The sequence below is a fragment of the Streptomyces sp. NPDC107500 genome (assembly GCF_055582785.1).
The window spans coordinates 114252-225904 of record NZ_JBVJPF010000003.1 but is presented as its reverse complement, the minus strand read 5'-3'; the positions used below and the strand labels follow the sequence as shown (position 1 = coordinate 225904).

The following is a 111653-nucleotide window of genomic DNA, read 5'->3' as shown; positions in this document are numbered from 1 at the left end:
GCGGGCGTGGCGGATCACGGAGGGGGAGTCGCGGGGGCGGATGCGCCCCGCCGGCCCTGCCCGACCCGGCGCGAGGACCCTTGACAGTGACCCCATACCCGTCAAATCTGGGCACGAAGCCGCTCGGCCCGAGGGAGGCGACGGTGCCCGCAGCCCGGGAGTCCCTGCTCGACGCCGCCTACCAGGCGTTGGCGCGCCGGCCGTGGTCCGCCGTGCGGATGGTGGACGTCGCGGCGGCGGCCGGGGTGTCCCGGCAGACGCTGTACAACGAGTTCGGCAGCAAGGAGGGCCTCGCGCGGGCGCTCGTGCGCCGGGAGGCCGACGGCTATCTCGCGGGCGTGGACCGCGCGCTCGCCGGGCCCAGCGACCCGCGGGAACGGCTCACCGCGACCGCCGAGTGGATGATGTCCGCCGCCCACGAGAACGCGCTGGTCCGGGCACTGCTCACCGGCTGCTGGAGCGAGCGGCTGCCCGCACCGGAGCTGACGGCCGTGCCGTCCTCCTCCGCCGCGCCGGCCCAGCGCCGGGCCGACGGTCCGCTGCCCTCGCCCGGCGACTTCGTGGCCCTGGTGCGCGACCGTGCCGTGGCCGTTCTGTACGGCGCCGACCCGCTCGCCCCGCCGGACGCCGTCGAACTGGCCCGCTCCTGCGAACTGGCGGTGCGGCTCGCCCTGTCCTGCGTCGCGGCACCGCCCGGCGAGGGCGGCGTGGCCGACCTGGTACGCACCGCCCTGCCGCGCCGGTCGATGGCGTAGGGCCGGCTCAGTGCGCCGAGCCCGACAACTGGAGCCCGATCACGCCGATGATGACGAAGCTGATCGAGACGATCTTCAGGGTCGAGACCAGGTCGCCGAGGAAGACCATGCCGTAGATGGCGGTGCCCGCGGCGCCGATGCCGGTCCACACCGCGTAGGCGGGGCCGACGTCGAGCCTCTTCAGGGCCAGGGTCAGCAGTCCGAAACTGCCCAGGGCGAAGGCGCAGAAGGCGACGGTGGGCCAGAGCCGGGTGAAGCCGTGCGACAGCTTCAGGCAGACGGCGAACCCGGTCTCGAGCAACCCGGCCACTATGACCAGCAGCCACGCCATGTCTTGTCCTCCCGTAGTCCCGTACCGTGACCGCTGCGTCGTCCGGTGCTGTGTCCGGCGGTCGTTACTGGGTCGCTTCGTCCGGATTTGCACGGGCTTGGTTCCGGCTTGGTGCGATTATGCACTTACCGGTGCCACGGCACGGCAAACAACGCGGAGGTCAGTCGCCTTCCTTCCGCTCGCGCGTCGACAGCAGCCGGCGCAGCGAGTACAGCCGCGCCGGGTCGGCGTGGCCGTCGGCGACCCACGCGTCCAGCGCGCAGTCCGGCTCGTCGTGGCTGCACGCGCGGGGGCACCCCTCGGTGCCGGGCACCAGGTCGGGGAAGGCGTTGATGACCCGCGACGGATCGATGTGCGCCAGCCCGAACGACCGTACGCCGGGGGTGTCGACGACCCAGCCGCCCGCCTCGGACGACAGCGGCAGGGCGAGCGCCGAGGTCGTGGTGTGCCGGCCGCGGCCCGTCACCGCGTTCACATGGCCCGTCACCCGACGGCGGTCCTCCGGCACCAGGGTGTTGACGAGTGTCGTCTTGCCGACGCCGGAGTGGCCGACGAATGCGGTGATCTTCCCGTCCAGGTGCTCGCGCACGAGGTCGGCCGCGGCGCCGTTCTCCAGCTCCTCGCGGCTGGTGACGACGTACGGGATGTCCAACGCGCCGTACAGCTCCAGGAGTTCGTCCGGCGACGCCAGGTCCGACTTGGTCATGACCAGCAGCGGGGTGAGACCGCCGTCGAACGCCGCGACCAGGCAGCGGTCGATCAGGCGGGGGCGCGGCTCCGGGTCGGCCAGGGCGGTGACGATGGCGAGCTGGTCGGCGTTGGCGACGACCACGCGCTCGTAGGGGTCGTCGTCGTCCGCGGTGCGGCGCAGCAGGGACGCGCGCTCCTCGATGCGGACGATGCGCGCGAGGGTGTCCTTCTTGCCGGAGAGATCGCCGACCAGTGCCACCCGGTCGCCGACCACCGCCGCCTTGCGGCCCAGTTCCCTGGCCTTCATCGCCATCACGACCCGGTCCTCGACCAGGCAGGTCAGCCGGCCGCGGTCCACGGTGAGGACCAGGCCCTCGGCGGCGTCCTCGTGCTTGGGCCGGATGTGGGTGCGCGGCCGGTTGCCCTTGCGGTTGGGGCGGGAGCGGATGTCGTCCTCGTCGGTGTGCTTGCCGTAGCGGCGCATGGCGAACAGTCCCTACGCCCCGAGCATCCCGGTCCACAGGTCGGGGAAGTCGGGCAGGGTCTTGGCGGTGGTGGCCACGTTCTCGATGCGCACTCCGTCGACCGCGAGGCCGAGGATCGCGCCGGCGGTGGCCATGCGGTGGTCCTCGTACGTGTGGAAGACGCCGCCGTGCAGGGGGCGCGGGCGGATGTGCAGGCCGTCGGCGGTCTCGGTGACGTCGCCGCCGAGTTCGTTGATCTCCTTGGTGAGCGCGGCCAGGCGGTCCGTCTCGTGCAGCCGCAGGTGCGCCACCCCGCGCAGGGTCGAGGGGGAGTCCGCGAGGGCGGCGACGGCCGCGATGCCCGGGGTCAGCTCGCCGACCTCGCCGAGGTCGACGTCGATGCCGTGGACGGCGCCCGATCCGGTGAAGACCAGCCCGTAGTCCGTCAGTTCGCAGGAACCGCCCATCTCGGTGAAGATCTCCCGCAGCCGGTCGCCGGGCTGGGTGGTCTGGGCCGGCCAGTCGGGGATCACGGCCTTGCCGCCGGTGATCAGGGCCGCGGCCAGGAACGGCTGGGCGTTGGAGAGGTCCGGCTCGACCGTCAGGTCCCGGCCGAGGAGCGCGCCCGGCGTGACCCGCCAGACGTTCGGCTCGCCGCCCGACTCCGGGGTGTCGACCTGGGCGCCCACCGAGCGAAGCATGTCGACGGTCATCCGGATGTGCGGCATGGACGGCAGCGCGGAGCCGGTGTGGCGGACCTCGACGCCCTGGTTGAAGCGCGGGCCGGACAGCAGCAGGGCGCTGACGAACTGAGAGGACGACGACGCGTCGATCTCGACCGGGCCGCCCTCCAGTGCGCCCCCGCCGTGCACGGTCAGCGGCAGCGCGCCGCGCCCGTCGTCGTCGACGCGGGCACCCAGGACGCGCAGCGCGTCGATCACGCCGTGCAGCGGACGCTCGTAGGACCGCGGGTCGCCGTCGAAGCGGACGGGGCCGTCCACGAGCGTGGCGACCGGCGGCAGGAAGCGCATGACCGTGCCCGCGTTGCCGACGTCGACCGCGGCCGGGCCGCGCAGTCCCGCCGGGATGACCCGCCAGAACTCACCGCTGCCCTCCGGACCGACGCCCTCCTCGATCTCGACGCCCATCGCGCGCAGCGCCTCGGCCATCAGCAGGGTGTCGCGGGAGCGCAGCGGACGGCGCAGCCAGCCGGGCTCGGAGGCGAGGGCGGCCAGCACCAGGGCGCGGTTGGTGACCGACTTGGACCCGGGCACCTGGACGGTCGCGTCGACGGCTCCGCTCGCGTGCGGTGCGGGCCAGAGGGCGGTGTGCGTGGGGTTCACGGTCATGGGCCCCACTTTAATGGCTGAAGCCGACCGGAAATCTTGATCAAAGGCGGCGGAACCTGACCGAAATCGCGACGGTGCACATGCCGTGCATATATGCGGGCGCGTCTCCCCGGGGCGCGCGGGGGCGACCGTGGGTCACAGCTCCAGCAGCCAGCGTCCCCCGCCGATCAGCGAGCACAGCGACACCGCGTGGAACAGGAAGAACCAGACCCCCGCCGGCGCGTGGGTCAGCCGGGCCAGCTGGTCCGCGTCCGAGTCGCCCGCGCCGCCCCGGGACCGCTTGGCCTGGAGCTCGAAGGCCGGACGCACCCCGCCGAGCAGCAGGAACCAGACCACCGCGTACGCGAACGCCGCCTGCACCTGCGGTCCGGCCAGCCAGGAGACCAGGACGAACGTGCCGCCGGTGAGCACCACCGTCAGCATCCCGTACGCGTTGCGGACCATCACCAGCAGGGCGACGAGCAGCGCCGTCGCCAGCCACAGCAGCAGGGTGATGCGCCCCGCGGCCAGCAGCGCGGCGCCGCCGAGGCCGAGCAGCGGGGGAGCGGTGTAGCCGGCCACCGCCGTCAGGATCATCCCGACGCCGGTCGGCTTGCCGCGGCTCACCGTCAGGCCGCTGGTGTCCGAGTGCAGGGTGATCCCGGTCAGGGTGCGGCCGGTGAGCAGCGCCACGAGCCCGTGGCCGCCCTCGTGCGCGATGGTGATCGCGTTGCGGGCTATCCGCCACGGGCGGTGCGGTACGACGACGACCAGCGCGGCCACCAGGGTCGCGATCACCACCCACAGGTCGGGGTCGGGCTGGGTGCCGGAGACCTCGTCCCACAGAGAAGGGAGCGAGGCCGTTGCGAGGTGGTCCATGTTCGGTGAGGGCTCCTCGTGTCTGCGCGGGGTCTGGCAGTGTGGCACGTATGTGCGGACGGTATGCGGCGAGTCGCCGACCCGAGGATCTCGCGGGAATCTTCGAGATCGAGAAGTGGGAGCCCAAGGAGAGCTTGGAGCCCGACTACAACGTGGCGCCCACCAAGGAGGTCTACGCGGTCCTGGACCGTCCTCTCAAGGACGCCGAGGACCCGAGGCCGGTTCGGCAGCTGCGGAAACTGAAGTGGGGCCTCGTCCCGTCCTGGTCCAAGACGCCCGAGGGCGGGGCGCGGATGATCAACGCCCGCGCGGAGACCGTCCACGAGAAGCCCTCCTACCGGCGCGCCTTCAGCAGCAGGCGCTGCATCCTGCCCGCCGACGGCTACTACGAGTGGGTCACCGGCAAGCAGGAGCGGGACCTGGAGGTCGAGGGACGCAAGAAGCGGCCCCGCAAGCAGCCGTACTTCGTGACACCGGCCGACGGGTCCGTGTTCGCCATGGCCGGGCTGTACGAGTTCTGGCGGGACAGCACGCTCCCGGACGACCACCCGCAGGCCTGGTGGGTGACGTGCTCGGTGATCACCACCGAGGCCGAGACCACCCCGCTCGCGGTCGCCCCGGCCGACGGCCCGCACGCGCTCTCCGACATCCACCCCCGGATGCCGCTGATGCTGACGCCGGACCGCTGGGACGACTGGCTCGACCCGGCGCGCACCGACCCCGACGCGCTGACCTCCCTGCTGGCGCCGCCGCCCGCCGGAATGATGCGGGCCTTCCCGGTCTCCACCGCGGTGAGCAACGTGCGCAACAACGGGCCGGAGCTGCTCGAGGAGCTGGAGGCGCCGGAAGAGGGCACACTCTTCTGACGTGACGCATGTGACGAAGGAGACGTCCGAGACGCCCGAGGCGGTTGAGACGGTCGAGACCGACGCCGGACCCGCCCGCATCACCTGGCACCGGGCGAGGAAGCCCCGCCTCGTCCTCGCCGCGAGCCACGGCGCCGGCGGCGGCATCGAGGCGCGCGACCTGAGGGCGCTGGCGGCCGCGCTGCCCGCCCACGGAGTGAGCGTGGCCCTGGTCGAGCAGCCCTGGCGGGTGGCCGGCAAGAAGCTGGCGCCCGCGCCGAAGACCCTCGACACCGGCTGGCGCGGCGTCTGGCCCGCGCTGAACGCACCGGGACCGCCCGTGATCGCGGGCGGCCGCAGCGCAGGTGCCCGCGTCGCCTGCCGTACCGCCCGCGAACTCGGCGCCCACGCCGTCCTCGCCCTGAGCTTCCCCCTGCACCCGCCGGGCAAGCCCGAGAAGTCCCGCGCCGACGAGCTGCTGGGGGCGGGCGTCCCCACCCTCGTCGTGCAGGGCGGCAACGACCCCTTCGGGAGGCCGGCGGAGTTCCCCGAGGCTCCCGGGGGGACGTACGACCTCGTCGAGGTGCCGTACGGCGATCACGGTTTCGCCGTGCCCAAGCGGGCGGAGATCACCCAGGAGGCGGCCCTGGAGCTGATCACCGAGGGGGTCGCGAAGTGGGTCGGCTCACTCGGGTGAACCCCTGGGAATGACCGGCGTGCGCCCACTGTTGTGGCGGACGTACGTTGCTGAGAATCAGCACCGACGCCGTAGGAGAGGAAGTCCGCCGCATGGGTTCGACCTTCTGCCCGAGCCGTAGCAGCCGATCCGACCTGGACTGGACTGTGCTGCACGCGGCGAAGACCGCCCCTATTCGGGCGGCGGGCGGACCGGATCGTCGTCTATCCTCCGATTCGAGTGGGGCCGGTCTCGGTTTCACGACGTCACTGGAGGAGGTGGGTCCGGTCACTGGGACCGACGCAGGGACCGAACACGGCCAGGCGGAGCAGCCCGAGGGCCGGGGCGAGAGCGCGGAGTCGACCGCCGAGCGCAGCGCGCGCTTCGAGCGGGACGCGCTGGAGTTCCTCGACCAGATGTACTCGGCCGCGCTGCGCATGACGCGTAATCCGGCCGACGCCGAGGACCTGGTGCAGGAGACCTACGCCAAGGCGTACGCGTCCTTCCACCAGTTCCGCGAGGGCACCAACCTCAAGGCGTGGCTGTACCGCATCCTCACCAACACCTTCATCAACTCGTACCGCAAGAAGCAGCGCGAGCCCCAGCGCAGCGCGGCCGAGGAGATCGAGGACTGGCAGCTCGCGCGCGCCGAGTCGCACATGTCGACCGGTCTGCGCTCCGCCGAGTCGCAGGCGCTGGACCACCTGCCCGACTCGGACGTGAAGCAGGCGCTCCAGGCCATCCCCGAGGAGTTCCGCATCGCCGTCTATCTGGCGGACGTCGAGGGGTTTGCCTACAAGGAGATCGCCGACATCATGGGGACACCCATCGGTACGGTGATGTCCCGGCTGCACCGTGGACGCCGTCAGCTGCGCGGCATGCTGGAGGACTACGCCCGCGACCGCGGTCTGGTCCCGGCCGGCGCCGGAGAGTCGAACGAAGCGAAAGGCTCGGGGTCATGAGCTGCGGAGAGCCGCACGAGACGGATTGCAGCGAAATCCTCGATCATCTCTACGAGTTCCTCGACAAGGAGATGCCGGACTCGGACTGCGTCAAGTTCGAGCACCACTTCGAGGAGTGCTCGCCCTGCCTGGAGAAGTACGGGCTGGAGCAGGCCGTGAAGAAGCTGGTCAAGCGGTGCTGCGGACAGGACGACGTGCCGGGTGACCTGCGCGCCAAGGTCATGGGCAGGCTCGACCTGATCCGGTCGGGACAGTCCGTGCCCGAGCACGACGTCACGGCGGCACCGTCGGCTCCCCAGGAGTCCTGAGCCCCCACGAGTCACTCGTACGTGCTAATCCGCGGGTTATCTGCCCGCGGCCTCCCCACCGCCGTCCTAGGCTCCGGAGCCTGACAGACGTGGTCGGGGGAGGGGATCATGGACGCGGTACCGGCTCGGGCGCGCGTGTACGCCGCCTGTGTCGTCCTGGCCGCACTGCTCTGCCTGCGGCCACTGCCCGCGACACCCACGCCCTGGCGGGCGTTGCTGCTGCTCGCCGGGTTGTACGCGGGCTCCGAGCTGGTCGCGCGCTCCCGCTCCGTCGGTACCTGCTACCCCGTCCTGCTGGCGGGTGCCTTCCTGCTCCCGCCGCCCGCCGCGGCGCTCGTCGCACTGCCGGGCGCCCTGCTGTCCCCGGTGCCGAGGCGGCCCTACGCGCTGCGGCGTGTCTGGCGGGCCGCACAGCTGACGCTCGCCGTCTGGGCCGCCGCGTACGTCCACGGGCGGCTCGGCGGGCGGGACGCGCTCGCCGAGCCCGACTTCCCGTACGCGCTCGTGCCGGCCGGGGCCGCGGTACTGGCGTTCTGCCTGGTGCTCACCCTGCTGGACGGAGGCATCCTGGCGCTCGCCGACCATGTCCCGGCGAGCCGGACGTGGCGCGGGCTGTTCACCGGGACGCTCGGACCGGTCGCCGTGCACGGGCTCGCCGGGCTGATGATGGCCGTCCTGTGGCGCAGCCCGTACGGTCCGGTGGCCGCGCTGCTCGTGCTGCTGCCGATGTGTGTCGCGTGGTGGGCGTTCGCCCAGTACCACCGGGAGCGGGCCGCGCACCAGGCGACCATCCGCGCGCTCGTGCAGGCCGTCGACATCAAGGACGGCTACACCCGCGGACACAGCGAGCGCGTCGGCCGGGCCACCATGATGATCGCCCGTGAGCTGGGCATGGACGACGAGCGGGTCGAGACGCTCCGCTTCGCCGGCATCCTGCACGACGTGGGCAAGCTCGGCGTCCCCACCCGGCTGCTGCGCAAGGAGGGGGCGCTGACGCCCGAGGAGCGGCGGGTGATCGAACTGCACCCTGAGTACGGGCACGAGATGGTGCGCGGCATCCGCTTCCTGGGGGAGGCCCGGGCCGCCGTCCTCCACCACCACGAACGGCTGGACGGCAGCGGCTACCCCTACGGCCTGGTCGGCGACCGCATCCCCGAGTCGGCCCGCGTGGTGGCCGTCGCCGACGCCTTCGACGCGATGACCTCCACCCGCTCCTACCGCAGGGCCCGCCCCGTCGCCGCGGCGGTGCAGGAGCTCCAGCGGTGTGCCGGGAAGCAGTTCGACCCCCGGATGGTGGGCGCGCTGGTCCGCGCCCTGGGCCGGCACGGCTGGCACCCGTCGGTCACGGCCGACGGCACCCCCGCACCCCCGACGGCCGCGGCGCCCCCCGGCCGGCCCCGCGGCGAGGGCGCGCGCGACAGCCGCGACAGCGTCGGGAGGCGTGCCGTATGAGCGGGCCCCGGCCGCGGGGGCGGCTTCCCCTGGTGCCCCGGCCGCGGGGTCGGCCTCCTCTGGTCCCCCCGTTGCGGGGCCGGCCTCCTCTGGTGCCCCACCTCATCCGCGCCGCCGCCGGACTCGTCGCCGCGCTCTGCCTCACCTCCGTGCTGTGGTCGGGGCTCGTCCACCGGCCCGTCGCGCTCGCCTTCGGTGTGCTGGTCACCCTCGGTGAGCTGACCCGCCGCGCCGACGCCGAGGCCCGCGAGGCGGCTCCGCTCGGCGCCGCCGGGGCACTGGCGTACGCGCTGCTAGGCGAGGTCGCCGGGCGGCCCGCCCCGCACGGCGTCGCCCAGACCGTCACCGTCGTCCTCGCCGCCTCGCTGGCCGGCAGCGTGCCCTACATAGCCCGCGGCAGTGGGCCCGTCCTCGACCACCTGGCGCGGCGCGTGCTCACCGTCGCCTTCGCCGCCGTGTGCTTCCAGCCGCTCTCCGGCCAGGGCACTTTCCGCGAGTGGAGCGGCCCCGCGTACGCGCTGCTGCTGATCGCGCTGCTCGCCCTGACCACGCTGTGCGACGCCGTGCTGGCCGCGGCACCCGCGCACGCCCGCACCGGCTGGCCCTTCGGCCCGCTGCTGCGCGAGGAGCTGCGCGGCATGGTCGGGATCACCTCCGCCGTCTGCGCGACCGGGGTGGTGATGGCGCTCGCGGTGGGCGTCGCGGGCCTCTGGGCGCTCCCCGTCTTCTGCGTGCCACTGCTGCTCGCCCAGCTGTCCTACCGCCGCTACGCGGCCGTCCGGGCCACCTACCGGCAGACCATCGCGTCCCTGGCCAGGGCGACCGAGATCGCCGGGTACACCCCGGCCGGGCACGCGCGCCGCGTCGCCGAGCTGAGCGGGGCCGTGGGCCGCGACCTGGGGCTGTCGGGGGCCGAACTGACCGTGCTGGAGTACGCGGCCCTGATGCACGACATCGGCCAGCTCAGCCTGGTCGACCCGGTACCCGCGGGCGCCACCGCCGGCCTGCCCGCCCAGGAACAGCGGCGGATCGCGCTGCTCGGCGGCGCCGTGGTCCGTCAGACCGGCGTCGACCCGGCCGTCGCGGTGGTCGTGGAGCGCCAGGCCGACCCCTGCCGGGAGCAGCCGCCGGCCGCGCGGATCGTCCGGGTCGTCAACGCCTACGAGGAGAAGGCGCGGGACGCCGGTCCCGGCGGCGGTCTCACGGCCCTGGAGGAGCTGCGCCTGGCCACCGCGGACGACTACGCTCCGGACGTGGTGGAAGCACTGGCCCGAGTGCTTTCGCGAGGCAGCCTTACCTTGCCCTCGGCTGGGTAACCCATGGGTAATGAGCGCCTCTACACCCGTACGTGGTTTGATGCGCAGGAAAGGGTGTCCGGGGGCGCGAAAGGCACAGCCAGCCCACAGAACGGAACTGGCAGGCGGGAATCGTGAGGATCTTCGGCAAGGCACGGCACCGGCCCTCCGCCTCCTGGCGGCAGGCCACCGACCGCGCGTTCACGCTGATCGGCGACGGTCGCTACGAGGACGCGGGGGCGCTGCTGACGCGGGCCGCCGACCTGGAACCCTGGCTCTCGGAGTCGTGGTTCAACCTCGCCCTGCTGCACAAGTTCCGGCACGACTGGGAGCAGGCCAGAGCGGCCGGGCTGCGGGCCGTCGCGCTCCTCGACCGGGACACCGGCGCCCCCGACTGGTGGAACGTCGGCATCGCGGCGACCGCCCTTCAGGACTGGCCGCTGGCCCGCCGGGCCTGGCAGGCGTACGGACTGCGCACCCCCGGGGACGCGACGGACGCCGGTGAGCCGCTCGGCATGGAACTCGGCAGCGCGGCCGTACGGCTGTCCCCCGAGGGGGAGGCCGAGGTCGTGTGGGGGCGGCGCCTGGACCCCGCCCGCGTGGAGGTGCTGTCCATCCCGCTGCCGTCCTCCGGGCGGCGCTGGGGCGAGGTCGTCCTGCACGACGGGGTGCCGCACGGGGAGCGGTCCACCGCGGCCGGGCACTCCTACCCGGTCTTCGACGAGATCGAGCTGTGGGCGCCGTCGCCCGTGCCCACCTGGGTCGTGCTCCTGGAGGCGGCCACCGAGTCCGACCGGGACGCGCTGGAGCAGCTGGCGGCCGACGCCGGGTTCGCCGCCGAGGACTGGTCGTCCTCGGTCCGGCTGCTGTGCCGGATGTGCTCGGAGTCCCGGATGCCGTCCGACGAGGGCGAGGGCGAGCACCTCGACCCGCATGACCACAGCGAACCGGGCCACCCGGGGCCGCTGGGCCACCGCACCGACGGGCAGCTGTGGGTGCCGGAGCGGGAGTGCGGGGTGGCTGCGCCGGCCGCGCTGGTGAGGGGGTTGTTGGACGGGTGGGTCGCGGACAGCCCGGATTCTCGTGACTGGCGGGACTTGGAAGAAGTCTGCTGAGGTTGTTGGCCGACTGCGCGTTCGTCGTGGCTGGTCGCGCCCTCGCGGCGGAGCCGCATATCGACACAGTCCCGCGCCCCCAAGGGGGCGCGTCACCGTACCCTGTATCAAGCATTCAGCCAGGTTCATCCAGGAAGGCATACGTCGGTCATGGCCCAGCAGGACACCGATCAGCAGCACGTGGGCGTGCTCCCCGTGGACGACGAGGGCTTCGTCGTCGACACCGAGGACTGCGAGGGGCGCGAGGCGGCCTGGCGTGAGCGGGGCGCCTCGCGTCCGATCACGGTGGTCGGCAATCCGGTGCTGCACACGGAGTGCGCGGACGTCACCGACTTCGGCGAGGAGTTCCAGCAGCTGGTGGCGGACATGTTCGCCAGCCAGCGCACCGCCGAGGGCGTGGGCCTGGCCGCCAACCAGATCGGCGTCTCCCAGAAGGTCTTCGTCTACGACTGCCCCGACGACGAGGGCGTCCGCCACGTCGGCGTGGTCTGCAACCCGGTCCTCGTCGAACTGCCCGCCGACCGGCGCCGCCTCGACGACAGCAACGAGGGCTGCCTCTCCGTGCCGACCGCCTACGCGCCGCTGGCCCGCCCCGACTACGCCGAGGTGACCGGGCAGGACGAGAAGGGCAACCCGGTCAAGGTGCGGGGCACCGGCTACTTCGCACGGTGTTTGCAGCACGAGACGGATCATCTGTACGGGTACCTGTACATCGACCGGCTCTCCAAGCGGGAGCGCAAGGACGCGCTGCGGCAGATGGCCGAGAACGAGCCCCGGTACCCCGTGGTCGCGAACGACTGACACCGCCCCACCCGTCACACATCTCCCTTGCGCACGGCGCCTGTTCGGGTCTCCCCCGAGCGGGCGCCGTTCGTCTGTCGAAACCTGCCACACAACAGGAGAATTCAGGCATCGGGGGTAGTGAATGGAGCAAATCCGTTCCCAGAACGGTCAGTTGTGGTGCTGAATGGGAAGTGCGGGGATTCGCAACGGCGCACGCCCCGCTCAGCGAGAGGGGTGCGCCACCGGCGGCTGAGAGGGGTTTGTTCGTGCATGCTTTCCCACACGGCACCACAGCGACACCGACAGCGATCGCAGTACCGCCATCGCTCCGCCTCCCGGTGATCGAGGCGGCATTTCCCCGGCAACTGCACCCGTATTGGCCGAGGCTCCAGGAGAAGACGCGTACCTGGCTGCTCGAAAAACGGCTCATGCCGGCGGACAAGGTCGAGGAATATGCCGACGGCCTGTGCTACACGGACCTCATGGCGGGGTACTACCTGGGCGCCCCCGAGCCGGTCCTGCAGGCGATAGCGGACTACAGCGCGTGGTTCTTCGTCTGGGACGACCGGCACGACCGGGACATCGTCCACGGCCGGGCCGGCGCCTGGCGGCGACTGCGCGACCTGCTGCACACGGCACTTGACGCACCCGGGGAACACCTGCACCACGAGGACACTCTGGTGGCCGGGTTCGCCGACAGCGTGCGGCGCCTGTACGCCTTCCTGCCGACGACCTGGAACGCCCGGTTCGCCCGGCACTTCCACGCGGTGATCGAGGCGTACGACCGGGAATTCCACAACCGCACCCGCGGAATCGTGCCCGGAGTCGAGGAGTATCTGGAACTGCGCCGGCTCACCTTCGCCCACTGGATCTGGACCGACCTCCTTGAGCCGAGCTCGGGCTGCGAACTGCCGGACGCGGTGCGGAAACACCCGGCATATCGCAGGGCGGCGCTGCTGAGTCAGGAATTCGCGGCCTGGTACAACGACCTCTGCTCCCTGCCCAAGGAAATCGCGGGCGACGAGGTCCACAATCTCGGCATCAGTCTCATCACACATCAGGGACTCACCCTGGAAGAAGCCATTGTCGAAGTCAGGCGACGCGTCGAGGAATCCATCACCGAATTCCTCGTGGTGGAGCAGGACGCGTTACGGTTCGCCGACGCACTGGCCGACGGAACCGTACGCGGAAAGGAACTGAGCGGCGCCGTGCGGACCAACGTCGGCAATATGCGGAACTGGTTCAGTTCCGTCTACTGGTTCCATCACGAGTCCGGCCGGTACATGGTCGACAGCTGGGACGACCGGTCCACACCCCCGTACGTCAACAACGAAGCGGCAGGTGAGAAATGACCGTCGAGTCCGTCAACCCCGAGACCCGCGCGGAAGCGGCGCCGGAGCTGCGCGAGCCGCCCTTCGCGGGCGGCGGCGTACCCGTGCTCGGCCACGGCTGGCGGCTGGCCCGCGACCCGCTGGCCTACATGTCCCAGCTGCGCGACCACGGCGACATCGTGCGCATCAGGCTGGGCCCGAAGACCGTCTACGCGGTCACCGCCCCCGAACTCACCGGCGCCCTCGCGCTGAGCCCCGACTACCACATAGCCGGTCCGCTGTGGGAGTCGCTGGAGGGACTGCTCGGCAAGGAGGGCGTGGCGACCGCCAACGGCCCACTCCACCGGCGCCAGCGGCGCACCATCCAGCCGGCCTTCAAGCTCGACGCGATCCCCGCGTACGGGCCGATCATGGAGGAGGAGGCGCACGCGCTCACCGAGCGCTGGCGGGCGGGCCAGACCGTCGACGCGACCTCCGAGTCCTTCCGGGTGGCGGTGCGCGTCGCGGCCCGCTGCCTGCTGCGCGGGCAGTACATGGACGAGCGCGCCGAGCGGCTGTGCGTCGCGCTCGCCACCGTCTTCCGGGGCATGTACCGGCGCATGGTCGTCCCGCTCGGACCGCTCTACCGGCTGCCCCTTCCGGCCAACCGCAAATTCAACAGCGCGTTGGCCGATCTGCATCTGCTGGTGGACGAGATCATCACCGAGCGCCGCGCATCCGGTCAAAAGCCGGACGATTTGCTCACGGCATTGCTGGAGGCGAAGGACGACAATGGCGAACCGATCGGGGAACAGGAGATCCACGACCAGGTCGTCGCGATACTCACCCCGGGCAGTGAAACCATCGCCTCCACGATCATGTGGTTGCTACAGGCACTTGCCGACCACCCGGAACATGCCGACCGCATACGCGACGAAGTCGAAGCGGTGACCGGCGGACGCCCCGTGGCATTCGGGGACGTTCGCAAGCTCACGCACACCGGCAATGTCATCCTGGAAGCCATGCGTTTGCGCCCGGCCGTATGGGTATTGACCCGCCGCTCGGTGGCCGAGACCGAACTCGGTGGCTATCGCATTCCGGCCGGTTCGGACATCATCTACAGTCCGTACGCAATCCAGCGCGATGCGAAGTCGTACGCCGACAACCTGGAGTTCGACCCGGACCGCTGGCTTCCGGAGCGGGCGCGGAATGTGCCGAAATACGCCATGAAGCCGTTCAGTGTGGGCAATCGCAAGTGCCCCAGCGACCACTTCTCCATGGCGCAGCTGACGCTGATCACGGCCGCGCTCGCCACGAAGTACCGCTTCGAGCAGGTGGCCGGCTCGAACGACGCCGTGCGGGTCGGCATCACCCTGCGCCCGCACGACCTGCTGGTCAGGCCGGTGGCCCGGTGACGCTCAGGCGGCGGCCTCCGGGCCCCGGAAGGTGCGCCGGTAGGCGTGCGGGGTGGTGTCCAGGGCCCTGACGAACTGGTGCCTGAGGGCCGCCGCCGTACCGAAGCCGGTGCGCCAGGCGATCGTGTCCATCGTCTCGTCCGTCGCCTCGAGGAGACGCTGGGCCAGCAGCACGCGCTGGCGCAGGATCCAGCGGTAGGGAGTCGTGCCCGTCTCCTGCTGGAAGCGGCGGGCGAAGGTGCGTGGGGACATGTGCGCCCGCGCCGCGAGCTGCTCGACGGTGACCTCCTCGTCGAGGTGCTGCTCCATCCAGGCCAGCACCTCGCCGACGGTGTCGCAGGAGGAGCGCGGCAGCGGGCGTTCGATGTACTGCGCCTGTCCGCCGTCCCGGTGCGGCGGCACCACCATGCGCCGGGCGATCCGGTTGGCGACCTCGGGACCCTGCTCCTTGCGCACGATGTGCAGGCAGGCGTCGATCCCGGCGGCGGTGCCGGCGGAGGTGATCACCGGGTCCTCGTCGACGTAGAGCACGTCGGGCGCGACGACGGCCCGCGGGTACTGGCGGCTCAGCTCGGCCGCGTGGTGCCAGTGCACCGCGCACCGCCGTCCGTCCAGCAGCCCGGCGGCGCCCAGCACGAAGACCCCGGAGCACACGCTCAGGACGCGCGCGCCCCGGTCCACCGCCTCCCGCAGGGCGTCGAGGAGGTCGGGCGGGTACTCCCGGCGCACGAAGTCGCTCCCGGCCGGCACGGCGATCAGGTCCGCCTCGGCCAGCCGGTCGAGACCGTACGGCGTGGAGACGGTCAGTCCGCCGACATGGGTGCCGAGCGAGGGGCCCTCCGCGGAGACCACCGCGAAGTCGTACCCCGGCAGCCCCTCGTCGCTCCGGTCGATGCCGAAGACCTCGCAGACCACGCCGAGTTCGAAGGGATGTACACCGTCGAGCAGGACGGCGGCCACGTTTTCGAGCATGGTCCCAGTGTGCATCGGGAGTGGCAGGAAATCGAGGCCCTACGGCAGTCCTGCCACTCCCGGTAAGGAGTATCCGGCGCGACAGTGGTGTCATGAACGGAAACCAGATCGAAGCCCTGATCGGAATGCTCGTGACCTTCGGACTCCTGGTCCTCATGGTCCTCCCCTCGGTGATCGGCATCGTGCGCGAGAGGCGCGTCGACCGTCAGATCAGGGAGGCCCAGGAGGGGAGGAGGGGAGAGGAGGTGCCTCAGAAGTCCTCGTCCAGGTCGACGGTGCCCTCCACCGCCACCTGGTACGCCGAGGGACGCCGCTCGAAGAAGTTGGTCAGCTCCTGAACGCCCTGAAGCTCCATGAAGGAGAAGGGGTTCTCCGAGCCGTACACGGGGGCGAAGCCGAGGCGCGTCAGGCGCTGGTCGGCGACGCACTCCAGGTACTCCCGCATCGAGTCGGTGTTCATGCCCGGGAGGCCGTCACCGCACAGGTCGCGCGCGAACTGCAGCTCGGCCTCGACGGCCTCCCGCAGCATGTCGGTGACCTGCTGCTCGAGCCGCTCGTCGAACAGCTCCGGCTCCTCCTTGCGCACGGTGTCGACCACGTCGAAGGCGAAGGACATGTGCATCGTCTCGTCCCGGAACACCCAGTTGGTTCCGGTGGCCAGGCCGTGCAGCAGACCCCGGCTGCGGAACCAGTAGACGTACGCGAAGGCGCCGTAGAAGAACAGGCCCTCGATGCAGGCGGCGAAGCAGATGAGGTTCAGCAGGAAACGGCGCCGGTCGGCCTGGTTCTCCAGGCGGTCGATCGACTCGACCGAGTCCATCCACCTGAAGCAGAACTCGGCCTTCTCGCGGATGGACGGGATGTTCTCCACGGCCGCGAAGGCGGCGTTGCGGTCCTCCGGGTCGGGCAGGTAGGTGTCCAGCAGCGTCAGATAGAACTGGACGTGGACGGCCTCCTCGAAGAGCTGCCGCGACAGGTACAGGCGCGCCTCGGGGGAGTTGATGTGCTTGTAGAGGGTCAGCACCAGGTTGTTCGCCACGATCGAGTCGCCGGTGGCGAAGAAGGCCACCAGGCGGCCGATCAGGTGCTGCTCCTCGGGGCTGAGCTTCGCGAGGTCGGCGACGTCCGAATGGAGGTCGACCTCCTCGACGTGCCAGGTGTTCTTGATGGCGTCCCGGTAGCGCTCGTAGAAGTCGGGGTAGCGCATGGGGCGCAGCGTCAGTTCGAAGCCCGGGTCGAGCAGGTTCTTCGTGTTCTCGGACATTACTGGCAGGCCTCGCAGGACTCGGGGTTTTCAAGGGAGCAGGCGACCGCTTCGGGATCCGGGGTCACCTGGGCGGGGACACTGGCCCGGCCGGCGGCGCGGGCGATCCGGGTCGCCGGGCGCGAACGCAGGTAGTACGTGGTCTTCAGGCCCTGCTTCCAGGCGTACGCGTACATCGAGGAGAGCTTCCCGATGGTCGGCGTCTCCAGGAACAGGTTCAGCGACTGGGCCTGGTCGAGGTACGGGGTGCGGGCGGCGGCCATGTCGATCAGGCCGCGCTGCGGGATCTCCCAGGCGGTGCGGTACAGCGCGCGGACGTCCGCGGGGATCCAGGTGAACTCCTGCACCGAGCCGTTGGCCTCGCGCAGCGCTTCGCGGGTGCGGGCGTCCCACACGCCGAGCCGCTTGAGGTCGTTCACCAGGTAGGAGTTGACCTGGAGGAACTCGCCGGACAGCGTCTCGCGCTTGAACAGGTTGGACACCTGCGGCTCGATGCACTCGTAGACGCCCGCGATGGAGGCGATGGTGGCGGTCGGCGCGATGGCGAGCAGCAGGGAGTTGCGCAGGCCGGTGGTGGCCATGCGCTCGCGCAGCGCCGCCCAGCGCTCCGGCCAGGTGGTCTCGACGCCGTAGTGGTCGGGGTGCAGCACGCCCCGCGCGGTACGGGTCTTCTCCCAGGCCGGCAGCGGGCCGTTGCGCTCGGCGAGGTCGGTGGACGTCTCGTACGCGGCGAGCATGATCCGCTCGGCGACGCGGGTGGAGAGGGCCTTCGCCTCGGGCGAGTCGAAGGGCAGGCGCAGCTGGAAGAAGACGTCCTGGAGGCCCATCGCGCCCAGGCCCACCGGGCGCCAGCGGGAGTTGGAGCGGCCCGCCTGCTCGGTCGGGTAGAAGTTGATGTCGACGACCCGGTCCAGGAAGGTGACGGCGGTGCGGACGGTGGCGTCCAGCCGCTCCCAGTCGATGTCGCCCTTCGCCACGTCGACGAAGGCGCCGAGGTTGACCGAGCCCAGGTTGCAGACCGCGGTCTCGCCGTCGTCCGTGACCTCCAGGATCTCCGTGCAGAGGTTGGAGGAGTGGATGACGTTGCCCGGCTCGGCCGTCTGGTTGGCGGTGCGGTTGGCGGTGTCCTTGAAGGTCATCCAGCCGTTGCCGGTCTGCGCGAGGGTGCGCATCATGCGGCCGTACAGCTCGCGGGCGGGCAGGGTCCTGCGGGCGAGCCCGGCTGCCTCGGCGGCGCGGTAGGCGGCGTCGAACTCCGCGCCGTACAGGTCGGTCAGCTCGGGCACGTCGGCGGGCGAGAACAGCGACCACTGGCCGTCGGCGTCCACGCGGCGCATGAACTCGTCCGGGATCCAGTGCGCCAGGTTCAGGTTGTGGGTGCGTCGGGCGTCCTCGCCGGTGTTGTCCCGCAGCTCCAGGAACTCCTCGATGTCCGCGTGCCAGGTCTCCAGGTAGACCGCCGCCGCGCCCTTGCGCCGGCCGCCCTGGTTCACGGCCGCCACCGAGGCGTCCAGCGTCTTCAGGAACGGGACGATGCCGTTGGAGTGCCCGTTGGTGCCGCGGATCAGGGAGCCGCGGGAGCGGACGCGGGAGTAGGCGATGCCGATGCCGCCGGCGTGCTTGGAGAGCCGGGCGACCTGGTGGAGGCGGTCGTAGAGGGAGTCCAGCTCGTCCTTGGGGGAGTCCAGGAGGTAGCAGGACGACATCTGGGCGTGCCGGGTGCCCGAGTTGAACAGGGTGGGGGAGGAGGGCAGGTAGTCGAGGCGGCTCATCAGGCCGTAGAGCGCGGTGACCTCGTCCACGGAGCGTGAGGTGTCGTCCTCGGCGAGGCCGGCGGCGACCCGCAGCATGAAGTGCTGGGGCGTCTCGACGACCTTGCGGGTGATCGGGTGCCGCAGCAGGTAGCGGCTGTGCAGGGTGCGCAGTCCGAAGTAGCCGAAGCGGTCGTCGGCGGCCCGGTCGATCGTCGCGTCCAGCCGGTCCGCGTGCTGCCGCACGAACTCGGCGGTGCGGTCGGCGATCAGGCCCTCGCGGTGGCCGGTGGCGACCGACTCGGTGAAGGACGTGACGCCCTGGGAGGCGGCCTCCGCGCGGATGGAGATGGTCAGCAGCCGGGCGGCGAGGCGGGAGTAGACCGGGTCCTCGGAGATGAGACCGGCCGCCGCCTCCGTGGCCAGCTCGCGCAGCTCGGCCTCGTCCGCGTGGGCGGACCGGCCGCGCAGCGCGGCGGCGGCGACCCGGCCGGGGTCGGCGTCGGGGAGGTCGGCGGTCAGCTCGGTCAGGGTCCGCAGCAGGGCGGCACCGGGTCCGTCGGACTCCTCGGTCACCGGCATCGCTGAAGTCGTCACCGGGGTCGCTGCGGCCGGATCGGCTGGCGCGATGGTCACGTGGGGGCACTCCCTCGCTCGGCACGGGGCCTGGCGGAGGGCAGGAGGCAGCACACGAGCGCACGCGGCGTCGCGTCCACCGGCCCACTCCACGAGGCCCGGACGTCATGGCACCCGGGCCGGGAGGCCGGGCGCACCGTCGGCAGGTCCTCGGACTGGACACGCGGGCACGGACGCCCGGGGGCGTACGGATGCACGCATGTACACCGTTGCGGGACAGTTCCGGATTCGCACCGGATTCCCCTGCGGCGACAGCGAGCACGAGCATACATCTTGTGCCGGGCTCCGCCAGCACCCCCAGATGTTGTGTCCGTGAGCGTGTCGGAGCGGTGTCAGAGCGTCAGTTCGTAGGCGAGCAGAGTGAGGTCGTCCAGCTCCGGCAGGGGGTTCCAGTCGCGGTCCGGGGAACGCGTGAAACCCAGGCGCGCGTAGATGCGGTGGGCGCTGTGCATGGTGCGCTGGGTGGACAGCACGACCCGCGCGCAGCCCGGCACGGACCGGGCGCGGTCGACGCAGGCCCGCACCAGTGCCTCGCCGGCGCCGCGTCCGCGCGCCTCGCGGGCGACGGCGAGCATGCGTATCTCGGCCTCGCCGGGCCGGGCGATGTCCGCCATCGGGCCGCCGCTGGGCACGAAGGTGACGCCGCCGAGTACCCCGCCGTCGGCCGCGGCGACCAGCACCTCGGCGGCGGCCGCCCGCTTGGCCACGGCGCGCAGCTCGTGGAGGTAGGCGTCGTCCCCGCCGAAGTCGAGGAGGCCGTCGCGCAGGTAGGCCTGTGCGGTGATCTCGCCGAGGGTGTCGTACTCCTCGGCCGTCGCCCGCCGGATCACGAAGTCCATGTCCCCGAGTGTGCCCGACGGGTACGACAGCGGGCCGCCGGATTTCTCCGGCGGCCCGCTGAGGAAGAAGACCTTCACCAGGACCTCTGGGAAGGCCTCTACGAAGGACCTAGTGCGAGGTGCCCGCCGTGGCCGGCGGCAGTTCGACCTCGACGCCCGGGTCGCCCGCGTCCGCCGTGTAGTCGCTCGGCTTGGTCTCGTCGACGCCGTCGGGCGCCTTGACCGCCCGCAGGACGAAGGTCAGGACCACGGTGACCAGGATGTTCAGCACGAAGGCGGTGAGACCGATGTAGCCGATCTCGCCGATGCCGGGGATCTCGTCGGAGGAGCCGCCGAAGTGCTTCTGCGTCGGCGAGGCCACACCGTACGCGGCGACCGTGCCGTAGACCATGCCGACCGCCCAGCCGCCGAGCAGCGCCCAGCGGTGGAACCAGCGGGTGAACAGGCCGCCCACCAGGGCAGGGAAGGTCTGGAGGATCCAGATGCCGCCGAGCAGCTGGAAGTTGATCGCGACCGTCTTGTCCATGCCGAGGACGAAGACCAGCGCGCCCACCTTCACCAGCAACGACACCAGCTTGGAGACCTTGGTCTCCTGGGCCGGGGTGGCGTCCGGCTTGATGAAGTCCTTGTAGATGTTGCGGGTGAAGAGGTTCGCCGCCGCGATCGACATGATCGCCGCCGGCACCAGCGCGCCGATGCCGATGGCCGCGAAGGCCACGCCCGCGAACCAGTCCGGGAACATGTTCTCGAACAGCTGCGGGATCGCCAGCTGCCCGTTCTCCACCTTGACGCCCGCCGCGATCGCCATGAAGCCCAGCAGCGCGAGCAGACCCAGCATCAGCGAGTACAGCGGCAGGATCGTGGTGTTGCGCCGGATCACCTCACGGCTGCGCGAGGACAGCGTCGCGGTGATCGAGTGCGGGTACATGAAGAGCGCCAGGGCCGAGCCGAGCGCCAGCGTGGCGTACGTCCACTGCCCGCCGTGGTTGGGCACCAGGCCGCCGTTGCCCGACGCGGTGAACTTGTCGTTCGCCGCGGCGAAGATGTCGTCGAAGCCGCCCAGCTTGATCGGGATGTAGATGATCGCCACCGCGATCACGATGTAGATCAGCGTGTCCTTGACGAACGCGATCAGCGCGGGCGCGCGCAGCCCCGACGAGTAGGTGTACGCCGCCAGCACGCCGAACGCGATCAGCAGCGGCAGGTCCTTGATGAACCAGTTGGTGTCCTCGCCGCCGCCGACGCCCATCACGTCGAGCACGGCCTGGATGCCGACCAGCTGGAGCGCGATGTACGGCATCGTCGCGAGGATGCCGGTGACGGCGACCGCCAGCGACAGCCCCTTCGAGCCGAACCGTCCGCGCACGAAGTCCGAGGTCGTCACGTAACCGTGCTTGTGCGAGACCGACCACAGGCGCGGCAGGAAGGTGAAGATCAGCGGGTAAACGAGGATCGTGTACGGCACCGCGAAGAAGCCGGCCGCGCCCGCCGCGTAGATCGCCGCCGGGACGGCCACGAAGGTGTACGCGGTGTACAGGTCGCCGCCCAGCAGGAACCAGGTGACCCAGGTGCCGAACGACCGGCCGCCGAGGCCCCACTCGTCGAGGCTGTGCTCGTTCGCGGCCCGGCGCCAGCGGGCGGCCAGGAAGCCCATGGCGGTGACGAGGACGAAGAAGAAGATGAAGACGCCGAGCGCGACGCCGTTCACGCCGTCGTTCATTTGGCCCCGCCTTCCCGGCGGGCGCGCTGGTCACGCTGCCACAGCTGGTACGCGATCACCGTGAGCACGGTGGAGATGAGTACCCACGCCATTTGGTACCAGTAGAAGAACGGTATGCCGATGAAGGTCGGGTCCGTCTTCGCGAACGAGCCCACCCACAGCATGGCGACGAACGGTGCGACTAGGCAGAGGCCGATGACGACGCGCACAGGCGTCACCACCGGGCCTCTGCTCACTTCCGGGGCTTGTGACATGCGGTGGCTCCGTCCCCTCGCTGATCACCTCGTGCAGTGCGCACGAAATGTAGGTGACGGCGTCAGGACAGCGGAAGCCCTCGTCCGCATATCGGTCCTGAACTGCAACTTCGCAGCCGGGAGCGGCATGTTTTCGTCGGGTATGCGTCAGTCCTGCGGGCGCTTCAGGCGGGCCACGAACTTGTAGCGGTCGCCCCGGTAGACCGAACGCACCCACTCCACCGGCTGGCCGGTGCGGTCCAGGGAGTGCCGGGAGAGCATCAGCATCGGCAGGCCCACGTCGGTGCCGAGCAGGCCGGCCTCGCGCGGGGTGGCCAGCGAGGTCTCGATGGTCTCCTCGGCCTCGGCGAGATGGACGTCGTACACCTCGGCGAGCGCGGTGTAGAGGGACGTGTACTTCACCAGGGACCGGCGCAGGGCGGGGAAGCGCTTCGCCGAGAGGTGGGTGGTCTCGATGGCCATCGGCTCGGCGTTGGCCATGCGCAGCCGCTCGATGCGCAGCACCCGTCCGCCGGCCGTGATGTCCAGCAGCCCGGCGAGCCGGTCGTCGGCGGTGATGTAGCCGATGTCCAGCAGCTGCGAGGTGGGTTCGAGGCCCTGGGCCCGCATGTCCTCGGTGTAGGAGGTCAGTTGCAGCGCCTGCGACACCTTGGGCTTGGCGACGAAGGTGCCCTTGCCCTGGATGCGCTCCAGGCGGCCCTCCACCACCAGCTCCTGGAGGGCCTGGCGCACGGTGGTGCGAGAGGTGTCGAACTCGGCGGCCAGGGTGCGCTCCGGCGGGACCGGCGTGCCCGGTGTCTGTGTCCGGGTCATGTCGAGCAGATGCTTCTTCAGACGGTAGTACTTGGGCACGCGCGCGGTACGGACGGTCGCCCCACCCTCGTTCTCCGCACTGCTGACGTCGGTGCTCATGCTCTGCCTTCCCGGCTCCGGGTGCCGAAGTGACCGGCATTCCTGTCGGTCACGGCTCACATCGTGGCACGGCTTCGTGCCGGGATGGCCCCGCACGCTCCGTGATCCCTTCTGTATACCCCCGGGACCCCCCTTGGTCTAGTCCACAGCGGGGTCGGACGTCGCTGGTACGCGCGTTCGGCGCCGTACCGGCACGTCGTTCGGCGGGTGGTGGTACACCCGGTCCCGGTCCGCCCGATCTGGGGCTTGCGCAATGAAAGGTCCCTGCATATCTCGGTCGCATCACGGACGCGGGGAGCGTGGTTGAACACCCTTGACAGCCCTATTGGTCTGGGCCAAGCTCCCCGTACTGGTCTACACCATTGGTCCAGGTCCCGGCCCCATGGGCGGTCCGCGTCGACGAGCAACCGCGGGGAGGCAGGGGGGTTTTGTGGCATCCCTGAGGAGGGTGGCGTGAAGCGCAAGCTGATAGCCGCGATCGGTATCGCGGGCATGATGGTCTCGATCGCGGCGTGCGGGGGCGACAGCGGCGACGACGGCAAGAAGGCCGGGGCGGACGGGTACGCCGGCGAGACGCTCACCGTGTGGGTGATGGACGGGTCCTCGCCGGACCAGTGGCAGAAGGACGTGGCGGCCGCCTTCGAGAAGAAGACGAAGGCGAAGGTCAAGTTCGAGATCCAGACGTGGAACGGTATTCAGCAGAAGCTGACGACCGCCCTGTCCGAGGAGAACCCGCCGGACGTCTTCGAGATCGGCAACACCCAGACGCCGGCCTACGCGAAGACCGGTGGTCTCGCCGACCTGGCCGACCTGAAGAGCTCGATCGGCACGGACTGGTCCGAGTCGCTGAACGAGTCCGCCGTCTTCGACGGCAAGCAGTACGCCGCCCCGTGGTTCGTGGTCAACCGCGTGGTGGTCTACAACAAGAAGGTCTGGGCGGACGCGGGCATCAAGGAACTGCCCAAGACCCGCGACGAGTTCTACGCCGACCTCAAGACCATCGGCGACAAGACCGACGCCGAGCCCATCTACCTGCCGGGCCAGAACTGGTACCACTTCGTCGGCCTCGCGATCGGCGAGGGCGCCGAACTGGTCAAGAAGGACGGCGACAAGTACGTCTCCAACCTGGCCGACCCGAAGGTCGCCGCGGCCATGGAGACCTACAAGAAGTTCCAGGCCCTCTCCAAGGCCCCCAAGGACAAGGACGAGGCCACCCCGCAGCAGGGTGAGGTCTTCGCCAAGGGCAAGACCGGCGCCTTCATCGGCATGGGCTGGGAAGCCGGCATCGCGATCGAGACCAACCCGGCGATCGAGAAGGACCTCGGCTACTTCACCATCCCGGGTGCGACCGCGGAGAAGCCCGAGGGCGTCTTCCTCGGCGGCTCCAACCTGGCCGTCGCCGCGGGCAGCAAGAAGCAGGAGCTGGCCAAGGAGTTCCTGAAGGTCACGCTCTCCGACGAGTTCGAGGGCGCCCTGGCCAAGGCCAACGGCGTCATCCCGAACAAGGACTCGCTCCAGTCCAACCTGAAGGGCAACGCCGCCGCCGAGGCCGCCGCGCCCGCCGCCGGTGGCGGTGGCACCACGCCGCTGATCCCGGAGTGGGCCGCGGTCGAGAACGCGCCCAACCCGATCAAGACCTACATGACCGCCGTGCTCAACGGCAAGAGCACCGCCGAGGCGGCCAAGCAGGTCGAGGAAGAGTTCAACAAGCGCCTGTCGCAGCAGCAGTAACACCGGGTGTGCCGGGGCGGAGTGGCCGGTGACGGCCCCCGCCCCGGCGACCGTACGCGGGTCGACGTACACAGGTCGAGAAGAGAGAACGCGAGCATGACCGTGCAGACCGAACGGCCGCCCTCGGGCCCGGCGGACGTCCGCAAGGCGGACGGCGGGGGATCCGGCGGACCGAGAACGAGAGCCGCGTCGCGCGCCGGCGCCCTCGCCCCGTACCTGTTGCTGCTGCCCGCCGTCGCGGCCTCCGTGCTGCTGCTGGGCTGGCCGCTGCTGAAGGACGTCCTGCTGTCCTTCCAGAACCTCAACATGGCGCAGCTGATCCAGCACGTCACCGAGTGGAACGGCGTAGAGAACTACAAGGAGACCCTCACCAGCGAGCAGTTCTGGCGGGTCACCCTCCGTTCGATCCTCTTCACGGCAGCCAACGTCGTTCTGATCATGGTCCTCGGCACCCTGATCGGCCTGCTGCTCGCCCGCCTCGGCAAGCGGATGCGGTTCACCCTGCTGATCGGCCTGGTGCTGGCCTGGGCGATGCCCGTGGTGGCCGCCACCACCGTCTACCAGTGGCTCTTCGCCACCCGCTACGGCGTCGTCAACTGGGTCCTGGACAAGCTCGGCTGGCACTCCATGGCCGACTACAGCTGGACCAGCAGCCAGATGTCGACGTTCTTCGTCGTCACCCTGCTGATCGTCTGGATGTCCATCCCGTTCGTCGCCATCAACCTGTACGCGGCGACCACCACCATCCCGGGCGAGCTCTACGAGGCCGCGTCGCTCGACGGCGCCGGCGTCTGGCGGAGCTTCACCACGGTCACCATGCCGTTCCTGCGGCCCTTCCTCTACGCCACGACCTTCCTGGAGGTCATCTGGGTCTTCAAGGCGTTCGTGCAGGTCTACACCTTCAACGAGGGCGGCCCGGACCGGCTCACCGAGATCCTGCCCGTGTACGCCTACGTCGAGGGCGTCGGCAACCAGCACTACGGCATGGGCGCGGCGATCGCCGTCCTGACCATCCTGATCCTGCTCGGCCTGACCGCCTACTACCTCAGGATCGTGCTCAAGCAAGAGGAGGACGAGCTGTGAAGCGCTCGCTCTTCGGCCGCGTCTGGCCCAACGCCACGGCGGTCGTCCTGTTCATCGGCTTCGTCTTCCCCGTGTACTGGATGTTCGCCACGTCCCTCAAGCCGCGGGGCGACATCCTCGCCGACGACCCGGTCTGGTTCCCCACCGACATCACCTTCGACCACTTCAGGACCGCGACCGGCGCCGACCACTTCTGGACCTACGTCACCAACTCGCTCACGGTGACGGTCCTCGCGGTCGTCTTCTCCCTGATCATCGCGCTGGCCGGGTCCTTCGCCCTGGCGCGGATGCGGTTCAAGGGGCGGCGCGGCTTCATCATCGGCTTCATGCTGGCCCAGATGGCGCCCTGGGAAGTCATGGTCATCGCGATCTACATGATCGTGCGCGACGCGTCGATGCTGAACAGCCTCGTGCCGCTCACGCTCTTCTACATGATGATGATCCTGCCCTTCACCATCCTGACGCTGCGCGGCTTCGTCGCCGCGGTGCCCAAGGAGCTGGAGGAGTCCGCGATGGTCGACGGCTGCACCCGTGCCCAGGCGTTCCGCCGGGTCATCCTGCCGCTGCTCGCGCCGGGCCTGATGTCCACCTCGCTGTTCGGATTCATCACCGCGTGGAACGAGTTCGCCCTCGTCCTGGTCATCAACAAGGACACCGAGGCCAAGACGCTGCCGCTGTGGCTGTCCAGCTTCCAGACCCAGTTCGGCGACGACTGGGGTGCGACCATGGCCGCGTCGTCCCTCTTCGCCATCCCGATCCTGATCCTCTTCGTCTTCCTCCAGCGCAAGGCCGTCAGCGGCCTGACCGCCGGCGCCGTGAAGGGATAACGCCACCCGATGACGACCATCGCCAGCGGCACCGACACACTCACGCAGAACGCGCTCACCGTTCTCCAGCCCGGCTTCTCCGGCACCACCGCCCCCGACTGGCTGCTGCGCCGCCTCGGGGAGGGGCTGGCCTCCGTCGCCCTGTTCGGACGGAACGTCAGGACGCCCGACCAGGTGGCGGCCCTGACCGCGCAGCTCCGCGCCGAACGCGAGGACGTGCTGGTCGCCATCGACGAGGAGGGCGGCGACGTCACCCGTCTCGAGGTGCGCACCGGCTCCTCCTTCCCCGGCAACCACGCCCTCGGCGCGGTGGACGACGTGGGCCTCACCCGCGAGGTCGCCGCCGAACTGGGCCGCCGGCTCGCGGACTGCGGCGTCAACTTCAACTGGGCCCCGTCCGCCGACGTGAACTCCAACCCGGACAACCCGGTCATCGGCGTCCGCTCCTTCGGCGCGAGCACCGACCTGGTCGCCCGGCACACCGCCGCCTACGTCACCGGCATGCAGTCGGCCGGCGTCGCCACCTGCACCAAGCACTTCCCGGGGCACGGGGACACGGGCATCGACTCGCACCACGCCGTGCCGCGCATCGACGTGGACGTGTCGGTGCTGGCCGAGCGCGACCTGGTCCCGTTCCGCGCGGCCATCGCCGCCGGCAGCCGCGCGGTGATGAGCGCCCACATCCTGGCCCCGGCCCTGGACCCGGACCGCCCGGCCACGCTCTCGCGACGCATTCTGACCGACCTGCTCCGCGGTGAGCTGGGTTACGACGGCCTCATCGTCACCGACGGCATCGAGATGCGGGCCATCTCCGGCACCTACGGCATCGAACGCGGCAGCGCCCTGGCCATCGCGGCGGGCGCCGACGCGATCTGCGTGGGCGGCGGCCTCTGCGACGAGGACACCGTGCGGCGGCTGTCCGACGCCCTGGTCGAGGCGGTCCGCTCCGGAGAGCTGCCCGAGGAGCGGCTGGCCGACGCGGCCGACCGGGTCCGCGCGCTGTCCCGCTGGACCGCGGCGAACCGCCCGGACGCCCGTACCGCTGGTGCCCCGGACGAGGAGGTGGGCCTCCGCGCGGCCCGCCGTGCCCTGCGCGTCACCGCGACCGAGGGCTTCGGCCCGCTCACGGCGCCTCCGTTCGTCGCCGCCTTCACCCCGGTCGCGAACATCGCGGTCGGCGACGAGACCCCCTGGGGCGTCGCCGCCGAACTCCGCCGTCTGCTCCCGGGCACGGAGACCGGCAGCTTCACCGGACCCGACGCCGGGCACGAGGCGCTGGCCGCCGCGGGCACGCGCCGGGTCGTCGCCGTCGTCCGCGACGAGCACCGCCACCCCTGGATGGCGGCGGCCCTCGACACCCTGCTGGCGTCCCGGCCCGACACGGTCGTCGTCGAGATGGGCGTCCCCCGGGCGGAACCCCGCGGCTCCCTCCACCTGGCCACCTACGGCGCGGCACGCGTCTGCGGCCGGGCGGCGGCGGAGGCGGTCGCCGGAATCTGACGACACCCTCCGGGCCTGCGAACCGATCGGGGTTCGGAGAGTCTTCCCCGGTCTACGCGGCGCGCTTCAGTTCGGCTCGGCCGAACAGCAGCGCGTAGCCGGTGGGGAGCCGGTGCAGGATGCGGGTGATGAGGTCGGGGCCGGCGTGGGCGGCGACTGCCGCGAAGACGGAGCCGGTGTCCCAGCGGGTGGTGGCCAGGGAGGCCCCGGAGCGGGCGGCGAGGTCCTTGACGAAGGCCCATCCGGTCAGCGGCCGGGTGTCGGGGATCTGCGCGGTCAGGACGCGCGCGGCCTCCTGGGGCAGGCAGGCGGCCAGGTCGACGCGTTCGTCGCCGGTCAGCCGGCGTCCCAGCCCCGAGAGGACCAGCCGGACGGCTTCGTCGGCTCTCTCGAGGGTGGGGTAGGCGCCTTCGTGACGGACCTTCTCCAGCATCTGCTCGTACGCCGTCCCGTACGGCTGCCGGTGCTCAGACGGTACGCGCACGTCGGTGATCACTGCGGTGCATGCCTTTCGTGGAGGGGTGCGGGTGTGTGTGGCACCGAGGTAGGGGTCGGACGGGGGTTGGGCAGGGGCGAGGCCCGCGCCCGGCTCGCGGCACGCCGGACCGCCCACGGGGTGCGGAGGGCGGGATGAGGGGGGAGACCGGGTGCCCGCCCTCCGCACAGACCGGCCGTGTCAGCCGGAGATCTCCCTGCGGCCGGTTCCGACGCCGATGGAGATCTTGCGGGGCTTGGCGCGCTCGGCGATCGGGATGCGCAGGGTGAGCACGCCCGCGTCGTAGTCGGCCTGGATGCGCTCGGTGTCGAGGGTGTCGGCGAGCACGATCTGGCGGGAGAAGACGCCCAGCGGCCGCTCGGACAGTTCCATCTGCGCGTCGTCGGCCTTCGCCACCGGTCGGCGCTCGGCCTTGACCGTCAGCATGTTCCGCTCGACGTTGATGTCGATCGCGTCCGGGGCGACGCCGGGCAGGTCGAAGGCCACCACGTACTCGTCGCCCTCGCGGTAGGCGTCCATCGGCATCGCCGACGGCCTCGACCAGGTGCCCGGACCCATCAGCTGCTGCGTCAGCCGGTCCAGCTCACGGAAGGGATCAGTGCGCATCAACATCGTGAATACACCTCCAGCAGGTTCAGGCAGTTGCTGCCAATGCGCTTCACTGACACTGTTGTAGCATGTCATCCAATGGATGACAAACGCGATGTCATCTTCACAATGACAAGCCCCGAGGGGGTGCCCGTGACCCCGGCCGACCAGCCGTCCCCGTCCCGCACCGACGCCCACAGCCCGGCGTCGTTCCTCGCCGCCGCGGCGGCCCTTGATGCCATAGACGACGTCCTGCGCGACGCCCAGCAGGCGGCCGCGGACGTTCCCGACACCCCCGGTCCCGGGCCGGAGCAGGCGCTGGCCTCCTTGATGCTGCTGGGCCAGGTACGCGAGCGGCTCGCCGGATGGGAGACCGGCCTGATCGAGACGGCCCGCGACGCGGGAGCCAGCTGGGCCGACCTCGCCCACCCCCTCGGCGTCGCCAGCCGGCAGGCCGCCGAGCGCCGCTACCTGCGCGGCCGCCCCGGCCCCGCCGGAACCACCGGCGAAGAGCGTGTGACCGCCACCCGCCAGGCCCGGGCCGCCGAACGGAGCGTCGCCACCTGGGCCCGCAGCAACGCGGCAGACCTGCGCCGCCTCGCCGGCCAGATCACCGCGCTCACCGACCTTCCCCCTGCCGCCCACCGCCCGCTCGGCGAGCTGCACGCGGCCCTCGCCCACGACGACCCCGCCGACCTCCTCGCCCCGTTGGCCGCCACCCGCCCCCACCTGGCCGCCGGCCACCCGGGCCTCGCCGCCCGGCTCGACACCCTGTCGCCCCCGTGACCCCACCCGGCGCACCCCGGTAGCAACCCCGGTCGGCCAACGGCCGGGAACGCGGCGTCGGCCGTACGACAAGGGCGCCGGCCCCCGTGCGGGGTGCCGGCGCCCTTCGCGCGTCCCTCGGACCACCCCGCGGCGTGGTGGCCGGGGTGCTGCCGGACCGGTCAGATGCCCTGCCACTCCGGCTTGTGGGCGTAGGTGTGCCGGAAGTAGTCGGCGAGCTTCAGCTTGGAAGCGGCGGCCTCGTCGACGACGACCGTGGCGTGCGGGTGCAACTGGAGCGCGGAGGCCGGGCACACGGCCGCGACCGGGCCCTCGACGCTCGCGGCGACCGCGTCCGCCTTGCCCTCGCCGGTGGCGAGCAGCACCACGTGCCGCGCCTCCAGGATGGTGCCGATGCCCTGCGTGATCACGTGGTGCGGCACCTGCTCGATGTCACCGTCGAAGAAGCGCGCGTTGTCGACGCGGGTCTGCTCGGTGAGCGTCTTGATCCTGGTCCGGGAGGCCAGCGAGGAGCACGGTTCGTTGAAGCCGATGTGCCCGTCGGTGCCGATGCCCAGCAGCTGGAGGTCGACCCCGCCGGCCCCGCTCAGCGCCCGGTCGTACTCCTCGCACGCCGCCTGGACGTCCGTGGCCGTGCCGTCGGGGCCCGTGAACGCGTCCATGCCGATCCCGAGCGGTTCGAGCACCTCGCGCCGCAGCACCGAGCGGTACGACTCCGGGTGCTCCGCCGGCAGTCCCACGTACTCGTCGAGCTGGGCGATCCGCGCCCGCGCGGTGTCCACGGCACCCGAGCGCACCTTGGCCGCCAGTGCCTCGTACACGGGCAGCGGCGTGGAACCGGTGGCCACCCCGAGCAGGGCGTCGGGCTTGCGCCGGAGCAGCTGCGCCATGGCCTCGGCTATGAGTTCGCCGCCCGCCTTGGCATCGGGAACGATGACAACTTCCACGCTGGCCTGCCGTTTCGAAGAGAGGACTCACCCGGGGCCCGGGACTGGCTCTGTGGTTTAGACCAATCTAACAGAGCAGGGCCCCGCGGGCGCGTCGAATCGGTCAGGCCGACGGAGGCGTCACGTCAGGGAACCTCCCGTCGCGTCGACCCAGCTTCCGGTGACCCACCGGCCCTCGCGCGAGGCGAGGAACGCCACCACGTCGGCCACCTCCGACGGCGTCCCCACACCGCCCAGCGCGGAGAGGGCCGCCGCCCGGTCCCAGCCCTCCGCGCTGCCGTGCAGCAACTCGGCCGTGTTGTCCGTGTCGATGATGCCGGGGGCCACCGAGTTCACCGTGATGCCCCGGGCGCCCAGCACCTTGGAGAGGTCGCGCGAGAGCACGTCCAGCGCGCCCTTCGTCATCGCATAGGCCACGTTGTCCGGCATCACCGCGGTACGGGCGAGTCCCGAGGAGACGTTGATGACCCTGCCTCCGTCGCGCAGTCGCCCCAGGCCGTGCTTGAGCAGGAAGAACGGCGCCTTCACATTGACCGCGAAGACCGCGTCGTACTCCTCCTCGGCTATCTCCGCGATCGGATGGGTGCTGCCGATCCCCGCGTTGTTCACCAGGATGTCCAGTCCGTCGGCGTGCCGGTCGAACTCCTCCCACAGCGCCTCGGCGGCCCCGGGGGAGCGCAGGTCGGCCCCGATCGTGAACGCCGAGCCGCCCGCCGCCTCGATCGCGGCCGCCACGTCCTTCGCCGCCCCCTCGTTCCTCCCGTAGTGCACCGCGACGCGGGCGCCGTCACGCCCCAGCCGCTCGGCGATCCCGCGTCCGATGCCCCTGCTCGCTCCCGTGACGAGAGCCGTCCTGCCCGCAAGCGCGCCCATGGCGGCGCCCCCCTTCGTATTTGAATAGCGGTCGCTACAAAAAAGACCGTACAGCAGCCCGGCGACATTTCTCTAGTGCTCGCTATAAAATCCACTCCATGGTGAGCGGGGAGCGCGGCGGCGAGACAGGTGACGGGCAGGGCGAGGGGCAGGGCGCCGGGCGGGGCGGGAAGGGCGTGCGGTCCGGGGCGCCGGTCCGGGCCGCCACCGGCAGGGGCCGCGGGCGCCCTCGCTCCTTCGACCGCGCGACGGCCCTGGAGGCGGCCCTCATGGCCTTCTGGGAGCGCGGCTACGAGGCCACCTCCGTCTCCGACCTCACCCGGGTCATGGACATCGGCGCCCCGAGCCTCTACAGGGCGTTCGGCGACAAGCGCGCGCTCTTCGAGGAGGTCGTCCGGGAGTACGGCGTGCGGTACGGCTCCTTCGGCGACCGCGCGCTCGCGGAGGAGCCGACCGCCCGTGCGGGGATAGAGAGGATGCTGCGCGAGGCCGCCGACGAGTACACGGCCCCCGGCCGGCCGCACGGCTGCCTCGTCGTCCACGCCGCCGCCAACTGCTCGACCCCCGAGGTCGAGGAGTCCCTGCGGGTGCGGCGCAACGCCAACATCGCCGCGATCGAGAGCCGGATCTCGGCCGACGTGGCCGCGGGCGTACTGCCGCCGGACACCGACGCCGCCGCCCTGGCCCGGCACGCCGGCGCGATGATCCAGGGCATGTCCCAGCAGGCGCGCGACGGCGCGAGCCGCACGGAACTGGAGGCGCTGGTGGAAATTGCCCTGGCGGTCTGGCCCCGCGGGTGAGCCAACAGGGTTAGGCTGCTGAAGGGTGCGCGGACGCCTGGAAAGCAGGCGGATCGCGCAAGAACAAACACGGTCCACCGCATGGACACGCTTAGTGGTCTAGTCCAGAATGGTGACGAGACGCTGACCGTGCCACTCACGCGAAGTGATCGTCAGGCTTCCGCCTTCCCCGCACAGGAGGGCGGACCGAGGAACCGGAGCTCTCTGCCCTGACTGCCCCGGCTCCTCATCCTTCGGCCGACCGGGACCGCACACCCCACGGCCGATGTTGCTCCGGGCTGCGGTGCCGGGAGGGTTGAGGGTCCCTCCCAGGCGCCGCGGCCCGCGGGTGTACCGCCAGGTACGCTCAGCCCCGTGCCCTCCATGAACGAACTCGTACGCCAGCACACCGCGCTCGACGACTCCGACCTCGAGTGGCTCCACCTGCTGGTCTCGGAGTGGCAGCTCCTCTCCGACCTCTCCTTCGCCGACCTGGTCCTGTGGGTCCCCACCCTGGACGGCACCCGGTACGTCTCCGTCGCCCAGATGCGGCCCAACACCGGCCCCACCTCCTACCAGGACGACATGGTCGGCCACCTCGTCCCGCGCGGCCGGCGCCCCATGCTGGACGCCGCCCTGGACGAGGGCCGGATCGTGCGCGAGGGCGACCCGGAGTGGCGCGAGGAGGTCCCGGTCCGGGTCGAGTCCATCCCGGTGCGCCGTCAGGGCCGCGTCCTGGGCGTCATCGCCCGCAACACCAACCTGCTCACCGTGCGCACCCCGAGCCGCCTGGAGCTGACGTACCTCCAGAGCGCCTCGGACCTCGCACAGATGATCGCCGCCGGCGCCTTCCCGTTCGAGAACCAGCAGGTCGACATGGACGCCTCGCCCCGCGTCGGCGACGGCCTGATCCGGCTCGACGCGGACGGCATCGTCCAGTACGCCTCCCCGAACGCGCTGTCGGCCTACCACCGCATGGGACTCGCCGCCGATCTCGTCGGCTGCCACCTGGGCCGGACCACCGCCGAACTCGCCCCGTCCCGCGGACCGGTGGACGAGGCGCTGGCCAAGGTGGCCAGCGGCTGGGCGCCGCGCGAGTTCGAGATCGAGGCGCACGACGGGGTGATCCAGTTCCGGGCCATCCCGCTCAAGCCCAAGGGAACACGCATCGGTTCACTCGTACTGCTGCGCGACGTCACGGAACTGCGCCGCCGCGAACGCGAGTTGATCACCAAGGACGCCACCATCCGGGAGATCCACCACCGGGTGAAGAACAACCTCCAGACGGTGGCCGCCCTGCTGCGCCTACAGGCCCGGCGCATCGAGTCCGACCGGGGCCGCGAGGCGCTGGAGGAGGCCGTGCGCCGCGTCGGATCGATCGCGATCGTGCACGAGACGCTCTCCCAGAACCTGGACGAGCGGGTGGAGTTCGACGAGATCGCCGACCGGGTGCTGGCGATGGTGGCGGAGATCTCGCCGGGCAAGGTGACCGGCCGGCGCACGGGCCGCTTCGGCATCCTCGACGCCGAGGTCGCGACCCCGCTCTCGATGGTGCTGACCGAGGTGTTGCAGAACGCCCTCGAACACGGCTTCCGGGAGGGTGACACCGGGACGGTCGAGGTCTCCGCGGTCCGCGGCGGCACGCCGAAGGAGGCGCGGCTCCGGGTCACCGTCCAGGACGACGGCGTGGGTCTGCCCGCCGACTTCGACCCGCACCGCTCGGGCAACCTCGGACTGCAGATCGTCCGCACCCTGGTGGAGGGCGAACTGGGCGGCACCTTCGACATGGTCCCGGCCCCGGAGCGCGGCACTCAGGTCATTCTGGACATCCCCGTGCCCGCTGCGAAGTAACGCGCGGGGCCGCCCACCGGGTTCTCGGACGGTCTCCGGGCTTGTCCCCGGACAGCAAAAAGCCCCGGACCGGTGAAGGTCCGAGGCCAGTGCTCGTGCGATCGCATCGGGGGTACTGCGCGCTGCGGCTCGGGAGCGGGGGATGCGTACTCGCTGTACGCGCCGCCAAGCTCAGGCAGGGTGGCTGTGTCAGGCGGAGGCCTGACGGGCCCGGTTGCGGGCGGCACGGCGCTTCATCGCGCGGCGCTCGTCCTCGCTGAGACCACCCCAGACGCCGGAGTCCTGACCGGACTCGAGCGCCCACTGCAGGCACTGCTCCATGACAGGGCAGCGACGGCAGACGGCCTTGGCTTCCTCGATCTGCAGCAGCGCGGGACCGGTGTTGCCGATGGGGAAGAAGAGCTCGGGGTCTTCCTCGCGGCAAACGGCGCGGTGACGCCAGTCCATGGCTGCTACCTCTCCTTGGTATTACATGCGGGTTGCTTGTGAATGTGAACGCTTTCACGAATCCCTCAACAAGGGAAGGGCCGACAGCCAGGTTCCCTGGCGTGGTCCTGTGGTTTGAAGAGGGGTTCCGGTGATCTGTGGAGGCCGGTCTTGCGGGCCGTCCCGATCGCCAAGAAGAGACTCGCAAACCTCGGCGGCGGATACAACCCCTTCCGGAAAGTTTTTTTTGATTCTTCGGTGTCGACTAGGTCACAGCCGTACTTCCATGGGGTGGACCCTGGTCTAAACGTTCGAGTGAAAGGACTTTCGCCCCTTCTGCTCACACAATCACACGCAGTGCACGGCGTACGCCTGTGAACGTCACGCTGGTTCGCAGCCCCAGGTGGTCACCGTCCATCTGGAGGGGGAGCGGCACCTTCGAATGCAAGGTGAAGTCGGTCAGGTCGTGCAGGGAGACCGCGTGCCGGCCCCGGGGTCCGCGCTCGGGGGACGAAGTGAGCAACTGGGTGCCATACCGGGCGACAGCGGCCGTCGACAGGCGGCTGAGGCCGAACACGTCGAGCGCGGTGTCGAACGAGGCTTTAGGCGACGCGTAGATCGGGCGATTGCCGAGAAACGTCCAGGGGCACGTGTTCGAGACTATGGACAGCACCAGATCGGTGACCGGGTCCTCGCCCGCCCGCTCCAGGGTGATCGTCCCGCTGCGGCGGTGCGGCTCGCCGACGAGCGCGCGCATCACCTGGCGGACGTAGAGAGCGTGTGTCGATTTCTTGCCGCGCTCACGGTGCTGCTCGACGCGGCCGACCACGCCGGCGTCGAAGCCCAGGCCGGCGTTGAAGGTGAACCACCGGGACGGGACCGCCTCGTCCTCCGACCCCGGCGTCCCCGAGGCCAGGCCGAGCCCGACGGTCCGCTCGCTGCCCTCGCGCAGGGCGTCCAAGAGCGCGCCGGTGGCCTCCACCGCGTGGTTGGGCAGGCCGAGGGCGCGGGCGAAGACGTTGGTGGAGCCACCGGGGACCACCGCGAGGCCGGGCAGATGCTCCGGATCGGGGCCCGCGTGCAGCAGACCGTTGACGACCTCGTTCACCGTGCCGTCGCCGCCGAGGGCCACCACCAGCTCGATGTCGTCACTCTGCGCAGCGTGCCGGCCGAGGTCGCGCGCGTGCCCGCGGTACTCGGTGGTGACCGCCTCCAGCTTCATCTCGCTGGCGAGGGCGTGGATCAGCACGTCGCGCGTACGCGCACTCGTGGTGGTTGCCGCCGGGTTGACCACGAGAAGTGCACGCATGGTCTGCAGGGTACCTACTGGGTGGTACTCGGCCCAGACCGAGGTGAAGATCGCCGCCGTGGAACCGCGCACGTGATAGGGCGGACACCTCGCGGACGCCGGTGCACGGAGGGCTACCCTTCAGGGGTGAGCAGTGAGCCGAACCCCGTTTCCGAAGCCGCCGAAGCGGCGGGCCCCCGCCCCCGCCGGCTGACCGCCGCGGCCGCGCTCGCCGCACTGGAGGGGCTGGCGCTCGTCGTGGGCGGCGCCTGGATGCTCGTCGGGGGGCTGACCGGCCATCCCGACGACCGGACCTCCGCGATCACCGGTGGCGTCACCCTGATCGTCCTCGCCCTGCTGCCGCTGCTCGCCGCGCGCGGGCTGCTCGGCCGGCGGGGCTGGAGCCGGGGACCTGCCGTGATCACGCAGATCATGGCGCTGCCCGTGGCCTACAACCTGCTGACGACGAACGGCCCGGCCATTCCGGCGGGCATCGTGCTCGCCGTGGTCTCCGTCACGGCACTGGTGCTGCTCGTCAACCCGGAGACCACCCAGGCCCTCGGCATCCGGGGCCCCGGCAACGCCGAGAAGTAGGCGGGGTCACCGCCCGCGGGCGCGGGCGGGGCGACTACTCCTCGACCAGCAGCTTCTCCCGCAGCTGCGCCAGGGTGCGGGCCAGCAGCCGCGAGACGTGCATCTGCGAAATGCCGACCTCCTGCGCGATCTGCGACTGGGTCATGTTGCCGAAGAAACGCAGCAGCAGGATCCGCTTCTCGCGCGGCGGGAGGTCTTCCAGCAGCGGCTTGAGCGACTCCCGGTACTCGACGCCTTCCAGGGCCTCGTCCTCGGCGCCGAGGGTGTCCGCGACCGCTGGGGACTCGTCGTCGGTGTCCGGCACGTCGAGGGAGAGCGTGGAGTAGGCGTTGGCCGACTCCAGGCCCTCCAGGACCTCCTCCTCGGAGATCGCGAGTTTCTGCGCCAGCTCGTGCACCGTGGGGGAGCGTCCGTGCAGCTGGGAGAGTTCCGCGGTGGCCGTGGTCAGGGCCAGCCGCAGCTCCTGGAGCCGGCGCGGGACGCGGACCGCCCAGCCCTTGTCCCGGAAGTGCCGCTTGATCTCGCCGACCACCGTCGGTGTCGCGTACGTGGAGAACTCCACGCCGCGGTCCGGGTCGAAACGGTCGACGGACTTGATCAGTCCGATGGTGGCGACCTGGGTCAGGTCGTCGAGGGGCTCGCCGCGGTTGCGGAAGCGGCGCGCGAGGTGCTCCACGAGCGGCAGGTGCATGCGGACCAGCCGGTTGCGCAGCTCCGCGTAGGCGGGGCTGTCCTTTTCCAGCGTGCGCAGCTCCGCGAACAGGAGGCGCGCCCCGCTGCGGTCCTGCGGGTCGTGCCGCGTGCCCTGCGTGCCCCGGGCACCCGGCGCGTCGTCCTCGGAGTGTCGCTCGTGCTCGCTCATCGTCCCGCCCGTTGCCCTTTCCCGAGCCTTCTCCTCCGCTCGGACGGGCCGGACGGGGGTGTCCCCGGTCCGCTGCCCGTCGCCCGGAACGACGGCCTCGGGAGAGGTCTCGTCCTCCGGATGCGGCCGGGCCTGCTCGGGGATGCCGTCGATGCCGTCCGCCGTGCGCCGGGCCTCGTTCGGAGAACGCTCGCCCTCGGCCGGCCGCTCCCGTGTGCCTCGCTCGTCGTCCCGCACCGGCCCGTCCCCGTCCCCGTTTGCGTCCCTCACGTCGGCCCGGGTCCCGCGCCGCGCTGTTTGTAGAGGCTGATCGAAACGGTTTTGTCCTCGTCCACGGCGGAGGAGACCTTGCCCGCCAGGGCGGACAGCACCGTCCAGGCGAAGGTGTCCCGCGAAGGGGCGTGGCCGTCCGTGGTCGGCGCCGAGACGGTGACTTCGAGCGAGTCGTCGACGAGGCGGAAGACACAGCTGAGCACCGAGCCGGGCACGGCCTGCTGGAGCAGGATCGCGCAGGCCTCGTCGACTGCGATGCGCAGGTCCTCGATCTCGTCGAGGGTGAAGTCCAAGCGGGCTGCGAGGCCGGCCGTCGCCGTACGCAGCACCGACAGGTAGGCACCCGCGGCCGGCAGCCGGACTTCGACGAAGTCCTGGGTCGCGGGCTCGCCTGCGATCTGGGACACCCTCACCTCCAAGGTGGTACAAGCGTTACAGGGCCAGGGGGTCGCCCTCGGGGTAACGCGATACGTGGTTCAGCGGTGACGTTATCGCGCTCCGAAGTTTCCTGTCCCCGAGACCCCAACCCCATGCTGTCACTCATAGTAAACACACGAACACGCACAGTGGCTAGGGGTTCGGCGGGCCCAAATCGGAAGAGCGCGCGCCGGGTTGACGTACCCAGGCGTCAGACGGTCGAACCGTACCGGGCCGAGGTCACACGAGGACGTGGTCGACGAAGCACCAGCGCCAGTTCTCCCCGGGCTCGAAGGTGCGCATGACCGGGTGGCCGGTCTCCTTGTGGTGCGTCGTGGCGTGCTGTCCCGGCGAGGAGTCGCAGCAGCCGACATGACCGCAGTCGAGGCACAGCCGCAGCTGCACCGGGTCCATGCCCTCGGCCAGACACTCCGGACAGGTCTCACCGCGCGGCTCCGGCTCCGGGTGCGGCAGCGCGTCGGCGTGCGTGCACTGTTTCATGATTGCCAGGTTACGACGGGTGTGCGGATCACCGCGCGGAAAAAGAGGGCGGGCGAGGACATGGACGTGATGCCGCTGCTGTTGCTGGTGGCGGGGAGTGCCGCGGTGGCCGCCGCGGGGCGGCGGGTGCCGGTCCCGGTGCCGCTGCTGCTGGTGGCGGTGGGCCTGGCGGTGAGCTACGTCCCGGGCGTGCCCGACTACACCCTCGACCCGCACATCGTCCTGCCCCTGCTGCTGCCCCCGCTGCTCTACACGGCGGCCACCGACAGTTCCTACCTGGACCTGCGGGCCCAGGTGCGGCCGGTGGCGCTGCTGTCCGTGGGCTACGTCCTCTTCGCGACCTTCGTCGTCGGCTGCGCCGCGTACCTGATCGTGCCGGGTCTGCCGCTGACGGCGGCCCTGGTGTTCGGTGCGGTGGTCGCGCCGCCGGACGCCGTCGCCGCCACGGCCGTCGCGCGCCGGGTGGGGCTGCCCTCCCGGATCACCACGATCCTCCAGGGCGAGTCCCTGGTGAACGACGCCACCGCGATCACCGCCTTCAGGGTGGCGCTCGCGGCGGCGGTCGGCGAGGGCGCCACGTGGGCAGGCGGGCTCCTGGAGTTCGCGATCGCGGCGGTCGGCGGCGTGGGCGTGGGGCTGGTGCTGATGGTGCCGCTGCACTGGCTGCGCACCCATCTGCGGGAGGCGCTGCTGCAGAACACGCTCTCCCTGCTGATCCCGTTCGTCGCCTATGCGGTCGCCGAGCAGGTGCACGCCTCCGGGGTGCTCGCGGTGGTCGTCGTCGCGCTCTATCTCGGCCACCGCGCGTGGGAGGTCGATTTCGCCACCCGGCTCCAGGAGGAGGCGGTGTGGAAGATGGTCGCGTTCGTGCTGGAGTCGGCCGTGTTCGCCCTGATCGGACTCCAGCTGCCCGTCGTCCTCAAGGGGCTCGGGGAGCACGAGGGCACCGAAGCCGCCTGGTACGCCGTCGTCCTCTTCCTGGTGGTCGCGGTGGCGAGGTTCGTGTGGGTGTATCCGGCGAGCTACCTCCCGCGCCTTTCGGCACGCGTACGCGCGCGTGAGGGCGACCTCTCCTGGGCGGGGCCGTTCGTCATCGGCTGGGCGGGGATGCGGGGCGTGGTCTCGCTGGCCATCGCCTTCTCCATCCCGCTCACCGTGCACGACGGCGATCCCTTCCCCGAGCGCAACCTCATCCTGTTCCTCACCTTCACCACCGTCATCGGCACGCTGGTCGTCCAGGGCGTCACCCTGCCGCCGCTGATCCGCCTGCTGAAGTTCCCCGCCCGCGACGTGCAGACCGAGACGCTCGCCGAGGCCAACGCCCAGGCACAGGCCTCGCGGGCGGCCGAGCGGCGCCTGGACGAGCTGCTCGCCGACGAGCGCAACGCCCTGCCGGGCCCCCTCGCCGAGCGCCTGCGCACGGTCCTGGAACGCCGCCGCAACGCCGTCTGGGAGCGGCTGGGGCAGGTCAACCCGGTCACCGGCGAGACCGTCGACGACACCTACCGGCGGCTGTCCCGGGAGATGATCAGCGCCGAGCGCGACGTCTTCGTCCGGCTGCGGGACGGCCGCTACATCGACGACGAGATGCTGCGGACGCTGCTGCGCCGCCTCGACCTGGAGGAGGCGGCGGCCTACCGGGAGGCCACGTGAGCGGCCCGGCGGCGGTCAGGGGAACGGCCGGCCGGTGACGACCGCGGCCAGGGTGGTCCCGCGCGGGAAGGCGCCCTCCTGGGTGAGGACGAGCAGGGCGTGCAGCAGCTTGGCCACATACACGCGCTCCACGGGCAGGCCGTGGCGGTGTTCGAAGTCGTCGGCGAAGGAGTCGAGCTCGGGCGTCGTGCGGGCGTAGCCACCGCAGTGGAAGCGGTCGTCGAGGCTCCAGTCGCCGCGCGGTCCGCCGAAGGCACGGTCCTGGAGCCGCCGTATGTCGTCGGCCAGGAAGCCGCCCCTGAGCACGGGTATCCCCAGCGTCCGCCGGCCCCGGGGCAGGCCCGCGGCCAGTCCGGCGAGCGTGCCACCCGTGCCGCAGGCGACGGCGGCCACGTCGGCGTGTCCGCCCAGCTCCTCGCCGAGAGCCCGGCAGCCGCGGACGGCCGCCGCGTTGCTGCCGCCCTCGGGGACGACGACCGCGTCCTCGGCGGCCGCCGCGCGCAGCAGCGCGGCCAGGGTCTCCGGCTCGCTCTTGCGGCGGTACGTCGAGCGGTCGACGAAGTGCAGCCGCATGCCGTCGGCCGCGCACCGGGCCAGGGAGGGGTTGAGCGGCCGCCCGGCCAGTTCCTGACCCCGCACCACGCCCACCGTCGACAGGCCGAGCAGCCGGCCGGCGGCGGCCGTGGCGCGCAGGTGGTTGGAGTAGGCGCCGCCGAACGTGACGACGGTACGGCCCCGCGCCGTGGCGAGATTCGGCGCCAGTTTGCGCCATTTGTTGCCGACCAGGTCGGGGTGGATCAGATCGTCCCGCTTCAGCAGCAGCCGGACGCCGTGCCGCTCGAACCGCCCGTCGACGATCTCCTGGCAGGGTGACGGCAGACGGGGGCCGAGGGTGGCGAGGTCGGAGGTGTCGGTGCCGGTCACCCGGCCATTCTCACGCCGCGGCGAGAGTGCGTCACCTCAGCCCAGCCGGTCCCCGATCCGTGCCCGCATGGACGCCATGGTGAACCCGCGCGGGTCCACCTTCCCGGGCTGCCACTCCAGGTGCCCGATCACGGACCGTTCGTTCCACCCGTGATGGCGGCAGACCGCGGCGGCGGCCCGCTCGATGGCCTCCAGCTGTGCCGCCGGCCAGGGGTCGTCGCCGTCGCCCAGGTTCTCGCACTCGAACCCGTAGAAGTGCCGGTTGCCGTCGGTGTTCGCCTCGTTGTCCTTCGGCAGCGCCCGCTCGGCGATCACCGCGCGCAGGACGTCGTCGTCGCCGAGGCCGGCGTGGTTGGCCCTGCCGTACCCGACCAGGTGGACCCGGCCGTCCTTCGTGATGACCCCGTGGCACAGGGGACCGGGCAGGCCCTCGTAGCCCTTGCGGCAGATGTCCACCGTCCGGGCGCTGCCCTTCGTGACCGTGTGGTGGATCATCACGCCGTTCACCGGCCCCCAGGGGCCCTTGTGGTTGCGGTTGTGGTCGCGCCAGTCGCCGACCTCGACGACGGTGAGCCCCTCCGCCTTCAGTGCCTTGAGGAAGCTGCTCGCGGACATGGGTGAGGCCACGGCCGACTCCTTCACGCTGTGTGACGGCCGCCTTGGCACGACCGTCTCGTACGGTGCTTGTACCGAAACGGAGCCCCCGCTATTACTTGTCCGGCGCGCGTGCGAGCGTTTTCGGCCAATCTCGTCCCGGCCAGGCGCGTGCAACAGGCCGGACAAGACGCCGGGATGGTGAAACAAGCCCCCATGTCTGCCCCGGCTTCCGGTGATCCATTCCCGCTCTTTCGTGTAATAGCACCGGCACGCTCCGTGAGGAAGGCTGGTGCACGCACATCGATGCCGGGCGCAGCCGTCCGGCACGACCGGGAGGGCAATTCCTTATGTCGGTAGGCGAAGAGGTCCGCAGCGAGCAGACCAAGCCGCAGCAGAGCCTCGGCACGGCGGCCGCGCGGAACCTGGCCACCACGACCAAGTCCGTTCCTCAGATGCAGGAGATCAGCTCACGCTGGCTGCTGCGCTCGCTTCCCTGGGTGGACATCCAGGGCGGCACGTACCGGGTGAACCGGCGTCTGACCTTCGCCGTCGGCGACGGCCGCGTGACGTTCGTGAAGACCGGCGACCGCGTCGAGGTCGTCCCCGCGGAGCTGTGCGAGCTGCCGGCGCTGCGGTCGTACGAGGACGACGAGGTCCTGTCGGAGCTCGCGCAGCGCTGCGAGCAGCGGGAGTTCGGCCCCGGCGAGGTCATCGCCTCGTTCGGCGGCCGGGCCGACGAGGTGTACCTGCTCGCGCACGGCAAGGTGGAGAAGATCGGCACCGGTCCCTACGGTGACGACGCGGTGCTCGGTGTCCTCGCCGACGGCGCCTACTTCGGCGACCAGGCGCTGCTCGACGGGGACGCCATCTGGGAGTACACGGCCCGCGCGGTCACCGCCTGCACCGTGCTCGTGCTGCCCCGCCAGGAGGTGGACCAGGTCGCGGAGCGCGCGGAGTCCCTGAGCGCGCACCTGGAGGAGCAGCGCTCGCTCCCGGAGCAGAACACCAACAAGCACGGCGAGAAGGCGATCGACCTCTCCGCCGGCCACAGCGGCGAGCCGGACATCCCGCACACCTTCGTCGACTACGAGGCCCAGCCCCGTGAGTACGAACTGAGCGTCGCCCAGACCGTGCTGCGCATCCACTCGCGCGTGGCCGACCTCTACAACCAGCCGATGAACCAGACCGAGCAGCAGATCCGGCTGACGGTCGAGGCGCTGAAGGAGCGCCAGGAGCACGAGCTGGTCAACAACCGCGAGTTCGGTCTGCTGCACAACTGCGAGTACGACCAGCGGATCCAGCCGCACGACGGCGTGCCGGGACCGGACGACCTGGACGAGCTGCTGAGCCGCCGCAGGGGCACCAAGCTGCTGCTCGCCCACCCCCGTGCGATCGCCGCCATCGGCCGGGAGCTCAACCGGCGCGGACTGGTCCCCGAGACGATCGACGTCGCCGGCAACCGCATCCCGACCTGGCGCGGGGTGCCGATCTACCCGTGCAACAAGATCCCGGTCACCGAGGCCCGTACGACCTCGATCATCGCGATGCGTACCGGCGAGCAGGAGCAGGGCGTCATCGGGCTGCGCGCCACCGGCATCCCCGACGAGATCGAGCCGAGTGTGTCGGTGCGCTTCATGGGCATCAACGAGCAGGCCATCATCAAGTACCTGGTCACGACCTACCACTCGGCCGCGGTCCTGGTGCCGGACGCGCTGGGCGTCCTGGAAAACGTCGAGATCGGCCGCTGGCAGTGACGCCAGTCCGCTTGAGGCCGTGTCCCCGCCCTCACGGGCGGGTACACCCCCGGGGTACGGGAGTGGGCCCATGGGGGAGGTGAGTCCATGACGGAGACCGGGTGCGGCGCCACCGCGACCCGCGGTCCCACCGGAGCGCCGGAGAGGCAGGGGGCCATCGGCACACAGCGCGCGGACGAGCCGGGCACCCCGGTCGGCGGAACCGGGCCACCGGTGTCCGAGGGGCAGGAGGCGGCGGCGCTCCTGAGCGAGTCCCGGGCGTCGGTCGATCCCGAACTCCGTTCCGCCATCGCCGCACTGCCCCCGATGATGCGCCGTGTCGCTCTCTACCACTTCGGCTGGCAGCACGCGGACGGCACGCCCGCGGAGGGGAACGCGGGCAAGGCGATCCGTCCCGCACTCGTCCTCACCGCGGCCGCCGCGCTCGGCGGGCCCACGGCCCGTGCGGCGGCGGTGCGGGCCGCCGCCTCGGTGGAGCTGATCCACAACTTCACACTGCTGCACGACGACGTGATGGACCGGGACACCACCCGGCGCCACCGGCCCACCGCCTGGACCGTGTTCGGCGACGCCGACGCGATCCTCGCGGGGGACGCCGTTCAGGCGCTCGGCCTGCGACTGCTCGCCGCGGACCCGCATCCGGCGTCCGCGGCGGCGGCCATCCGGCTGTCCGACTGCGTCATGGAACTGTGCGAGGGCCAGCACACGGACACGGCGATGGAGCGGCGCGCGCCCTACGAGGTCACTCTCGACGAGACGCTCGCCATGGCCGAGGCCAAGACGGGCGCCCTGCTGGGATGCGCCTGCGCGCTCGGCGGGCTGTACGCCGGCGCCGCCGACGAGGACGTCGAGGCGCTGGACGCCTTCGGCCGGCAGGCCGGGCTGGCCTTCCAGCTCATCGACGACGTCATCGGCATATGGGGCGATCCGCGCCACACCGGCAAGCCGGCCGGCGCGGACCTGGCCGTCCGCAAGAAGTCGCTGCCGGTGGTCGCCGCCCTCACCTCCGGCACCCCGGCCGCCGCCGAACTCGCCGCGCTGTACGCGGCACCGTACGACGAGGACAAGGAGGACCTGGAGCGCACCGCCCTCGCCGTGGAGCGGGCCGGCGGCCGGGACTGGGCGCAGGCCGAGGCGGCCGACCGGATGGCACGGGCGATGCAGGAACTGGCCCGTGCCGTGCCGGACCCGGAGTCGGCGGGCGGACTGCTCGCGCTGGCCGAGTTCGTGACCCGGCGCACCACCTGAGAACGGCCACCTGACGGCCAACTGACCGCCGCCCGCCGCACCACCCGGCCCGCCAGGGCCGGCCGCAAGACCCCGGAGCCCGTGCAGGGCCGTACGGCACCTGACCCGACGTACGGCCGCACCGCCGACGGCTCCGGTCCGGCGGGTCCCGCACTTCCCCACGGTGTGCGGGGCCCGCCCCCTTTCCCTGTCCGGCCGGCGCGTGAGGCCTCCCGGATAGGCTCAACCTCCGTACACACGAACGACGTTGAGCCGAAGGGGCGGGGCGGGTTATGGGCGTGGTGATCCGGACGGCGGGGGCGGACGACCGGGAGCGGGTCGTCCGCCTCCTGGACGAGGCCTTCCAGGACGACCCGGTCAGCAGCTGGGTCTTTCCCGGCACCGAGTACCGCCGGCTGACCCATCACCGGCTCATGGCGGCCTTCACCGACGCCGTGCTGGCCGACGGGCGCATCGACCTCACCGAGGACGGCGCGGCCTGCGCGCTGTGGCTGCCCGTACCGGCGCACGAACCGGCCGGGGACGAACAACCGGCCGGGGGGCCCGCCGAGGACATCCCCGCCCTGGTGCGCGAGGCCGTCGACCCGGACAACGAGCGCGTCGAACTGATAGCCCGGCTCACCGAGGGCATCCACCCCGCCGGCCGGGCCCACGAGTACCTGTGGATGATCGGCGTGGCCCCCGGACGGCAGGGCGAGGGTCTGGGCACCGCGCTGATGGAGTCGGTGCTCGACCGCTGTGACAGCGAGGGGACGCCCGCCTACCTGGAGGCGAGCAGCGCCCGCGGCCGGGCGCTGTACGAGCGCCTGGGCTTCGAGTTCACCGGACAGGCCCTCCAACTGCCCGACGGCCCCCTGATGTGGCCGATGTGGCGCGAGCCGCGGAACGAATAATCAGGAGACCAGACAACTACATCCGGAGTACTGTGAGCGTAGTGGTCAAGGGGTGGCCAGGACGAAGGAGACCGGTTTGCGCAAGCTCACGTATTTCATCGCCTGTTCGATCGACGGCTTCATCGGCGGCCCGGACGGCGACGCGTCGTTCATGTACCCGTTCGTGGACGAGGAGTTCTTCGCGTTCCTGAAGGCGGAGTACCCGGAGACGGTGTCGAGCTTCGGCCGGCAGCAGCGCGGCATGGACGGCATGCCGAACAAGCGGTTCGACACGGTGGTCCAGGGCCGGGGCAGCTACGACCTGGCGCTGAAGGAGGGCATCACCAGCCCCTACGGACACATGCGCGAGATCGTCGCCTCGCGCACCCTCACGGAGTCGCCCGACCCCAACGTCGAGATCGTCTCGACGGACCTGGTCGGCAGGGTCCGCGAACTGAAGGCGGAGGAGAGCGACTTCGACATCTACCTGTGCGGCGGGGCGGCCGTCGCGGGGGAGCTGGCCGGCGAGGTCGACGAGCTGGTCATCAAGACGTATCCGGTGGTGCTGGGCACCGGCATGCCCATGTTCGCCTCGGGCTTCGAGGTCTCCGAGTTCGTGACGGGCTCGGTGCGCACCTTCGGCAACGGCGTCGTGGTGCGGACCTACGACCGCAAGCGATGAGCCGTCCGTGCACCGGTTACGAGCAGGGTGCGGACGCACGGAGGGGCCCGGCCGGGTTGCGGCCGGGCCCCTCCGGTCTGTCCTGCGGCCCGCGATGGTGCACCGATCGCCGGCCCGCGGTGCAGAGGTCAGGCCTTCTTGGTCTCCCAGAAGATCTTGTCGATCTGGGCGATGTAGTCCAGGGCCTTCTGGCCGGTCGCCGGGTCGGTCGAGCCCTTGGCGGCCGAGAGGGCCTTCAGGGTGTCGTTGACCAGCTGGTGCAGCTCCGGGTACTTCTCGAAGTGCGGGGGCTTGAAGTAGTCGCTCCACAGCACGGACACGTGGTGCTTCGCGAGCTCGGCGCGCTGCTCCTTGATGACCGTGGCGCGGGCCTGGAAGTGCGGGTCGTCGTTACCGGCCATCTTCTCCTGGACGGCCTTCACCGACTCCGCCTCGATGCGGGCCTGGGCCGGGTCGTACACGCCGCAGGGCAGGTCGCAGTGGGCGCTGACCGTGACCTTGGGGGCAAACAGGCGGGAAAGCATGAAGCGTTCCTTCCTCGTGATCGTCTTCTCAGGGGGGACATTACTCCCTGGGTGGCCCGATTTCGCGAGTGCCCCCGTGGGCTTAGGACAAAAGTCCGGGGGTGAGACTGAGACTGGTGGAGGAAAGACCGGGAGGTGCCGGGTGATGCCGGAGCGGCCGTCGCAGGAGACCGAGCGCGCGAGAGGCGCGCTGCCCTTCGGGCCGGCCGAGGTGACCGGGCCGTCGATGGTGCCCACGCTGCACCACGGTGATGTGCTGCTCGTGCACTGGGGTGCGCGGGTCCGGCCGGGTGACGTGGTCGTGCTGCGGCATCCCTTCCAGCAGGACCTGCTGGTGGTCAAGCGGGCCGTCGAGCGGCGCGGGGCCGGCTGGTGGGTGCTCGGGGACAACGCCTTCGCCGGCGGCGACAGCACCGACTACGGGGTCGTCCCCGAGGACCTGGTGCTCGGCAGGGTGCGCCTGCGGTACCGGCCGCCGAGGGCGGGTCAGCGCTCCCCGTTCGCCGTGGCCCGCTGGGCGCTGTCCGCGCTCAGGCCGGTGCCGGCCTCCCGGTCCGCCTCCAGGCGCTTGCGGGCGCGGTAGGCCGCCACGTTGGCGCGGGTGGCGCAGCGGTCGGAGCAGTAGCGCCGGGAGCGGTTGGTGGAGGTGTCCAGGTAGGCGTTGCGGCAGGGGGACGCCTCGCACAGGCCCAGGCGGTCCACCCCGTACTCGGTGAGGTGGAAGGCGAGGCCCATCGCCGCGATGGCGGCGAAACCGGCGGTGGCGTTGGACGGGTGGTCCGCCAGGTGCATGTGCCACAGCGGGCGGCCGTCGTCGTCGCGGTGGTCGTGGCCGGAGATCTGCGGGCTCACCGGGAACTCCAGGAGCAGGGAGTTCAGCAGGTCGACGGCGAGGGTCTCGTCGCCGGCGTCGGCCGCCTCGAACACCGCCCGCAGCCGTGCCCGGACCGAGCGGAAGCGGGTCACGTCCGAGTCGGCCGCCCGCCGGGCCGCCGACTGGTTGGCGCCGAACAGTTCGCGGACGGCCTCGACCGAGGTCAGGGAGTCCTGTCCGCGGGACGGTTCCTCGGTGTTGACGAGACGTACGGCGTAATCCGAGTAATAGGCCAGTTCCACTTGTAGTCCTTACGGAGGGGCTCTATGGTCGTGCCTGCGGTCAGGTAACAGCTGATCGTGCTTCCAGGGTATTACGTCACGCATGCACGGAGGGGCCCGATGACGGACGCCGACACCACGAACACCACCGACGCCACCACGGCCGGCGCCGACTGGCGGGCCTGGCAGGAGAGCTGGGACCGGCAGCAGGAGTGGTACATGCCGGACCGGGAGGACCGCTTCCGGATCATGCTCGACATGGTCGAGGCGCTCGTCGGCACCGCGCCGCGCGTGCTGGACCTCGCCTGCGGCACCGGCACCATCACCGCCCGGCTGCTCGCCCGCTTCCCCGGGGCCACCAGTACCGGCGTGGACCTCGACCCCGCGCTGCTCGCGATCGCCGAGGGCACCTTCGCCGGCGACGACCGGGTCTCCTTCGTCACCGCCGACCTCAAGGACCCCGACTGGCCGGCGAAGCTGCCGCACCACTCGTACGACGCCGTGCTGACCGCCACGGCCCTGCACTGGTTCCACGCCGAGCCCCTCGCGGATCTCTACGGCCGGGTCGCGGGCCTGGTCCGCGACGGCGGTGTCTTCATGAACGCGGACCACATGATCGACGACACGACGCCCCGGATCAACGCGGCCGAGCGGGCGCAGCGGCACGCGCAGATGGACGCGGCCAAGAACGGGGGCGCGCTCGACTGGGCCGAGTGGTGGCAGCTCGCCGCCAAGGACCCGGTCCTCGCCGAACCGACGGCCCGCCGCTTCGAGATCTACGGCGAGCACGCCGACGGCGAGATGCCCTCGGCGGCCTGGCACGCGCGCGTCCTGCGCGAGAAGGGCTTCGGCGAGGCGCGGCCGGTGTGGTGCTCGCCGTCGGACACGCTGCTGCTCGCGGTGAAGTGAGACCGTGACACGGCGGAGGGGCGGTACGGGTTTCCGTACCGCCCCTCCTCGCGCTGCCGCCGGCGCCCGCCGTGTCCTCAGAGGACCTTGGACAGGAACGCCTTCGTCCGCTCGTGCTGCGGGTCGGTCAGGACGTCGCGCGGGTTGCCCGACTCGACGACCACGCCGTCGTCCATGAAGACCAGGCTGTCGCCCACCTCGCGGGCGAAGCCCATCTCGTGGGTGACGACGACCATCGTCATGCCGGACTCGGCCAGGTCGCGCATGACGTCGAGGACGTCACCGACCAGCTCCGGGTCCAGGGCCGAGGTCGGCTCGTCGAACAGCATCAGCTTCGGGTCCATCGCGAGCGCCCGCGCGATCGCGACCCGCTGCTGCTGGCCGCCGGAGAGCTGCGAGGGGTAGTTGCCGGCCCGGTCGGAAAGGCCCACCCGCTCCAGCAGGGCGCCCGCGCGCTCCCGCGCCTGCGCCCTGCTCACGCCCTTGACCTGGACCGGCGCCTCCATGACGTTCTCCAGCGCCGTCATGTGCGGGAACAGGTTGAAGCGCTGGAAGACCATGCCGATGTCCCGGCGCTTGACCGCGACCTCGCTGTCCTTCAGCTCGTAGAGCTTGTCGCCCTTCTGGCGGTAGCCGACCAGCTCGCCGTCGACGTAGAGCCGTCCGGCGTTGATCTTCTCCAGGTGGTTGATGCACCGCAGGAAGGTGGACTTTCCGGAGCCGGAGGGGCCGATCAGGCAGAACACCTCACCCGACTTCACCTCCAGGTCGATGCCCTTGAGGACCTCGATGGCGCCGAAGGACTTGTGGACGCCCTCGGCCTTGACCATGGCGGTCATGCGGCACCTCCCGTCTTGCTGGAGCGGGTCGACAGGGAGAACAGGTTCGCCCGGATCTTCTGCATCGGCGTCGGCGGCAGGCTGCGGCTGGAGCCGCGGGCGTAGTACCGCTCCAGGTAGTACTGGCCGACGCTGAAGACCGAGGTCAGCAGCAGGTACCAGGCCGCCGCCAGGAACAGCATCTCGGCGGGTGCGCCCGAGGTCTGGCCGATGTCCTGGGCCACTCTGAACAACTCGGAGTACTGGACGACCGACACCAGCGAGGTCGTCTTCAGCATGTTGATGACCTCGTTGCCCGTCGGCGGCACGATCACGCGCATCGCCTGCGGGACCACGATCCGGCGCAGCGTCTTGGTGTGGCTCATGCCGAGCGCGTGGGCCGCCTCGGTCTGGCCCTCGTCGACCGCCAGCAGTCCGGCGCGGCAGATCTCCGCCATGTACGCGGCCTCGTTGAGGCCGAGGCCGAGCAGCGCCGTCAGGAACGGCGTCATGAAGTCGGACCACTCGTCGCGGTAGAACGGGCCGAGGTTGATGTACTCGAAGACCAGGCCCAGGTTGAACCAGACGACGAGCTGCACCAGGACCGGGGTGCCGCGGAAGAACCAGATGTAGAACCACGCGATGGACGAGGTCACCGGGTTCTTCGACAGCCGCATCACCGCGAGCATGATGCCGCCGACGATGCCGATGAGCATGGCCAGGACGGTGATCAGCAGCGTCTTGCCCATGCCGGACAGGATCCGGTCGTCGAAGAAGTAGTCCGGGATCGCACCCCAGTTGATCTTGCCCTGGGAGAACGCGTACACGACCGCGGCCAGCAGCGCGATCGCGACGACCGCGGTGACGTAGCGGCCGTAGTGCCGGACCGGGATGGCCCTGATGGCCTCCGGGCCGGCCGGCGGGGTGTCCGCCGGGCCGGAGCCCGTCTTGTCGATGTCAACAGTCACGGATGTTGCCTTTCAGTGCCCGCCGCGCGGTCACTTGCCGCCGTTGATGGTGGCCTCCGTGACGGCGCCTTCCGCCACGCCCCACTTGTCCATGATCTTCTTGTACTCGCCGTTGGCGATCACCGCGTCCAGCGCCGCCTTCAGGGCGTCGCGCAGCTGCGTGCTCTCCTTGGCGACCGCGATGCCGTACGGCGCGGCCTCGACCTGCTCGCCGACCATCTCGAAGTCCTTGCCGCCGCCGGAGGTCTTCACCGCGTACGCGGCCACCGGGAAGTCGGAGGAGCCGGCGTCGGCGCCGCCCGCGCGCAGGCGGGTCTGGGCCTGCTGGTCGTTGTCGAAGGCCTCCATGGAGATCTTCTTGCCGGCCGGGCACTTCTCGTTCTCGGCCTTGGCGAGGTCCTCGGAGACCGTGCCGCGCTGGAGCACGAGCTTCTTGCCGCACAGGTCGGACCAGGTCTTGATGCCCTGGTCGTCGCCCTTCTTGGTGTAGATGGAGACACCGGCGGTGAAGTAGTCGACGAAGTCGACGCCCTGGCCGACCTTCTTGCCGGTGTCCGAGTCGATGCCCTCCTGGCGGTCCTTGGTGTCGGTCATCGCGGACATGGCGATGTCGTACCGCTTGGAGCGCAGACCCGTGATCAGGGTGTCGAAGGTGCCGTTCTCGAATTCGAACTTCACACCGAGCTGCTTGCCGAGGGCGTCGGCGAGGTCGGGGTCGATACCGACCGTCTTGCCGGAGTCGTCCTTGAACTCGACCGGCGCGTAGGCGATGTCGGAGCCCACCTTGACGGTGCCCTTGTCGCGGATCGACTTCGGCAGCTTGTCGGCGAGCGGAGCGCTGCTCGAGGACTGGCTGTCGCTGCCGGAGTCGCTGTTCTCGGTCTGGTCGCCGCATCCGGTGAGCAGCAGCGCGCCTGCGACCGCGATCGCACCGACCGCTGCTAGCCGGGAGTGCGCGGCGGTCGTACGACGGGTGGAGCTTGCGGTCATGGTGGTTCCTCCGGCGGATGAATGGAGTTGCCGATGGGGACGGTGGTGTTCCGGTGGAGCGGACGCCTGCCGGGGGACCGGCGGGCGCCGTGGGTCGACGTGAGCACACACCTTCGAGTGCCGCGACCTCGTGTGATTACGGCATCTTGCCATTCGGACTCGGCCATTCAGGGGGGCCGTCATGTCAAAATCGGATAACGGGTCACCCCCCGAACCGCATCAGGTCGGTACATCACGACCGAACCTTTACGGGAATCTGCCCCTCCGGCCGGAAGATCTGCGGAATTTCTCGTTATCCGGGCATGGATCGTCAGTGTGTACGGCCGTTGCAAGCGGCTTCTCCCGGTCTGTCAAGGGGTGCCGCGAGGTTGTCCTGATCCCCGGCTATGAGCCATGTCACCGACATGCGGCGTTCGGGGTCCGACATGTGAGCTTGCTCTTATCCGACTCGTCGCCGGAGGCGTCCGTCGGGTAAGAAGGTTCTTTACACCCCTCATCAGGGGCTCAGGGCGCGTGTGCGGCGCGCCCGTCGCGCGGGGTCCTCGTGGCCCGTACAGCCATCCTCCCGCGCGGTGCCCGCCCATTCCTCACCAGGAGTGGACAACCCTCAAACCATGAACTCTTAAGGGGTAAGACAAAGTGGCAGCGGAGATCGTCAATCCTCGCAGCGACAACGGAGCCGGTGCGGAGCAGGGGGCGGGCGCTGAGCCGCTCGACTCCTTCGACCCCGCGTTCGCGCTGCACCGCGGCGGCAAGATGGCCGTGCAGGCCACCGTGCCGGTCCGTGACAAGGAAGACCTGTCCCTGGCGTACACGCCCGGCGTCGCGAAAGTGTGCAGCGCGATCGCCGAGCAGCCCGACCTCGTCCACGACTACACCTGGAAGTCCTCGGTCGTCGCGGTCGTGACGGACGGGACGGCGGTGCTGGGACTCGGGGACATCGGGCCCGAGGCGTCCCTCCCGGTGATGGAGGGGAAGGCGATCCTCTTCAAGCAGTTCGGTGGGGTGGACGCGGTCCCGATCGCCCTGAACTGCACGGACGCCGACGACATCGTCGAGACCGTGGTCCGCCTCGCGCCCTCGTTCGGCGGCGTCAATCTGGAGGACATCTCGGCGCCGCGCTGCTTCGAGATCGAGCGCAAGCTCCAGGAGCGGCTGGACATCCCGGTCTTCCACGACGACCAGCACGGCACCGCGGTCGTGACGCTGGCGGCGCTGCGCAACGCGGCGCGGCTGAGCGGGCGGACGCTGGGCGAGCTGCGCGCGGTGATCTCGGGCGCGGGCGCGGCCGGTGTCGCCATCGCCAAGATGCTGGTGGAGGCCGGTATCGGGGACGTCGCGCTGGCCGACCGCAAGGGCATCATCTCGGCGGGCCGGGCGGACCTCACGCCGGTCAAGCAGGAGGTGGCCTCCTTCACCAACAAGGCGGGGCTGTCCGGCTCGCTGGAGGACGCGCTCGCGGGCGCCGACGTCTTCATCGGCGTCTCCGGCGGCACGGTGGCCGAGGAGGCGGTGGCCTCGATGGCGAAGGGTGCCTTCGTCTTCGCGATGGCCAACCCGAACCCCGAGGTGCACCCGGAGGTCGCTCACAAGTACGCGGCGGTCGTCGCCACGGGGCGCTCGGACTTCCCGAACCAGATCAACAACGTGCTGGCGTTCCCGGGCATCTTCGCGGGCGCGCTCCAGGTGCGGGCGTCGCGGATCACCGAGGGCATGAAGCTCGCGGCGGCCGAGGCGCTGGCCTCCGTGGTGGGCGACGACCTCGCCGCGGACTACGTCATCCCGTCCCCGTTCGACGAGCGGGTCGCCCCGGCCGTCACGGCGGCGGTGGCGGCCGCGGCCCGTGCGGAGGGTGTGGCGCGCCGGTGACGGTGTGACACGCGCTTGTGCGCCGAGCGGCCTCGTCCTCCTCGGGAGGGCGGGGCCGCTCGCATGTGCGGGGGCCGCTGCCTGGCCCGGCGGCGGCACTGGTGGCAAGAGGGTGTGTGTCACAGGGCGTCGTGGTTCCGGTCGGCGGGTGTGGAACCTATCGTCGGGGCCATGTTCGCTGCCTACGCCGCCCGAATCGACCGCGACGAGCCGCTGACCGGCCTGGAGTTGGGGGAGCGTCCGGCTCCCGAGGCCCGGCCCGGCTGGAGTGTCGTCGATGTCAGGGCCGCCTCCCTCAACCATCACGACCTCTGGTCCCTGCGCGGCGTCGGCCTTCCGGAGGACCGGCTGCCGATGATCCTGGGCTGCGACGCCGCCGGTGTCGACGCGGACGGCAACGAGGTCGTCCTGCACTCGGTGATCGGCCAGACGGGCCACGGGGTCGGCCCCCGGGAGCCGCGCTCCATCCTCACCGAGCGCTACCAGGGGACGTTCGCCGAGCAGGTCGCCGTGCCCACCTGGAACATCCTGCCCAAGCCGAAGGAGCTGTCCTTCGCGGAGGCCGCCTGTCTGCCCACCGCCTGGCTGACGGCGTACCGGATGCTGTTCACCAACGCCGGGGTGCGTCCCGGTGACTCCGTGCTGGTGCAGGGTGCCGGCGGCGGCGTGGCCACGGCCGCGATCGTGCTCGGCAGGGCCGCGGGGCTGCGGGTCTTCGCCACCAGCCGGGACGAGGCGAAGCGGAAGCGGGCCCTGGAGCTGGGCGCGGTGGAGGCCGTGGAGCCGGGTGCGCGGCTGCCGCAGCGGGTGGACGCGGTCATCGAGACCGTGGGCGCCGCCACCTGGTCGCACTCGGTGAAGTCGCTGCGGCCGGGCGGGACGCTGGTCATCTCCGGCGCCACCAGCGGGGACCGGCCCTCCCACGCGGAGCTGACCCGGATCTTCTTCCTGGAACTGCGGGTCGTCGGCTCCACGATGGGCACCAAGGACGAACTGGAGGACCTGCTCTCCTTCTGCGCCGCCACCGGTGTACGTCCCGTCATCGACGATGTGCTTCCGCTGGACCGGGCCCGTGAGGGGTTCGAGCGGATGGCCTCCGGGGAGCTGTTCGGCAAGATCGTACTCAGCGGCTCCTGACCCCGCGATGTCAACTGGGGTTGACGTCGAGCGGACGTCAATCTAAGTTGACAGGCATGAGCGAAGCAACGGATCTCGCCACGCGTGCGGGTGACCGCGACCCCAGGGTCGGGCTGCGGGCCGTCGCCGCACTGCGGAGGCTGCTGGAGCAGCTGGAGTCGGTGCAGGTGCGCAGCGCGCGCCACCAGGGCTGGTCGTGGCAGGAGATCGCCACGGAGCTCGGAGTCAGCAGGCAGGCCGTGCACAAGAAGTACGGGAGGCATTGATGTTCGAGCGATTCACGAAGGATGCCCGAGCGGTCGTGCAGGGGGCCGTCGAGCATGCCGAGGCCGCGGATGCGCGGACCGTCGACACCGGACACCTGCTGCTCGCCCTGCTGGACCGGGAGGGCAGCCGGGCCTCCTTCGCGCTGACGGCGCTCGGGGCCGGCGGTGAGCACCGGGACTCGGTGCGGCGGGCGCTGGCGGAGGCGCGGCGCCGGGCCGGTCTGACGCAGGCCGAGACCGACGCCCTCGCCGGACTGGGGATCGATGTCTCCGAGGTCGTCGCCCGGGTGGAGGAGGTGCACGGTGTCGGGGTCATGTCCGGCGAGCGGAAGGGCGGTCGCCGGTGGTCCGGGCACCGCGGCTTCGACCGGGGCGCCAAGGAGGTCCTGGAGAAGGCGCTGCGGGTCGCCGTCGCCCGGCGCGACCGGCGCATCGGGGACGAGCACCTTCTCCTCGCGCTGACGATCCGCCCCGGCGTGCCCGCGGAGGTGCTCGCCGACCACGGGGTGACCCACGCGTCGTTGACCAGGGTGCTGGGCGACGGCTCAGGGGAGGGCGCGGGCGCGGCCTGAGCCCGGCGCCCCGCGTCCGACGCCCTCGGCCGGATGCCGGGGGCGGTGTCCCGGAGGTCAGGCCTTCGGCGTCCGCAGAATCGCCCCGATGTGCGCCGCCGCCGTCGACAACTGACGACGGGCGTCACGGAGCTGGTCGGGCGTGACGCCCCGGTCCCGGGCGGCGTCCCGGATGTCGTCCCGGAAGCGGTCGAGCAGCCGGTCCAGGTCGCGGGCCGGGTCCCCGGTGGAGTCCGCGGTGTCCTCGTGGGCCCAGGCCGGGGTGTATCCGGCGGGGAAGTCCTCGGGGGTGGCGGAGTACTCGGGCCGGGGGGTGGTGGAGCCCGCGTCGGTGCGGCCGAAGCCCCAGTCCTTGCCGAACTCCTTCCCGAAGTCCTTGCCGAAGTCGCCGACCTCCTTCGCCAGTTCGCTCAGCCCCTCGCGCAGTCCCGTGGGCCAGTCGCCCCGCGAGAAGTGGTCCTGCACCTGCTCCTGGACCCGCTGGGCGATGCGCTGCACCTCCTCCTGCGCCTGGGTCCGTGCCCGCTCCTGGGCCTCCTTGGCCTGACGCCGGGCCCGCTGGGCCTCGTCGCGGGCCCGCCTGCTCTCGTCCTTGGCGCGGCGGGCCTGCTCCTTCCACTCCTGCTTGACCCGGCGCATCTCCTCCTTGGCGGCCCGCCAGGCCTCCTTGTCGTCGACGCCCCCGGCCGCTCCCGACTCGTCCTGCGTCCCCGAACCGGCGCCCTGGCGCGCCGCGCTGGCCGCGGCCCGCATCTCCCGGCGCAGGTCTCCCGCCGCGCCGCGCACGTCGGCCCGGATCTCGGCGGCCAGCTCGGCGACCGACTCCCGGATCTCCAGCTCCAGATCGGCCAGCTCACCGCTGCGCTCGGCCAGCTCGGCGCGGCCGGCGTCCGTGATGGCGTACACCTTGCGTCCGCCCTCGGTGGTGTGGGTGACCAGGCCCTCCGCCTCCAGCTTGGCCAGGCGCGGGTACACGGTGCCCGCCGACGGGGCGTAGAGGCCCTGGAAGCGCTCTTCGAGGAGCCGGATCACCTCGTAGCCGTGGCGCGGGGCCTCGTCCAGGAGCTTGAGGAGGTAGAGGCGCAGTCGGCCGTGGGCGAAGACGGGGGGCATGTCAGAGCACCTTCTTGTCGGTCGTGCCGTCCGACGGGGCGGCGGTGTCGCCGTGGTCCCGGACGGCAGCGGAATTGTCCCCCGAGTCGCCCGGCGCGTCGTGCGCCGGGCCGGTGTCCCGCGGCTCCCGCTCCCACGGAGTGTCCGCCGCGCCCGGCCGCCGCAGCAGGGCGATCGAGCCGGAGATCGTGGTGGCCTTCAGCCGCCCGTTGCCCGCGCCGAGCCGCCCGGTGATCCGCTTGGCGCCCCACTGGCCGCCCACCCGGAGGTCCTCGAAGGCGCTGGAGACCGCGCCGCTGGCGGTGTTGGCCTCCACCTGGGCGTCGGCGGGCTGGGGCAGCCGGATGGCGATCTCGCCCGAGACGCTGGTCAGGTTGATGTCGGTGGGTCCGCCGGCCGGGTCCAGGTCGACGATCATCGATCCGCTCACCGAGTCCGCCCGCACGGAGGAGCCCGCCTCCACCACCGTCAGGTCGCCGGAGACGGAGTTGAAGCGCAGGTCTCCGGTGAGGGCCTGGGCCTCCACGTTCCCCGAGACGGTGTCCGCGCGGACCGGGCCCGCGAGGCTCACCAGGGTGGTGTCGCCGGAGACGCCCTTCACCTCGGCGTGCCCGTCGAGCCCGGAGACGACGGCCGCGGCGCTGACCGCGCCGACCTCCACGCGGGTGCCGGCCGGCACCGCCAGGGAGACCACCGCGCTGCGGCGCCAGCCCTTGCGGTCGAGCCACTTGAGGAAGCCCTTCCAGGGCAGGTCCTCGTAGGCCACGGTGAGCGCGCCGTCCTCATGGGTGACGATCAGGGGCGGTCCCTCGATCTCGGAGACCTCCAGGCGGGCGGAACCCTCGTCCGTGCCCACGACGTTCACCGTTCCGTTGACGATGCGTACGTGCAGGCGGCTCACGGACTCGTCGAAGGTGAGTTTCTTGGGCTCCGCGACGGACCACTCGGACATGGTGCAGACCTCCTCGACCGAACGCGCCATATCGCGTCCTCCGTAATTCACGATATATCGCGGACACGGAAAGTCAAGACACCCGTTCTGCTGATCAGTGATAGGCCGGAACGGTTTGGTCTGCCCCGGCTTGGCACCGCCTCAGCCGTAGAGCCGGTTGCCGGGAACGCGCCCGACGCCCGGCGAACCGCCGGGCTCCGCCCCTGGTCCGGGGCGCGCGGCACCCGTACGGTGCCGTTTGCATAGTCTTGGGGGCGGATTCGGAACACGGACGCACGCAGGAGAACGCCACATGTACTTCACCGACCGCGGCATCGAGGAACTGGAGAAGCGGCGCGGCGAGGAGGAGGTCACCTTCGAGTGGCTCGCCGAACAGCTGCGTACGTTCGTCGACCTCAACCCGGACTTCGAGGTGCCCGTCGAGCGCCTCGCCACCTGGCTCGCCCGGCTGGACGACGAGGACGAGGAGTAGGACCACTCGGCGTGCACCCCTCGGCACGGCCAGGGGTTTAACGTGCTCCCCCCGGTGGGGTAAGAGACCTCCACAGCAGCGGGGGAGCCGGAAGCGAACGGACGGGGGCGCCGTGGCCGGGGGGATCGAACAGGTACGGCTCGACGACGGGACCGTCGTCTGGGCCAGGGTGAGCGCGCCCGACGACGGGACGTCCGGAGACGGCTTCGAGGACACCGGAGTACGGGACCGCGTCATCGACATGGCGGGGGGCCTCGCCGGCACGGTCGGTGGTGTCGTGCGCTCCCTGCGCGCCGGACTGGACACCCACGAATCCGTCGAGATCTCCGTCGGCTTCGGCATCGAACTGTCGGCGCAGGCCGGCAGCGTCGTGGCCGCGATCGCGGGAGGCGGCGGCAACGCCTCGCTGAACGTGTCGTTGACCTGGACCGAACCCGCCCGCCGGGACGGCGCGCCGCGACCCGGACCGGAAGGCGGTGCCGTTCCCCCGCCCGGACCCCCCGCGTCCGGGGTCGTATGAGCGCCCTCGAAGACCTGGTGCGCCCCTCGCTCGCGCGCATCGTCGCACCGGGTGACGGGTATGCACCGGAGCGTGGCGAGTACTGGGGATCGGGATTCTTCATAGCGCCGGGCTGGCTGTTGACCTGTGCCCACGTCGTGGGGAAGGGGGGAGCGGAGGTGTGGCGTAGTCGCAGCCCCGTGGGGGTCACCTGGCAGGGCGGCACCACCACGGGCGAGGTGGTGCTCGCCAAACCGCGGCCCGAGCCAGCGCACGCGGGCCGCGGGCGCTGGGGCTTCCCGGACATCGCGCTGGTCCGGGTGCACGGCGCGGACGACGCCCCTTGCGTCTGGCTGAGCGATCGCGCGCCGACCATCCCCGCCCCGGTCTCGCTGCACGGCTGGTCGCGGCAGACCGGCGCCCTCGGCCTCCGGCACGGCGTCGGTGAGGCCAGCGGCCGGGACGGCAAAGCCCTGTTGCTCACCGGCGCCCTGCCGGTCGAGGGCCTGTCCGGCGGGCCCGTCGTCGACCTGCGCCACGGCTCCGTCATCGGCATGAACAAGGGCGTACGGCAGTCCGAGGGGGCCGCCGTCCCCGTCACCGCGTTGCGCGAACTGCACGACGTGCCCGGGGGCGACATCCTGCACACCGTCATGCGCGAGCACGACCTGCACCACCTCGCCCGCTTCAACCGGTCCGGAGCGGACACCGACTGGACGCGTGTTCAGACCGGGTTGCGCGACCCCGGCACCCCCGGCGTCCTCAGCCCCGCCCAGCGACTCCACCTCTACGGCCACCTCGCCCAGTTGCCGCCGCCCAGCGGTCCGGGGGAGATCGTGGACCTCGTGCAGGAGGCCAAGTCCCGCGTGGTGCAGTCGGACTTCCGGTCCCCCTTCCCCGAGGACCCGCGCACCTGGCGGGAGGGCGCAGCCCTGCTGCACGGGCTGCGCGACCTCGGTGACAAGGGAGGCAGGCCCGAACTCGACCTGGACGCCGTACTGCTGTACGCGGCCAAGGTGGCCCGGCACACCGTGCTGGAACGCCCGGGCGGCACCGATCCGGAGCGGCTGCGGGACTTCACCCGGTGGATCGGGGAGCAGGCGGTCCTGTACGCCCAGCCGGTGATCCGCGAGGACATCGACCGGCTGCTCGGCGACGTGCGGGAGCCGGCCGTCGCCCGGTCCGCCGGCCCCGTCCTCGCGCGCGAGACGCCGGCCCGCACCGGAGCCGACGTCCTCCTCGACATCGGGGAGCCGGTCTACGGGGAGCGCTACCCGCTGAGCGTGCGACTCCTGTACGACGGCCGGGACGTCACCCCCCTCTACAGCAACGACCTCGGCGTACGGCGCCACGAACTCCAGGAGTACCTGAGGGAGCCGCTGGCCGAAGCGCTGCGGCTGGGCGACCGCGGTGAACACCTGGCGGTGGTCGAGGCGTTCCTGCCCCGCGCACTGCTCGACGAGCCGATAGACGAGTGGCGGCTCGTCCCCGAGAGGGACCCCGCATCCGGAGAGGGGGGCGAATACGAGGAGACCGATTTCTTCGACGAGCAGTCCATGCCGCTCGGACTGCGCCGTACCGTCCTGCTCCGCGACCGCCGCCGCAACGCCAAGGCACCGATCCCCGAATGGCGCCGGCGCTGGACGGCGACCGCGCGTGGGCCGCTCTCCGGGATCCCGTTGCGCGGCGAGTCGACGGACACCGGGCACGACTCCGGCGGGCGTCGGGAGAGCAGGCTCGGCACGTTCCGCCGGCTGTCGGGCAGCGGCGACGGCTGCGTCCCGGTCTTCTGCGGGCCCGTCGGAAGCGGCGCCGGGCGGGAGGCCATGGACGTCGCCCTCGCCGCCGGACACCCCCTGGTGCTGTGGCGCAGAGACGGCCACGACCACGACGGGTGCCGGGCGTTCCACCGCAACGCCGCCCGCCTGCTGTCCCTCGCGGGCCGGGCCGAGGGCCTGCACGCGCACGTACGCGACCAACGCATCGGTGCCTCGGACCCCGACATCGCCCTCAGCGAGGAACTCACGGGCAGGATCGCCGTCCTCTTCGACCCCCCGGACCGTCCACCGTACGGGGCGGAGACGATGCGGCCGCCTCCGCTCGCCGGACCCCGGACCGCCTGATGCCGCATCAGAAGCCGTCGCTTCCCCGGTGTCCGGGTATCGGGAAAGCAGGAGCGTCCGGGAGTCTCGGCGGGTCCGGCGGCCGGGCGGTAACGTCGTACTCGAACGGCCCGGACCGCTGCAAGATCACCAGAGCCGGAAGGAGCCCATGGTGAACGACTGGCGGATCTACCGCGGAGCGGGTCAGCCGCACGACGGTGTACGGCGGTTGCCGGAGCCGCCCCCCTGGCGCGACTTCACGCGCGGACAGGACGGCGCGCAGGCCGGGTCGGAGGACCCGGGCGGTGCCCGTCGGCTCGGCGTCCGCCGCCGCCGTGCGGAGAACTACGCGCCCCGCCCCGCCGAGGTCGACGCCGTCAACGCGGCCCTCTACCTGCGTCGCCCGCTCCTTGTCACCGGAAACCCCGGCACCGGGAAGTCCACCCTCGCCTACGCCGTCGCCCACGAGCTGAAACTGGGCCGGGTGCTGCGCTGGCCGATCGTCAGCCGGACGACCTTGCAGGACGGTCTGTACCGCTACGACGCGATCGGACGGCTCCAGGACGTCCAGTTGGAGCGCGCACGCGGCGCCGGGGGCCACGGAGACGACGGCGGCACCGGAAGCGACGGGGACGACGGAGCGGACAGGGATCGGGGCATCGGCGCGTACATCCGGCTCGGACCGCTCGGGACCGCGCTGCTGCCCTCCGAACTGCCCCGGGTCCTGCTCATCGACGAACTCGACAAGAGCGACCTCGACCTGCCCAACGACCTCCTGAACACGCTGGAGGAGGGCGAGTTCGCCATCCCGGAACTGGAACGCGTCGCCGACAGGCAGCCCGTGGTCGAGGTGCTCGCACACGACAGCGGCCGGATCGCGGTGCACGGCGGGCGCGTCGCCTGCACCAGCTTCCCCCTGATCGTCCTGACCTCCAACGGCGAGCGGGACTTCCCGGCGCCGCTGCTCAGGCGCTGCGTCCAGCTCGAACTGGAGCCACCGGGGGAGGAACAGCTCACCGCGATGGTGGAAGCACACCTCGGCGAGGAGGGGGTCGCCGCGGGACAGGACCTGATCGGCAGGTTCCTCGACCGGGAACCGGGCGAGGTGATGGCCGCGGACCAGCTCCTCAACGCGCTCTTCCTCACCCAGCACACGCCTCACGCGGAACGGCTCACCCGCGAGCGCATCGCGGACCTGCTCATGCAGCGGCTCGACCGGTCGAGGTGAGGGCCCGATGCAGGGGGCGCCGCTGGAGGAGCTGATCGGCCGACTGCGACGCGCCGGCCTCGACGTCACCGCCGAGGACGTCGCGGACGCCGTCTGGCTCGCCCGCCGGCTCGGCTCGGCACCGCCCCGCGCCGCCGTCGGCCGCCCCGGCCCCACCACGGACACCGACCCCGGCTCCGGCTCCGGCCCCGAACCAGCCGGTGAACCGGACAGCGGATCGACGACCCCACCGGCGTCGCCCGACCCCCACCTCGCCACCGCGGACGGCGCGACACGGTCCGCCCCGGACCTCACCACTCCCGGAACCCGGGAGTCCACTCCGGTACCGCTGCGTGCCGCGGGCGCCGCCACCGGCCGGACCGACGGCGGCGGCACCCACGCCACCTTCCCGGTGCGCGCCCCCGCCGCCACCGCGCTGCCCGGCCTCCTCGGCCTGGAGAAGGCCCTGCGCATCCTGAGCCGCTACCGGGTCGCGGGCACCGAGTACACGGACGGCGACATCGACGAGGAGGCGACCGCCGAGCGCGCCGCCGTGACCGGCTTCGTCCTGCCCGTACCGCGGCCGGGCCGCAGCAGGCGGTGCGACATCCGCCTCCTGGTGGACACCGGGCCCGCGATGGCCGTGTGGGGACAACTGGTCGAGGAGCTGCGCCAGGCCTGCCAGCAGGCGGGAGCGTTCGCCGCCGTCCGGGTCCACCATCTGTACGCCGATGCCGCTGGGAGCCCGGCGATCGGTCCCGCCGCCGAGCCCGGCCGTCCGCTGCGGCTGCGCTCGCCGGACGAACTCCACGATCCCTCGGGTCGTGCCGTCACCCTGCTGATCAGCGACTGCGTGGGCACCCTGTGGCAGACCGGCGGGGCGCAACGGCTGCTGCGGGAGTGGCCGCGCTCCTCGCCCCTGGCCATCGTCCAGCCGCTGCCACCCCGCCTGTGGGGCCGCACGGCCCTGCCCGCGGAGCCCGGACTGCTGGTCCGGGCGGCCGAGTTCGGCGGCCGTCTCACCTTCCACCCGGACGACGAGCCGTGGGACGAGCCCGAGGCACCCGTCATGGCGGTACCGGTCCTTCAGCCGACACCGGAGGCGTTCGGGACCTGGGCGCGTCTGCTGGCCGGCACCGGTCCCACCAGCGAGCGGGCCTGGGCCGCCCCGACGACGCACGACCCCGCGCCGGCCGCCCCGGCCGGCGCGGTCGCGCGCGTCGACGACGAACTCGTCCGCGCGTTCCGGGCGACCGCCTCGCCGGGGGCGTTGCGCCTCGCCGTCTACCTGGCCGCCGCCCCGCTCACCCTGCCCGTCATGCAACTGGTCCAGCGCGCCATGCTCCCCGACACCGGGCCCATGGAACTGGCGGAGGTCCTGCTGGGCGGGCTGCTGCGCCGGTTGCCCGGCCCCGACGAACAGCCGTGCTTCAGCTATCCGGGCCGAGTGCAGGACCTGCTGCTCTCCACGCTCGACCAGGACACGGCCGGACTCGTGCTCAAGCACTGCTCGGACTACGTGGAGCGCCGCTTCGGTAAGGGCACCCGCAACTTCGCCGCGCTGGCCGCGGTCCGCCTCGCCGGGCGCGACGCCGGGGCCGCCGACACCGGGCCGCGCACGGACGACGACTCCGGGCCGAACGCCGGGGACAGCGTGGAGGCCGAGCTGTTCGCCCGGGTCCCCGCCCAGGTGCTGCGCTTCTACCTGCCGGACCTGGTCACGCCCGAGCCCCTGACGGAGGCGGAGCGGCTGCTCGGCCAGTGGCGGACGCTGGCCGACCCGGACGTGCTGCACCGGGCGCGGGAGCACGCCGAGGCCGCGGTGCGGGCCGCCACCAGGACCCCGGCCGACGCCGCCTCGGCAATCGACGAGGACGACGGCGTACGGGCTCGGCTGGTCCTCGGCCGCGTGCTGCGCGCCGAGGCCGACACGGTGGCGGGCCGCGCGCCGGAGCGCCGAGCGGACCTCCTCGCCGCCGCCACCGAGGAACTGGCCACGGCCCACCGAGCGGCGCCGGACAACAGCACCGCCCAGGCGGACTCCGCGCTGGAACTCGCCGCCGGACTGCACGCGTTGTGGCGCGTCACCGGCGACCCGGACCGGCTCACGGCCGCGCTCGACGTCCTGGCCCCCGACATCGCCCCCTGGCCCGCGGCCGTGAGCCGCGCCGCCGAGTCCACGGAGGCCGGGTCCGTGGCGGACCGCCACCGCACCGAGACCTGGCGCGCGGTCCACCGGGCCCGGCTGCTGCGCCGAGGCCGGCTCCTGCTCGACCTGGGGCACCACGGCGAGGCCGCCGCCGACCTGCGCCCGGCCTGCGCCCTGCTCGACGAGTCCGACGCCCCCGGCTCCGTGCGCAGCCGGGCCCTGCTCGACCTGGCGCGGGCGCTGCGCGGCGACCCGGCGAACGAGGAGGCGACCCGGGAAGCGCTGCTGCGGGCGGAGCGGGCCGCCGGTGACGACCCCGCCCTGCGGCTGCCCTGCCTCGCCGCCCGCGCCGCGTTCCACGACACGGTGGGCGAGGCCCAGGAGGCCGACGAGGCGTACGAGACGGCCGTGCTGCTCGCACCGCCGGAGAGCGCCGTACGCTGCGGGCTCCTCACCACCTGGGGCGAGTCGCTGCTGCGCAGGGCGTCCCGAGGGGACGGCGCGCAACTCGTGGACCGCGCGGAGTCCGTACTGAGGGAGGCCCTCAAGGACCTGCCGGCCCGCTCCGCGCAGCGCGGCCGGCTCCAGGCGCTCGTGGGCAGCGCCCTCGCCCAGCGCTTCCGGCATCTGGGCTTCCTGCCGGACCTGTTCGAGAGCCGGCACCTGCTGGGGCAGGCCCTGCGGGCGGCGGCCGACGTGGGCGTACGGGCCGAGGCCTGGCTCCAGCTCGGCAGGGTGCGGCTCGAAGGGTGGTACCGGGCCGGCGCGCCCCTGCTCTTCGAGGCGCTGCACGCGTACGAGAACGCCGAGCGCGAGGCACAGGAGGCGTGCCCGGACGCGCCGGGGTCGGTGCTGGTGGCGCGGGCCCGGCACGGGCGCGGGGCGGTGCTGGTGCTGCTGGGCCGGCCGAGCGCGGCCGCGGCGGCCTACCGGGCGGCGCGGGAGCAGTGGCAGCGGCTCACGGGGGCCCTGCGGGAGGTCGACTGGGGCGAGGTGCAGCTCACTCGGCGTGCGGAGGGGGAAGCGCGGCGCGTGCTCGAGGGCGAATGGGGGGTGACCGCGTCACGGACCATGACCGAGGACGAGTGGAAGCGACTCGCGCCGCCCTGGCACGCCTGGGAGGAGGGAGCCGACTCGGCCGAGTTTCAACGCGGTTGATCCAGCCGGGGTTTCTGTTACCGGCCGGTCGGGAAGAACTGGGCAACCGTTGCGATCGTGCGGTGCGGACCTGGGGGGAGGAGCCGAGCGTGGCGGAGCAGGGGAAGGTGACCGCCGTCCGGGGCCGGGATGCCGGGCGGACCGTGCTGCCGCCCGGACTCGACGACGTGGACCTGCGCACCTTGCGCGCCATGGACGGTCCGGAAGTCTCCGAGGCCGTCGACCTGGTCCTGACGGGGGCGGTCGAGTCCCGGCAGGTCTGGTACTCCGGCGGCAACGAACCCTCGTCGACCCCGCGCGGCACCTCCGCCGAGCCACGTACCTTTTCAGCCGGACCCGGACCCGGACCCGGACCCGGACCCGGACCCGGACCCGACGAGACGGCCCCGATCCGGGCGCTCAGGGAATGAGCCGGGCGCCCGTCCCGCCCGATGTCCTCACCGCACTCGCCAGGACCCGGCCCACCCCCGCCGGTACGGCGGAGCTGCGTGCCGCGGTCCACGCGCGTCGCATGCTGCTGCTCAAGGCCCTCCTCGTCCGGGTCGAACGGCAGTACGCCGGCCTGCCTCCCCCGGTGCGCCGACGCTTCGAGGACGACTGGGCGCTGCTGGAGCGCGCCGAGCGGACCGACGCCGACGCGGTGCGCGAGGTGCTCGACTACCCGACGACCGGTGCCTGGCTCACCGAGGCGCTCGCCGCGTCGGCCGGACCGGAGTTCGAGGCGCACCTGGCCCACCTGTCGGGAGTCGCCGTCGTCGCCGCGTCCCGGGCCGGCTGCCCGGCGACCGGTCACTTACGGGTGCCCTCCGGCATCCTGGGCCTGCCCGGTCTCGGCGTCCTGCGCTGCCCCTCCGGCCGCGCCCGGGTGAGCGACCGGAAGGGCCGGCTGCGGCTCGTGGAGGACGCCGGGCACGGCGCCGTCGACCTGCCGGGACGCGGGGTGCGGGCCGGGGCCCGGGACGGGTCCGGCTGGTCCGCGCTGCGCGCGCTGCCGGGTGGAACGACCGTCCTCGACGACCTCGACCCATACCGGGTGCCGCGCCCCGGCATCGGACCGACGGCGGTTCCCGCGGCCGACCGGGCGCACACCGACCACCCCTCGTGGGCCAGGCGCTGGCGCCGGGCCCGCGCGTTGTTGTCGGCGACCGATCCGGGGCGGCTCTCCGAGACGGACGCCCTCGTACACGCCCTGGTGCCGCTGGCCGCGGCGGGACGGGACAGCGGCGTGCCGACGGGCGCGACCGTTCGCGCCGCTCCCGGCGCCGTGCTGACCCAGCTCCCGGCCGGTGCCGCGGAGCTGGCGGAGACACTGGTCCACGAGACCCACCACACCAAGCTCGCCGCCCTCGACGACTCCGTTCCTCTGTGCCGGCCCGGGGGCGCCCTGCACCGGGTGGCCTGGCGGCCCGACCCGAGACCGGCGTCGGCGGTCCTCCAGGGCGCCTACGCCCACCTCGCACTGCTCGACCTGTGGCGGAGGGCGGAACGGGCGTCCGGTGTCCCCGCGGCCTGGCGGCACCGCGCCGCCGAGCGCTACGGGCGGTATCTGGAACAGGTCGACCGGGCCTTGTCCGTACTCCGGGATTCCGATGAACTGACCTGCACAGGACGGCGGTTCGTGCAGGCGATGTACCTGCACCACCTGAGCCTCGGGGCGACGGCCCGGGGCTCCGCATGACAGAGCGCACACCATTGACCTCGTTGCGTTAGCGTGTGCGCGAGCGCGACGGACGCGGCGGGAACGGGAGCGGTGATGACGGAACAGCGGCGGTCCGGTGCGGACGGTGACAGGACGTCCGAGCACATTCTGGTGGTCTTCCCCGGCTATCACCGTTCGTGGGCGGCATGGATCGGGCAGTGCCTGGAGAGCCACGGCCACCGGACCACGCTGCAGCGCTGGGACCCGCCCCGCGAGGTCCCCCTGGAGGACTCGTTCGGCGACCTGCTCCTGTCCAGCGGGCGCGTCCTGCTCGTCCTCGACGACTGGTTCTTCGAACTCGGCCCGCGCCCGGCGGGCGAGTGGAACGACGTCCTGCGCGGCTTCGTAGCCGCGCACGCCGACCGGATCGCGGCCGTCAACCTCACCAACCGCCCGCTCCTGCCCGCCACCGCGGTCCTGGAACCGGCCAGCCTGTGGGGGGTCGGCGAGGAGGGTGCCGAGGAGCGACTGCTCACCCGGCTCGGACTGAGCCGCCTGCGCACACCCCGCACACCAGCCACCCCGGTGCGCTACCCGGACACACGCTGCGACGTCTGGGGAGAGGTGCCGCACCGCAATCCGCGCTTCACCGGACGCGACGACCTGCTCACCACCCTTCACCAGCGCCTCGCGGACGCCGAGCGCGGGGCCGCCGTCTGCACCCTGCTCGGCATGTCCGGCATCGGCAAGACCCAGCTCGCGACCGAGTACGCGCACCGGTTCAGCACGGACTACGACGTCGTCTGGTGGGTCAACTCCGACGACCGCAACATCCAGCGGGACCGCTTCGGCGAACTCGCCGTCGAACTCGGGCTGCGCAGCGGCAGCGAACCGGGTGAACGCATCCGTGCCGTACGCAACGCTCTACGCCGCGGTGATCCGCACGCCAAGTGGCTGATCGTCTTCGACGGCTGGGACGACACCGCGGGTGCCGACACGCTGCTGCCACAGGGCGCCGGCCATGTCCTGGTGACGTCCCGCAACCGCGGCTGGAGCGAGCGGGCCGAGGTCCTGGAGGTCCCGGCCTTCGTGCGTGCCGAGTCCGTCGGCTACCTGATGCGCCGGGCCGGCCACATCACGGGCGCGGAGGCGGACGAGGTCGCAGCCGAGTTCGGCGACGTACCGCTGCCGCTGGTGCAGGCCGCCTCCTGGCTGGGCGAGTCCCGTATGGAGGTGCCCGAGTACCTGCGGATGGTGCGCGAGCGCAGGCTCTCCACCGTGGACGAACCCGTCGCCGGCGAAGGGTTCCCGCAGTCCTCCATGACCTCGTGGTCGATACTGCTCAACCGGCTGCGCCGGGCGCAGCCCCAGGCCCTCGACGTGCTGGGCCTGTGCACCTCGTTCGCGCCCGGTCGCATCCCGCTCGGACTCATCCGCGCCTACCCGCACGCGGACCTCCCCGAGGAGCTGCGGTGGATGGCGGCGGACCTGCCGGCCTGGACCCGGTCCCTGGACACGCTGGTGAACTACTCGGTACTCACCCGTGAGACCCGGGGGCCGGTCGGCGTCGAAATGGGACCCCACCAGGAATCGGTGCACATGCACCGGCTCGTCCACGACATCATCTCCAAGCTGATCGGCGCGGACAGCCGTGAAACCCACCGCCGGGCAGTGCGCACCCTGCTCGCCGAGGCGGACCCGGGCAATCCCCTCGACAGCCGGAACTGGCCGCGGTACGCCGAGTTGCTGCCGCACCTCGAGCCTTCGGGGGCGTTCGACAGCACCCGGCCACGCGTCCAGGAAGCAGTTCTCAACTGCCTGCGCTACTGCGTCCGCAGTGGTGAGTACACCACCGGCCTGGCCCTGGCCCAGCGGATCCGCGACCGCTGGTCGAAGTTGCTTGCGCCGCTGTCCCAGCCGATGCTCGACCTGACCGCGCAGGAGAGCAACCTGGTGCAGGCCAGCGGCCGATTCCGCGAGGCGTACGAACTCGACCGGTCCGTGCTGGAGCGGCTGCGGGCCACGCCCGACTCCAACACGCTCGCCGAACTGGCCGCCCAGGACTCGATGGCCAACTCCCTGCGCAGCCTGGGGCGGTACGACGAGGCGTACGAACTCCAGCAGGAGGTCCTGGACGGCACCGGCGGCCTGCTCGGTACCCACGAGCCCGCCACGCTGCGCGCCCGCCACAACCTCGGTGTCAGCCTGCGCCTGCTGGGCAGGTACGCGGACGCCTACGAACTGGACCTGGAGAACCTCGGGACCCGCGAGAACGTCCTGCGGGTCCGGCACATCAGCACGCTCAACTCCGCCAGCGCCGTCACGCACGATCTTCGGCTGCTTGGCCGCTACCGCGAGGCCATGGCCCGTCAGGAACCGGTGGTCCGACTGCACGTGCAGGTACTCGGCGCTCAGCACCCGCAGACCCTGGGCGCCCGCACCCACCTGGTGATGTGCCGCCGCCGGGAGGGAGGGTTCCAGGACGTGGGCCCCTCGATGGAGAGCCTTCTGGAAGAGCTGGCCCAGGTGCACGGCCGCGAGCACTACCGCACCCTGAACTTCATCACCAACTACGGCAACTACCTCCGCGAACACGGCGACCTCAGCCACGCCCGCGAGCTCATCGAGGAGGCCGAGTCCGGGTACCGGACGCTGCTCGGGCCCGCCCACCCCGTCGCCACCGGCATGCTCGCCAACACCGGCCTGATCATGCAGGCGGCCGGGGAGCGGGCCGAAGCCATGTCGATGTTCGAGGCGGCCCTGGCCGGACTCACCGCCACCCTGGGTCCCGACCACCCCTGGGTGCTCGGCTGCGCCCTGTGCGCCACCGGCGCGCGCAACTTCAACGGCCGGTTCGCCGACGCGGTGGAACTCGGCCGGGACACAGTGCGCCGGGCCCAGCGCACGCTGGGCGGGGAGCACCCGCTGACCCTTTCCTGCCAGGTCGCCCTGGCAGCCGACCTGCGGGCGGCCCGGGAGCACGAGGAGGCCGGGAAGCTGGAGGAGGACGGGCTGCTGGGTCTGACCCGGACGCTCGGCGCCCAGCATCCGCACACCCTCTCCGCCCGTCAGCGCACCCGCCCGTACTGGGACTTCGAGCCCTACCTCGGCTGAGAGGCGCCGGCGACCACGAAGAGGCCGTGGACGACGACGAAGAGGCCGGCCCCGGGAACGGGGCCGGCCTCTTCGGTCAGGTGGCGGGGCTCAGGCCTCAGGCCTCGAAGACCTCACGCACCAGCTGCTCCTGCTCGGCCTGGTGCCGCTTGGCGGAACCGACGGCCGGGGACGAGCCGTGCGGGCGCGAGATGCGGCGCAGGCGCTCGCCGTGCGGGATGTCGGCGCCGACCGCCAGGTCCAGGTGGTCGATCAGGTTGAGCGCGATGAACGGCCAGGCACCCTGGTTCGCCGGCTCCTCCTGGGCCCACAGGTACTTCTCGGCGTTCGGGTACTTGGCGATCTCCGCCTGGAGCTCGGCACCCGGCAGCGGGTACAGGCGCTCGATGCGGATGATGGCCGTGTCGGTCACGCCGCGCTTCTTCCGCTCGGCGTCGAGGTCGTAGTAGACCTTGCCGGCGGTGAAGACGACCTTCTTGACGGCGGCCGGGTCGACCGAGTCGTCGCCGATGACCGGGCGGAACTGGCCCGTCGTGAACTCCTCCGCCTTCGAGGCCGCGGCCTTCAGGCGCAGCATCGACTTCGGGGTGAAGACGACCAGCGGCTTGTGGTGCGGGTTGTGCACCTGCCACCGCAGGAGGTGGAAGTAGTTCGACGGCAGGGTCGGCATCGCGACCGTCATGTTGTTCTGCGCGCAGAGCTGGAGGAACCGCTCCGGGCGGGCCGAGGAGTGGTCCGGGCCCTGGCCCTCGTAGCCGTGCGGGAGCAGGAGCGTCACGCCGCTCGTCTGGTTCCACTTCTGCTCGGCCGACGAGATGAACTCGTCCACGACCGTCTGCGCGCCGTTGACGAAGTCGCCGAACTGCGCCTCCCACATCACCAGCGCGTCGGGGCGGGCCAGCGAGTAGCCGTACTCGAAGCCCATCACCGCGTACTCGGAGAGCAGCGAGTTGTAGACGTTGTACCGGGACTGGTCCTCGGACAGGTACAGCAGCGGCGTGAACTCGTCACCCGTCTCGCGGTCGATGACGACCGCGTGGCGCTGGCCGAAGGTGCCGCGCTGCGAGTCCTGGCCGGAGAGCCGGACCGGCACGCCCTCCAGGAGCAGCGAACCGACGGCGAGGGTCTCGCCCATGCCCCAGTCGATGGTGCCGTCCTCGACCATCGCCGCCCGGCGCTGGAGCTGCGGCAGCAGCCGCGGGTGCACCGTGACGTGGTCGGGGATGTTGACCTGGGACTCGGCGATCCGCTTGACCGTCTCGGCGCTGACCGCGGTGTTCACCGCGACCGGGAACTCGGCCTGCGGCTCCGAGGGCTCGGCGGAGGCGGGCTGCGAGGCGGCCTCGCGGACCTCGGTGAAGACCTTCTCCAGCTGCCCCTGGTAGTCCTGGAGCGCCTGCTCGGCCTCTTCCAGGGTGATGTCGCCGCGACCGATGAGGGACTCGGTGTAGAGCTTGCGCACCGAGCGCTTCTTGTCGATCAGGTCGTACATCAGCGGCTGGGTGAAGGCCGGGTTGTCGGTCTCGTTGTGCCCGCGGCGGCGGTAGCAGATGAGGTCGATCACCACGTCCTTGTTGAACGCCTGGCGGAACTCGAAGGCCAGCCGCGCCACGCGGACGCAGGCCTCCGGGTCGTCGCCGTTCACGTGGAAGATCGGGGCCTCGATCATGCGGGCCACGTCGGTGGCGTACATCGAGGAGCGCGAGGACTCCGGGGCGGCGGTGAAGCCGACCTGGTTGTTGATGACGACGTGGACCGTGCCGCCGGTGCGGTAGCCGCGCAGCTGCGACATGTTCAGGGTCTCGGCCACCACGCCCTGGCCCGCGAAGGCCGCGTCGCCGTGGATCGCCACCGGCAGGACGGTGAAGTCCGTGCCGCCCTTGCCGATGATGTCCTGCTTGGCGCGCGAGACGCCCTCCAGGATCGGGTCGACCGCCTCCAGGTGCGAGGGGTTGGCGACCAGCGAGACCTTGATCTGCTCGCCGTCCAGGCCGGTGAAGGTGCCCTCGGCGCCCAGGTGGTACTTCACGTCACCGGAGCCGTGCATCGACTTCGGGTCGAGGTTGCCCTCGAACTCGCGGAAGATCTGCGCGTACGACTTGCCGACGACGTTGGCCAGCACGTTGAGCCGGCCGCGGTGGGCCATGCCGACGACGACCTCGTCCAGGCGCGACTCGGCCGCCGAGTCGATGACCGCGTCGAGCAGCGGGATGACGGACTCGCCGCCCTCCAGGGAGAAGCGCTTCTGGCCGACGTACTTGGTCTGCAGGAAGGTCTCGAAGGCCTCCGCCGCGTTCAGCCGGCGCAGGATGCGCAGCTGCTCCTCGCGCTCCGGCTTGGTGTGCGAGCGCTCGATGCGGTCCTGGATCCACTTGCGCTGCTTCGGGTCCTGGATGTGCATGAACTCGATGCCGGTGGTGCGGCAGTACGAGTCGCGCAGCACGCCGAGGATGTCGCGCAGCTTCATCAGGGACTTGCCCGCGAAGCCGCCGACCGCGAACTCGCGCTCCAGGTCCCACAGGGTGAGCCCGTGCTCGGTGATGTCCAGGTCGGGGTGCTTGCGCTGCTGGTACTCCAGCGGGTCGGTGTCGGCCATGACGTGGCCGCGGACCCGGTAGGAGTGGATCAGCTCGAAGACGCGGGCGGCCTTGGTGACGTCGTCGTCGTGGCTGGCGTCGATGTCCTTGAGCCAGCGGACCGGCTCGTAGGGGATGCGCAGCGCCTTGAAGATCTCGTCGTAGAAGCCGTTCTCGCCGAGGAGCAGGTTGGCGACCTGGCGCAGGAACTCGCCGGAGGCGGCGCCCTGGATGACCCGGTGGTCGTAGGTCGACGTGAGCGTCATGACCTTCGAGATGCCGAGCTTGTTCAGGGTGTCCTGGCTGGTGCCCTGGAACTCCGCGGGGTAGTCCATGGAGCCGACGCCCATGATGACCGACTGGCCGGGCATCAGGCGGGGCACGGAGTGGACGGTGCCGAGGCCGCCGGGGTTGGTCAGGGAGACCGTGACGCCGGAGAAGTCGTCCATCGTCAGCTTGCCGTCGCGGGCGCGGCGGACGATGTCCTCGTAGGCCTGCCAGAACTCGAAGAAGTTCAGCGTCTCGGCCTTCTTGATCGCCGCGACGACCAACTGGCGGTCGCCGTTGGGCTTGACCAGGTCGATGGCGAGACCGAGGTTGACGTGCGCGGGCTTGACGAGGGTCGGCTTGCCGTCCTTCTCGCCGAACGCGTAGTTCATCGTCGGCATGGCCTTGATGGCCTGCACCATCGCGTAGCCGATCAGGTGCGTGAAGGAGATCTTCCCGCCCCGGGCGCGCTTGAGGTGGTTGTTGATGACGATGCGGTTGTCGAACAGCAGCTTCACCGGGACGGCGCGCACGGACGTGGCCGTGGGCAGCTCCAGCGAGGCGTTCATGTTCTTCGCGACCGCGGCGGCCGGGCCGCGCAGGGTCACCAGCTCGGGGCCCTCGGGGGCCGCGGCGGCGGCGTCCTTCGAGGGCGCGGCGGGCGCGGCGGGCGCGGCGGCCTTCGCCTGCGGCTGGGCCGCGGGCTTGGCCGGCGCGGCGGCGGGCTTGGCGGCCGGAGCCGCGGGAGCCGCGGCGGCGGGCTTCGCGGGGGCGGCCGGCTGCGCGGGCGCCTTCGGCTGGGCCGGGGCGGGAGCCTGCGCCTGTGGTGCGGGGGCGGCCTGTGGCGCGCTGCCGGAGTCCGTGGCCGTGGCCGCGGGGGCGGCGGCCTGGGCCGCGGGCGCCCCGGGCTTGTAGTCGGCGAAGAAGTCCCACCAGGCTCGGTCCACGGAATTCGGGTCCTGGAGGTACTGCTGATAGATCTCGTCAACGAGCCACTCGTTGGCACCGAACGCGGCAGCGGGGTTCTTGCCCGCTTGGTCGGTGTCGGTCGAGATGCTCGAGTTACTGGGGGACTGTGGCGACACGGCGAGAACCGCCCTCTTCCGCTTCACAAGATGGTGGACAGCGGGAATCAAGGCTACGCCTTGCCGACCCCGAAGGTCAGGCCGGGCCCGTTCATCGTCGCGTAAGTCACATTGCAGACGGTGTTTCGGCGCTGGAAATGGCGGGAAACAAGCGAGGTTCTGCTGCGCGTGGGAAGAGCGGAGCGGGACCCGGCGCCGGGAAAACGCGGGCCTGTCCCTGATCACACGTGTCCGCCAGGGCGGATGCTCGTGGATCTTGAAGCTCCGCTTCGCACCCTACGTCAACCCGGCGCCGACGGCAGGCCCGGAAGAGTGATGAGAATCCGGCAGCCGCGCTCGGATTCGGCCACGCCGATCCGGCCGCCGTGCAGATCCACCGCCCAGCGCGCGATCGCGAGCCCCAGACCGGTGCCGCCGTCGCTGCCCGGACCGTGCGGACGGGACACCGAACCCCGGTTGAACCGCTCGAACACCCGGCGCCACTCCGAACGCGGAATGCCGGGGCCCTCGTCGAGGACTTCCAGTTCGAGCGACTCGGGCAGCTCGCCGCGGCGCGCGCGGACCGTCACGCGGCCGTGCGGCGGGCTGTGCTTGACCGCGTTGTCGATGAGGTTGGCGACGACCTGGTGGATGCGCTCGGGGTCGGCGTGCGCGGTCAGCTCCGGCGGGAAGACGTCGAGCGCCAGGTGGACGTCGGTACGCGTGTGGCTGCCCGAGCCGGAGGCGATGCCCGCGCGGGCCGAGGCGACCATGTTGGCCTCCTTGAGCACGCCGGACAGGTACGGCCAGACCTCGAAGCGCCGCTTGCGCAGCGGTATCACGCCGTTGTCCAGGCGGGAGAGGTCCAGCAGCGTCTCCACCAGCCGGCCGAGCCGCTCGGTCTGGCCGAGCGCGGTCCGCATGGTCTCCGGGTCGGCCTCGGTGACGCCGTCGACGATGTTCTCCAGCACCGCGCGCAGGCCCGCGATGGGGGTGCGCAGCTCGTGCGAGACGTTCGCGACCAGTTCCTTGCGCTGGAGGTCCTGCGCTTCCAGGTCGTCGGCCATGCGGTTGATGGTGACGGCCAGATCGCCCAGTTCGTCGCGGCGGTTCTCGCGCACCCGGCGCGTGTAGTCGCCGTGCGAGATGGACCGGGCCACCGCGTTCATCTCGTCCAGCGGCGCGGTCAGCGAGTGCGCCACGAACTGGGTGATCAGCAGCGTGGCGATCATCGAGAAGACCGTGATGAAGCGCAGCTCCGTCTTGGTGTGCACCGCGATCACCGACAGACCCGTGGTGATCAGCACCGACGTGACGACCAGCGCGCCCAGCTTGGTCTTGACCGAGAACGGGCGTACGCCGCCCCAGGGCTCCCCGGCGATGCGGGGGCCGGGGCTCCTCCGTGCGGCCTCCCGCCCTCGGCTCATGGCGTCGGCGTCTCCAGCGCGTAGCCCACGCCGTGCACGGTGCGGATGCGCTCGGCGCCGATCTTCCGGCGCAGTGCCTTGATGTGGCTGTCCACGGTCCGGGTGCCGGAGGCGTCCGCCCAGTCCCACACCTCGGCCAGCAGCTGTTCGCGGGAGAGCACCGCGCGCGGGGTGTTCGCCAGGCAGACCAGCAGGTCGAACTCGGTGGGGGTGAGGTGGACGTCCTCGCTGCGCACCCGCACCCGGCGCTGCGCGTGGTCGATCTCCAGCTCGCCGAGGCGCAGGATGCCGCTGCGCGGCGTCGAGGCCGCCACGACGGCCCGCTCCACCCGGCGCAGCAGCACGTGCACGCGCGCGGCCAGCTCGCGCATGGAGAACGGCTTGGTCATGTAGTCGTCGGCACCCACGCCGAGCCCGACCAGCATGTCCGTCTCGTCGTCGCGCGCGGTGAGCATCATCACCGGCACCGGCCGCTGGGCCTGCACGCGCCGGCAGACCTCCAGGCCGTCGAAGCCCGGCAGCATGATGTCGAGGATCAGCAGGTCGGGCTGCCATGCCTCGGCCGTGTCGACGGCGGACGGACCGTCGCCCGCCGTCTGCACCAGGAACCCCTCGGCGCGCAGGCGGGTCGCGATGGCGTCCACGATCGTCTGGTCGTCCTCGACCACCAGCACCCGGCGCTGTGCGCCCTGGGTGGCCGCGGCCGAGCCGTTGTGGGAGGTCTGTGTCTGCTCCATCGCCCGCCCCTGAGGTGTGCTTTCCGGAATCCGTGGGGTGATCCCATGACTGCGATTGACGCTTGAATGATCCGTGTCAGAGCAGCAGCGTACGGGGAGTCCCCACGGCATTGCTATCCAGGACCGACGCCGAGATGAACGACGTCCGGAACGCCCCGGGCAACGGGGATCTCTTCGGTACGCACCTGCTGGAAACCGGCATTACGCAAGGTTTCTTCGAATTCCGGAGAGGGCTGCGCAGACCATACGGCAAGTACCCCGCCGGGCCTCAACAGCCGTGCGCAGCCCGCCAGTCCGGACGGTCCGTACAGCCCGTCGTTGCCCTCGGTGACGGTCCAGCCGGGGCCGTTGTCGATGTCCAGGCAGAGCGCGTCGTACGTGTCGGAAGTCTCATTGACGTAGGTCACCAGGTCCGCCTCGACGATCTTCGTGCGCGGGTCGGCCAGCGCCCGCGCCGACAGGGCGGAGAGCGGCCCGGAGCGGTGCCAGTCGATGACGGCGGGCTCCCGCTCGATGACCGCGATCCGGCCCCAGCGGGGGTCGGCCGCCGCGTGGGCGAGCGAGAAGCCGACGCCGAGCCCGCCGATGAGCAGGTGCGGCGCGGTCCGCCCGCCGGACCCGGCGAGCGCGTCGGCCGCCGCGTCGACCAGCCGCCGCTCGGAGCGCCCGTCGGAGGTGTCCATCAGGAAGCAGCCGTTCGCGATGATCTGGAGCAGCGCCCCGTGCCGGCGCAGGACGACCTCGCCGTACGGGCCCTCCCTGCGGTCCAGCACCTCGGGGGCCTCGCGGAAGTCGGGGGAAGTGATGGCCATCGGCCCATCCTGGCAGGAATGCCGCGCGGGCCGGGAGCGCTTTTCGTGCACGGGTCCCGGGCCCCGCGACAGTGATCGCTCACAGCGAACACCCGTGGGGGAACAATCGGAGGCTCCCTTTCATTGAGTCGATGTAACTCAACTTGACTGCCGAAGGGGAGATCATGGCTGCTGAGTCCGCCGCCTTCACACCGCTCACCCTGCCCGTGCTGCCGCTCGACGACGAAGTGGTCCTGCCCGGCATGGTCGTCCCCCTGGACCTGAGCGACGCCGAGGTACGGGCAGCGGTGGAGGCCGCCCAGGCCGCCGCCCGGTCCGAGCCAGGCAAGCCCAAGGTCCTGCTCGTTCCGCGCATCGACGGCACCCACGCCGCCACCGGCGTCCTCGGCACCGTCGAGCAGGTCGGCCGCCTCGCGGACGGCGACCCGGGCGCCCTGATCCGCGGCCGGGGCCGGGTGCGCATCGGCGCCGGTACGACCGGGCCCGGCGCCGCGCTCTGGGTCGAGGGCACGCGCGTCGACGAGACCGTGCCCGACCCGCTGCCCGGCCAGGTCGCCGAGCTGGCGAAGGAGTACAAGGCGCTCGCCACCGCCTGGCTGCGCAAGCGCGGCGCCTGGCAGGTCGTCGACCGCGTCCAGGCCATCGACGACGTCTCCGCGCTGGCCGACAACTCCGGATACTCGCCGTTCCTCACCACCGAGCAGAAGGTCGAGCTGCTGGAGACCGCCGACCCGGTGGCCCGCCTGAAGCTCGCCACCCAGCAGCTGCGCGACCACCTCGCCGAGCAGGACGTCGCCGAGACCATCGCCAAGGACGTCCAGGAGGGCGTCGACAAGCAGCAGCGGGAGTTCCTGCTGCGCCGCCAGCTCGACGCGGTGCGCAAGGAGCTGCGCGAGATCAACGGCGAGCAGGACGGTGAGGAGTCCGACGACTACCGCGCCCGTGTCGAGGCCGCCGACCTGCCCGAGAAGGTCCGCGAGGCCGCGCTCAAGGAGGTCGACAAGCTGGAGCGGTCCTCCGACCAGTCGCCCGAGGGCTCCTGGATCCGCACCTGGCTCGACACGGTCCTGGAGATGCCGTGGAGCGAGCGCACCGAGGACGCCTACGACATCCAGGGCGCCCAGGCCGTGCTCGACGCCGAGCACGCGGGCCTGGAGGACGTGAAGGAGCGCATCACCGAGTACCTCGCCGTGCGCAAGCGGCGCGGCGACCGGGGCCTCGGCGTCGTCGGCGGCCGGCGTGGCGGTGCCGTGCTGGCCCTGGTGGGGCCGCCCGGCGTCGGCAAGACGTCGCTCGGCGAGTCCGTCGCCCACGCGATGGGCCGCAAGTTCGTCCGCGTCGCCCTCGGCGGCGTCCGCGACGAGGCCGAGATCCGCGGCCACCGGCGTACCTACGTCGGCGCGCTGCCCGGCCGGATCGTGCGGGCGATCAAGGAGGCGGGGTCCATGAACCCGGTCGTCCTGCTCGACGAGATCGACAAGGTCGGCTCCGACTTCCGAGGCGACCCCGCCGCGGCCCTGCTCGAAGTCCTCGACCCGGCCCAGAACCACACCTTCCGGGACCACTACCTGGAGGTCGAGCTGGACCTGTCCGACGTCGTCTTCCTTGCCACCGCCAACGTCCTGGAGGCCATCCCGGAGGCGCTGCTCGACCGCATGGAGCTGGTCCGCCTGGACGGCTACACCGAGGACGAGAAGGTCGTCATCGCGCGTGACCACCTGCTCCCGCGCCAGCTGGAGCGGGCCGGACTCGACGCCGGGGAGGTCACGGTCGACGAGGGCGCGCTGCGCAAGCTCGCGGGCGAGTACACCCGTGAGGCGGGCGTGCGCACCCTGGAGCGGTCGATCGCCCGGCTGCTGCGCAAGGTGGCGGCCCAGCACGAACTGGGCGAGCGGGAGCTGCCCTTCACCGTCACCGACGCCGACCTGCGCGGCCTGATCGGCCGGCCGCACCACGTGCCCGAGTCCGCCCAGGACCCGGCGGAGCGGCGCACCTCGGTGCCGGGCGTGGCCACCGGCCTCGCGGTCACCGGCGCGGGCGGCGACGTCCTCTACGTCGAGGCGTCGCTGGCCGACCCGGAGACGGGCGCGGCCGGCCTCACCCTGACCGGTCAGCTGGGCGACGTGATGAAGGAGTCGGCGCAGATCGCGCTGAGCTTCCTGCGCAGTCACGGAGCCGAGCTGGAGCTGCCGGTGGGCGACCTGAAGGACCGGGGAGCGCACATCCACTTCCCGGCGGGCGCGGTCCCCAAGGACGGCCCGAGCGCCGGCGTCACCATGACCACGGCCCTCGCCTCGCTGCTCTCCGGCCGGCTGGTCCGCACCGACGTGGCGATGACCGGTGAGGTCTCGCTGACCGGCCGGGTCCTGCCGATCGGCGGGGTCAAGCAGAAGCTGCTCGCGGCGCACCGGGCGGGGGTCACCACGGTGATCATCCCCAAGCGCAACGAGCCCGACCTGGACGACGTCCCGGCGGAGGTGCTGGACAAGCTCGACGTCCACGCCGTCAGCGACGTCCGCCAGGTGCTGGAACTGGCGCTCGCCCCCGCGACCAACGGGGCGGTGCGTACGACTCCGGTCGCGGCGTGACGGACGCTGCCGGACGGGACGGAGGCCCGGATGCCCTGAGGGGGTCCGGGCCTCCGCCGTGCGTGCGGGGGGACTATGACTCGGGAACCACCTCGCGGGCCAGGCGGACCAGGTCGGGGATGGCCGGGTGGGCCGGGGTGCCACGCCTCCAGGCCAGCACCAGGGGGACCGGCGGCGCGTCCGTGAGGGGCCGGTAGGCGATCGCGGGGTGGAGATGCAGCCGCGGGGTGGCCGAGGTCGAGACGCCGACCGCCCGGCCGGCGGCGATCGCGGTCAGCCACTCGTCCGTGTTGGTGACCTCGATCGTCGCCGTGGGCCGCAGCTCCGGCGGCCACAGGTCGAGCGTGGTGGTTCCGGCCACCGTGTTCAGGGCGATCGGCCACGACCGCAGGTCCGCCAGCGTGAGGGACTCCCGTCCTGCCAGCTCGCTGTCCGCGGGGACCACCGCCACCCGCTCCTCCCGCTTCAGCAGCTCCGTGATCAGTCCCGGCGCGTCCAGCGCCCCGCGCAGCAGCGCCACGTCGACCTCGCCGCGGGTCAGCCCGGCCGTGCGGTCGTCGATCCGGCGCAGCTCCAGCGGTACGTCCGGGTGCTCCTCGTCCCAGCGGCGCAGCAGCGGGACGGTGTGGTCGCCGAGCGCCGCCCAGGGGTGGCCGAGGCGCAGCGGCAGCGCGCCCAGCGAACGCGGGTCGAACACCGCGTCCACGGCCGCCAGCGCGGCCGCCGCCCGGTCCCGGAAGCCGCGCCCGGCGGCCGTCAGCTCCAGGTGGTGCGTGGAGCGGTCCACGAGGCGGGTGCCGAGGTGGGTCTCCAACTGGCGCAGCGTGCGGGAGAGCGCGGGCTGGCCGGTGTGCAGGCGCGCGGCGGCACGCGTGATCGTGCCCTCCTCGGCGATCGCGAGGAAGGCCCGCAGATGGCGCAGCTCCATGGTCATGCCTCGGGAGCATAACCGCGGACGAACGGGCATTTCACGGGCCGCGCCCGGATTCCTAGCGTGGAAGCCATGGCAGAGACGACCCCCGCGGCCCTCGCCGCGCAGCCCGCGGTCAACCCCACCTCCCGCACCACCGTCGCCCCGCCCGGCGCGGGCAGCCTCACCGGCATCGCGATGGTGCTGGCCGGCACGGTCTCCGTGCAGTTCGGCTCGGCCGTGGCGGCCCTGCTGTTCCCGCGGGCCGGTGCCTTCGGCGTGGTGGCACTGCGGGTGACGCTCGCGGCGCTGCTGCTGATGGCGGTCTGCCGTCCCCGCCTGCGTGGCCACAGCCGCTCCGACTGGGCCGTCGTGACCGCGTTCGGGGTGGCCCTGGGCGGCATGAACCTCCTCTTCTACCAGGCGATCGAACGGATCCCGCTCGGCCCGGCCGTCACCCTGGAGGTGCTCGGCCCGCTCGCCCTGAGCGTGTTCGGCGCCCGGCGCGCCCTGAGCCTGGTCTGGGCCGCGCTGGCCCTCGCCGGGGTCGCCCTTCTCGGGCACGAGGGCTTCGCCGAACTGAGCCCGGCGGGTGTCGCCCTGGCCCTCGGCGCGGGTGCGATGTGGGCGGCGTACATCGTCCTCAACGCGCGGGCCGGCGCCCGCTTCGCCCGCCTCGACGGGCTGGCCCTGGCGATGACCGTCGCAGCGCTGCTGAGTCTCCCGCTCGGCATCGGGTCGGCGGGTACGGCGCTGCTCCAGCCGCCGGTCCTCGGCCTCGGGGCGGCCGTGGCCCTGCTCTCCTCCGGACTGCCCTACACCCTGGAACTCCTGGCCCTGCGGCGGCTTCCGGCACCCACGTTCGCGGTCCTGATGAGCCTGGCCCCGGCGGTCGCGGCGCTGGCCGGCTTCCTCGTCCTGGACCAGGGCCTCTCCCTGCCGCAGTGCCTGGCCGTCGCGCTGGTGGTGGCGGCGAGCGCCGGCGCGGTGCGGACGGGGAGGCGGGGCGCCGGGGACGGCGGCCGGGCCCGGTGACGCGGGCCGGGGCCGGCCGCCCCGGCCCCGGGCGGCCGGCCCCGGCTCCGGGTCAGCCGTTGGCGAGGGCCTGCACGCGGTCGAGGGCGCCGTTGAACCTGTTGTGGTCGCCGACCGTCGGACCGGACGACGTGTACTGCCACATCGTGTAGTAGCCCCAGCCGGCCGGCAGCGTGCCCACCGACGCGGCGTACCGGGCGATCCACAGCGGGTTGTTCGCGGCGAAGCCGCCGTAGTTGCCGGTGCACTGGGTCCACCAGCTGGTGGCCGTGTAGATCACGGCGTCCCGGCCGGTGCGGGCCTTGTACGTGTTCAGGAAGTCGCGGATCCAGGAGACCATCTGGCTCTGCGTCTTGCCGTAGCAGGCGGCGCCGTACGGGTTCCACTCGATGTCGAGTGCCCCCGGCAGCGTCCTGCCGTCCCTGGACCAGCCGCCGCCGTGGTCGACGAAGTAGTTGGCCTGGGCGGCGCCGCTCGCGCTGTCCGGGGTGGCGAAGTGGTAGGCGCCGCGGATCATCCCGACGTTGTACGAGCCGTTGTACTGCTGGGCGAAGTACGGGTTGGTGTAGTACGTCCCCTCGGTGGCCTTGACGTAGGCCCACTTGACCCCGCTGTTCCACAGGGTCGACCAGGCCACGTTGCCCTGGTGGCTGGAGACGTCGACGCCCTCCGTCTGGGCGGCGTCGCCCGGGACCGGGGTGCCGTGACTCCCGTCGTGCTCGAGGACGCCCATGCCCATGTGGGCGGAGCCGCGCGGCGGGGTGTCGGCGGCCGACGCCGCCTGCGCGGGGAGGGCGGACACCAGGGAGAGGGCGGCGAGCAGGATCCCGGTGACGGCGAGACGCCGGCCGCGGGCCGATCCGGATCTGTGCACGAGCATGACGTGCCTCCGATGGCTCGGTGGGGGATGCGTGCGCGGGGAGGAGAACCCGTGCGTGGCGTGGGCATGCCATTCGTGGGTCCGGTGAAGACGCTACGCACGTAGAACGGGAGGTGGGAAGGGGGGCCGGAAGCTGCCGTTGGTCTAAGCCTGCGAAATACTTGCCGAGCTGCGGTGATGGCGGGCCGTGGCGGAAACTTTCAGGACCGGGAAAAACGAGGCAGGGGCTGACGTGCACGAAAGCGGGAACGGCGACGGTCGCGGAGTCGAGTCGGAGCTTGCCGGCAGTGGTGTGAACCAGCCGGAGTTCCTGGCGCTGGAGCGGGAGTTGACGGTGCTGCTGCGGCGTGCCCGGGCCAACCAGGGCGAGATGGCCCGGGAGGTCCACCCCGACCTGGAGTCGTCCGCGTACGGCCTTCTCGTGCGGCTCGGGGAGTGCGGCGGGCAGCGGGCCACCGACCTCGCCGCCTACATCGGCGTCGGCAAGGCCACCATGTCCCGGCAGCTGCGCGCCCTGGAGGAACTCGGCCTCGTCGCCCGCGAACCCGACCCCGCCGACGGCCGCGCCTGGCTCGTCACCCTGACCCAGGAGGGCCAGGACCGCGTCGGCCGGGTGCGCGAGGCCCGCCGCGCCCGCTACGCAGGCCGGCTCGCCGACTGGGACCCGCGCGAGGTCTCGGAACTGGCCCGCCTGCTGCACGAACTGAACCGCGGGATGGAGAAGTAGCCCCGGCCCCCGCGCCTCACAGCTCCGCGTACACCACCGTCGCGTCGTCGTGGGTCTTGCCGCGGCCGAGGTGCGCGCGGGTGCCCGCCGCGTCCGTCCGCTCCAGCTCCCGTACGCGGTCCACCAGGGCCCGCGGGCCCCGCTTGCGCAGCAGGGTGAGGCAGTCCGCCCAGTCGCCCTCCCGGAACTTCTCCACCCACCGCCCGGCCCCGTCCGTCAGCGCCGCCAGGGTCCGCACCCCGCCGCGCGGCAGCACCCCCGTCACCGCGCGCGCCGCCACCGCCGGATCGGCCGCGGCCGTGAAGAAACCGCCCTCCTTGTTGCGCAGGTTGGCGTCCACCATCGCGTCCGTGGCGAGCGCCGAGCGGGGGATCCGGGCCAGCCGGTCGTCCAGGACGGCCGAGACCGCCCCGTCGGGCGCCTCCACCAGCAGGGCGGAGTCGGAGAGGACCAGGTACTCGACCTCGGCGGGGGACCAGCGCGCGAGGACCACGGTTGCCTGCGGGGTGCGCGGGTGAGAAAGGTCACAGGTTTCCGCGTGTGCCGCGGAGGTACGCGCGATGGCGCGGGACAGCGCGTCGACGAGGGGGACATCCGGCAGTGAAACGGTCAGTTCGGTCAGCGCGCCGCCGAGGTGGGCCGTGAACCAGGGCACCGAATGCAGACACCCCGTCCCGGTCCGCGGGGGTGTCACCCCGTCCAGCACGACGAGTGAGCCGCCCTGCCCCGAGGCCGGTAGTCCGACGCTCGCGAAGTCCTCGTTGGGGTGGTCGGCCAGTCCGGGTTCCGAGACGAGTTCGGTGCGCATCCGGCCAGTCTGCACGACCCCTTCACAGTGTCCGCAAAAGGCTGGCACCCTCCACGGATTCCCCCGGAACTCGCGCGCCGGTGCAGGTCAGGCGCCTGATTTGGGGTGGAATCACATGCCCGGACGACACGTGGCGGCACATAGTGCCACCGCCCGTCGCAGACGTCCAACCGGCTCGCCGCGCACCCGAGTCGCACGCGCCAGGGGAACTTGCCCACCAACTCCCGTCCGGGGTTCACTCCTTCGGGTGGCGGGTCGGATGATGCATGCTCACCACCCACCGGCACTGGGAGGGTCGGGAAACTGCGGGGGGCCTGCCCCGCTCACGCGGTCTCCCCGCCCGGCGCGCTGCCGGCGGCCGGGGCACGGCCCGGAGCTCGGCGGAGGATGCCTGCGCCGACCGGCCAGTTGACGGAGCGCCACCCGGGCCCACGGGTACACGAGTGAGGAATGCGAGCACCGGTGCAGAAGACGCGGCCTCGTCGCACAGACAAGCAGACGGCCTCCGCGGGGAGCGCGGAGCGCACCCCCGGCACCTCCACCCCTCCGCCGCCGGAGGCCCCCGTCGGCAAGGGCCGTCCCACCCACGTACGCAACCGCCTGATCGTCGCCGTGGCGGTCGTGGCCGCGGCCGTCGCGGCGGCCGGCGCCCCCTCGGTCGTGACCGCCTCCGGGCAACTGCACGACTCCCAGGAACTGGTGACGCTCGCCGAACGCACCCAGGGCGCGCTCAGCCTCGCCCACTCCCTCGCCGACGAGCGCGACGAGGTCACCCCCTACATCGCGGCCGGCCGGCCCGAGGACAAGGCGCCCTCCGAGCAGCGCAGCGCCCGCGTGGACCGGCAGGTCGAGGAGTTGCGCGCCGACGCCGACACGCCCTCCTCCCTGCGCGAGGACCTGAACGCCATCGCCGCCCTGCGCCGGTCCGCCCTCACCGGCAAGAGCACCGCCCTCGAATCCCACCAGGCGTACTCCGAGGCCATCACCGAACTCCACGCCCTGGCCGAGGAGCTGGCCGAGGAGATGCCGCCCCGCGCGGGCGCCGGTGCCTACGCGCTGGCCGAACTGGACACCGCCGTCCAGCAGACCGCCGCCACCCGTGGCCTGCTGCTCGCGGCGCTCTCCGTGCCCAGCAGCACCCGGACCGTCATCGACCCGATCACCGGCCTGCCCACCGAGACGACCAGCTCCTCGGACGCGGACGCCAAGCAGCGCGACGCGCTCGCCGCCGCCGCCCAGCAGGCCCGGGTGCGCTCCGACGCCGCGCTCGCCGACTTCCGCGAGGGCGCCCCCAAGGAGGCGCGGAGCAGCTTCGACGCCACCGTCGCCGGGCCCGAGGTCAACTCCGCCGAGAAGTACCTCGCCGGGCTCACCGACGAACCGACGCTCTCCGACGACGACCTCGGCACCAGCACCAAGCGGCTCGACGCCGCGCTCTCCGCCCGCGTCGACGCGATGCGCGGCGCCGAGTCCGCCCTCTACGAGAAGCGCACCACGGCGCTGGAGCAGCTGCGCGACGACGACGTCACCGCGCTGGAGATCCGGGTCGCCGCCCTCGGCGCCCTGATCCTGCTCGCCCTCGGCATCGCCACCGCCATGGCCCGCACCCTCACCCGCCCGCTGTCGGTGCTGCGCCGGGGTTCGGCCCGGCTGGCCGGCGCGGAGGACATGGCGGCCGAGGAGCCGGTCGCCTTCACCGGGCGCAACGACGAGTTCGCCCAGGTCGTCCGCTCCGTCAACGCCCTGCACGCGCACGCCGCGACGCTCGCCGCCCGGGTCAACACGCTGGAGTCCGACCGCAAGCACCTGGTCGGCCAGCGCCAGAAGATGGCCGACGCCCGTGAGGAACTGCGCGCCGAACTCGCCGAGTCGGCCGCCCACCTCGACGTGGTGCGCAAGAGCATCGGCTCCACCTTCGTCAACCTCGCGCTGCGCACCCTCGGCCTCGTCGAGCGGCAACTCGCCGTCATCGAGAGCCTGGAGGAGCGCGAGCAGGACCCGGACCGGTTGTCCACCCTGTTCAAGCTCGACCACTTCGCCACGGTCATGCGCCGGCACAGCGAGAACCTCCTCGTCCTGGCCGGCACCGAACACGTCCAGCACAGCGCCTCACCGGTGCCGCTGGTCGACGTGGTCCGGGCCGCGGTGAGCGAGATCGAGCGGTACGAGCGGGTCCGCATCGCCGCGCTGCCGCCGCACGCGCACGTCGCCGGGTTCGCCGCCGACGACCTCTCGCACCTGCTCGCCGAACTGATGGAGAACGCCACCTCCTTCTCGCCGCCCGACCTGCCCGTCGAGGTCTCCGGCTGGCTGCTGGAGAACGGCGAGGTGATGCTCTCCGTCCAGGACGAGGGCATCGGCATGGCCACCGACCGGCTCCAGCGGCTCAACGCCCGCCTCACCGACTTCGACCCGCAGGCGCCGTACGACCAGGAGGGCGAGGACGGGCTCGGGCTCGGCCTCTACGTGGTCGCCCGGCTCGCCCACCGGCACGGGGCGCGCGTGCGGCTGCGGGAGCAGAAGCAGGGCGGGGTCGCGGCCGTCCTCGTCCTGCCCGCTCCGCTGCTCGCACCGGCCCCGCCGGCGGCACTGGCCCCGACCGTGCCGGTGTCCGACGGGACGGGATCCTTCACCCTGCCCGGCGCCGGCGCGGAGGCCAACTCCAACGTCCTGCACGGGCGCGCGACGAAGAGCGCGCACCGGAGCGCGGACCCGTTGGTGGCTTCGGCGGAGGAGGCCGTACGGCGCGCGGAGGCCGACGCTCCCGCCGCACCGGCCGCACCGGCCGCACCGGCCGCACCGGACGTACAGGTCGCACCGGCCGCCGCGGACGCACCGGTCGCACCGGCCGCCGCGGACGCACCGGAGCCGGAACCGGAGCCGGAGGGCGCACCGGTCGCCGAGAGCGCCGCGACGGACACCGGCGCGCCCGGCACCCGGGACGAGACCGCCGCCCCGGGCCGGGACCTCCCCGACGACACCACGATGGCGCTCCTGCTCCCGGCCCAGGCCGGACCGCCGGACCTGGAGCCCGCCGCGGACCCGGAGCCCGCTCCCGGACCGGAGCCCGCTCGCGACCCGTACGCCGTCGGCCCCGACGCCCACGACCGCGCGCCGGACGAGGCCGAACCCGTCACCGACAAGGGCCTGCCCAAGCGGACCCCGAAGCTCAGCACACCCGCGGCGGCACCGCGGCCGCGCACCTCGGGCTCGGTCGACGCCGAGGCACTCCGCCGCCGTCTGGGAGGGTTCCGCCAGGGGGCGGAAGCCGGACGACGCGACGTCGAGGCGGAGATCGCCGCGGCGGACACAACCGAAGAAGCCACGGGGGGCACCGTCGAGGAGGCAAGCAGTTGACCGCGCCCAGTACCTTCGGTCTGAGCAGTGAGGCCCGCAATCTCCACTGGCTGCTGACCAACCTCGTGGAGGAGGTGCCCGGCATCCAATCGGTCGCGGTGGTCTCCTCCGACGGCCTGCTGCTCCTCTCCTCCGACCCCGGTCGGAACGAGGAGGCCCGGCAGGTCCGCGAAGCGCCCCGCACCGGTCCGCGCGGCTCGGCGGCCGACCTCGCCACCGTCGTCTCCGGCGTGGGCAGCCTGACCATCGGCGCCGCCCGGCTGATGGACTTCGGCACGGTGAAGCACACGATGGTCGCGATGGACGAGGGCAGCCTGTTCGTGATGTCGATCAGCGACGGCTCGCTGCTCGGCGTGCACGGCTCCGCGGACTGCGACATGAGCGTCGTCGCGTACCACATGGCGCTCTTCGTCGGCCGCGCCGGCCATGTCCTGACGCCCGAACTCCGCAGCGAGCTGCGGAAGTCCCTGGAGTCCGAGTCGACGGGGAGCGCCCGATGAGCAGCAGTCCCGGGAACAGCCGGGGGAACCTCCCCGTACGCGGCGCCGACCGCAAACCCGCCCGCGTACGCCCCTACTCGCTCACCGGCGGACGGACCCGCTTCGGCCACGTCCTGCTGGTCGAGACGTTCGTCGGCGCCACGGCCGGCACCGCTGCGCTCGAAGCCGCCGAGGAGCGCAAGGAACTGACGAACGGCGGCCTGACCTCCCGCGTGATGCCGGAGATGCGGGCCATCGTCGAACTGTGCCGCCGTATGCGTACGGTGGCCGAGATCGCCGCGCTGCTGAAGATGCCGCTCGGCGTGGTCCGTGTGCTCCTCAGCGACCTGGCGGACCAGGGAAAGATCCGTGTGTACGGCACCGGGACCGGCCACGGCACGGGCCGCCCGGACCGCGCTCTGCTCGAAAGGGTGCTCAGTGGACTCCGTCGTCTCTGACGCCGCCGCCTCCGGCGTCTCCCCGCTCGTCGACCCCGACGAGCCCGCACAGCCCTGGCAGACGGACCCGACCCGCGCGCCCATCGCCACGAAGATCGTGGTGGCGGGCGGGTTCGGCGTCGGCAAGACCACGCTGGTCACCGCCGTCTCGGAGATCACGCCCCTGCAAACGGAGGCGCTGATGACCGAGGCGAGCGAGGAGACCGACGACCTCACCGCCACCCCGGGCAAGCTCACCACCACCGTGGCCATGGACTTCGGCCGCATCACGCTCGACGACGACCTGGTGCTCTACCTGTTCGGCACGCCGGGCCAGCAGCGTTTCTGGTTCATGTGGGACGACCTGGTGCGCGGCGCGATCGGCGCCGTCGTGCTGGCCGACACCCGCCGCCTGAAGGACTGCTTCCCGGCGCTGGACTACTTCGAGAGCTGCGGACTGCCCTACGTCGTCGCCGTGAACCACTTCGACGGCAGCGAGCTGTTCGGGGCGGAGGACGTGCGGGAGGCGCTGACGATCCCCGCGCACATACCTGTAATGATCATGGATGCGCGCCGTCGGATCTCGGCCATCGAGACCCTCTTGTCCCTCGTGGGCCACGCGCTCGACGAAACCCCCGAGTAGTCCCCGAGCAGTCCCCTTAGGAGCGTCCCCCGCATGCGGAAGATACTCGTCGTCGGAGCCGGCCAGTCCGGTCTCCAGCTCGCCCTCGGCCTCCAGTCGCACGGCTACGAGGTCACCCTGATGTCCAACCGGACCGCGGACGAGATCCGCACCGGCCGGGTCATGTCGACGCAGTGCATGTTCCACACGGCACTCCAGCACGAGCGCGACCTCCAGCTGAACTTCTGGGAGTCCCAGGCCCCGAAGATCGAGGGACTCGGCGTCTCGGTCGCCGCTCCCGGCTCGCACGACCCGGGCCCGACCCAGCGCGCGATCGACTGGCTGGGCCGGCTCGACGGCTTCGCTCAGTCCGTCGACCAGCGGGTGAAGATGGCCGGCTGGATGGAGACCTTCGCCCAGCGCGGCGGCCAGCTGGTCATCCACGGCGCGGCCGTCGGCGACCTGGACTACTTCTCCCGCGCCTACGACCTGGTGCTGGTCTCCGCGGGCAAGGGCGAGCTGGTCCAGATGTTCGGCCGCGACGCCTCCCGTTCCCCGTACGCGGAGCCGCAGCGCGCCCTCGCGGTGGCCTACGTGCACGGGCTGGGCCCGCGCCCGGAGCACCCGGAGACCGAGGCCGTCCGCTGCAACCTCGTCCCCGGGGTCGGCGAGCTGTTCATCATGCCGACGTTCACCACCTCCGGCCGCGCGGACATCCTGTTCTGGGAGGGCATACCCGGCGGCCCGCTGGACGCCTTCAAGGACGTCAAGGACCCGGCCGAGCACCTCTCCCTGACCCTGGAGCTCATGGAGAAGTTCGTGCCCTGGGAGTACGCGCGGGCCACCAAGGTCGAGCTGACCGACGCCGGCGGCACGCTGGCCGGCCGCTACGCCCCCACCGTCCGCAACCCGATCGGCCGGCTCCCCGGCGGCGGCCTGGTCCTCGGCGTGGCCGACGTGGTCGTCGCCAACGACCCGATCACCGGCCAGGGCTCCAACTCCGCCTCCAAGTGCGCGGCCGCCTACCTCGCGTCGATCCTGGACAGGGGCGACGGGGAGTTCGACGAGGCGTGGATGCGGCAGACCTTCGACCGCTACTGGCAGACCGCCCAGCACGTCACCAAGTGGACGAACGCCATGCTCGCGCCGCCGCCGGAGCACATCCTGAACCTCATCGGCGCCGCCGGCCAGCTCCAGCCCGCCGCCGACCGCTTCGCCAACGGCTTCAACGACCCGTCCGACTTCGAGAACTTCTTCTACGAGCCGGCGAAGACCGAGGCCTACCTCGCCGAGATCGCCGGAGCCGCGGCCGGCGCGTAGGGGGCCGCGTACCCCACGTCCGACCCGTCCGTCGCCCCCTCGGGGAGGGCCGGAGGCGCGTAGTGCCGCAAGGGTTCGGCGGCGGGGTCGGGGCGCACCGCGCCCAGGACCGGGTTGGCGGCGATCGGGGAGACCTTGACCTCGGCGCCGGGGCGGGGGGCCTGGACGACCATGCCGTCACCGACGTACATCGCGACGTGGGTGGCCTCGGGGAAGTACACGACGAGGTCACCCGGCCGCAGTTCGCCGAGCGGCACCCGGTCCAGCCGGGCCCACTGCTCCTGGCTGGTCCGTGGGATCGCCGTTCCGGCCCGGTCCCAGGCCACCGAGGTGAGCCCCGAGCAGTCGTACGACGCCGGGCCCTCCGCGCCCCACTCGTACGGCTTGCCGAGCTGCTCCACCGCGAAGCGCACCGCCCGGTCGCCCGCCCCCGAGGGCTTGGCGTCGTCGCCGAGCGCGCCGGACGCCATGAACCGCTCCTGCGCGTCGGCGATCCCGCTCCGCTCGAACTCCGCCAGCGCGGCCAGCTCCGCGGGGCTGAGCGAGGCGAGCAGCTCCTCGACGGCGTGCAGCCGTTCGCGTACGGTGTCCCGCTCGCCGACCTGGCGTGAGGCGAGGGAGCGTTGCGCGTCCAGGGCCTCGCGCGCCCGGCGGGCCAGGTCGTCGGCCTTCTTCGTGTCGCCGGTCAGGCGGCCCACCGTCTCGGCGCGTTCCCGGGCCAGCTGCCCGATCACATGGCCCTGGTCGAGGGCGTGCTGCGGATCGCGGGCCAGCAGCAGCCGCAGATAGGGGGAGAGGTCGCTGCTGTTCTGGTACTGCTGCCGGGCCAGCCGCCCGGCCGCGCCCCGGCTGTCGCTCAACGAGTGCCGGGTCCGGGCCAGTTCGGCGTCCAGCCGCCGTACCTCGGCCCGCTGCCGGGTCAGCCGCACCTCGGTGCCGTTGTAGGTCTCGGTGGCCTTCTCCGCCTCCCGGTACAGCTCCTGAAGGTCCGTCAGCAACTCGGACAGGGGGCGGCCCGCGCCGGTCCCGCCGGGTTCGGGGTCGGCCGCGGCGGGTCCGGGCGCCAGGGCGATCCCGGCCGCCATCGCCGCCGTACACACCAGGCGCAGAAACCTTTCTGACACGTCATCACCTCCGCTGCGGGGCGGCGGGTCCGCTCCGCACCGCGAGCCTGTGACGTGCCCGTGGGTTCCGCGCGCCGAGTGTGGGCGGTTCGGCGCAACGGGGTCACCCGTCGGCGTCGTCCGGCTTGCCGCCCGGCGTGGCGTCTGGATCGGCGCCCGGTCCGCCCTTCGGGTCCGGCCTGGACCAGGGCCACTTCCGGCCGGAGCCGAGCCGGCCCTCGGGGTCGTACGCGTACTTCCAGCGGGCGAACCGGAGTCCGCCGCGCCCGTCGCGGGGCACGCGCCGGTAGACGAGCACCGTGGGCGGCCCGCCGTCCGGGTCCGGTACGGGGATGCGGTACGTCTTCGGCGGGTGCCCGGTCATGCCGACCAGGACGGGCAGCACCCGCCCGTCCATCGGACCGCCCTCGAAGGGGGTGTCTTCGCTCTTCACGGCACCAGTGTCAGTGATCCGCGCGGCGGTGTCAGATGTCCGCCGCCAGCGCCTCGACCAGCGCCGAGGTCTGCGGGTCGCGGCGGGCGGTGACCGTCAGCACCGCGAGGAACTGCTCCACGAGCCAGTCCCGCAGCTCGTCGAGGGGCGGCTGCTTCTCCTCGTCCAGCCAGATCAGCGAGGCCGCCTCCACCGCCGTGATCCACATCCGGACGGTCATCCGCAGCCGGGGCCCGGGCTCGGCCACGGCCAGGTGGCTCATGATGTGCTCGGCCGCGGCCCGGCGCACCCCGTCCACGATGGAGGAGGTCCGCGAGGTCTCCGCCACGCTGCCGCCGCGCAGCAGCGCGCTGAAGCCGGTGTCGTGCTGGTCGACGAAGGTGAGGTAGCGGTCCAGGGCCCGGGTCAGCCGGGCCAGCAGCGGGCCCTCGCGGGGCTCGTCGAAGCAGAGCCGCAGCTCGTCGGCGGCCGACCGCAGCGCGGCCTCGTACAGCTGCTGCTTGCCGCCCGGGAAGTACCGGTACACCAGCGGCCGCGAGACCCCGGCCTGCTCGGCCACGTCGTCGAGGGAGACCTCCTCCGGGGGCCGGTGCGCGAAGAGGGCGAGCGCCGCGTCGAGCAGCTGGACGCGGCGCTCCTCGACGCTGAGCCGGCGGTAGGCGGGGGTGGGAGCCTGCGGGGTCATGAACCGCAGCGTAACCCGCACCTCCCCGCCACCGGGCACGTGAGCGGCCCGTACCGGCCTCGCTAGGCCAGCAGCCCCGACGACCTCCACAGCCGCCGTCCGACCCCCCGCAGCACCCCGATGTCGTCCAGGAAGTCGGTGAGGCGCTTCGCGCCGGTCTGCATGATCTCCCGGCGGTGGCCGCTGGCCTTGACCTGCGCCAGGGCCTCGCGCTTGTCGAGGCCCACGTTCGTGTAGACCTCCGGGTTGACGAAGGCGACGGAGAAGACGCGGGCGAACTCGCCGGAGGTGATCCGGGTGAACTCCTGCGACCACTTCGGGGCCGTCACCATCTGGCGGCGCAGCTCCTCACGGGCGTAGCGCACGTGCCGGGCCTCCTCCACGACGTGGATGCGCGTGACGCCCCGGACCAGCGGCTGGATCCGCTCGTCGGGGAAGGTCAGGCGCTGCATCCAGTCCAGGACCTCCTCGCCGAGCAGCGTGGCGGTGAAGGAACCTGGCGTGGTGGAGATCGTCTTGAAGAGGCGGCCGAGGTGCTGGTGCATCGGGCTCACCGGGTACCAGGGCGTCTCGCCGCGGGTTATCAGCCGGGCGAACATCTTGGAGTGCCGGCACTCGTCCTCGATCTCGGTCAGCGCGTAGCGCACGTGCGCGCTCGTCGCCGCCTTGTCGTAGATGTGCCGCACCAGCAGCTGCATGAGGATCAGCTCGAACCAGATGCCGAGGGAGGCGAGCGCGGCGGCCTCGTGCTGGGAGAGCACGATGCGCTGCTCCTCGCTCATCCGCTTCCACATCGGGGTGTCGTACAGCGACACCAGCTCCGGCGGCCAGAACCACTTGCCGTCCTCGAACGGCGCGTCCCAGTCCAGCTCCTTGTCCGGGTCGAAGGAGTGCTTGGCGGACGAGTCCAGCAGCCGTTCGGCCACCTGTTCGCGGTCCTTGAGCAGGCCGAGCGCATCGCGCAGACCGTCGAGCGCGTCGGCTTCCGTCAGGGTCGTCATGGCTGTGTCCCACCTCGTCGAACGGATCGTGTTACCCGCGGTCACTCCAGCTTGCTTCGTCTTATGAGACTGCTTGTCAGCAAGCTCGTCAATCCCCCGCGCACGACTTGTTGACCGCGAGTAAAGAAGTGGGTGGCGCTCAGGCCGCTAGAGGGAGCAGCCCAGACCCTCCGCCACCTCGCCCGTCTCCGGCACCGTCGCCCCCGCCGGGAAGGAGGTCCGCAGCGTGAAGGCGTACGGAGTGGGGCCGTGGGCCCGCAGGTGAAGCAGCCGCGTCTCCGCCTCCGCGACCGTGGGCCGGTGTCCGGCCGGGACCCACCACAAGGTGGTGACCGCCTCCGCGAGCCGCTCGAACCACTCCCGCCGACGGGCCAGCATCTCGCGGTGCCGCCCCTGGTACATGAAGGCCGTCAGGGCGTCCGCGTTCCGCCACACCGACATGTTGATGATCAGCCATGAGTCCCCGAAGACGGGGATGTCGGTCGCGTCCCCCGCCTCGCTCTGGAGCCGCCACACGAACCCGTCGGCGGCGTCCGCCGCGGCGTTCACCGGGTCGAGCGCGTCCGTGAAGTCCTTCAACTGCGGTGAGTCCAGCGGGGCCTTGAGGCGGGCGATGTTGACCTGGGCGAGTTCGTACACGGCGTCAGTCATGTACCGAACGTTAGGTCGGGCCGTCGGTGCCGTGGTACCCCCGTCTCAGGGCTTGAGCACCGCCTCCATCACCGACCGCGCGATCGGCGCCGCCAGGCCGCCCCCGCTGACGCGCTCACGGTCCGCCGCCGTGCCCTCGACCACCACGGCGACCGCGACCTTCGGCTCCATGTCCCGGTCGCGCTGGGCCCAGGAGACGAACCAGGCGTACGGCGTCCCCGAGTTGCCGACGCCGTGCTGGGCCGTGCCGGTCTTGCCCCCGACGGTGGCCCCGGGGATCGCGGCGTTCGCCCCGGTGCCGCTCTCCACCACGCCGGTCATCAGCTCCTTGAGCCGCGCCGCCGTCGACGGCCGCATCACCTCGCGCGAGGGCCGGGACCCGGCCGTCGCCACCAGGCTGCCGCCCGCCCGCTGGGTCCGCTCCACCAGGTACGGCGAGCGCACCTGGCCGCCGCCGGCCACGGCCGCCGCCACCATCGCCATCTGGAGCGGGGTGGCCCGGGTGTTGTACTGCCCGATCGACGCCAGCCCGAGCTGCGCCCGGTCCACCGACGTGTCGAAGGTGGAGCGCGAGACGGCGAACGGGATCCGCACCGAGTCGTCGTTGAAGCCGAACGCCTCCGCCATGGCGGTCATGTCCGTCACCCCCACGTCCACGCCGAGCTTGGCGAACACCGTGTTGCACGACCACTCGAACGCCTCCCGCAGCGAGGCGTTCCGGCAGCCGTCGGCCTCGTTCGTCAGCCGGGTGCGGGTGCCGGGCAGGGGGTACGGGTCGGGGGAGCGGGTCGACGCGTCCAGGTCCCGGACCACGCCCGCGTCCAGTGCCGCCGCCGCGGTGACCACCTTGAAGGTCGAACCCGGCGGATAGGTCCGGCGCACCGCCCGGTTGAGCATCGGCTTGTCCGGGTCGTCGTTCAGCCGGTCCCAGGTCCGGTTGGCGGCCGCGCTGTTGCCGGACAGCGACTGGGGGTCGTACGACGGGGTGGACACCAGTGCCAGGATCCGTCCCGTGGCCGGTTCGATCGCGGCCACCGCGCCCGTGCGCCGGCCGAGGCCCTCGAACGCCGCCCGCTGCGCGGCCCCGTCGATCGTCGTCACGACGTCGCCCCCCGGGTTGTGGGCGCCGGTGACGTCGTTCCACAGCGGCAGCGGCGCGAGCATCGGGTCGGCGCCGGACAGCAGGCCATCCTCCGCGTGCTCCAGCAGGCTCGTCCCGTACGCCTGCGAGGCGAAGCCGGTGACCGGCGCGTACATCGGCCCGTTCGCGTAGGTCCGTTCGTAGCGCAGGTGCTCCCCGGTGTCCCGGGAGCCCGTCACCGCCTCGCCGCCGACCAGGATGTCGCCGCGCGGCTGCTGGTAGCGGGCGATGTCGGGGCGCCGGTTGGCCGGGTTCCCCTCGTACTCCGGGGCCTGGACGATCTGCACCCGGGCCGCGTTCACCACCAGCGCCACCAGCAGCAGGGCGCAGAAGAGGGCCGCGTGCCGGATGTGCCGGGTCACGAGGGCGTCCCGCGCCGGGCCGCGTGGCTGAGCCGGATCAGCAGCGCCACGATCGCCCAGTTGGTGACGACCGAGGACCCGCCCTGGGCCAGGAACGGCATCGCCATGCCGGTCAGCGGGATCAGCCCGGTCACGCCGCCCGCGATGACGAACACCTGGAGCGCCACGATCGAGGAGAGGCCGACCGCGAGCAGCCGGCCGAAGGGGTCGCGCGCGGCGAGGCCCGCCCGGTAGCCGCGCTCCACCAGCAGCCCGTACAGCAGGAAGACCGCGGTCAGTCCGAGGAAGCCCAGCTCCTCCCCGGCGGTCGCGAGGATGAAGTCGGACTTGACGGCGAAGCCGATCAGCACGGAGTCCCCGAGGCCCAGGCCCGTGCCGGTCACGCCGCCCGCCGCGAAGGCGAAGAGGGACTGCGCCAGCTGGTTGGGCCCGTCGCCCGCCTCGATGGACGCGAAGGGGTGCAGCCAGTCCTCCACCCTGGTGTGCACGTGCGGTTCCAGCCAGCCCACCGCGACCGCGCCCAGCGAGGCCAGCAGCAGGCCGACGGCGATCCAGCCGGTGCGGCCGGTGGCGACGTAGAGAAGGACCACGAACAGGCCGAAGAACAGCAGCGAGGTGCCGAGGTCGCGCTCCAGGACCAGGACCCCGACGCTGACCAGCCACACGGCGAGGATCGGGCCGAGGACGCGGCCGGTGGGCAGTTGCAGCCGCCACACGCGGCGCCCCGCGTACGCCAGCGCGCTGCGGTTCGCGGCCAGGTAGGCGGCGAAGAACACCGCCAGCAGCACCTTGGCGAACTCGCCGGGCTGGATGGAGAAGCCCTCGACCCGGATCCAGATGCGGGCGCCGTTCACCGCCGGGAAGAAGATCGGCACGGTGAGCAGGGCGAGCGCGGCGGCGACGCAGACGTAGGCGTAGCGCGCCAGGACCCGGTGGTCGCGCAGCAGCAGGACGACCACGATGAACAGCGCCACGCCCAGCGTCGACCACACCAGCTGGGTGGGGGCCGCCCGGTCGCCCGGCGTCTCCAGGTCGAGCCGGTAGATCAGCACCAGGCCGAGCCCGTTGAGCAGCACGCCGATCGGCAGCAGCAGCGGATCCGCCCAGGGGGCGCGCAGCCGTACCGCCAGATGGGCGAGGAGCGCGAGCACACCGAGCCCGGCGCCGTAACCGGCGGCGCCGGGCGGGAGGGTGCCGTGCTGGGCGAGTCCGACGTTGCAGTAGCCGAACACCGACAGCAGCACGGCCACGAGGATGAGCGCGAGTTCGACGCCCCGGCGCCGGGGGAGCCGGGCGACGGGAGCGGGCGTGTCCGCTGGTGCCACGGTGATTCCGGTTCCGGGTCCGGCCTTGGTCATGTCCGGAACTTACCCAAATGGTGTGGTGTGGGGGGCGTTGGTGTCAGCACCAGCGCGGCGCCGGGCCGACGTTGTCGATGTAGCGGGCCGCTCCCCAGGCCCACGTGCCGTCCGTCAGGAGGTACCAGAGGGGATTGCCGCGCACCCGGTTGCCGGGGGCCTTGCAGTGGATGCGGACGGTCTCGCCGCGGCGGGCGTACCGGATGACCTCGCTGCCGCGGGACGGCGAGGTGAGCAGGGGGAGCCGGTCGGTGGTGACCACGCCCCGGTACCCGCCCTGCTCTTGGCGGCCGTCGCCGCCCCAGTCGCCGCCGTCTTTGCCGGTGGCGCCGGAGGAGGAGTCCCCGCCGCCCCACTCGTCGTTCGCTGCGGCGGGCGTGACGGCGACGGCGGCGGCGAGCGCGCCGGCCGCCAGGGTGGTGGCCAGCCCCCGGACCAGTGGCGAGCGCGAGGACGGTACGGACGACGTGGACAGCAGAGCCATGGGAGTACCTCCCGGAGCGAACGGTTCTTCAGCTGACTGTCCGCCACATTAGGAGCGCCCGGTGCCGGCCGCCCGTCACGCTGAGCCATCGGAGCGCCCCGCACGGACCGTGTGCCGCGCCCGCCGCCGGGTCAGGGCTGCTGAGGCAGCGTCAGGGCGGCGAGCGCCCCGCCGTCCGGCGGGTTGGTGAACTCCAGCCGCGCGCCCAGCACCTCGGCCTGTCCCAGCGCGATCGTCAGCCCGAGTCCGTGCCCCTTGCCGCCCGCCTCGGTGCGGAAGCGCTGCGGGCCGTGCGCCAGGAGGTAGTCCGGATAGCCGTCCCCGTGGTCCCGCACGGTGATCACCGGCCCGTCCACGGTCAGCACCACCGGCGCCCGGCCGTGCCGGTGCGCGTTCGCGACCAGGTTGCCGAGCACCCGCTCCAGCCGCCGCCGGTCGGTCTCCACCCGCGCGTCCCGTACGACGTCGACCCGCGTGTCGGTGCCCGAGCCGCGCACCACCCGCTCCGCCAGCTCGCCCAGCGGCTCCGGCTCCACCTCGAGACGCTCCCGCCCGCTGTCCAGCCGGGAGATCTCCAGCAGGTCCTCGGTGAGCGTGCGCAGCGCCGCCACCCGGTCCCGCACCAGCTCGGTGGGGCGCCCCGGCGGCAGCAGCTCGGCCGCCGCGTGCAGGCCGGTGAGCGGGGTGCGCAGCTCGTGCGCCACGTCCGCGGTGAACCGCTGCTCGGCCAGCAGCTTGCCCTGGAGCGAGGCGGCCATCGAGTCCAGCGCGCCCGCGACCGACGCCACCTCGTCCTGCGGCCGCGTCGGATCCTGCGCCCGGGGATCGCCGACCCGCGCGTCGAGGTCGCCCGCGCTGATCCGCCGCGCCACCCGTGCCGTCGCGTGCAGCCGGCGCGTCACCCGGGTCACGGCGAACGCGCCGACCAGCAGCGTCGCCCCGATCGCCAGCGCCGAGGACCACACGATCGCACTGTCCAGGCCGTCGATGGTGCGCTTGCCCTGCGAGTGGTCGACCCGCACCGCCAGCGCCCGGCCACCGCCCGCCGGGCCCGCCGCCCACATCGTGGGGCGCCCGTCGGACTCGGCGACCATCGTGCCCCGCCGGCCCGACACGGCCAGCTCGCGCAGCCGGGCCGGCAGCCCCGGCGGATCGATCCCGGCGCCCCGGCGCATCGGGTCCCCGGCCTCGTACGCCTCCGTCGCCTCGCCCAGCCGGGTCAGGGCGACGTCCCGGGCCTGGCCGACGGTCTGGTTGGTGACCGAGACGTGCACCAGGACGCCGAGCAGCGCGGCGAGCGCGCAGCACATCACGGTGATGAAGACGGCCGCCTTCACCGCCAGCGGACCGGCCCACCGGGGGAGCGCGAGCCTCACCGGGCGCTCGCCGTGGGCGACGCGGACGGCGACCCGGAGGCCCGCGGCGACGGGCGCCTGGTGTGCAGGCCGCCGTCGTCGGTGCGCAGCATCTCGTCGCTGGTGAGCAGCATGGCCCGCTGGTCGGCGTCCCAGGTCCACTGGAGGCGGTACTCGTAGCCCGCGACCTCCGAGGGCGAGCGGACGATCACCGTCCGGCCGGCCAGCTCGACCTCGCTCACCGCGTCGTCATAGGACATGACCCGCACGAGCCGCCCCTCCTCGACGGTGTAGACGCGCACGGCGGTCAGCTTGGCGGGCAGCAGCCGGAAACCCAGAGTCATCTCGGGACGCCCGTCACCCGTCAGGTCGCGGTAGTAGGGCCGGAGCACCGGGCACCCCGCGCGGTCACCGGCCGTGCCGTCCGCGCCGCAGTCCGCCATCCGGACGGACGTCTCGTGGTAGCGCGCCTTGGCACCCGAGTAGTCGTTCGGGTGCGCGGTGATCTCCTCCCGCACGACGGCCACCGGGTTCACCTCGCGGATGCCGCCGGCCGGGACCCGCACGCCCTTGACGACCTCGTTGTCCACCTCGCCGATGTCGTACGCGGGACTCGACGCGGGGGTGAGGTCGGGCCAGAGCTGGGCCGGGCTCCGCGCCGCCGGGGTCGCGCCCGCGCTCTCCAGCCCGCCCGAGTCGCCGCAGGCCGCCAGCGCACCGGCCGCCGCGGTCGCCAGGAGCAGCGCGACGACGGCGGGAACGCGGGCGGGACGCCCACGGCGGATCGGGAGCACTGCACTCCTGGGGTTCGGTGAGCGGCGCCGACGGTCCCGCACGGCTGTGGGCGGCACCGTACGCCTCTCGGTACGGAAGGCCATTTTGCGTGCGGCAGGGCGTGCCGGGCTACTCGGCCAGGTCCTCCAGCAGCCGCGCGGTGGCCAGCCCGGCCCGCAGGTACGCCACGAACAGCTCGTTGTGCAGCGCCCACGGCGAACGCCGGGCCCGGATCAGCCGGACCGCCTCCTCGGCACCGCTGCCCCGGCGCATCAGCGTGTGCGCGACGACCAGCCCGGAGCGGTTGTACCCGTGCCAGCAGCGGACGAGGACCTTGCCGCCCCCGTCCAGCGACTCGCTCGCGGCCTCCGCCAGCCGCATCACCCCGGCGAGCTGCGTCCCGTCCAGCGGCCCGTCCGGGATCGGCCACACGTGGTGCTCGACGCCCTCGGCGGGCCCGTGCCCGGGCACCCGCAGCAGTGTCTGCACGAGGTCGAACTCGTCCCGCACCACGGCGAACTCCGCCCGCCCACCCGGCCGCCGGAACTCGTGCCCGCCCATCCAGAGCCCCGGCACGACCTCGTCCCACGCCCGGCCCGGCGCCGGCACGTCGGATCCCATCCCGCGGGTACGCAACAGCGCCTCCCCAATCCGGCCCGCCCGGGGGCTCGGGGGTCTCGGGGGTCTCGGGGGTCTGCCAACTCCTCCCCAAGGTAGCCGGGTTCTTGCCCCGCGGCACCCCGCCTGGTCCCATGGTGCGGGGGTGGTGTGGATGGACGGACTGCGCGTCGTACCGGCCCGGCGGCACGGTCGGGACCGCCTCTACGTCTGCCTCCCGGACGGCGGGAACGTCGCCTGGTACGACCGTGAGGCGGCCCGGGTCAACCTGCTGAGCGACGACCGGCGCGACGAGGTCCTCCAGGCGCTGGGCCCCTTCCTCACCGGCCCGGTCGCCGTCGGCCCGCCCCCGGTCCCGACCCCGGCCGAACTGGCCCGGCTCTCCCTCCACCCGGACGACGACCTCGCCCCCAACCGGCCCGGCGAGGCGCTGCTGATCGCCCTGGAGCGGGATCCCGGCCCCGCGCACCGGCTGCGCCCCGACCCGCGCCGCCGGGCCCTGGCGGCCGAGCAGGCGACGGGGACGGCCCTCGACCGCCTCGACGGCGCCGGCTGGCGCACCCTGCACTCCGTGCCGCTGCCCGGCGGCGACCGCGTGCACCACCTGCTGATCGGCCCCGGCGGTCTCTTCGCGCTGCACGTGCTGCCCGCCCGCAGGCAGCGGGTGCACGTCGGGGACCCCCTGGTCGCGCTGGGCCGCCGGGAACCACGCCCCCTGCTGCGCAGGGTCCGCGCCGACGCCGACCGGGCCTCCTACGCCCTGACGGCCGAGGTCCGCGCCGTCCTCCTCCTCGTCGACCCGGCGCACGTCGGCGTCACGGCGCCACCGCGCGCGGTCCGCGTCCTCACCGACCGGGAGCTGCCCGACCTGGCCCGCCGCGGAGGGGTGCTCAAACCGGCGGACGTGGAGGCCCTGCACTCCATGGCCCGCGACCGGTCGACCTGGACGCGTCTTTAGGGCACCGGGCTCGGGGCGGCTACGGCAGCGCCGCCGCCCGGCGACGGTCGAGCAGCGGCGCCAGCAGGTCGCCGTGGTCCCGTACCCGCGGCCCGAGGTCCTCCGCCCGGAACACCAGCTCCTCCGCCCGCCGGCAGCCCGCCACCTCGTCCCACGTCACCGGCGTGGAGACCGCCGGGTCGGGGCGGGCCCGCACCGTGTACGGGGCGGCCGTGGTCTTGCGGGCGGCGTTCTGGCTCCAGTCCACGAACACCTTTCCCGGCCGCAGGCTGCGCGTCATCCGGTGCACGACCAGCCGGGGCAGCGCCCGCTCGGCCTCCACGGCGAGCGCCTTCGCGTACTCCGACACCCGCTCCGAGGGCGCCCCCCGCACCCCCGCCAGCAGGTGCAGCCCCTTGGCCCCCGACGTCTTGGCGAACGCCTCGATCCCGTCCGCCGCCAGCCGCTCCCGCAGCCACCGGGCCACCTCGCAGCAGTGCACCACCGTCGCGGGCGGACCCGGGTCGAGGTCGAACACCAGCCGGTCGGCCTCGCCGGGGTCGTCGGCGGTCCACTGGTGCGTGTGGAACTCGGTCACCAGGTTCGCCGCCCACATCAGGCTCGGCAGGTCCTGCACCAGCACCATCCGGGCGGGCCCCTCCGAGCGGGGGACCTCGGCCGTGGTGACCCAGTCGGGCGTACCCGGCGGCACGTTCTTGGTGAAGAACAGCTGGCCGTCCGGACCGTCGGGATACCGCAGGAAGGAGACCGCGCGGTCCCGCAGGTGCGGCAGCAGCACGTCGGCGGTCGTCGCGTAGTAGTGCAGCAGCTCGCCCTTGGTGAAGCCGGACGCGGGATACAGCACCTTCTCCAGATTGCTCAGGGCCACCCGCCGCCCCTCCACCTCAGTGATAGGCGCCATACCATGAGAATCGCATGGAAAACGGATAAAACGCCCGACGAACCGCCCGGCGAACCGACCCACGAACCGCCCGACCGGAAAGGTGCTGCACGTGCGATCGATCTGGAACGGCGCCATCTCCTTCGGCCTGGTCAGCATCCCGATCAAGCTGGTGAACGCCACCGAGAGCCACTCGGTCTCCTTCCGCCAGATCCACACCGAGGACGGCGGCCGGATCCGCTACCGCAAGGTCTGCGAGCTGGAGGACCGCGAGGTCACCCAGGCGGAGATCGGCAAGGCGTACGAGGACGCCGACGGCTCGATGATCCCGATCACCGACGAGGACCTGTCCCACCTGCCGATCCCGACCGCCCGGACGATCGAGATCGTCGCCTTCGTGCCCGAGGAGCGCATCGACCCGCTCCAGATGGGCTCCGCGTACTACCTCGCGGCGAGCGGCGCCCCCGCCGCCAAGCCGTACACGCTGCTGCGCGAGGCGCTCAAGCGCAGCAACCGGGTCGCCATCGCCAAGTTCGCGCTGCGCGGCCGGGAACGCCTCGGCATGCTCCGGGTCGTCGGCGACGCCATCGCCATGCACGGCCTGCTCTGGCCGGACGAGGTGCGCGCCCCCGAGGGCGTCGCCCCGGACGCCGGCGTCACCGTCCGCGACCAGGAGCTGGACCTCGCGGACGCCCTCATGGACACCCTCGGCGAGATCGACCTGGACGACCTGCACGACGAGTACCAGGAGGCCCTGGAGGAGGTCATCGCCGCCAAGTCGGCCGGCGAGGCCCCGCCCGAGGCCCGCGAGGAGGAGCGGCCCGGAAAGGTGCTGGACCTGATGGCCGCGCTGGAGAGCAGCGTGCGGGCGGCGCGGGAGTCCCGGGGCGGCGAGGAGCCCGGTCCGGCCGAGGATGCCGAGGTACGGTCCCTGCCCCGGGCCCAGAAGTCGTCCCGGCGGGCCCCCAAGGAGACCGGCGGCAAGAAGTCGACGTCCGCGGCGGCGAAGAAGACGGCGGCGAAGAAGGCGGCACCCAAGAAGTCGACGGCCGCCGCCGGGAAGTCCACGGCGAAGTCCGCCCAGCCGGCCAAGAAGGCGACGGCGGGGAGCACCGCGAAGAAGACCACCGGCAGGAGCGCGGCCACCAAGAGCACGGCCAAGACGGCGAAGAAGACGGCGTCCCGCAAGCGCAGCGCCTGACTCCGCCGGCACCATGCCGCCGGACGGCCGTGCGGCTCAGCCGATGGTCCGGGGAGAGGCCGAGGCCCGGGGTATCGCGGTCGGCGCGGGCTCGAAGGCCGCGGGGCTCGCGGTGCCGGACTCCGTCGGCGCGAGGGAGGCCAGCGTGGGCAGGGCGGGGCTCTCGTCCAGGCGCCGCCCGATCGTGTCGGCCGGTTCGCCACCCGGGGTGCCCGGACCGGTGGACAGCTGCGACCACGCGGTCAGGGCGAGGGCGACCGCGGTCGCCGTGCCGAGGACCCGGCCGATCCGCCGCAGCCGGGCCCGGCGGTCCAGTTCACGCCAGCCGGGGCCGGCCCACGGGTCCTCCGGGCGCCACGCCTCACCGACGGTGCCGGCGACGGGGGCGGGCCGGGCGTACGAGGGCCCGGACGGGCCGGTGGCGGGCGAGCCGGGCTGCCGGCCCGGGGTCCGGTCCCGGGCGGAGGGCTCCCTGGGCGCGGAGGCGCGGATGGCGTGCTCGTCGTCCTCCAGGAAGAGCCGCCACACGTGCTCCGGCACGGGCGGCGTGCCGCCCGGCTCGTCCGGCTCACCCGATGTGGCGCCGCGGTCCGGCCCCCAAGCGGTCATCGTCCCGCTCTTCCTCTCTCGTCGGCCCCGGACGGGCCGGGCGGGAGCGGGGGTTGAGGGGCCCGCCGGCGGCCGGTGTGCCGTCCTGTGCCGCGGCACCGTACGGCGTCACTTCCGGGCGCCGTACGGCACGCGGCCGGTGGTCATGTCCGGCGGTCACCGTCGACCGCCAACCCATGAACGCGCGAGGGCGTCGAGCCGTTCCCGGAGGGGCGGGCGGGGACTTCGGCGCAACAGAGGTGCCGGCCGGCCGGCCCGGCTCAGGGGGCCGCCGGGGACGGAGTGGGCGTCGGGGACGCGGTGTTCACGTTCAGGTCGGGCCGCGGCTTGAGCACCAGCACCTGCTCACCGGGGGGCGGCGGGGGCGGGGTCACCCTCTCCCGCGGCAGCTTCGCCGGGCCGGTCTGCTGGAAGGTGACCTCGTCGTACTCGACCATGCCGGTCTTCTCCAGCACCGTGATGTGGTCCAGGACGGTGTCGTTGGCCAGGTCGGCCAGCTGCCGCACCAGGGTGTTCTTGGTGGACGCCCGGATCTTGGCGATCGCCGGGAAGATCTGGCCGTGCGTCACCCGCATGATGTTGACCGCCGAAGAGTCGAACTCCTTGCCGGTCTTGGCGTCCACCGTCGCCACGAAGCCCTCCTGCTGCGGCGAGGCCCGGTTGGGCAGCGTGATGCCCAGCTCGGGGGAGATCTCGCGGCACATCGCGTCGAGACCGGCGTGCCCGACGATCAGGTGCTCGCCGGCCGTCTTCATCTCCTTCGTGGTGCCGCGTTCCCGCACGATCTCGCCCAGCGGGTACTCCCACAGCCCGGCGGCCCTGACCTTCACCACGAAGTCCCGGTCGGCCTCGGTGAGCGGCCCGAACTTGGTGCTGGCGATGACCCGGTCCTGATTGCCGTCGGCCTTGTCCAGACCGAGCATGGCCGGAAAGGCCAGCGCGGTGAGGGTCAGGGTCATCGCACCGAACAGGACGACGACTCCGATCCTGCTGCGGGACAGGCGCATGGTGCCTCCAGGGGCGACGCGAGGGACTCGCACTCGTACGGATTCGCCAGGAGGTACGGAAACGGCGGGCGGATCTATCAGCGCCCGGGCACGAAATTTGGGTTCATCGGGTTCAGCCGACGTCGGCCCCGTAGACGCGCTCGACGGTGATGGTGAGCAGCACCCGGCGGTCGGCCACCATCGTCGACCGGTACTCGTCCCAGTCCGGGTGCTCTCCCGCGGCGGCGCGGTAGTACTCCACCAGCGCCTCGACCTCCGGTCCGTGCGGGTCGGTGCCCGGTCCGGTGAGCGTGGCGACGCCCTCGGCGGTGGCCCAGGACCTGCCGTCCGGGGCGGTCACCTCCAGCGTGGCCCGCGGGTCCCGGCGCAGGTTGGCGGTCTTGGCCAGCCCGTCGCGGGTCGAGACCCGGATGACGCCGGCCTCCGCGTCGTAGGCGGGCATGACGGGCGAGAGCTGCGGGCGGCCGTCCGACTTGATCGTCGCGAGCACGCCGAGCCGGCTCCGGGCGAGCAGGGCACGGGGGTCGAAGCGCGAGGTGGTGGTCATGGTCCGATCATCACCCGCCGCACCGGTGGCTGTCCCGCGAACGTCCCCCGAACGCCCGCCGAGCCTGCTGGCCGCACGGCTCAGGGCACCGACGGGCCGCCCAGGTACGCGCCGTCGCGGCCGTAGGGCCAGGCGTTGGCGACGCACCCCTTGAGGCCCTTGATCTGCTGCATCATCGCCGGGGCGGGCCGGCCGGCCCCGGGACAGGTCTCGTGGCCGTGGCCGATGCGGTGGCCGACCTCGTGGTTGACGATCAGCGCCCGGTACTCGTGGATCGGGCCGTCGAACTCCGGGGAACCCAGCACCCAGCGCTTGAGGTTCACCACGACGTCCGTGCCGACGCTGCAGTTCACCTCGCCCCGGGTGCGCAGGCCCGCCGCGCCGCAGATCCGGTCGACGGTGCCCGGCGTGGCGATCTTCACCACGAAGTCGTACGAGCCCGAGCCGACCAGCCGGAACGAGGTGGCGCCGTCCCTCGTCCAGCCCCGGCGGTCGGCGAGCACGTCGGCTATCTCGGCCGCGGCGGCGCTCGGGCGGACGTCGATGCCCTCCTCGACCAGGACCTTGTACCGGCGCACCCGGCTGCCGGTGCCCACGGTCGTGCCGTCGGCCCGCGCGGTGACGAAGGTGCCGGGGCCCGTCGCCGGAACGGCGACGGCGGAGGGGGAGGACGAGGGCGACGGGGACGGTGACGTGGAGACGCGGGCCGAGGGGGTGGGCGTCCCCGCGGCATCCAGGGCGTCGGCCACGTCGGCGACCTGGTCGCCCGTCACCGGGGGCCGGCCGTCCCGCCAGTACGCCACCGCGGCGCCCGCGGTGACCAGCACCACCCCGAGGGCGAGGAGGACCAGGACCACGCGGGCGGATCCGCGGCGCCCGCCTCCGCGGGGGCCGGTCGGGCGGGCGGGGGATCGGCCCACGACGTGCGTCCTCTCTGCTGGTCCGGGGGACGCGCACAGCGGACTCCCGTGTGCTCGTGTCCCCACAAGATCCAAGCGGAAAGGTGTGCGGGAACCCCCCGGATCCCCAAGTGGGTCTTCTCACAGAGAAGTTGACCCCCCGCCCGCAACCGATCGGTACGCCGTGCCGTCCCACGCACCCCGGGGCCGCCCGGCCGGTGCCGGGCGACCCCGAAGCGGTGCGTGGACGGACCGTCAGCCCGCGGCGGTCCGGTCCCAGCGGTAGAAGCAGCGCGCCATCGCGTCCTTCGGACCGCGCCAGGTCGCCGGGTCGTACGCCGAGACGTACGGCTCCAGCCGCTCGCTGACCTGGCGGAACTCCGGATGCCCGGTCAGCCGGCCGATCGTGGGGGCCGGGTCCTCGTCGCTCTCGATCAGGTGCAGGTACACACCGTCACCGAACTCGAAGAGGCTGCGCCGGTTGACGCCCACCAGGTGCGGCAGCTCGCCGCGGTCGGACTCCGCGAACACCTTCGCGATGTCCGGGGCCGCGCCGGGTGCCATCCGGGCGACGATCAGTGTGTGGTGCATGGGGTGACGCCCTTCGCCGGTGTCGTTCGCTGTCAGTCGGCGAGCGCCGACGCGGTCCGCCGCTCGCCCGCCGCCTGCTCGATCCGGTCCCGGATCAGCGCCATCTGCGTACGGGAGTTGCGGTTGATGTTGTCCGTCATCCAGGCGTCGTCCACCGGAGCGTCGGGCTTCATCGCGAAGTCCTGGACCCAGCGCATCAGGACGCCCTCGGCGGTCTCCGCGTACTCCCAGACGATGTTCATGTACTGGAAGGGACCGGTCTCGACCCGCTGGGCGCGGACGGTGCGGGTGACGGGGTCGGCGACCCGCTCGGAGACCCAGCTCCACACCTTGCCGTCCGCGTCCGGGTGCATGGTGAGCCGGAACGTGACCCGGTCGCCGTCGCGCTCCAGCACGTCCACGGAGGCGTACTCGCTGAACAGCTTGGGCCAGTTGTCGATGTCGTTGGTCATGTCCCAGACCAGCTCCATCGGAGCGGCGATGGTGATCTCGTTCTCGGTGTGACCTGCCATGTCACACTCCCGTCTTCAGGGCGCCGTTGATCAGCGCGAGGAAATCGGCGGGCGTCTTGCAGCGCTCGGCCTGCTCGGGCAGGCCCAGGCCGTACCGCTTCTCCAGCTCGGCCACGATGCCCAGCAGGCCGAGGGAGTCCAGGCCGAAGGTGTCGAAGCCGTCGGCGGCCTGCGCGCGCAGGGTCTCCGGTTCGACGTGCACGCCAGCGGTGCGCTTCATCAGCGTGGCCAGCTCCTCGACGGTCACCTGGTAGGCCAGTTGGTCGGTCATGGGGGTGTCCTCCTTCACTCAAGGTGGCGCGCGCCCACACGCGGCGCTCACTCGGATTGGCGTCGGTCGGTCTCAGTGCGCGGACGGCGCGGTGCCGCCCTGCCGCAGGACGAGGGCCGAGTTGGAACCCATCAGCCCGCGGCTCAGCACCAGCGCGGTGCGCGACTCGGCGGGGCGGGCCCGGCCGGTCACCAGGTCCAGGTCGTGGCTGACCTCGAACACGTGCGGGGTCGGCGGGATCAGCCCGTGCTCCATGGCGAGCACCGCCGTCGCCACGTCCAGCACCGGAGCGGCGCAGTAGGCCCGCCCGGTCCCGGTCTTGGGCGCGGTGACCGGCACGCGCGCGGCGTGCGGGCCGAGCGCGTCGGCCAGGGCCAGGGCCTCGGCCCGGTCGGCCTCCGGGACACCGAGGGCGTCCGCGAAGACCACGTCGACCTCCTCGGGCCGGCAGCCCGCCGCGGCCAGCGCGCCCTCGATCGCGCGGGCCAGCCCCTCCCGGGACTCGGCCCAGCGGCCGGCGCCGGTGAAGGTCGCCGCGTGCCCGGCCACCGTCGCCCGCACCTCGGCGCCGCGCTCCAGGGCGGCCCGCTCCTCCTCCACGACCAGCACGGCACCGCCCTCGGCCGGCGCGAACCCGCACGCCGCCTCGGTGAACGGACGGTAGGCGCGGTCGGGTTCGGTGGCGCGGCTCAGCTCGGGATAGCCCAGCTGGCAGACGATCGAGTACGGGGCGAGCGGTGCCTCGGTCGCGCCGCAGACCACCGTGTCGGTGCCGCCCCGCACGGCCAGCGCCGCGTGCGCCAGCGCGTCCAGACCGCCCGCCTCGTCGGCGGCCACGACCCCGCAGGGACCCTTGAAGTCGTTGCGGATGGAGACCTGGCCGGTGCTGGCCGCGTAGAACCAGGCGATCGACTGGTACGGGCCGACGTACCGCGAACCCTGGCTCCACAGGTTCTGAAGCTCGCGCTGTCCGAACTCACCGCCGCCGGAACCCGCGGCGGTGACCACGCCGACCGAGTACGGCGACTCGACGTCGGCCCGTCCGAACCGGGCGTCGTCCAGCGCGAACTGGGTCGCGGACAGCGCGAAGTGCGTGAACCGGTCGGTCTGCACGAGGTAGCGGTCCTCGACCGTCTCGGCCGCCTCGAAGCCCCACACCTCACCCGCCACCCGCAGCGGCAGCTGGTCGCAGCCCTCCCGCGTGACGGGCCCCAGGCTGCTGGTGCCGTCCGCGGTGGCCTTCCAGTGCGGTTCGACGCCCACACCGTGCGGGGACACCACACCGAGCCCGGTGACGACCGCGCGCCTGGCCCCGCCGTTGATCGGTTGCCGTCCGCTCATCGCTGCCCTCCTTCGGAACCGGAACCGGAAGCGCTCAGTACCACCGCCGACTGGAAGCCGCCGAAGCCGCTGCCCACCGACAGCACGTGCCGCAGCGTCCGCTCCCGTGCCTCGCGCGGCACGTAGTCCAGGTCGCACTCGGGGTCCGGGGTCGTGTAGTTGGCCGTCGGCGGCACCACCTGATGGGCCATGGCCAGGACGCACGCGGCCAGTTCGATCGAGCCGATCGCGCCGAGCGAGTGACCCACCATCGACTTGATGGAGCTCATCGGCGTCGCGTAGGCGTGCTCGCCCAGCGAGCGCTTGACGGCCGCGGTCTCGTGCCGGTCGTTCTGCTGGGTGCCGGAACCGTGCGCGTTGACGTAGTCGATGGCCGAGCCGTCTATCCGGGCCATGTCCAGCGCCGTGTCGATGGCCCGCGCCATCTCCAGGCCCTCCTTGGTGAGCCCGGTCATGTGGTACGCGTTGCCGAACGTCGCGTAGCCGGAGATCTCGCAGTACACGTCCGCGCCACGGGCCCGGGCGTGTTCGAGGTCCTCCAGGACGAGCACCGCCGCGCCCTCGCCCATCACGAAGCCGTTGCGGTCGGCGTCGAAGGGCCGGGAGGCGTGCGCGGGGTCGTCGTTGTTCGGCGAGGTCGCCTTGATGGCGTCGAAGCAGGCCATCGTGATCGGCGATATGGGGGAGTCGGACGCGCCGGCCAGGCACACGTCGACGCGTCCGTCGGCGACCGCGTGGTAGGCGTACCCGACGGCGTCGAGCCCGGACGTGCAGCCCGTGGAGACCGTCTGCACCGGCCCTCGCACGCCGAACTCCTCGGCGACCGCGGACGAGAGCGTGGCCGGGGTGAACGCCCGCTCCAGGTGCGGCTCGGCCCGCTTGTCGTCCACGTCCCAGCGCGAGCCGCGCTCACTGACCAGGACGTAGTCGTGCTCCAGCCGGGTGGTGCCGCCGACCGCGGTGCCCAGCGTGGCGCCGGCCCGCCAGGGGTCCTGCCGGGTCAGGTCGAGGTTCGCGTCCCGGACCGCCTCCGCGGCGGCCACCAGCGCGAACTGCACGTACCGGTCGCTGCGTTGGACCGTGGCCAGACCGAGGCCGTGGTCGGCCGGTTCGAAGTCGCACTCGGCGGCTATCTGCGAACGCAGCCCGGCCGGGTCGAAGAGGGAGATGCGGCGCGTCGCCGTACGGCCGTCGGACAGCAGGCCCCAGAACTGGGGCGCGCCGATCCCGCCCGGGGCGACGACGCCTATGCCCGTGACGGCCACCCGACGCCGGTTCATGACACGGCCTCGGCCGTCGCGGCGGGCCGCTCGTGCGGGATGGCGTTGCCGGCCGCGTCCTCGGTGTCCACGTGGCCCACCTCGGGCCGCGGGGCCAGCGGGCCCAGGTGGAAGACGAGCCGCGCCTCGACGTCCCCGACGTTGCGGAAGCGGTGGCGCATGTCCTGCGGGATCAGCATCCCCTGCCCGACGGTGAGCGCGTGCGGCGCACCGTCCAGGTCCACCTCCAGGGCGCCCTCGGTGACGTACACGAACTCCTCGGAGTACGGGTGGTAGTGCTCGGCGATCCGCTCGCCGGGCTGCACGATGGCCACGCCCATGAAGCCGCTGGTCGCACCGGCGCTGGTGGGCGTGAGCAGGGCGCGGATGTCTCCTCCGCGGCGGCGGTTCGGCGCCACGTCGCCGATGGAGATGATGTTTACCTGCTGGTTTGTCATGTCGTTCACTCCGGGGTGACGAGAAGCGGTGGGGGAGGAGAGGCGGGAGACCACGCGGGCCGGCGGGCGCGCCGTCGGGCCGTACCGGTTGCGTGGTGCGGGTGTCGGTCGGTTCGGGAGGGTGCGGCGAGGAGAGCCGCGCCGGTGGGGCGTGGTTCAGACGTCCGCCGCGTGCCGGTCGGTCAGGGGCGTCATACGGGCCCGTGCCAGCAGCAACGCCAGGGTGCGGGGCTCGCCGAGGGGCCCGTCGACGCCGTACGCGGCGGTGTCCAGGAGTCGCTCGGCGGCCTCGATCACGGCGGCCGCGGCGGCTCCGGCCGACCTGCCGGGCCCGGCGGCCGCGGGCAGACCGAGGACGGCGGACACGGGCGCCCCGTCCGGGTCGCCGTCCACGTCGACGAGCCGTACGACGAGGTCGTCGCGGTGGAAGACGGTGGCGGCGAGGACCGGGCCGTCCTGGGCCCGCAGGGCGGAGGCGTCCCGGTGGGCCAGCAGCCGGGCCAGCTCCGGACCGGCGCCCGGCCGCACCGGATAGAGCAGCGCGATCCGCTGCCCGCTCGCGCCGGACCGGTCCCCCGACGCCACGTGGTGGACGGCCGGCATGGCGGCGCGGGTGAAGAACTCCCGGGCGGACCGCGGGTCGCGCAGGTCCCGGTTCTGCTCCAGGTGCGGGTTGAGCGCCTCCTCGACCGCCCGCACGCCCGGCTGCCGGGCCACGTGCCGCAACGCGGTCTGGAGGTCGCCCCGCAGTTCCACGGCCCGGACGACCCGGTTGCCGTGCATGAAGACCGACGTGCGCAGCAGCCGGTTGGAGTCGTCGACCTGGGCCTCGGGCGCCGCGTAGTCGGACAGCATCCGGGCGACGTCGGCCTCGCTGCCGGGCCGGACGGTGAACGTCAGGGCGTGCCGGACGAGGTTGCTCCCGATCCGGGGAGCGGACCGCGGTGACTCACCGGCCGCGCCGGACGAGTTCTCGTCGCCCTCGGTCTCGCGCAGCACGCTGTAGCGCAGGGAGTGGGTGTCCCGG

The 111653-nt window shown here is 72.2% G+C and carries 108 protein-coding genes and 1 riboswitch (1 of these 109 only partly in view); of the genes, 49 read left to right on the top strand and 59 right to left on the bottom strand.

The window, feature by feature from the left end:
- The first annotated feature begins 143 nt into the window (after positions 1-143).
- Positions 144-755 (top strand): TetR/AcrR family transcriptional regulator, encoded by a 612-nt coding sequence (locus tag ACZ67M_RS12635; protein ID WP_307015034.1) that lies wholly within the window; start codon positions 144-146, stop codon positions 753-755.
- A 7-nt stretch (positions 756-762) separates the two neighbouring features.
- On the opposite strand, the gene ACZ67M_RS12630 is transcribed toward ACZ67M_RS12635, so the two are convergent.
- From ACZ67M_RS12630 to ACZ67M_RS12615, 4 genes are all read right to left on the bottom strand, one after another.
- Positions 763-1086 (bottom strand): DMT family transporter, encoded by a 324-nt coding sequence (locus tag ACZ67M_RS12630; RefSeq protein ID WP_064729742.1) that lies wholly within the window; start codon positions 1084-1086, stop codon positions 763-765.
- Positions 1087-1246: 160 nt separating this feature from the next.
- A complete protein-coding gene (rsgA, locus tag ACZ67M_RS12625) occupies positions 1247-2260 on the bottom strand; it encodes a ribosome small subunit-dependent GTPase A (RefSeq protein ID WP_469850831.1) in 1014 nt (337 codons plus the stop codon).
- A 12-nt stretch (positions 2261-2272) separates the two neighbouring features.
- On the bottom strand, positions 2273-3589 hold the full coding sequence (gene aroA, locus ACZ67M_RS12620) for a 3-phosphoshikimate 1-carboxyvinyltransferase (RefSeq protein WP_469850830.1): 1317 nt from the start codon (positions 3587-3589) through the stop codon (positions 2273-2275).
- Between the two features lie 135 nt (positions 3590-3724).
- Positions 3725-4447 (bottom strand): M50 family metallopeptidase, encoded by a 723-nt coding sequence (locus ACZ67M_RS12615; RefSeq protein ID WP_469850829.1) that lies wholly within the window; start codon positions 4445-4447, stop codon positions 3725-3727.
- A 50-nt stretch (positions 4448-4497) separates the two neighbouring features.
- Here ACZ67M_RS12615 and ACZ67M_RS12610 point away from each other — a divergent pair, with 50 nt between their 5' ends.
- From ACZ67M_RS12610 to ACZ67M_RS12565, 10 genes are all read left to right on the top strand, one after another.
- Positions 4498-5313, top strand: a complete 816-nt coding sequence (locus tag ACZ67M_RS12610) for an SOS response-associated peptidase (protein ID WP_392010553.1) — start codon at positions 4498-4500, stop codon at positions 5311-5313.
- A gap of 10 nt (positions 5314-5323) precedes the next feature.
- Positions 5324-5989 (top strand): alpha/beta hydrolase family protein, encoded by a 666-nt coding sequence (locus ACZ67M_RS12605; RefSeq protein WP_469851335.1) that lies wholly within the window; start codon positions 5324-5326, stop codon positions 5987-5989.
- Positions 5990-6246: 257 nt separating this feature from the next.
- Positions 6247-6930, top strand: coding sequence for an RNA polymerase sigma factor SigR (sigR, locus tag ACZ67M_RS12600; RefSeq protein ID WP_064729748.1), 684 nt, complete (start codon positions 6247-6249; stop codon positions 6928-6930).
- Positions 6927-7238 carry a mycothiol system anti-sigma-R factor gene (gene rsrA, locus ACZ67M_RS12595; RefSeq protein WP_007444529.1) on the top strand — a complete coding sequence of 104 codons (312 nt, stop codon included), beginning with the start codon at positions 6927-6929 and terminating at the stop codon, positions 7236-7238. The genes sigR and rsrA overlap by 4 nt, the downstream gene beginning before the upstream one ends.
- Before the next feature lie 108 nt (positions 7239-7346).
- Complete coding sequence (locus ACZ67M_RS12590) at positions 7347-8690, top strand: HD-GYP domain-containing protein (protein ID WP_469850826.1); 1344 nt, start codon at positions 7347-7349, stop codon at positions 8688-8690.
- Positions 8687-10006, top strand: a complete 1320-nt coding sequence (locus tag ACZ67M_RS12585; protein ID WP_469850824.1) for an HD-GYP domain-containing protein — start codon at positions 8687-8689, stop codon at positions 10004-10006. The genes ACZ67M_RS12590 and ACZ67M_RS12585 overlap by 4 nt, the downstream gene beginning before the upstream one ends.
- A 113-nt stretch (positions 10007-10119) precedes the next feature.
- On the top strand, positions 10120-11100 hold the full coding sequence (locus tag ACZ67M_RS12580) for a tetratricopeptide repeat protein (RefSeq protein WP_161329950.1): 981 nt from the start codon (positions 10120-10122) through the stop codon (positions 11098-11100).
- A 150-nt stretch (positions 11101-11250) separates the two neighbouring features.
- Positions 11251-11901: a peptide deformylase gene (def, locus tag ACZ67M_RS12575; RefSeq protein WP_392010563.1), complete on the top strand. Its 651-nt coding sequence runs from the start codon at positions 11251-11253 to the stop codon at positions 11899-11901.
- A 248-nt stretch (positions 11902-12149) separates the two neighbouring features.
- Positions 12150-13235, top strand: a complete 1086-nt coding sequence (gene cyc1, locus ACZ67M_RS12570) for an epi-isozizaene synthase (protein ID WP_361353582.1) — start codon at positions 12150-12152, stop codon at positions 13233-13235.
- Entirely contained in the window at positions 13232-14608 is a 1377-nt protein-coding gene (locus ACZ67M_RS12565; RefSeq protein WP_361351879.1) for a bifunctional albaflavenone monooxygenase/terpene synthase, read from the top strand. The genes cyc1 and ACZ67M_RS12565 overlap by 4 nt, the downstream gene beginning before the upstream one ends.
- Before the next feature lie 3 nt (positions 14609-14611).
- Here the strand turns inward: ACZ67M_RS12565 and ACZ67M_RS12560 are convergent, their stop codons facing one another.
- On the bottom strand, positions 14612-15580 hold the full coding sequence (locus ACZ67M_RS12560; RefSeq protein ID WP_361351876.1) for a GlxA family transcriptional regulator: 969 nt from the start codon (positions 15578-15580) through the stop codon (positions 14612-14614).
- A 92-nt stretch (positions 15581-15672) separates the two neighbouring features.
- Here ACZ67M_RS12560 and ACZ67M_RS12555 point away from each other — a divergent pair, with 92 nt between their 5' ends.
- Positions 15673-15918, top strand: coding sequence for a hypothetical protein (locus tag ACZ67M_RS12555; protein WP_385798082.1), 246 nt, complete (start codon positions 15673-15675; stop codon positions 15916-15918).
- Here the strand turns inward: ACZ67M_RS12555 and ACZ67M_RS12550 are convergent.
- From ACZ67M_RS12550 to ACZ67M_RS12525, 6 genes are all read right to left on the bottom strand, one after another.
- Positions 15831-16844, bottom strand: a complete 1014-nt coding sequence (locus ACZ67M_RS12550) for a ribonucleotide-diphosphate reductase subunit beta (RefSeq protein ID WP_361351873.1) — start codon at positions 16842-16844, stop codon at positions 15831-15833. The two genes, ACZ67M_RS12555 and ACZ67M_RS12550, sit on opposite strands and share 88 nt — an antisense overlap.
- Positions 16844-19231 (bottom strand): ribonucleoside-diphosphate reductase subunit alpha, encoded by a 2388-nt coding sequence (locus ACZ67M_RS12545; protein WP_392099517.1) that lies wholly within the window; start codon positions 19229-19231, stop codon positions 16844-16846. The genes ACZ67M_RS12550 and ACZ67M_RS12545 overlap by 1 nt, the downstream gene beginning before the upstream one ends.
- Positions 19232-19355: 124 nt before the next feature.
- Positions 19356-19499, bottom strand: a riboswitch (cobalamin riboswitch).
- A gap of 64 nt (positions 19500-19563) precedes the next feature.
- Positions 19564-20070, bottom strand: coding sequence for a GNAT family N-acetyltransferase (locus ACZ67M_RS12540; RefSeq protein ID WP_469850823.1), 507 nt, complete (start codon positions 20068-20070; stop codon positions 19564-19566).
- Between the two features lie 109 nt (positions 20071-20179).
- Positions 20180-21790, bottom strand: a complete 1611-nt coding sequence (gene mctP / locus ACZ67M_RS12535) for a monocarboxylate uptake permease MctP (protein WP_161329958.1) — start codon at positions 21788-21790, stop codon at positions 20180-20182.
- Positions 21787-22044: a DUF3311 domain-containing protein gene (locus ACZ67M_RS12530; protein WP_122616150.1), complete on the bottom strand. Its 258-nt coding sequence runs from the start codon at positions 22042-22044 to the stop codon at positions 21787-21789. Before ACZ67M_RS12530 ends, mctP begins: the two co-directional genes overlap by 4 nt.
- Before the next feature lie 147 nt (positions 22045-22191).
- The gene (locus ACZ67M_RS12525; RefSeq protein ID WP_064729762.1) at positions 22192-22956 is read right to left on the bottom strand and encodes a GntR family transcriptional regulator; all 765 of its coding nucleotides are present in this window, start codon (positions 22954-22956) and stop codon (positions 22192-22194) included.
- A 453-nt stretch (positions 22957-23409) separates the two neighbouring features.
- Here ACZ67M_RS12525 and ACZ67M_RS12520 point away from each other — a divergent pair, with 453 nt between their 5' ends.
- The 4 genes from ACZ67M_RS12520 (at position 23410) to ACZ67M_RS12505 (ending at position 28097) form a co-directional block, all read left to right on the top strand.
- Complete coding sequence (locus ACZ67M_RS12520) at positions 23410-24687, top strand: extracellular solute-binding protein (protein ID WP_064729763.1); 1278 nt, start codon at positions 23410-23412, stop codon at positions 24685-24687.
- A gap of 96 nt (positions 24688-24783) precedes the next feature.
- A complete protein-coding gene (locus tag ACZ67M_RS12515; RefSeq protein ID WP_361351862.1) occupies positions 24784-25770 on the top strand; it encodes a carbohydrate ABC transporter permease in 987 nt (328 codons plus the stop codon).
- Positions 25767-26597 carry a carbohydrate ABC transporter permease gene (locus ACZ67M_RS12510; RefSeq protein ID WP_361351859.1) on the top strand — a complete coding sequence of 277 codons (831 nt, stop codon included), beginning with the start codon at positions 25767-25769 and terminating at the stop codon, positions 26595-26597. Before ACZ67M_RS12515 ends, ACZ67M_RS12510 begins: the two co-directional genes overlap by 4 nt.
- A gap of 9 nt (positions 26598-26606) precedes the next feature.
- Entirely contained in the window at positions 26607-28097 is a 1491-nt protein-coding gene (locus tag ACZ67M_RS12505) for a glycoside hydrolase family 3 protein (RefSeq protein WP_469850820.1), read from the top strand.
- Between the two features lie 52 nt (positions 28098-28149).
- Here the strand turns inward: ACZ67M_RS12505 and ACZ67M_RS12500 are convergent, their stop codons facing one another.
- Complete coding sequence (locus ACZ67M_RS12500) at positions 28150-28593, bottom strand: DUF2267 domain-containing protein (RefSeq protein WP_392010574.1); 444 nt, start codon at positions 28591-28593, stop codon at positions 28150-28152.
- Positions 28594-28773: 180 nt separating this feature from the next.
- Positions 28774-29205, bottom strand: a complete 432-nt coding sequence (locus ACZ67M_RS12495; protein ID WP_361351850.1) for an Hsp20/alpha crystallin family protein — start codon at positions 29203-29205, stop codon at positions 28774-28776.
- Between the two features lie 129 nt (positions 29206-29334).
- On the opposite strand from ACZ67M_RS12495, the gene ACZ67M_RS12490 reads away from it, so the two are divergent.
- Positions 29335-29967 carry a type III effector protein gene (locus tag ACZ67M_RS12490; protein WP_392010888.1) on the top strand — a complete coding sequence of 211 codons (633 nt, stop codon included), beginning with the start codon at positions 29335-29337 and terminating at the stop codon, positions 29965-29967.
- A 161-nt stretch (positions 29968-30128) separates the two neighbouring features.
- Here the strand turns inward: ACZ67M_RS12490 and nagB are convergent, their stop codons facing one another.
- On the bottom strand, positions 30129-30914 hold the full coding sequence (nagB, locus tag ACZ67M_RS12485; protein ID WP_361351847.1) for a glucosamine-6-phosphate deaminase: 786 nt from the start codon (positions 30912-30914) through the stop codon (positions 30129-30131).
- A 120-nt stretch (positions 30915-31034) separates the two neighbouring features.
- Positions 31035-31787, bottom strand: coding sequence for an SDR family oxidoreductase (locus tag ACZ67M_RS12480; protein ID WP_361351844.1), 753 nt, complete (start codon positions 31785-31787; stop codon positions 31035-31037).
- 89 nt (positions 31788-31876) lie between these two features.
- On the opposite strand from ACZ67M_RS12480, the gene ACZ67M_RS12475 reads away from it, so the two are divergent.
- Both ACZ67M_RS12475 and ACZ67M_RS12470 read left to right on the top strand, forming a co-directional pair.
- Entirely contained in the window at positions 31877-32587 is a 711-nt protein-coding gene (locus tag ACZ67M_RS12475) for a TetR/AcrR family transcriptional regulator (RefSeq protein ID WP_469851333.1), read from the top strand.
- 354 nt (positions 32588-32941) lie between these two features.
- A complete protein-coding gene (locus ACZ67M_RS12470) occupies positions 32942-34417 on the top strand; it encodes a sensor histidine kinase (protein WP_122616159.1) in 1476 nt (491 codons plus the stop codon).
- A 189-nt stretch (positions 34418-34606) separates the two neighbouring features.
- Here ACZ67M_RS12470 and ACZ67M_RS12465 read toward each other — a convergent pair whose 3' ends face one another.
- Together ACZ67M_RS12465 and ACZ67M_RS12460 are read right to left on the bottom strand one after the other, a co-directional pair.
- Positions 34607-34864 carry a WhiB family transcriptional regulator gene (locus ACZ67M_RS12465; RefSeq protein ID WP_003973730.1) on the bottom strand — a complete coding sequence of 86 codons (258 nt, stop codon included), beginning with the start codon at positions 34862-34864 and terminating at the stop codon, positions 34607-34609.
- A 319-nt stretch (positions 34865-35183) separates the two neighbouring features.
- Positions 35184-36152, bottom strand: a complete 969-nt coding sequence (locus ACZ67M_RS12460) for a diacylglycerol/lipid kinase family protein (RefSeq protein WP_307015064.1) — start codon at positions 36150-36152, stop codon at positions 35184-35186.
- Positions 36153-36278: 126 nt separating this feature from the next.
- On the opposite strand from ACZ67M_RS12460, the gene ACZ67M_RS12455 reads away from it, so the two are divergent.
- Positions 36279-36725, top strand: coding sequence for a hypothetical protein (locus ACZ67M_RS12455; RefSeq protein ID WP_392010582.1), 447 nt, complete (start codon positions 36279-36281; stop codon positions 36723-36725).
- 34 nt (positions 36726-36759) lie between these two features.
- On the opposite strand, the gene ACZ67M_RS12450 is transcribed toward ACZ67M_RS12455, so the two are convergent.
- The 3 genes from ACZ67M_RS12450 to ACZ67M_RS12440 all read right to left on the bottom strand — a co-directional run bounded on the left by ACZ67M_RS12450 (position 36760) and on the right by ACZ67M_RS12440 (position 38778).
- Complete coding sequence (locus tag ACZ67M_RS12450; RefSeq protein ID WP_161329975.1) at positions 36760-37824, bottom strand: RNA polymerase sigma factor SigF; 1065 nt, start codon at positions 37822-37824, stop codon at positions 36760-36762.
- 29 nt (positions 37825-37853) lie between these two features.
- The gene (locus ACZ67M_RS12445; protein ID WP_003973726.1) at positions 37854-38267 is read right to left on the bottom strand and encodes an ATP-binding protein; all 414 of its coding nucleotides are present in this window, start codon (positions 38265-38267) and stop codon (positions 37854-37856) included.
- A 250-nt stretch (positions 38268-38517) separates the two neighbouring features.
- Positions 38518-38778, bottom strand: a complete 261-nt coding sequence (locus ACZ67M_RS12440) for a UBP-type zinc finger domain-containing protein (protein ID WP_361351837.1) — start codon at positions 38776-38778, stop codon at positions 38518-38520.
- A gap of 60 nt (positions 38779-38838) precedes the next feature.
- On the opposite strand from ACZ67M_RS12440, the gene ACZ67M_RS12435 reads away from it, so the two are divergent.
- Positions 38839-40431: a Na+/H+ antiporter gene (locus ACZ67M_RS12435; RefSeq protein WP_361351834.1), complete on the top strand. Its 1593-nt coding sequence runs from the start codon at positions 38839-38841 to the stop codon at positions 40429-40431.
- 15 nt (positions 40432-40446) lie between these two features.
- On the opposite strand, the gene ACZ67M_RS12430 is transcribed toward ACZ67M_RS12435, so the two are convergent.
- The gene (locus ACZ67M_RS12430; RefSeq protein WP_469850815.1) at positions 40447-41355 is read right to left on the bottom strand and encodes a 1-aminocyclopropane-1-carboxylate deaminase/D-cysteine desulfhydrase; all 909 of its coding nucleotides are present in this window, start codon (positions 41353-41355) and stop codon (positions 40447-40449) included.
- Positions 41356-41391: 36 nt separating this feature from the next.
- Positions 41392-41970, bottom strand: a complete 579-nt coding sequence (locus ACZ67M_RS12425) for an N-acetylmuramoyl-L-alanine amidase (protein ID WP_122616165.1) — start codon at positions 41968-41970, stop codon at positions 41392-41394.
- A 329-nt stretch (positions 41971-42299) separates the two neighbouring features.
- On the opposite strand from ACZ67M_RS12425, the gene ACZ67M_RS12420 reads away from it, so the two are divergent.
- The 4 genes from ACZ67M_RS12420 (at position 42300) to ACZ67M_RS12405 (ending at position 46508) form a co-directional block, all read left to right on the top strand.
- On the top strand, positions 42300-43706 hold the full coding sequence (locus ACZ67M_RS12420) for a family 2B encapsulin nanocompartment shell protein (RefSeq protein ID WP_392099529.1): 1407 nt from the start codon (positions 42300-42302) through the stop codon (positions 43704-43706).
- A gap of 87 nt (positions 43707-43793) precedes the next feature.
- Positions 43794-44954, top strand: coding sequence for a family 2 encapsulin nanocompartment cargo protein polyprenyl transferase (locus ACZ67M_RS12415; RefSeq protein ID WP_469850814.1), 1161 nt, complete (start codon positions 43794-43796; stop codon positions 44952-44954).
- 272 nt (positions 44955-45226) lie between these two features.
- Positions 45227-45847 carry a GNAT family N-acetyltransferase gene (locus ACZ67M_RS12410; RefSeq protein ID WP_469850813.1) on the top strand — a complete coding sequence of 207 codons (621 nt, stop codon included), beginning with the start codon at positions 45227-45229 and terminating at the stop codon, positions 45845-45847.
- A gap of 76 nt (positions 45848-45923) precedes the next feature.
- Entirely contained in the window at positions 45924-46508 is a 585-nt protein-coding gene (locus ACZ67M_RS12405; RefSeq protein WP_361351819.1) for a dihydrofolate reductase family protein, read from the top strand.
- A 128-nt stretch (positions 46509-46636) separates the two neighbouring features.
- Here the strand turns inward: ACZ67M_RS12405 and sodN are convergent, their stop codons facing one another.
- Positions 46637-47032 (bottom strand): superoxide dismutase, Ni, encoded by a 396-nt coding sequence (gene sodN, locus ACZ67M_RS12400; protein WP_064729779.1) that lies wholly within the window; start codon positions 47030-47032, stop codon positions 46637-46639.
- 145 nt (positions 47033-47177) lie between these two features.
- Here sodN and sodX point away from each other — a divergent pair, with 145 nt between their 5' ends.
- Positions 47178-47615, top strand: a complete 438-nt coding sequence (sodX, locus tag ACZ67M_RS12395) for a nickel-type superoxide dismutase maturation protease (protein WP_352156576.1) — start codon at positions 47178-47180, stop codon at positions 47613-47615.
- Here the strand turns inward: sodX and ACZ67M_RS12390 are convergent.
- Complete coding sequence (locus ACZ67M_RS12390) at positions 47519-48148, bottom strand: CGNR zinc finger domain-containing protein (RefSeq protein ID WP_352156575.1); 630 nt, start codon at positions 48146-48148, stop codon at positions 47519-47521. The two genes, sodX and ACZ67M_RS12390, sit on opposite strands and share 97 nt — an antisense overlap.
- Positions 48149-48247: 99 nt before the next feature.
- Between ACZ67M_RS12390 and ACZ67M_RS12385 the strand changes: the two genes are divergently transcribed.
- On the top strand, positions 48248-49036 hold the full coding sequence (locus ACZ67M_RS12385) for a class I SAM-dependent methyltransferase (protein WP_469850810.1): 789 nt from the start codon (positions 48248-48250) through the stop codon (positions 49034-49036).
- A 77-nt stretch (positions 49037-49113) separates the two neighbouring features.
- Here the strand turns inward: ACZ67M_RS12385 and ACZ67M_RS12380 are convergent, their stop codons facing one another.
- Genes ACZ67M_RS12380 through ACZ67M_RS12370 form a run of 3 tightly spaced genes read right to left on the bottom strand, consistent with a single transcriptional unit; the run spans position 49114 to position 51812 of the window.
- The gene (locus ACZ67M_RS12380; protein ID WP_161331682.1) at positions 49114-49875 is read right to left on the bottom strand and encodes an amino acid ABC transporter ATP-binding protein; all 762 of its coding nucleotides are present in this window, start codon (positions 49873-49875) and stop codon (positions 49114-49116) included.
- A complete protein-coding gene (locus tag ACZ67M_RS12375; protein WP_392234771.1) occupies positions 49872-50822 on the bottom strand; it encodes an amino acid ABC transporter permease in 951 nt (316 codons plus the stop codon). Before ACZ67M_RS12375 ends, ACZ67M_RS12380 begins: the two co-directional genes overlap by 4 nt.
- A gap of 30 nt (positions 50823-50852) precedes the next feature.
- Complete coding sequence (locus ACZ67M_RS12370) at positions 50853-51812, bottom strand: ABC transporter substrate-binding protein (RefSeq protein ID WP_361351811.1); 960 nt, start codon at positions 51810-51812, stop codon at positions 50853-50855.
- Positions 51813-52451: 639 nt separating this feature from the next.
- Between ACZ67M_RS12370 and ACZ67M_RS12365 the strand changes: the two genes are divergently transcribed.
- The 4 genes from ACZ67M_RS12365 to ACZ67M_RS12350 all read left to right on the top strand — a co-directional run bounded on the left by ACZ67M_RS12365 (position 52452) and on the right by ACZ67M_RS12350 (position 55656).
- Positions 52452-53681, top strand: coding sequence for an NAD(P)-dependent malic enzyme (locus ACZ67M_RS12365; RefSeq protein WP_125492781.1), 1230 nt, complete (start codon positions 52452-52454; stop codon positions 53679-53681).
- Between the two features lie 171 nt (positions 53682-53852).
- Complete coding sequence (locus ACZ67M_RS12360; RefSeq protein WP_122616178.1) at positions 53853-54818, top strand: zinc-binding dehydrogenase; 966 nt, start codon at positions 53853-53855, stop codon at positions 54816-54818.
- Between the two features lie 56 nt (positions 54819-54874).
- Positions 54875-55084 (top strand): HTH domain-containing protein, encoded by a 210-nt coding sequence (locus ACZ67M_RS12355; RefSeq protein ID WP_122616179.1) that lies wholly within the window; start codon positions 54875-54877, stop codon positions 55082-55084.
- Entirely contained in the window at positions 55084-55656 is a 573-nt protein-coding gene (locus tag ACZ67M_RS12350; RefSeq protein WP_361351805.1) for a Clp protease N-terminal domain-containing protein, read from the top strand. The genes ACZ67M_RS12355 and ACZ67M_RS12350 overlap by 1 nt, the downstream gene beginning before the upstream one ends.
- Before the next feature lie 57 nt (positions 55657-55713).
- Here the strand turns inward: ACZ67M_RS12350 and ACZ67M_RS12345 are convergent, their stop codons facing one another.
- Together ACZ67M_RS12345 and ACZ67M_RS12340 are read right to left on the bottom strand one after the other, a co-directional pair.
- Positions 55714-56769 (bottom strand): PadR family transcriptional regulator, encoded by a 1056-nt coding sequence (locus ACZ67M_RS12345; RefSeq protein ID WP_467319357.1) that lies wholly within the window; start codon positions 56767-56769, stop codon positions 55714-55716.
- Position 56770: 1 nt separating this feature from the next.
- Complete coding sequence (locus tag ACZ67M_RS12340; RefSeq protein WP_361353573.1) at positions 56771-57721, bottom strand: DUF4097 family beta strand repeat-containing protein; 951 nt, start codon at positions 57719-57721, stop codon at positions 56771-56773.
- A gap of 292 nt (positions 57722-58013) precedes the next feature.
- Here ACZ67M_RS12340 and ACZ67M_RS12335 point away from each other — a divergent pair, with 292 nt between their 5' ends.
- The 8 genes from ACZ67M_RS12335 (at position 58014) to fxsT (ending at position 70061) form a co-directional block, all read left to right on the top strand.
- Positions 58014-58193 (top strand): DUF6104 family protein, encoded by a 180-nt coding sequence (locus ACZ67M_RS12335; RefSeq protein ID WP_023586593.1) that lies wholly within the window; start codon positions 58014-58016, stop codon positions 58191-58193.
- Between the two features lie 112 nt (positions 58194-58305).
- Entirely contained in the window at positions 58306-58713 is a 408-nt protein-coding gene (locus ACZ67M_RS12330) for a CU044_2847 family protein (protein ID WP_361351799.1), read from the top strand.
- The gene (locus tag ACZ67M_RS12325) at positions 58710-60815 is read left to right on the top strand and encodes a VMAP-C domain-containing protein (protein ID WP_469850807.1); all 2106 of its coding nucleotides are present in this window, start codon (positions 58710-58712) and stop codon (positions 60813-60815) included. Before ACZ67M_RS12330 ends, ACZ67M_RS12325 begins: the two co-directional genes overlap by 4 nt.
- 151 nt (positions 60816-60966) lie before the next feature.
- Positions 60967-62022: an AAA family ATPase gene (locus ACZ67M_RS12320; protein WP_361353570.1), complete on the top strand. Its 1056-nt coding sequence runs from the start codon at positions 60967-60969 to the stop codon at positions 62020-62022.
- A 7-nt stretch (positions 62023-62029) separates the two neighbouring features.
- The gene (locus ACZ67M_RS12315) at positions 62030-65308 is read left to right on the top strand and encodes an SAV_2336 N-terminal domain-related protein (protein ID WP_469850805.1); all 3279 of its coding nucleotides are present in this window, start codon (positions 62030-62032) and stop codon (positions 65306-65308) included.
- Positions 65309-65397: 89 nt separating this feature from the next.
- Positions 65398-65718 carry a hypothetical protein gene (locus ACZ67M_RS12310; RefSeq protein ID WP_392234777.1) on the top strand — a complete coding sequence of 107 codons (321 nt, stop codon included), beginning with the start codon at positions 65398-65400 and terminating at the stop codon, positions 65716-65718.
- A complete protein-coding gene (locus tag ACZ67M_RS12305) occupies positions 65715-66986 on the top strand; it encodes an aKG-HExxH-type peptide beta-hydroxylase (RefSeq protein WP_469850802.1) in 1272 nt (423 codons plus the stop codon). The genes ACZ67M_RS12310 and ACZ67M_RS12305 overlap by 4 nt, the downstream gene beginning before the upstream one ends.
- Positions 66987-67061: 75 nt before the next feature.
- Positions 67062-70061 (top strand): FxSxx-COOH system tetratricopeptide repeat protein, encoded by a 3000-nt coding sequence (gene fxsT, locus ACZ67M_RS12300; RefSeq protein WP_361351784.1) that lies wholly within the window; start codon positions 67062-67064, stop codon positions 70059-70061.
- A 97-nt stretch (positions 70062-70158) separates the two neighbouring features.
- On the opposite strand, the gene ACZ67M_RS12295 is transcribed toward fxsT, so the two are convergent.
- The 4 genes from ACZ67M_RS12295 to ACZ67M_RS12280 all read right to left on the bottom strand — a co-directional run bounded on the left by ACZ67M_RS12295 (position 70159) and on the right by ACZ67M_RS12280 (position 76944).
- Positions 70159-73989 carry a multifunctional oxoglutarate decarboxylase/oxoglutarate dehydrogenase thiamine pyrophosphate-binding subunit/dihydrolipoyllysine-residue succinyltransferase subunit gene (locus ACZ67M_RS12295; RefSeq protein ID WP_469850801.1) on the bottom strand — a complete coding sequence of 1277 codons (3831 nt, stop codon included), beginning with the start codon at positions 73987-73989 and terminating at the stop codon, positions 70159-70161.
- Positions 73990-74270: 281 nt separating this feature from the next.
- The gene (locus tag ACZ67M_RS12290; protein WP_361351778.1) at positions 74271-75395 is read right to left on the bottom strand and encodes a sensor histidine kinase; all 1125 of its coding nucleotides are present in this window, start codon (positions 75393-75395) and stop codon (positions 74271-74273) included.
- Entirely contained in the window at positions 75392-76132 is a 741-nt protein-coding gene (locus ACZ67M_RS12285) for a response regulator transcription factor (RefSeq protein WP_064729795.1), read from the bottom strand. Before ACZ67M_RS12285 ends, ACZ67M_RS12290 begins: the two co-directional genes overlap by 4 nt.
- Before the next feature lie 113 nt (positions 76133-76245).
- The gene (locus ACZ67M_RS12280) at positions 76246-76944 is read right to left on the bottom strand and encodes a spermidine synthase family protein (RefSeq protein WP_469850799.1); all 699 of its coding nucleotides are present in this window, start codon (positions 76942-76944) and stop codon (positions 76246-76248) included.
- A gap of 164 nt (positions 76945-77108) precedes the next feature.
- Here ACZ67M_RS12280 and lon point away from each other — a divergent pair, with 164 nt between their 5' ends.
- Positions 77109-79532 (top strand): endopeptidase La, encoded by a 2424-nt coding sequence (gene lon / locus ACZ67M_RS12275; RefSeq protein WP_469850798.1) that lies wholly within the window; start codon positions 77109-77111, stop codon positions 79530-79532.
- 73 nt (positions 79533-79605) lie between these two features.
- Here lon and ACZ67M_RS12270 read toward each other — a convergent pair whose 3' ends face one another.
- Positions 79606-80466: a LysR family transcriptional regulator gene (locus ACZ67M_RS12270; RefSeq protein ID WP_469850797.1), complete on the bottom strand. Its 861-nt coding sequence runs from the start codon at positions 80464-80466 to the stop codon at positions 79606-79608.
- Between the two features lie 69 nt (positions 80467-80535).
- On the opposite strand from ACZ67M_RS12270, the gene ACZ67M_RS12265 reads away from it, so the two are divergent.
- A complete protein-coding gene (locus ACZ67M_RS12265) occupies positions 80536-81477 on the top strand; it encodes an EamA family transporter (RefSeq protein ID WP_469850796.1) in 942 nt (313 codons plus the stop codon).
- A 52-nt stretch (positions 81478-81529) separates the two neighbouring features.
- On the opposite strand, the gene ACZ67M_RS12260 is transcribed toward ACZ67M_RS12265, so the two are convergent.
- The gene (locus tag ACZ67M_RS12260) at positions 81530-82357 is read right to left on the bottom strand and encodes a lysozyme (protein WP_161326613.1); all 828 of its coding nucleotides are present in this window, start codon (positions 82355-82357) and stop codon (positions 81530-81532) included.
- Between the two features lie 232 nt (positions 82358-82589).
- Between ACZ67M_RS12260 and ACZ67M_RS12255 the strand changes: the two genes are divergently transcribed.
- A complete protein-coding gene (locus ACZ67M_RS12255; RefSeq protein WP_361351739.1) occupies positions 82590-83084 on the top strand; it encodes a MarR family winged helix-turn-helix transcriptional regulator in 495 nt (164 codons plus the stop codon).
- A 16-nt stretch (positions 83085-83100) separates the two neighbouring features.
- Here ACZ67M_RS12255 and ACZ67M_RS12250 read toward each other — a convergent pair whose 3' ends face one another.
- Positions 83101-83892, bottom strand: coding sequence for a protein phosphatase 2C domain-containing protein (locus ACZ67M_RS12250; RefSeq protein WP_361351736.1), 792 nt, complete (start codon positions 83890-83892; stop codon positions 83101-83103).
- 450 nt (positions 83893-84342) lie between these two features.
- Here ACZ67M_RS12250 and ACZ67M_RS12245 point away from each other — a divergent pair, with 450 nt between their 5' ends.
- From ACZ67M_RS12245 to ACZ67M_RS12225, 5 genes are read left to right on the top strand one after another with little or no spacing between them, the layout of a single operon-like run.
- Positions 84343-87249: a sensor histidine kinase gene (locus ACZ67M_RS12245; protein WP_469850795.1), complete on the top strand. Its 2907-nt coding sequence runs from the start codon at positions 84343-84345 to the stop codon at positions 87247-87249.
- Positions 87246-87749, top strand: coding sequence for a roadblock/LC7 domain-containing protein (locus tag ACZ67M_RS12240; protein ID WP_163015789.1), 504 nt, complete (start codon positions 87246-87248; stop codon positions 87747-87749). Before ACZ67M_RS12245 ends, ACZ67M_RS12240 begins: the two co-directional genes overlap by 4 nt.
- A complete protein-coding gene (locus tag ACZ67M_RS12235; RefSeq protein ID WP_122616198.1) occupies positions 87746-88186 on the top strand; it encodes a DUF742 domain-containing protein in 441 nt (146 codons plus the stop codon). The genes ACZ67M_RS12240 and ACZ67M_RS12235 overlap by 4 nt, the downstream gene beginning before the upstream one ends.
- Positions 88167-88808 (top strand): GTP-binding protein, encoded by a 642-nt coding sequence (locus tag ACZ67M_RS12230; RefSeq protein ID WP_122616199.1) that lies wholly within the window; start codon positions 88167-88169, stop codon positions 88806-88808. The genes ACZ67M_RS12235 and ACZ67M_RS12230 overlap by 20 nt, the downstream gene beginning before the upstream one ends.
- A 33-nt stretch (positions 88809-88841) precedes the next feature.
- Positions 88842-90107 (top strand): styrene monooxygenase/indole monooxygenase family protein, encoded by a 1266-nt coding sequence (locus tag ACZ67M_RS12225; RefSeq protein WP_361351730.1) that lies wholly within the window; start codon positions 88842-88844, stop codon positions 90105-90107.
- Here the strand turns inward: ACZ67M_RS12225 and ACZ67M_RS12220 are convergent.
- From ACZ67M_RS12220 to ACZ67M_RS12170, 11 genes are all read right to left on the bottom strand, one after another.
- Positions 90068-91231: a C40 family peptidase gene (locus ACZ67M_RS12220; protein ID WP_361351727.1), complete on the bottom strand. Its 1164-nt coding sequence runs from the start codon at positions 91229-91231 to the stop codon at positions 90068-90070. The genes ACZ67M_RS12225 and ACZ67M_RS12220 overlap by 40 nt on opposite strands.
- 103 nt (positions 91232-91334) lie before the next feature.
- The gene (locus ACZ67M_RS12215) at positions 91335-91664 is read right to left on the bottom strand and encodes a hypothetical protein (protein WP_469850794.1); all 330 of its coding nucleotides are present in this window, start codon (positions 91662-91664) and stop codon (positions 91335-91337) included.
- Positions 91665-91695: 31 nt separating this feature from the next.
- Positions 91696-92349, bottom strand: a complete 654-nt coding sequence (locus ACZ67M_RS12210) for a TetR/AcrR family transcriptional regulator (protein ID WP_361351722.1) — start codon at positions 92347-92349, stop codon at positions 91696-91698.
- Positions 92350-92411: 62 nt separating this feature from the next.
- Positions 92412-93350 carry an AurF N-oxygenase family protein gene (locus tag ACZ67M_RS12205; RefSeq protein WP_361351719.1) on the bottom strand — a complete coding sequence of 313 codons (939 nt, stop codon included), beginning with the start codon at positions 93348-93350 and terminating at the stop codon, positions 92412-92414.
- Between the two features lie 147 nt (positions 93351-93497).
- Positions 93498-94001, bottom strand: a complete 504-nt coding sequence (locus ACZ67M_RS12200; RefSeq protein WP_469850793.1) for a DUF3291 domain-containing protein — start codon at positions 93999-94001, stop codon at positions 93498-93500.
- A gap of 45 nt (positions 94002-94046) precedes the next feature.
- On the bottom strand, positions 94047-95504 hold the full coding sequence (locus ACZ67M_RS12195) for a penicillin-binding transpeptidase domain-containing protein (RefSeq protein ID WP_392010651.1): 1458 nt from the start codon (positions 95502-95504) through the stop codon (positions 94047-94049).
- Entirely contained in the window at positions 95501-96862 is a 1362-nt protein-coding gene (locus ACZ67M_RS12190) for an FtsW/RodA/SpoVE family cell cycle protein (RefSeq protein WP_361351711.1), read from the bottom strand. The genes ACZ67M_RS12195 and ACZ67M_RS12190 overlap by 4 nt, the downstream gene beginning before the upstream one ends.
- A 43-nt stretch (positions 96863-96905) precedes the next feature.
- Positions 96906-97337 (bottom strand): SH3 domain-containing protein, encoded by a 432-nt coding sequence (locus ACZ67M_RS12185; RefSeq protein ID WP_469851331.1) that lies wholly within the window; start codon positions 97335-97337, stop codon positions 96906-96908.
- A gap of 140 nt (positions 97338-97477) precedes the next feature.
- Positions 97478-98722: an ATP-binding protein gene (locus ACZ67M_RS12180; protein ID WP_392010654.1), complete on the bottom strand. Its 1245-nt coding sequence runs from the start codon at positions 98720-98722 to the stop codon at positions 97478-97480.
- On the bottom strand, positions 98719-99495 hold the full coding sequence (locus ACZ67M_RS12175; protein WP_392010655.1) for a hypothetical protein: 777 nt from the start codon (positions 99493-99495) through the stop codon (positions 98719-98721). Before ACZ67M_RS12175 ends, ACZ67M_RS12180 begins: the two co-directional genes overlap by 4 nt.
- Positions 99496-99604: 109 nt before the next feature.
- Complete coding sequence (locus tag ACZ67M_RS12170) at positions 99605-100096, bottom strand: protein-tyrosine phosphatase family protein (protein WP_361351702.1); 492 nt, start codon at positions 100094-100096, stop codon at positions 99605-99607.
- Between the two features lie 151 nt (positions 100097-100247).
- On the opposite strand from ACZ67M_RS12170, the gene ACZ67M_RS12165 reads away from it, so the two are divergent.
- Complete coding sequence (locus ACZ67M_RS12165; protein WP_469850790.1) at positions 100248-101051, top strand: nuclease-related domain-containing protein; 804 nt, start codon at positions 100248-100250, stop codon at positions 101049-101051.
- 19 nt (positions 101052-101070) lie between these two features.
- On the opposite strand, the gene ligD is transcribed toward ACZ67M_RS12165, so the two are convergent.
- Positions 101071-101952: a non-homologous end-joining DNA ligase gene (ligD, locus tag ACZ67M_RS12160; RefSeq protein ID WP_392010662.1), complete on the bottom strand. Its 882-nt coding sequence runs from the start codon at positions 101950-101952 to the stop codon at positions 101071-101073.
- 91 nt (positions 101953-102043) lie between these two features.
- Here ligD and ku point away from each other — a divergent pair, with 91 nt between their 5' ends.
- Positions 102044-103132 carry a non-homologous end joining protein Ku gene (ku, locus tag ACZ67M_RS12155; protein WP_392010664.1) on the top strand — a complete coding sequence of 363 codons (1089 nt, stop codon included), beginning with the start codon at positions 102044-102046 and terminating at the stop codon, positions 103130-103132.
- Between the two features lie 36 nt (positions 103133-103168).
- Here the strand turns inward: ku and ACZ67M_RS12150 are convergent, their stop codons facing one another.
- The 11 genes from ACZ67M_RS12150 to ACZ67M_RS12100 form a co-directional block, all read right to left on the bottom strand.
- On the bottom strand, positions 103169-103741 hold the full coding sequence (locus ACZ67M_RS12150; protein ID WP_469850789.1) for a hypothetical protein: 573 nt from the start codon (positions 103739-103741) through the stop codon (positions 103169-103171).
- Positions 103742-104001: 260 nt separating this feature from the next.
- Entirely contained in the window at positions 104002-104748 is a 747-nt protein-coding gene (locus ACZ67M_RS12145) for a DUF4142 domain-containing protein (protein WP_161326484.1), read from the bottom strand.
- Positions 104749-104860: 112 nt separating this feature from the next.
- Complete coding sequence (locus ACZ67M_RS12140; protein ID WP_161326483.1) at positions 104861-105295, bottom strand: PPOX class F420-dependent oxidoreductase; 435 nt, start codon at positions 105293-105295, stop codon at positions 104861-104863.
- Positions 105296-105375: 80 nt separating this feature from the next.
- Positions 105376-106215 carry a DUF3152 domain-containing protein gene (locus ACZ67M_RS12135; protein ID WP_453440549.1) on the bottom strand — a complete coding sequence of 280 codons (840 nt, stop codon included), beginning with the start codon at positions 106213-106215 and terminating at the stop codon, positions 105376-105378.
- A gap of 234 nt (positions 106216-106449) precedes the next feature.
- Entirely contained in the window at positions 106450-106785 is a 336-nt protein-coding gene (locus tag ACZ67M_RS12130) for a TcmI family type II polyketide cyclase (protein WP_122616215.1), read from the bottom strand.
- Between the two features lie 32 nt (positions 106786-106817).
- Positions 106818-107297: an SRPBCC family protein gene (locus ACZ67M_RS12125; protein ID WP_361351683.1), complete on the bottom strand. Its 480-nt coding sequence runs from the start codon at positions 107295-107297 to the stop codon at positions 106818-106820.
- Position 107298: 1 nt separating this feature from the next.
- Positions 107299-107568, bottom strand: a complete 270-nt coding sequence (locus ACZ67M_RS12120; RefSeq protein ID WP_361351680.1) for an acyl carrier protein — start codon at positions 107566-107568, stop codon at positions 107299-107301.
- A gap of 72 nt (positions 107569-107640) precedes the next feature.
- The gene (locus ACZ67M_RS12115; protein WP_469850786.1) at positions 107641-108909 is read right to left on the bottom strand and encodes a ketosynthase chain-length factor; all 1269 of its coding nucleotides are present in this window, start codon (positions 108907-108909) and stop codon (positions 107641-107643) included.
- Positions 108906-110189: a beta-ketoacyl-[acyl-carrier-protein] synthase family protein gene (locus ACZ67M_RS12110; protein ID WP_361351675.1), complete on the bottom strand. Its 1284-nt coding sequence runs from the start codon at positions 110187-110189 to the stop codon at positions 108906-108908. The genes ACZ67M_RS12115 and ACZ67M_RS12110 overlap by 4 nt, the downstream gene beginning before the upstream one ends.
- A complete protein-coding gene (locus tag ACZ67M_RS12105) occupies positions 110186-110626 on the bottom strand; it encodes a cupin domain-containing protein (RefSeq protein WP_361351672.1) in 441 nt (146 codons plus the stop codon). Before ACZ67M_RS12105 ends, ACZ67M_RS12110 begins: the two co-directional genes overlap by 4 nt.
- A gap of 156 nt (positions 110627-110782) precedes the next feature.
- Positions 110783-111653, bottom strand: the 3' portion of a protein-coding gene (locus tag ACZ67M_RS12100) for a SchA/CurD-like domain-containing protein (RefSeq protein WP_385798166.1). It continues 374 nt past the right edge of the window; only the last 871 of its 1245 coding nucleotides appear in the window; the start codon falls outside the window, past its right edge — the gene reads right to left on this strand; it ends in the stop codon at positions 110783-110785.

Bases quoted from the DNA above. Each gene is read 5' to 3' on its own strand.
- ACZ67M_RS12630 (WP_064729742.1), bottom strand. From the start codon at position 1,086: ATGGCGTGGCTGCTGGTCATAGTGGCCGGGTTGCTCGAGACCGGGTTC.
- rsgA (WP_469850831.1), bottom strand. From the start codon at position 2,260: ATGCGCCGCTACGGCAAGCACACCGACGAGGACGACATCCGCTCCCGC.
- aroA (WP_469850830.1), bottom strand. From the start codon at position 3,589: ATGACCGTGAACCCCACGCACACCGCCCTCTGGCCCGCACCGCACGCG.
- ACZ67M_RS12615 (WP_469850829.1), bottom strand. From the start codon at position 4,447: ATGGACCACCTCGCAACGGCCTCGCTCCCTTCTCTGTGGGACGAGGTC.
- ACZ67M_RS12610 (WP_392010553.1), top strand. From the start codon at position 4,498: ATGTGCGGACGGTATGCGGCGAGTCGCCGACCCGAGGATCTCGCGGGA.
- rsrA (WP_007444529.1), top strand. From the start codon at position 6,927: ATGAGCTGCGGAGAGCCGCACGAGACGGATTGCAGCGAAATCCTCGAT.
- ACZ67M_RS12590 (WP_469850826.1), top strand. From the start codon at position 7,347: ATGGACGCGGTACCGGCTCGGGCGCGCGTGTACGCCGCCTGTGTCGTC.
- ACZ67M_RS12585 (WP_469850824.1), top strand. From the start codon at position 8,687: ATGAGCGGGCCCCGGCCGCGGGGGCGGCTTCCCCTGGTGCCCCGGCCG.
- def (WP_392010563.1), top strand. From the start codon at position 11,251: ATGGCCCAGCAGGACACCGATCAGCAGCACGTGGGCGTGCTCCCCGTG.
- ACZ67M_RS12565 (WP_361351879.1), top strand. From the start codon at position 13,232: ATGACCGTCGAGTCCGTCAACCCCGAGACCCGCGCGGAAGCGGCGCCG.
- ACZ67M_RS12560 (WP_361351876.1), bottom strand. From the start codon at position 15,580: ATGCTCGAAAACGTGGCCGCCGTCCTGCTCGACGGTGTACATCCCTTC.
- ACZ67M_RS12555 (WP_385798082.1), top strand. From the start codon at position 15,673: ATGAACGGAAACCAGATCGAAGCCCTGATCGGAATGCTCGTGACCTTC.
- ACZ67M_RS12550 (WP_361351873.1), bottom strand. From the start codon at position 16,844: ATGTCCGAGAACACGAAGAACCTGCTCGACCCGGGCTTCGAACTGACG.
- ACZ67M_RS12540 (WP_469850823.1), bottom strand. From the start codon at position 20,070: ATGGACTTCGTGATCCGGCGGGCGACGGCCGAGGAGTACGACACCCTC.
- mctP (WP_161329958.1), bottom strand. From the start codon at position 21,790: ATGAACGACGGCGTGAACGGCGTCGCGCTCGGCGTCTTCATCTTCTTC.
- ACZ67M_RS12530 (WP_122616150.1), bottom strand. From the start codon at position 22,044: ATGTCACAAGCCCCGGAAGTGAGCAGAGGCCCGGTGGTGACGCCTGTG.
- ACZ67M_RS12525 (WP_064729762.1), bottom strand. From the start codon at position 22,956: ATGAGCACCGACGTCAGCAGTGCGGAGAACGAGGGTGGGGCGACCGTC.
- ACZ67M_RS12515 (WP_361351862.1), top strand. From the start codon at position 24,784: ATGACCGTGCAGACCGAACGGCCGCCCTCGGGCCCGGCGGACGTCCGC.
- ACZ67M_RS12505 (WP_469850820.1), top strand. From the start codon at position 26,607: ATGACGACCATCGCCAGCGGCACCGACACACTCACGCAGAACGCGCTC.
- ACZ67M_RS12495 (WP_361351850.1), bottom strand. From the start codon at position 29,205: ATGTTGATGCGCACTGATCCCTTCCGTGAGCTGGACCGGCTGACGCAG.
- ACZ67M_RS12480 (WP_361351844.1), bottom strand. From the start codon at position 31,787: ATGGGCGCGCTTGCGGGCAGGACGGCTCTCGTCACGGGAGCGAGCAGG.
- ACZ67M_RS12465 (WP_003973730.1), bottom strand. From the start codon at position 34,864: ATGGACTGGCGTCACCGCGCCGTTTGCCGCGAGGAAGACCCCGAGCTC.
- ACZ67M_RS12460 (WP_307015064.1), bottom strand. From the start codon at position 36,152: ATGCGTGCACTTCTCGTGGTCAACCCGGCGGCAACCACCACGAGTGCG.
- ACZ67M_RS12440 (WP_361351837.1), bottom strand. From the start codon at position 38,778: ATGAAACAGTGCACGCACGCCGACGCGCTGCCGCACCCGGAGCCGGAG.
- ACZ67M_RS12435 (WP_361351834.1), top strand. From the start codon at position 38,839: ATGGACGTGATGCCGCTGCTGTTGCTGGTGGCGGGGAGTGCCGCGGTG.
- ACZ67M_RS12425 (WP_122616165.1), bottom strand. From the start codon at position 41,970: ATGTCCGCGAGCAGCTTCCTCAAGGCACTGAAGGCGGAGGGGCTCACC.
- ACZ67M_RS12420 (WP_392099529.1), top strand. From the start codon at position 42,300: ATGTCGGTAGGCGAAGAGGTCCGCAGCGAGCAGACCAAGCCGCAGCAG.
- ACZ67M_RS12415 (WP_469850814.1), top strand. From the start codon at position 43,794: ATGACGGAGACCGGGTGCGGCGCCACCGCGACCCGCGGTCCCACCGGA.
- ACZ67M_RS12410 (WP_469850813.1), top strand. From the start codon at position 45,227: ATGGGCGTGGTGATCCGGACGGCGGGGGCGGACGACCGGGAGCGGGTC.
- sodN (WP_064729779.1), bottom strand. From the start codon at position 47,032: ATGCTTTCCCGCCTGTTTGCCCCCAAGGTCACGGTCAGCGCCCACTGC.
- sodX (WP_352156576.1), top strand. From the start codon at position 47,178: ATGCCGGAGCGGCCGTCGCAGGAGACCGAGCGCGCGAGAGGCGCGCTG.
- ACZ67M_RS12385 (WP_469850810.1), top strand. From the start codon at position 48,248: ATGACGGACGCCGACACCACGAACACCACCGACGCCACCACGGCCGGC.
- ACZ67M_RS12380 (WP_161331682.1), bottom strand. From the start codon at position 49,875: ATGACCGCCATGGTCAAGGCCGAGGGCGTCCACAAGTCCTTCGGCGCC.
- ACZ67M_RS12370 (WP_361351811.1), bottom strand. From the start codon at position 51,812: ATGACCGCAAGCTCCACCCGTCGTACGACCGCCGCGCACTCCCGGCTA.
- ACZ67M_RS12360 (WP_122616178.1), top strand. From the start codon at position 53,853: ATGTTCGCTGCCTACGCCGCCCGAATCGACCGCGACGAGCCGCTGACC.
- ACZ67M_RS12355 (WP_122616179.1), top strand. From the start codon at position 54,875: ATGAGCGAAGCAACGGATCTCGCCACGCGTGCGGGTGACCGCGACCCC.
- ACZ67M_RS12350 (WP_361351805.1), top strand. From the start codon at position 55,084: ATGTTCGAGCGATTCACGAAGGATGCCCGAGCGGTCGTGCAGGGGGCC.
- ACZ67M_RS12345 (WP_467319357.1), bottom strand. From the start codon at position 56,769: ATGCCCCCCGTCTTCGCCCACGGCCGACTGCGCCTCTACCTCCTCAAG.
- ACZ67M_RS12340 (WP_361353573.1), bottom strand. From the start codon at position 57,721: ATGTCCGAGTGGTCCGTCGCGGAGCCCAAGAAACTCACCTTCGACGAG.
- ACZ67M_RS12335 (WP_023586593.1), top strand. From the start codon at position 58,014: ATGTACTTCACCGACCGCGGCATCGAGGAACTGGAGAAGCGGCGCGGC.
- ACZ67M_RS12325 (WP_469850807.1), top strand. From the start codon at position 58,710: ATGAGCGCCCTCGAAGACCTGGTGCGCCCCTCGCTCGCGCGCATCGTC.
- ACZ67M_RS12315 (WP_469850805.1), top strand. From the start codon at position 62,030: ATGCAGGGGGCGCCGCTGGAGGAGCTGATCGGCCGACTGCGACGCGCC.
- ACZ67M_RS12305 (WP_469850802.1), top strand. From the start codon at position 65,715: ATGAGCCGGGCGCCCGTCCCGCCCGATGTCCTCACCGCACTCGCCAGG.
- fxsT (WP_361351784.1), top strand. From the start codon at position 67,062: ATGACGGAACAGCGGCGGTCCGGTGCGGACGGTGACAGGACGTCCGAG.
- ACZ67M_RS12290 (WP_361351778.1), bottom strand. From the start codon at position 75,395: ATGAGCCGAGGGCGGGAGGCCGCACGGAGGAGCCCCGGCCCCCGCATC.
- ACZ67M_RS12285 (WP_064729795.1), bottom strand. From the start codon at position 76,132: ATGGAGCAGACACAGACCTCCCACAACGGCTCGGCCGCGGCCACCCAG.
- ACZ67M_RS12280 (WP_469850799.1), bottom strand. From the start codon at position 76,944: ATGGCCATCACTTCCCCCGACTTCCGCGAGGCCCCCGAGGTGCTGGAC.
- lon (WP_469850798.1), top strand. From the start codon at position 77,109: ATGGCTGCTGAGTCCGCCGCCTTCACACCGCTCACCCTGCCCGTGCTG.
- ACZ67M_RS12270 (WP_469850797.1), bottom strand. From the start codon at position 80,466: ATGACCATGGAGCTGCGCCATCTGCGGGCCTTCCTCGCGATCGCCGAG.
- ACZ67M_RS12265 (WP_469850796.1), top strand. From the start codon at position 80,536: ATGGCAGAGACGACCCCCGCGGCCCTCGCCGCGCAGCCCGCGGTCAAC.
- ACZ67M_RS12260 (WP_161326613.1), bottom strand. From the start codon at position 82,357: ATGCTCGTGCACAGATCCGGATCGGCCCGCGGCCGGCGTCTCGCCGTC.
- ACZ67M_RS12250 (WP_361351736.1), bottom strand. From the start codon at position 83,892: ATGCGCACCGAACTCGTCTCGGAACCCGGACTGGCCGACCACCCCAAC.
- ACZ67M_RS12245 (WP_469850795.1), top strand. From the start codon at position 84,343: ATGCGAGCACCGGTGCAGAAGACGCGGCCTCGTCGCACAGACAAGCAG.
- ACZ67M_RS12235 (WP_122616198.1), top strand. From the start codon at position 87,746: ATGAGCAGCAGTCCCGGGAACAGCCGGGGGAACCTCCCCGTACGCGGC.
- ACZ67M_RS12225 (WP_361351730.1), top strand. From the start codon at position 88,842: ATGCGGAAGATACTCGTCGTCGGAGCCGGCCAGTCCGGTCTCCAGCTC.
- ACZ67M_RS12210 (WP_361351722.1), bottom strand. From the start codon at position 92,349: ATGACCCCGCAGGCTCCCACCCCCGCCTACCGCCGGCTCAGCGTCGAG.
- ACZ67M_RS12205 (WP_361351719.1), bottom strand. From the start codon at position 93,350: ATGACGACCCTGACGGAAGCCGACGCGCTCGACGGTCTGCGCGATGCG.
- ACZ67M_RS12200 (WP_469850793.1), bottom strand. From the start codon at position 94,001: ATGACTGACGCCGTGTACGAACTCGCCCAGGTCAACATCGCCCGCCTC.
- ACZ67M_RS12190 (WP_361351711.1), bottom strand. From the start codon at position 96,862: ATGACCAAGGCCGGACCCGGAACCGGAATCACCGTGGCACCAGCGGAC.
- ACZ67M_RS12170 (WP_361351702.1), bottom strand. From the start codon at position 100,096: ATGGGATCCGACGTGCCGGCGCCGGGCCGGGCGTGGGACGAGGTCGTG.
- ACZ67M_RS12165 (WP_469850790.1), top strand. From the start codon at position 100,248: ATGGACGGACTGCGCGTCGTACCGGCCCGGCGGCACGGTCGGGACCGC.
- ligD (WP_392010662.1), bottom strand. From the start codon at position 101,952: ATGGCGCCTATCACTGAGGTGGAGGGGCGGCGGGTGGCCCTGAGCAAT.
- ACZ67M_RS12150 (WP_469850789.1), bottom strand. From the start codon at position 103,741: ATGACCGCTTGGGGGCCGGACCGCGGCGCCACATCGGGTGAGCCGGAC.
- ACZ67M_RS12145 (WP_161326484.1), bottom strand. From the start codon at position 104,748: ATGCGCCTGTCCCGCAGCAGGATCGGAGTCGTCGTCCTGTTCGGTGCG.
- ACZ67M_RS12140 (WP_161326483.1), bottom strand. From the start codon at position 105,295: ATGACCACCACCTCGCGCTTCGACCCCCGTGCCCTGCTCGCCCGGAGC.
- ACZ67M_RS12130 (WP_122616215.1), bottom strand. From the start codon at position 106,785: ATGCACCACACACTGATCGTCGCCCGGATGGCACCCGGCGCGGCCCCG.
- ACZ67M_RS12125 (WP_361351683.1), bottom strand. From the start codon at position 107,297: ATGGCAGGTCACACCGAGAACGAGATCACCATCGCCGCTCCGATGGAG.
- ACZ67M_RS12120 (WP_361351680.1), bottom strand. From the start codon at position 107,568: ATGACCGACCAACTGGCCTACCAGGTGACCGTCGAGGAGCTGGCCACG.
- ACZ67M_RS12115 (WP_469850786.1), bottom strand. From the start codon at position 108,909: ATGAGCGGACGGCAACCGATCAACGGCGGGGCCAGGCGCGCGGTCGTC.
- ACZ67M_RS12110 (WP_361351675.1), bottom strand. From the start codon at position 110,189: ATGAACCGGCGTCGGGTGGCCGTCACGGGCATAGGCGTCGTCGCCCCG.
- ACZ67M_RS12105 (WP_361351672.1), bottom strand. From the start codon at position 110,626: ATGACAAACCAGCAGGTAAACATCATCTCCATCGGCGACGTGGCGCCG.